Raw genomic sequence first — 112099 nt, forward strand, 5'->3', positions numbered from 1 at the left:
TCGCCAACGGCGCCTGGAAGCTCCGCGTCCAGGACAAGGCCTCGGCCGACACCGGCTACATCAACGCCTTCAAGCTGACCTTCCCGTAACCCTCACGGGGAAGGCGGAGAAACGCCCGGGCGGGTCGGTGACCATCGCCCCCGACCCGCCCGGGGTCCCAACCCGTTCGGCTCCTACTTGTCGGCGTTCGCCGCGTTCACCAGCGCGTCCTTCGTCACCGCGCCGACGTAGACCTTGCCGTCGTCGGTGAGCAGCGCGTTCACCAGCTTCGTCTTGAAGACGGTGCCCGAGCCGAACTTCCCGGTGACCTCGTCGCCGAAGGAGTCCAGGAAGCCCTGGATCTCCTTCGGCGCCCCGTCCGTCTTCGGCGCCGGGGCCCCGGTGTCGAGCTTCGCGATGGTCGTCCAGCCCTCGCCGATGACGTTCAGGCCCTTGCCGAAGTCCTCGAAGCCCTTCCCGAAGTCCTTCTCGAAGCCCTTGCCGAAGTCCTTCTCGAAGTTCTCGGGGAGCTTCTCCGACTTCCGCGCCTCCTCCGCGCCCTCCGTCACCTTCGCGCCCTTCGGCGCCTCGAAGGCGAAGACCGACGCGTCCGGGCGGGCGAAGTCGACCTTCGTGAAGCCGGCGTCCACGACCGGCTTGCCGCCCTCGACCGAGGAGAGGGTGAACTTCAGCGGGGTGCCGTTCGCCGCGTCCACCGCGATCTTCACCGACGCGACCGTCGAACCGGCCTGCTTCGGCTTGATCAGGAGCTGGTACGCGTCCCGGCCCGCCACCTTCGCCGTGCCGTCGACGGTGATCGACGTGGTGTCGCCCGCCGCCTTCAGGACCTCGTCCGCGAGCTCCTTGGGCGTCGCGGGCAGCTCCTTCTCCTCGGGCTCCGGGCCCTGCGACGCGCCCTTCTCGTGGAAGACCTCGTTCGACTTGCTGTCGTAGGCCCAGACGTCGTCGCCGTTGTGGATCAGGCTGTACTCGTCGGAGCCGTCGAGCAGGGTGAGCTTCTGGCGCTCGGGGCCGTCCGCCGCCAGGCGCAGCGTGTGGGTGCCCGAGGCGAGTTCGGTGAGCTTCTGCGCGGGGTCCGCCGTGGAGGAGGCGCCGCCGCCCAGGCCCCCGAGGCCGGACGCCAGGCCGCCGAGGGCCGGCAGGCCCAGGTCGGTGGAGACCTTGAAGGTGCCGGAGAGGGTCTGCGTCTCCGAGCCCGCGATCTTCTCGACGAGCTGCTGTGCCGTGATCTCCGGCAGGTCCGGGTCGCCGGACGCCGCGAGCGCCGGGACCAGACCGATGGTCGCCGCGGCCACGCCGGCCACCGCGGCGGGGACGACGTACCGGCTCGCCTTGCGACGGGTCTCGCCACGAGCCTCGCCGCGAGCCTCGCTGGGGGTCTCGCTGGGGACTTCGTTCGCTGCCATGGTCTCCGCTACCTCCGTGCGCCCTGGAGAGGCCCGAACGGCCTCACGTGGTCGATGTACTCCATCTGACCAAACGGGAGGGGGAGATGCGTCAGCCCCCGGGATCAACCTCGCGTACCCCTCCGGGATGACCCGACCCCGAGACCGGCGCGGATCCGCACAAGGGGAACGGCCGGTTCCGCGAAGGCGGGACGCGCGGTCCCGGGCGAGACTGGAGGGAGGCGGGTCGGAAGGGAGCCGTCATGGCCGAGGGGCTCTCCGCGGTGGCGCGCACCGGGCGCCACGCCGCGCACGTCACGGCCGCGACGGCCGCCGGGTTCTATCCGGCGCTCTACCTCCTGGACCGGCCGGTGGCCGGGGTCTACGCCCTGTTCACCCCCATCGCGTTCGGCATCCTCTCCCCCCTGCCCGGGGCGGGCCGGGAGCGCGCCGCGACCGTGCTGCGGGCCCTGCCGGCCGCGGCCGTGCTCGTCGCCCTCGGGACCGTCCTCGCGGTCGGGACCTGGCCGGCCGTCGCGGGCATGCTGGCGGTCGGGTTCGCGCTGGCCTTCGGGACGGCCTGCGGGCCCCGGATCGCGGGCGCCGCCCCCGGACTCCAGCTCTTCTACATCCTGGCCTGCTTCCCGCCGTACGCACCGGGGACGCTGCCGCAGCGGCTGATCGGGCTCGCCGTCGGCGGGGCGCTCCTGGCCCTGGCCGAGGCGGTGCTGTTCCCGGACGCGCCGGAGGCGCCGTACCGCGAGCGGATCGCCGGCGCCCTGGACCTGGCGGCCCGCGCCGCCGCCGGGGCCGCCCGCGGGGAGGAACCGGACCCGGAGGCGGCCGGGCGGCTCGAAGCGGCCGGGCGGGAGCTGCGCCTGTCGCGGCTGCCCGCCGGGGCCCGGCCGACGGGCGCGGGCCGGACGGACCGGGCCCTGGCCCAGGCGGGGGCCGCGACGCGCCGGCTCCTCGACCAGCTGGCCCTCCTCGCCGCGCACGTCCCGGCGCCCGGGGACACGGTCTCGGCGGACCTGCTGCGGGGGACGGCGGCGAGCTGTGCGGAGACGGCCGCGGCGCTGCGGAGGGGGGCGAGGGGGCGGGGGCCGCGGGGGCGGGTCCTCGCCGGGCCGCAGCTGCTCGAAGAGATGGTCGCGGACTTCCTGAAGGCGCGCGGCGGGGCCTCCGGCGGGCGGGAGCCGGTCCCGCGCGCCGTCCTGGTCCGGCGGTCGACGGTCCTGACGGCGGCGGTGTCGGCGGTGACCGTCCGCACGGCCGCCTCCCTCGCGCTCGGCGGCCGCGAGCGGCTCCACGGGCTGCCCCGCGAGCAGTTCTGGTACGCGGCGGAGGGGCCGGCCCGGCTGGTGGCCGTCCGGATCCGGGGCAATCTGACCCGGCGCTCCGTCGTCTTCCAGAACGCGCTGCGCACCGCGCTCGGCCTGGCGCTCGCCCGGCTGGTGGCCGGTTCGCTCGACCTGACGCACGGCTTCTGGGTGCTGCTCGCCGTCCTGACCCTGGGCCGGACCACGGCGGGCGCCACCTGGTCCGCCGTGCGGGCGGCGGCCGCCGGGACGCTGGCGGGGGCGTTCGCGGCCGGGCTGCTGATCGTGGGGGCCGGGGGCGCGTCCGCCGTGTACGCGGCGCTGCTCGTGCCGATGATGCTGGTGGCCTTCACGCTGGGCCCGCTCGGCGGTCCCTCCTGGGGCCAGGGGCTCTTCACGCTGGTCGTGGCCACGGCCTTCGCCCAGATCGCGCCCGTGACCTGGCGGCTCGCGGAGGCCCGGCTGGTCGACGTGCTCACCGGCAGCGCGATCGGCCTGCTCTGCGGCCTGCTGGCCTGGCCGGCGGGGGCCCGCGCCGAGATCCGGTACGCCATGTCCGGCCTGCTGCGGGCCGCCGCGCCGCTGGTGCGGGCCACGGCGACGGCGGTGACGGACGGGGGCGGGAGGGACGCGGCCACGGCGGGGAGCGGCATGCCCACGGCCGGAAGCGGCGTGCCCACGGCCGGGAGCGACACGACCCCGCCCGGGAGCGACATGCCCACGGACGGAAGCGACATGCCCCCGGCCGGGAGCGGCGTGCCCCCGGCCGGGAGCGGCGTGACCCCGTCCGGCCCCTCCCCCGGCGTACGGCTCACCCTGCACCGGCTCCGCATCGCCGAGGCGGCCTACGCGCAGTACCGGACGGAGCCCGCCGCGGACGCCGCCGGGGCCGCCCACGACTGGCTCGCGGTGCTCGACCACGGGTCGCGCACGCTGGTCGGCGCCTACTGGCTGCCCCGTACGGACGGCATGCCGGGGCTTCCCCCGGACGCCCGGCGCTGGGCGCGGGAGGCGGCCGAGGAGGTGGTGACGGCGACCGTACGGGCGGCGGGGTTCCCCCCGGACGGCGTACGGGTCCGCCCCGCGTCCCTGCCGCCGGAGGTGGCGGAGCGGGTCCCCGTGCCGCTGCTGGCCTCGCTCACGGACGTGGAGGTCTGGCTCCGGGCACTCGCCCGCGACCTGGAGGCGGGCTCGCCCCCACGGCCGGAGGACACCCCCTAGGAGGGCGCCTCAAGCGGCGGCGCCGCTACGAGCTGTGCAGGCTGCGCGTGGCGACGGGGGTGGTCGGGGCGGGCCCGGCGTGCGGCGCGGACGGGGCGTCCGGCACCGTCGCGGAGGGCGTGGCGCCCGTGCTCTCGACCGCCGCCGGGCCGCCGTCGCCCGTCGAGACCGCGCCGCCCGTCACCAGAGCCGCCCTCACCGCTTCCCCTCCCGGCCGCGCACATGATCAACACGACCGTCATGCGGGTTCCGGGGGGGGCGGCGGTGGACCGCCGGACAGGCCCTAGCCCGCCCGGTGCACCACCGCGTCGCACAGCTCCGCGAGCGCCGACTTGGCGTAGCCGTCGGGGAGCGGGGCCAGCATCGCGCGGGCCTCCTCCGCGTAGCGGACGGTGTCCCGGCGGGCCTGTTCCAGGGCCGGGTGGGCGCGCAGCCGGCGCAGGACCTCGGCGTGCCGGGCGTCGTCGGTGAGGTCGCCGTCGACGAGGGCGACGAGCTCGACGTCCTCGGGGCGCCCGTGCTCGGCGGCGGCGGCCCGCAGCCGCAGGACGGGCAGGGTCGGGATGCCCTCGCGCAGGTCGGTGCCGGGGGTCTTGCCGGACTCGTGGGAGTCGGAGGCGATGTCGAGGACGTCATCGGCGAGCTGGAAGGCGACGCCGAGCCGCTCGCCGTACTGGGTGAGGATGCCGACGACGCTCTCGTCGGCGCCGGCCATCATGGCGCCGAAGCGGCAGGCGACGGCGACGAGCGAGCCGGTCTTGCCGCCGAGGACGTCGAGGTAGTGGTCGACGGGGTCGCGGCCGTCGGCGGGTCCCGCGGTCTCCAGGATCTGGCCGGTCACCAGGCGTTCGAACGCCTCGGACTGGATGCGGACGGCCTCCGGGCCGAGGTCCGCGAGCGTGTGGGAGGCGCGGGCGAAGAGGAAGTCGCCGGTGAGGACGGCGATGGAGTTGCCCCAGCGGGTGTTGGCGCTGGGGACGCCGCGCCGGACGTCGGCCTCGTCCATGACGTCGTCGTGGTAGAGCGTGGCGAGGTGGGTCAGCTCGACGACCACGGCGGCGGGCACGATGCCGGGCGCGTAGGGATCGCCGAACTGGGCGGTGAGCATCACGAGCAGCGGGCGGAAGCGCTTCCCGCCGGCCAGGACGAGGTGCTGCGCGGCCTCCGTGATGAAGGGCACGTCGCTCTTGGTGGCGTCCAGGAGGCCCGCCTCCACGGCCGCCAGACCGGTCTGGACATCGGCCTCGAGAGCCTGGTCCCGCACGCTGAGGCCGAACGGCCCGACGACGGTCACGAGGGGATCTCCTGTCTGCTGACGCCTGCTGTCGCTACACGGTCGGCAGCGATCACACGGGACGATCACGGGGATTGTCGATGTGTCGCCGGATTCACTCAAGCCAGCGTATCCGGTCACCTTTCGATCACCGTGGGCGCCTTCCCGTCACCCCCGGTATGTTCGGGATCAGCCGATACCACCAGGAGTAGGCGTTTTGTCCCGAACAGACATCGACACCGATCCGGACGGCGAGCAGCCGCCGCCGGAGGACGACCGCGCCTTCCTCGGGCATCCGAAGGGCCTGCTGACCCTCTCGGGCCTGGAGGTCTGGGAGCGGTTCTCGTTCCTCGGCATGCAGGCGATCCTCGTCCTCTACTTCGCCGCCGCCGTCTCCGACGGCGGACTCGGCATGTCCCCCGGCACCGCCGCCTCGGTCTCCGCCGCCTACGGCACGCTGGTGTACCTGGTCTCGGTGGCCGGCGGCTGGCTCGCGGACCGCGTCCTCGGCTCGTACCGCGCGGTCCTCTGGGGCGGGATCCTGATCGCCTGCGGGCACTACGCCATGGCCGTCCCCACGGCCGCCATGACCTGGGTGGGACTGGGCCTGATCAGCGCCGGGACGGGCCTGCTCAAGCCGAACGTGGCGACCATGGTCGGCAAGCTCTACCGCACGGACGACGACCGCCGCGACGCCGGTTTCGCGCTCTACTACATGGCGATCAACATCGGCGCCTTCGCCGGTCCGCTGATCACCGGCTGGCTCGCCGACCACCAGGGCTACCACTGGGGCTTCTCGGCCGCCGCGATCGGCATGACCTTCGGTCTGGTCCAGTACGTGGCGGGCCGGCGTCACCTGGCCGGGCGCAAGCACGCCGCCGAGTTCGCGCTCGCCCCGGACGCCCTGCGCCGGGCGGTCCGGCTGATGGTCGCGGGCGCGGTCGTCGTGGCGGTCGCCGCCACGGTCCTGGCCCTGGCCGGGTGGCTGACGATCGACCGGTTCGTGGACGCGCTGACCCTGATCTCGGTGGTCGCGCCGGTCGTCTACTTCTGGGTGATGTTCACCAGCCCCCGGGTCACGGCCGAGGAGCGCGGCCGCCTGCGGCCGTACGTCGTGCTCTTCCTGGCGTCGGTGGTGTTCAACTTCATCCTCTTCCAGGCGTACTCGACGATGATCCTGCTCGCCTCCACCAACGCCCGCACCACCCTCCTCGGCTTCGACTTCCCGGCGAGCTGGTACGCCTCCGCCCTCGGCGCCTTCGAGGTGGCCCTGGCGCCCGTGGTGGCCGCCGTCTGGGCCCGGATGGGCCACCGCCAGCCGCACGTATCGAACAAGATCGCGTTCGGGGTGATCCTGGGCGGCCTGTCGTTCCTCCTGATGGTCCTGCCGACCTCCGGGCACGCCGACGACGCCTACCGGATGGCCGCGTGGTGGATCGTCGGCTCGTACCTGCTGCTCGGCCTCGGCGACGTGCTCCTGGAGACCTCCGGGATGTCCGCCACCAGCAAGCTCGCCCCGAAGGCCTTCTCCAGCCAGACGATGTCGCTCTGGTTCCTCTCCCTCGCCCTGGCGAACGGGATCCAGGCCCAGACCGTGAAGCTCTACGACGACGTCTCCAAGCCCCTGTACTTCGGCGTGAACGGCGCGGTGGCCGTCGCCGCCGGCCTCGTCGTGATCGCCCTGGCGCCCTGGCTGCGCCGCACCATGCACCCCGTCCACTGAGGTGACCCGATGCCGAAGATCCGCACCGACTTCCCGTACGAGACCCGCCGCGAGGACGTCCGCATCCCGCTCCCCGACGGCACCCTGCTGTACGCGCGCGTGTGGCGCCCCGTCGCCGAGGAGCCCGTGCCGGCGCTCCTGGAGTACCTGCCGTACCGCCTGAGCGACTGGACCGCGCCCCGCGACCACCAGCGCCACCCCTGGTACGCGGGCCACGGCTACGCCTCCGTACGGGTGGACGTGCGCGGCCACGGCAACAGCGAGGGCCTGCCGGGCGACGAGTACGACGCGACCGAGCTGGCCGACGGCGTGGCCGTGGTGGACTGGCTCGCCGAGCAGCCCTGGTGCACGGGGAAGGTCGGCATGTTCGGCATCTCCTGGGGCGGCTTCAACTCGCTCCAGATCGCCGCCCTCGCCCCCGAGCCGCTGAAGGCCGTCGTCACCGTCTGCTCCACCGACGACCGCTACGACAACGACGTGCACTACATGGGCGGCTCGGTCCTCGGCGTCGACATGCACGCCTGGGCCGCCACCATGCTCGCCTTCGCCTCCCGCCCGCCGGACCCGGAGTACGCGGGCGAGGAGTGGCGGTCGATGTGGCTGCGGCGCCTGGAGGCCGTGGAGCCCCTCGTCGACACCTGGCTCTCCCACCAGACGAGGGACGCGTACTGGAAGCACGGCAGCGTCTGCGAGGACTACGGGGCGATCGGGGCCGCCGTCCTCGCCGTGGGCGGCTGGCACGACCCGTACCGGGACACCGTCCTGCGGCTCGTCCGGCACCTGCCGGCGGACCGGGTGCGCGGGATCGTCGGCCCCTGGTCGCACCAGTACCCGGACCGGGGGCTTCCGCCCGGGCCCGCGATCGGCTTCCTCCAGGAGACCCTGCGCTGGTGGGACCACCACCTCAAGGGGGCCGAGAACGGCGTCATGGACGAGCCGCTGCTGCGGTCCTGGATCAGCGACTCGCACCCGCCGGCCACCGTGTACGAGGAGCTGCCGGGCCGCTGGGTCACCGACCCCGCCTGGCCGTCCCCGAACGTCACCCCCGTCACGTACGGCTTCCAGGGCTCCCCGGTGGTCGTCGACTCGCCCCAGCAGACCGGGATCGACGCGGGCCGCTTCTTCCCCTTCGGCAACGACGCCGACCTGCCGCCCGACCAGCGCGAGGAGGACGCCCACTCGGCCTGCTTCGACTTCCCCGTGCCCGAGGACGGCGGTCCCGTGGAGATCCTGGGCCGCCCGTCCGTGAGCCTGTCGCTGCGCGCGGCCGCCCCCACCGGGCAGGTGATCGCCCGGCTCTGCGACATCGGGCCGGACGGCTCCTCCACCCTGGTCACCCGGGGCGCGCTGAACCTCTCCGCCCGCCACGGCCGCGACCGGGCCGAGCCGGCCCGGATCGGGGAGACGGAGAACGTCGTCTTCGAACTGAACGGCATCGGCCACGCCTTCGCGCCCGGCCACCGGGTGCGGCTCGCGGTCTCCTCCACGTACTGGCCGTGGATCTGGCCGCAGCCCGACGCGGCGGGCTTCACCCTCGACCCGGCGGGCTCCTCCCTCACCCTGCCGGTCCGCCGCCGCACCGAGGACGCGGTCGTGTGGGAGGAGCCGGAGCAGGCCGAGCCGCTGGGCGTGGTGTATCCGGCCGCCCCGGAGGAGCGGCGCCCGGAGCGGGTGGTGGTCCGGGACGTGGCCAAGGGCGAGTGGCGGCTCGAAGTGGACCCGAAGTACGGCGGCACGCGCGTGTACCCGGACGGGCTCGAATTCACCGAGGACGCCCTGGAGACCTACACGATCGAGGAGAGCGGCCCGCTGACCGCCCGCACCCGCTCGGACTGGACGATCCGGCTGCGCCGGCCCGACCGGGGCTGGGACGTCGGCGTGGACACCCGCTCGGAGATCACCTGCGACGCGGAGGCCTTCCACACCTGGAACGAGGTGGTGTGCAGGGAGGGCGACGAGGTCGTCTTCCGCCGCACCTGGGAGAAGCGGATCCCCCGTACGGCGGGCTGAGCGCGCGTACGGGGGATCCGGACCCGCTTACGCCTGCGAACCGGCCTTGCGGCGGCGGGCGACGACCAGCGCGCCGGCGCCGAGGGCGACGGCGGCACCGGCCGCGAGGCCGAGCCGCGGCAGGACGTCGTTCGCACCGGTGGCGGCGAGGGTGCCGTCGGTCACCGGGGTGGTGGACGAACCGCCCTGCTGGGTGGTGCCGGTGTTTCCGGTGGAGGGCGACGGGGCGGGCGCCGAGGTCGACGACGACGGGGTCGGGGTCGGGGCCGGCTTGTCGCCCTTGGCGGCGAGGATGTCGAAGTTGGCGTGCGCGCCGTCCAGACCCATGCCGCAGGAGCCGTCGTTGTTCTCGTACTCGCCGTAGGCGAAGACCATGCCCTTGCCGGCCGGGGCGTCGGCGGCGGCCGTGAGGCGCAGCTTCACGTCGTAGTGGGCGCCCTTGGCGAGCTTGCCGACCTCGATGGCGTCGAACTCCTCGGAGACCGGGGTCCATTCGAGGACGTCGGCCGAGGACCACTCGACGGGGATGACCCACTCCGTGAAGTCCGTGTCCTCGTCGACCTCCTCGCCGGGGAGGACGAACCGCGACGCGTTGGCGTAGACGTCGACGAGGTCCAGGGTCCGGTCCGAGGTGTTGGTGACGCGCATCGAGAAGACGGCGGGCTGGCCGGCGGTGATGCTCTTCGGGCCGCTCAGGTCGACCTGGACGGCGTCGTCCTCGACGCACTCCGAGATCTCCTCGAAGTCTTCGAGGTCCTGCTCCGCCTCGGCGAGCTCCTCCTTCGCCAGGACGATGTCCTTGGCGAGGAGTTCGGCCTTCCGCGCGAGGGCGACGCGGGCGTCGTCGCAGGCGGTCTGCGCCTTCTCCAGCCGGAGGCCGGCGGCGGCCTTGGCGGTGGCGGCGTCCTCGGCGGCCTTCTTCGCGTCGGCGAGGTCCTTCTCCGCGAGCTTCCGCTCCTCCTCGGTGGCGGTCTCGGTGAGCTTGTCCAGCGCCTCCTGGGCCGTGACCACCTTCTGGTCGGCGGTCTTCTTGGCCTCCTCGGCGACCTTGACGGCCTCCTTGGCGGCGGCGAACTCGGCCTTCAGGGCCGGGTCCATCGTGTCGTCCTTGAGGTCCTTCAGGACCTGCTTGCGCTCCGCCTCCAGGGCGTCGAGCCTGGCCTGCGCCTTGGCGACGGCCTCCACCAGGTCCTGGTGCGTCGGCGGCTTGTCGTCCTCGCCCTGGGCGGGCTTCTGCGTCGACGCGGGCGACGGCTTGGTGTCGGCGAACGCCGGTGCGGCGGACAGGAAGACGACCGGGGTGGTCACGGCGGCGGCCACGGCGGTCGCGAGAATGCGACGGATCTTCACAGTGCGGACCCTTTTTCCTGGTCAGGGAAGATGAAAGAAAGGCGGGCACGCGCCTGCGGGCTGCTTCACGCGGCGCGGTACCACCGTGATCGTAGGGCCGCGGGAGCCCCTGCGGGAGGCCCGTTTCCGCAGCTCGGATCCGGTGGGAGGGGCCGCCGGGCGCCCAAAGGGAGCGAACGCGGACAGTTGCCCACGGAGGCCGCGCTTTCCGTGTGATCCATGTCATCAGCGCCCGGCGGCCCGACCCGTAACGTGTCCCCCACACCCGTGGAAAGCGAGGCAGGTACCGATGTCCGAGCACAGCCCGCTCGATCTGGCCGAGGGCGATCCCTTCGGCCCGCACAACCTCCCGTACGGCGTCTTCTCCACCGCCGAGGAGCCCGACCGGCGCCGGCTCGGCGTCCGGATCGGCGGGTACGTGCTCGACGCGGGGGCCGCGGCGCACGCGCTCGGCTCCCCCTACGCGTCGCTGCTCGCGCAGCCGGGCCTGAACCCGCTGCTCGCCGCCGGGCGGACCGCCTGGCGCGACGTCCGCCGGGCGCTCACCGCCTGGGTGACGGTCCCCGCGCACCGGGCGGACGTGGAGCCGCTGCTCCACCCGCTGGACGCGGTGACGCTGCACCTGCCGTACGAGGTCGCGGACTACGTCGACTTCTACGCGAGCGAGCACCACGCGACCAACGTGGGCCGGATCTTCCGCCCCGACGGCGACGCGCTCACCCCCAACTGGAAGCACCTGCCGATCGGTTACCACGGGCGTGCGGGCACGGTCGTGGTCTCCGGCACCGACGTCGTACGGCCCTCCGGGCAGCGCAAGGCGCCCGCCGACCCGGCCCCGGTCTTCGGCCCCTCGGTGAAGCTGGACATCGAGGCGGAGGTCGGCTTCCTGGTCGGCACCCCGTCGGAGCTGGGCCGGCCGGTGCCGCTCGGCGACTTCCGGGAGCACGTCTTCGGCCTGACGCTGCTCAACGACTGGTCGGCGCGGGACGTGCAGGCCTGGGAGTACGTGCCGCTCGGCCCGTTCCTCGGCAAGTCGTTCCAGACGTCGGTCTCGGCGTGGGTGACGCCCCTGGAGGCCCTGGACGCGGCCCGGACCGCCCCGCCCGCGCGGGACCTCCCGCTCCTGCCGTACCTGGACGACGCGGACGAGGAGGAGCCCGGCGGCTTCGACCTGCGGATCACCGTCGAGATCAACGGCGAGGTGGTGGCCGAGCCGCCGTTCTCCTCGATGTACTGGACGGCGGCCCAGCAGCTCGCCCACATGACGGTGAACGGCGCCTCGCTGCGCACCGGCGACCTGTACGGCTCCGGGACGGTCTCCGGGCCCGAGGTGAACCAGCGCGGCTCGCTCCTGGAGCTGACCTGGAACGGGCGGGACGCGCTCGAACTGTCCGGCGGGAAGCGGACGTTCCTGGAGGACGGCGACGAGGTCGTCCTCACCGCGTGGGCGCCGGGCCCGGACGGCACCCGGGTCGCCCTGGGCGAGGTCCGGGGCCGGATCGCCCCCGCCGCCTGACCGTCAGGCGGCCCGCCAGAGGGCGGGGACGTTCGGCGGCTGCCAGCCGGGCTGGGCGGTGTGCGCCTGGAGGCAGGTGTACCGCGCCCCGCCGTACGTGACGACGTCCCCCGCCTTGTAGGCGGTGCCGACCGCCCAGCTGCCTCCCGGCGGCGGGGTGGTCGGGGTCGGCGTCGGCGTCGGCGTCGGGCCGGGGTTCTGCGCCACGTTCAGGACGAAGTCGAAGGCGGCCTCGCGCGCGCCGCCCGCGTCCCGCACGGTCATGAGCAGCCGCGGGTCGAAGAGGGTGTCGGTGTTGTTGCGGGGCTCGCCCGGGAAGTACAGCTGCGTGGTGAGCACCGGGCGGCCGGGGGCCTGCACCTTGACGTGGAGGTGCCGGGTGCGGCCCGGGTAGAGGCCGGGCACGATCGTGGTGAGCCTGAAGGAGCCGTCGGCGCCGGTGAACTGGTGGCCGCGGAAGCGGAACCCGGTGTTGTCGTAGGCGCCGTTGGTGTCGGCCTGCCAGAAGTCGAGCAGGACGCCGGATATCGGCCGGCAGGCGAGCCCGAAGACGTACCCGCCGACGGTGAGCCGGACGCCGGGGGTGTTGGACTCCAGCAGGCTGGAGCGCAGCGGGGAGTCGGGCTTGAAGTACGGGCCCTCCATCTGCTCCGGCGTGGGGTCGTCGCCGTCGTCGCACGCGGGGGTGAGGGCGGGCGCCTGCTCGCCGCCGGTCAGGGTGCGGGCGAGCGCGGGGACGCCCATGAGCACGGCGGGCGCCGCCATGCCGGCCGCGAGCGCGGCCCGCAGGACGGTCTTGCGGCTGACGTGCCCGGTGCTGGTCTCGTTGTCCATGTGCCTGGCTCCTCGGGTGGGGGCGCTGGGATCGGCAACGAACCTAGGGGCCCGCGGCACCGGGTTCGATGGACGGAACACGGCGGTCGTGGTCTTTTCGGAAGCGCCCGGGACTGCGGCCGACCTCCCTGCGGAAGAACCGGCAGAAGTAGGCGGCGTCGTCGAACCCGACCCGGGCGGCCACCTGCCGCACGGGCAGCCCGGTGGCGACGAGCAGCCGCTGCGCCTCCCGCACCCGCTCCTGGCGGAGCAGCGCGGCGGGCGTGCGGCCGGTGGCCGCCCGCACCACCTCGGTGAGGTGCCCGGGGGTCACCCCGATCCGCTCGGCGCACTCCCGTACGGAGAGCCCGGCGGTCCCGGCGGTCCGGGCGAGCCGCAGGAACTCCTCGGCCAGGCCGCGCGGCGGCGGCTCCCCTCCCCCGCCCGCGCCGCCGGGCAGCCGGACGGCCCGTACGAGGAGGACGTGCAGCAGGGACCGCAGCACCCCGGCGAACCCGTCGGCCCCGTGCCGGTACTCCTCGGCCAGGTCGCCCATCAGCAGGCTCGTGCGCTCGTGGGTGGCGGTGTCGAGGTCGGCCCAGGGCCGTTCCCCGAGCCGCCGCAGCAGCTCCTCGTCGTCGGGTCCGCCGACCAGGAACTCGGGCGTGAAGAGGACGAGCGACCCTTCGAGGCCGCGCACGCCCTCCCAGTGGTGGACCTGGCCGGGCAGGATCACCCCGAGCTGCGGCGGCCGCACCTCGTACCGCTCCAGGTCGAGGACGTGGACCCCGCTCCCCTCGGTGACGTGGACGATCTCGTAGAAGGTGTGCCGGTGCGGGTACGCGGCCCGCGACATCGGGCCCATCGCGTCGAACCCCCCGGCGGCGAAGGGCACCTGGTCGGGCAGCCGCAGTTCGAGCCGGTGCACGGGCGGGTCGCCGTCCCTCGGGGCTTCGCAGGGCGCTCCGGGTAAGACCGTGGTGCCGCGCATGGAACCGTCCCTCCACGACTGGTACAGACCATTGGGTGCGGCTCCCACGATGACACGGCGCCCGGCGGGGGTGAAGTGCGCCGAAGGGCCCGGCTCCTGGGGAGCCGGGCCCTTCGCGCGCGTCCGCCCGGGGCTACCGCACGAACACGCTCGCCTGGTTCGCCAGGTCCAGGAAGTACTGCGGCGCGAGGCCGAGGACCAGGGTGACCGCCACGCCCGCCGTGATGGCGATCGTGGTGAAGGCCGAGGGGACGGCGACCGTGGGGCCGTCCGCCTTGGGCTCGCTGAAGAACATGAGCACGATGACCCGGATGTAGAAGAAGGCCGCGATCGCCGAGGAGAGCACGCCGACCACCACGAGGGCTCCCGCGCCGCCCTCCGCCGCCGCCTTGAAGACCGCGAACTTCCCGGAGAAGCCGGAGGTCAGCGGGATGCCGGCGAAGGCGAGCAGGAAGACCGCGAAGACCGCCGCGACCAGCGGCGAACGGCGGCCCAGACCGGCCCACTTGGAGAGGTGGGTGGCCTCGCCGCCCGCGTCCCTGACCAGGGTGACGACGGCGAAGGCGCCGATCGTGACGAAGGAGTACGCGCCCAGGTAGAAGAGGACGGACGAGATGCCGTCGGGGGTGGCGGCGATGACGCCCGCGAGCAGGAAGCCCGCGTGCGCGATGGACGAGTACGCCAGGAGCCGCTTGATGTCGGTCTGGGTGATGGCGACGATCGCGCCGCCCAGCATGGTGAGGATCGCGACGCCCCACATGACCGGCCGCCAGTCCCAGGTGAGGCCCGGGAGCACCACGTAGAGCAGGCGGAGCAGCGCGCCGAAGGCGGCGACCTTGGTCGCGGCGGCCATGAAGCCGGTGACCGGGGTCGGGGCGCCCTGGTAGACGTCCGGGGTCCACATGTGGAACGGCACGGCGCCGACCTTGAAGAGGAGCCCCGTGAGGACCATGGCGAAGCCGATGAGGAGCAGCGCGTCGTTCCCCATGGTGTCGGCGAGCGCCGGGTTGACCGAGGTGACCGTCCCGTCGACGACGTCGGCGATGACGGCGTACGAGACGGAGCCCGAGTAGCCGTAGAGCAGGGCGATCCCGAAGAGCAGGAAGGCCGAGGAGAAGGCGCCGAGCAGGAAGTACTTGACGGCCGCCTCCTGCGACATCAGCCGCTTGCGGCGGGCGACGGCGCACAGCAGGTACAGCGGGAGGGAGAAGACCTCCAGGGCGATGAAGAGCGTCAGGAGGTCGTTGGCCGCCGGGAAGACCAGCATGCCCGCGACGGCGAAGAGGGCGAACGGGAACACCTCGGTGGTGGTGAACCCGGCCTTGACCGCGGCCTTCTCGTGGTCGCTGCCGGGCACGGCGGCGGCCTCGGCGGCGAAGGAGTCGACCCGGTGGCCGTGGTCGGCCGGGTCGAGCCTGCGCTCGGCGAAGGTGAAGACGGCCACGATCGAGGCGAGGAGGATGGTGCCCTGGAGGAAGAGGGCGGGTCCGTCGACGGCGATGGCGCCCATGGCCGCGATGTGGGCCTTGGTGGAGCCGTAGCCGCCGGCCGCCAGGCCGACGACGGCGGCGAAGGAGGCGGCGAGCGCGAGGACGCTCAGGAAGACCTGGGCGGTGTAGCGGCCCCTGCGGGGCACGAAGGCCTCGACGAGGACGCTGAGGACCGCGGCGCCGACCACGATGAGCACGGGCGCGAGCTGCGCGTACTCGATGTGGGGCGCCGGGATCTTCTCCAGCGGCTCGACGGCGGCGGTCGTCCACAGGCTGTGGACGGAGGATGCGACAGCGGGAGCACTCACTTGGCCGCCTCCACTTCTGGCTGGGGGTCCTTCTGCTGGACGTCGGACATGGTGTGGCGCACCGCCGGGTTGACGACGTCCGTCAGCGGCTTCGGGAAGACCCCGAGGAAGATCAGGACGGCGATCAGCGGGACGACCACGGCCAGCTCGCGCGGCCGCAGGTCCGGCAGCTCGCGGACCTCCTCCTTCACCGGCCCGGTCATCGTCCGCTGGTACAGGACGAGGGTGTAGAGGGCGGCGAGGACGATGCCGGTGGTGGCGATGACGCCGGCCACCGGGTAGCGGGCGTAGGTGCCGACCAGGACCAGGAACTCGCTGACGAACGGCGCGAGTCCGGGCAGCGACAGGGTCGCGAGGCCGCCGATCAGGAAGGTGCCGGCGAGCACCGGCGCGACCTTCTGCACACCGCCGTAGTCGGCGATGAGCCGCGAGCCGCGCCGGGAGATCAGGAACCCGGCGACCAGCATCAGGGCGGCGGTCGAGATGCCGTGGTTGACCATGTAGAGCGTGGCGCCGGACTGGCCCTGGCTGGTCATCGCGAAGATGCCCAGGATGATGAAGCCGAAGTGCGAGATGGACGCGTAGGCGACCAGGCGCTTGATGTCCCGCTGGCCGACGGCGACGAGCGCCCCGTAGACGATGCTGATCAGGGCGAGGACGACGATCGCGGGCGTGGCCCACTTCGAGGCCTCGGGGAAGAGCCCGAGGCAGAAGCGGAGCATCGCGAAGGTGCCGACCTTGTCGACGACGGCGGTGATGAGGACGGCGACCGGGGCGGTCGCCTCCCCCATCGCGTTCGGCAGCCAGGTGTGCAGCGGCCACAGCGGCGCCTTCACCGCGAAGGCGAAGAAGAAGCCGAGGAACAGCCAGCGCTCGGTGCTGGTCGCGATCTCCAGGGAGCCGTTGGCCCGCGCCCCGGCGATCTCGGTGAGCGAGAAGTTCCCCGCGACCACGTACAGGCCGATGACGGCGGCCAGCATGATCAGGCCGCCGACCAGGTTGTAGAGGAGGAACTTGACGGCCGCGTAGGAGCGCTGGGCCGCCGCGTTCTCGTCGGAGCCCGTGTGGGCCCGGTCGCCGAAGCCGCCGATGAGGAAGTACATCGGGATGAGCATGGCTTCGAACAGGATGTAGAAGAGGAAGACGTCGGTGGCCTCGAAGGAGAGGATCACCATCGCCTCGACCATGAGGATCAGGGCGAAGAAGCCCTGCGTCGGCCGCCACCTCTTCGAGGAGGTCTCCAGGGGGTCGGCGTCGTGCCAGCCGGCCAGGATCACGAACGGGATCAGCAGCGCGGTGAGCGCGATCAGCGCCACCCCGATGCCGTCCACGCCCAGCTCGTACCGGACGCCGAAGTCCTTGATCCAGGCGTACGACTCGGTCAGCTGGTACCGCTCGCCGCCGGGCTCGAACCGTACGAAGACGACGGCGGCGAGCACGAGCGTGGCGAGCGAGACGAGCAGCGCCAGCCACTTGGCGGCGGTGCGGCGGGCGGCGGGCACGGCGGCGGTCAGGATCGCACCGACCGCCGGCACCGCTGCCGTCACCGTAAGGAGCGGGAAGGACATACGGGTTACACCGCCCTCATCAGCAGGGTCGCGGCGATCAGCACCGCCGTACCTCCGAACATGGAGACCGCGTACGAGCGGGCGTAGCCGTTCTGGAGCTTGCGCAGCCGGCCGGAGAGCCCGCCGACGCTCGCCGCGGTGCCGTTGACCACGCCGTCCACCAGGGAGTGGTCGACGTAGACGAGCGAGCGGGTGAGGTGGGTGCCGCCCGTGACGAAGACGGCGTGGTTGAGGTCGTCCTGGAGCAGGTCGCGGCGGGCCGCCCGGGTGAGCAGCGAGCCGCGCGGGGCGACCACCGGGACGGGCCGGCGCCCGTACTGGAGGTAGGCCAGGCCGACGCCGATCACCATGACGGCGACGGTGGCGGCGGTGACGGCCGCGGCGCCGATCGGCGGGTGGCCGTGCTCGTAGCCGGTGACGGGCTCCAGCCACTCGACGAACCCGGCGAACTCGAAGACCGCGCCTCCGGCGACCGACCCGACGGCGAGCAGCACCATCGGGATCACCATGGACCTGGGCGACTCGTGCGGGTGCGGCGGGTTGCCGTTCTCGTCGGGCTGCCAGCGCTTCTCGCCGAAGAAGGTCATCAGCATCACGCGGGTCATGTAGTACGCGGTGATGGCGGCGCCGAGCAGGGTGACCGCGCCGAGGATCCAGCCCTCGGCGCCGCCCTTCGCGAAGGCCGCCTCGATGATCTTGTCCTTGGAGAAGAAGCCGGACAGGCCGGGGAAGCCGATGATCGCCAGGTAGCCGAGGCCGAAGGTGACGAAGGTGACCGGCATGTACTTCCGCAGGCCGCCGTACTTCCTCATGTCGACCTCGTCGTTCATGCCGTGCATGACCGAGCCGGCGCCGAGGAAGAGCCCGGCCTTGAAGAAGCCGTGCGTCACCAGGTGCATGATCGCGAAGACGTAGCCGATGGGGCCGAGGCCGGCCGCCAGGATCATGTAGCCGATCTGCGACATCGTCGAACCGGCGAGCGCCTTCTTGATGTCGTCCTTGGCGCAACCGACGATCGCACCGAAGAGGAGCGTGACGGCGCCGACGACGGTGACGACGAGCTGCGCGTCCGGGGCCGCGTTGAAGATGTCGGCGGAGCGGACGATCAGATAGACACCGGCGGTCACCATCGTGGCCGCGTGGATGAGGGCCGAGACCGGGGTCGGGCCCTCCATCGCGTCCCCGAGCCAGGACTGCAGCGGCACCTGGGCCGACTTGCCGCAGGCCGCGAGGAGCAGCATCAGGCCGATCGCGGTCAGCGTCCCCTGCGAGGCCTGGCCGGTCGCCTCCAGGACCGGCCCGAAGGCGAAGGTCCCGAAGGTGGTGAACATGATCATGATCGCGATCGAGAGACCGATGTCACCGACCCGGTTGACCAGGAACGCCTTCTTCGCGGCGGTGGCCGCGCTGGGCTTGTGCTGCCAGAACCCGATCAGGAGGTACGAGGCGAGGCCGACGCCCTCCCAGCCGAAGTACAGGAGCAGGTAGTTGTCGGCGAGGACGAGCAGCAGCATCGCCGCGACGAACAGGTTCAGGTAGCCGAAGAACCGGCGGCGCCGCTCGTCGTGCTCCATGTATCCGATGGAGTACACGTGGATGAGGGTGCCGACCCCGCTGATCAGCAGGACGAACGTCATGGAGAGCTGGTCGAGCTGGAAGGCGACGTCCGCCTGGAAGCCCTCGACGGGGATCCAGGCGAAGAGCCTCTGGTGCAGGGCCCGCTCCTCGGCCCCCTTGCCGAGCATGTCGGCGAAGAGCGCCAGGCCGATCGCGAAGGAGACGGCCGCGAGGAGCGTGCCGATCCAGTGGCCGGTCCGGTCGAGCCGGCGGCCGCCGCAGAGCAGCACGGCCGCGCCGAGCAGGGGCGCCCCGACGAGCAGAGCGATGAGATTTTCCACGGTCAGCCCCTCACAGCTTCATCAGGCTTGCGTCGTCGACCGAGGCCGAGTGGCGGGCACGGAAGACGGACACGATGATCGCGAGCCCGACGACGACCTCCGCGGCGGCGACGACCATCGTGAAGAAGGCGACGATCTGGCCGTCGAGGTTGCCGTGCATGCGGGAGAAGGTGACGAACGCGAGGTTGCAGGCGTTGAGCATCAGCTCCACGCACATGAAGACCACGATCGCGTTGCGCCGGATCAGCACCCCGGCCGCGCCGATGGTGAACAGCAGGGCGGAGAGATACAGGTAGTTGACGGGATTCACCGGTTGGCCTCCTCTTCGTCCCGGTCCCGGCCGAGCGCGTCCCCGTTCCGGCCGAGCCGCTCCTCGGAGCGCTGCTCCAGGGCCTTGAGACCGGCCATGGTCTCGGGGGACACGTCCCGGATCTGGCCCCGCTTGCGCAGGGTCCCCATGACGGTGAGCTCCGCCGGGGTGCCGTCGGGCAGCAGGCCCGCGACGTCCACGGCGTTGTGCCGGGCGTAGACGCCGGGCGCGGGCAGCGGCGGCACGTGCGTGCCCTCCCGCACCCGCTGCTCGGCGAGCTCGCGCTGGGTGCGGGCGCGTTCGGTGCGCTCGCGGTGGGTGAGGACCATCGCGCCGACGGAGGCGGTGATGAGGAGCGCGCCGGTGATCTCGAAGGCGAAGACGTACTTGGTGAAGATGAGGGCGGCGAGGCCCTCGACGTTTCCGCCGCGCGCGGCGTTCGCGGCGCCGAGGCCGGCGAACTCGGTGATCGACGCGTTCCCGATGCCGGCGCAGAGCAGGACGCCGAAGCCGAGGCCGCAGGCGGCGGCCCACCAGCGCTGCCCCTTGAGGGTCTCCTTCAGGGAGTCCGCGGCCGTGACGCCGACCAGCATGACGACGAAGAGGAAGAGCATCATGATCGCGCCGGTGTAGACGACGATCTGGACGACGCCGAGGAAGTACGCGCCGTTGGCCAGGTAGAAGACCGCCAGGACGATCATGGTGCCGGCGAGGCAGAGCGCCGAGTGGACGGCCCTGCGCATCAGGATCGTGCACAGCGCGCCGACGACGGCGACGGTGCCGAGGACCCAGAACTGGACGGCCTCGCCGGCGGAGGTGGTGTACGCCGCGAGGTTCTCGGAGGCGAGGGGGGCGAGGGGGGCGAGGTGCGCGCTCACGCGTCCACCTCCTCGTCGGCGCCGTCCTCGGCGTCGTCCTTCTCCCCCTTGGACACGGCGGCCTGGCGGACGGTGCCGGGCGACGCCGCGGTGACGAGGCCCCGGTAGTAGTCCTGCTCGGTCATGCCCGGGAAGATCGCGTGCGGGGTGTCGACCATCTCCTCCTCCAGGCCCGCGAGGAGCTGCTCCTTGGTGTAGATCAGGTTCGCGCGGGAGGAGTCGGCCAGCTCGAACTCGTTGGTCATCGTCAGCGCGCGCGTGGGGCAGGCCTCGATGCACAGCCCGCACAGGATGCAGCGGGCGTAGTTGATCTGGTAGACGCGGCCGTAGCGCTCGCCGGGCGAGTAGCGCTCCTCGTCCGTGTTGTCCGCGCCCTCCACGTAGATGGCGTCGGCGGGACAGGCCCAGGCGCACAGCTCGCAGCCGACGCACTTCTCCAGGCCGTCGGGGTGACGGTTGAGCTGGTGCCGGCCGTGGAAGCGGGGCGCCGTCGTCTTCTGCTGCTCCGGGTACTGCTCGGTCAGCCGCTTCTTGAACATGGCCTTGAAGGTCACGCCGAAGCCGGCCACCGGATTCTGGAAGTCAGACACCGTCCGTCTCCTTTCCATCACTCGCAGTAGCAGTATCGGGGGCGCCACTGACAACGAGGTCCCGGCCCTGCCGCGACCTGCGCCGGGGCACGGGCGGCAGGGACTGTCCGGGCTTGGGCGGTACGGGGAAGCCTCCGGCCATCGGGTCGAAGGCGCGGTCCTCCTCGGGCGCGGGCGCCGCCGCCTTCGCCTTCCGGTCGCGGAAGAGGTCCACCACGAAGGAGAGGAGGAGCAGGGCGAGCACGCCCCCGGCCACGTACAGGACGATGTCGGTGAACGCGATGTTCTCGTTGCGCAGCGCCCGGACGGTGGCGACCAGCATCAGCCAGACCACGGAGACCGGGATGAGGACCTTCCAGCCGAGCTTCATCAGCTGGTCGTAGCGGACGCGGGGCAGGGTGCCGCGCAGCCAGATGAAGAAGAACAGCAGCAGCTGCACCTTGATCACGAACCAGAGCATCGGCCACCAGCCGTGGTTCGCGCCCTCCCAGAAGGTGGAGACCGGGTACGGGGCCCGCCAGCCGCCCAGGAAGAGGGTCGTCGTCACGGCCGAGACCGTCACCATGTTCACGTACTCGGCGAGCATGAACAGCGCGAACTTGATGGACGAGTACTCGGTGTTGAAGCCGCCGACGAGGTCGCCCTCGGACTCCGGCATGTCGAAGGGGGCGCGGTTGGTCTCGCCGACCATGGTGATCACGTAGATGATGAACGAGACCGGCAGCAGGATCACGAACCAGCGGTCCGCCTGCGCCTCGACGATCGCCGAGGTCGACATCGACCCGGAGTAGAGGAAGACGGAGGCGAAGGCCGCGCCCATGGCGATCTCGTAGGAGATCATCTGCGCGCAGGAGCGCAGTCCGCCCAGGAGCGGGTACGTGGAGCCGGAGGACCAGCCGGCCAGGACGATGCCGTAGATGCCGACGGAGGCGACCGCGAGGACGTACAGCATCGCGATCGGCAGGTCGGTGAGCTGCATCGTGGTGCGGTGGCCGAAGATCGAGACCTCGTTGCCCGCCGGGCCGAAGGGGATCACGGCGATCGCCATGAAGGCGGGGATCGCGGCGACGACCGGGGCGAGGACGTAGACGACCTTGTCGGCCTTCCTGACGATCACGTCCTCCTTGAGCATCAGCTTGACGCCGTCCGCGAGGGACTGGAGGAGGCCCCAGGGGCCGTGCCGGTTGGGGCCGACGCGCAGCTGCATCCAGGCGACGACCTTGCGCTCCCACACGATGGAGAAGAGCACGGTCACCATCAGGAAGGCGAAGCAGAAGACGGCCTTGACCGCGACGAGCCACCAGGGGTCCGTGCCGAACATGGACAGGTCTTCAGCGGCGAGCGGCACGCTCATGCCTGCACCTCCGTGACGTCGGCGGGGCGCGGGGCCGTCGGGCCGATGCGGACCAGGTCGCCCGGGCGGGCGCCGGTGTCGGAGAGGACGCCGTGCCCGGTCGAGTTCAGCGGGAGCCAGACGACGCGGTCGGGCATCTCGGTGACCAGGAGCGGGAGGGCGACCGAGCCGGCCGGGCCGGTGACCTCCAGGACGTCGCCGTCCTTGACGCCGGTGTCGGCGGCGGTGGCGGCGGAGAGCCGGGCGACGGCGGCGTGCCGGGTGCCGGCGAGGGCGGTGTCGCCCTCCTGGAGCCGTCCGAGGTCGAGCAGCAGCCGGTGTCCGGCGAGGACGGCCTCGCCGTCGCCGGTGCGGGGCGCGGGACGGCCGGGCTCGGTGGGCTCGGTGGCCCGCTCGCGGGTCCAGCCGCCGAGCCGGTCCAGCTCGCGCCGTACGGCCACGAGGTCGGGCAGGGCCAGGTGGACGTCGAGGGCGTCGGCCAGCATGTGCAGGACGCGGGTGTCGGTCGGGGCGAGCGGCCGGGTCATCTGCTCCGGCTTGAGCGCGGCCTCGAACATCCGGGCCCTGCCCTCCCAGTTGAGGAAGGTGCCGGACTTCTCGGCGACGGCCGCGACGGGCAGGACGACGTCGGCGCGGTCGGTGACCTCGCCGGGCCGCAGCTCCAGGGAGACCACGAAGGCCGCGTCGAGCGCCTCGCGCGCGCGGGCCGGGTCCGGCAGGTCGGCGACCTCGACGCCGCCGACGAGCAGGGCGGTGAGCTCGCCGGTGGCGGCGGCCTCGACGATCTGGCCGGTGTCGCGGCCGTAGCGGGCGGGGAGCTCGCGGACGCCCCAGGCGGCGGCGACCTCCTCGCGCGCGCGGGGGTGGGTCGCGGGCCGGCCGCCGGGGAGGAGCGCCGGCAGGGCGCCGGCCTCGACGGCGCCGCGTTCGCCGGAGCGGCGCGGGATCCAGACGAGCCGGGCGCCGGTGGCGGTGGCGGCGCGCAGGGCGGCGGTGAGCGCGCCGGGCACGCCCGCGAGGCGCTCGCCGACGGCGAGGACGGCGCCCTCCCGGCGGAGGGCCTCGGCGGCGGCGAGTCCGTCGCCGGTGAGGCCGACCCGGGAGGTGAGGGCGTCGAGCCACTCGGTCTCGGTGCCGGGGGCGGCGGGCAGCAGGGTGCCGCCGCTCTTCTCCAGGCCCCGGGTGGCGAACGCGGCGACGGCGTAGGTCTTCTGGCCGTGCTTGCGCCAGGCCTTGCGCAGCCGCAGGAAGACGCCGGGGGCCTCCTCCTCGGACTCCAGGCCGACGAGGAGGACGGCCGGGGCGGCTTCGAGCGAGGTGTACGTGACGCCCGATCCGTCCAGGTCGCGGCCGTGTCCGGCGACGGCGGAGGCCAGGAAGTCGGCCTCCTCGCCGGAGTGGACCCGGGCCCGGAAGTCGACGTCGTTGGTGTCGAGGGCGATCCGGGCGAACTTGGCGTACGCGTAGGAGTCCTCGACGGTCAGCCTGCCCCCGGCCAGGACGCCGGTGCGGCCGCGGACGAGCCCGCGGGCGGCGGCCTCCAGGGCCTCGGGCCAGGAGGCGGGCTCCAGCTCACCGGTCCCGGCGTTCCGCACGAGCGGGGTGGTGAGCCGGTCGCGCTGCTGCGCGTACCGGAAGCCGAAGCGGCCCTTGTCGCAGATCCACTCCTCGTTGACCTCGGGGTCCTCGGCGGCGAGCCGCCGCATGACCTTGCCGCGCCGGTGGTCGGTGCGGGTGGCGCAGCCGCCGGAGCACTGCTCGCACACCGACGGCGAGGAGACCAGGTCGAAGGGGCGGGAGCGGAAGCGGTAGGCGGCGGAGGTGAGGGCGCCGACCGGGCAGATCTGGATGGTGTTGCCGGAGAAGTACGACTCGAAGGGGTCGCCCTCGCCGGTGCCGACCTGCTGGAGCGCGCCGCGCTCGATCAGCTCGATCATCGGGTCGCCCGCGACCTGGTTGGAGAAGCGGGTGCAGCGGGCGCAGAGCACGCAGCGCTCGCGGTCGAGGAGGACCTGGGTGGAGATCGCGATCGGCTTCTCGTAGGTGCGCTTGACGCCCTCGAAGCGGGACTCGGCCTGTCCGTGGGACATGGCCTGGTTCTGCAGGGGGCACTCGCCGCCCTTGTCGCAGACGGGGCAGTCCAGCGGGTGGTTGACGAGCAGCAGCTCCATCACGCCGTGCTGGGCCTTCTCGGCGACGGGGCTGGTGAGCTGCGACTTCACCACCATGCCGTCGGTGCACGTGATGGTGCAGGAGGCCATCGGCTTGCGCTGGCCCTCGACCTCGACGATGCACTGGCGGCAGGCGCCGGCGGGGTCGAGGAGCGGGTGGTCGCAGAAGCGCGGGATCTCGATGCCGAGCTGTTCGGCGGCGCGGATGACCAGGGTCCCCTTGGGGACGGAGACCTCGATGCCGTCGATGGTCAGCGTGACGAGGTCCTCCGGCGGCACGGCCGGTCCGCCGCCGCCCGTGGGACCGGACTCGGTGACGGTCATGCGGTCACCTCCTTGTGGTTGTCCGCCCAGGCGGTCGACTTGGCCGGGTCGAAGGGGCAGCCCTTGCCCGTGATGTGCTGCTCGTACTCCTCGCGGAAGTACTTCAGGGAGGAGAAGATCGGCGAGGCGGCGCCGTCGCCGAGGGCGCAGAACGACTTGCCGTTGATGTTGTCGGCGATGTCGTTGAGCTTGTCGAGGTCGGTAAGGGTGCCGTCCCCGTTTTCGATGGCACGGAGCAGCTGGACGAGCCAGTACGTGCCCTCGCGGCAGGGGGTGCACTTGCCGCAGGACTCGTGGGCGTAGAACTCGGTCCAGCGGGTGACGGCCCGGACCACGCAGGTGGTCTCGTCGAAGCACTGGAGCGCCTTGGTGCCGAGCATGGAGCCGGCGGCGCCGACGCCCTCGTAGTCGAGGGGGACGTCGAGGTGTTCGTCGGTGAACATCGGGGTGGAGGAGCCGCCGGGGGTCCAGAACTTGAGGCGGTGGCCGGGGCGCATCCCGCCGCTCATGTCGAGGAGCTGGCGCAGGGTGATGCCGAGCGGGGCCTCGTACTGGCCGGGCGAGACGACGTGCCCGGAGAGCGAGTACAGCGTGAAGCCCGGGGACTTCTCGCTGCCCATGGAGGTGAACCAGTCCTTGCCCTTGTTGAGGATCGCGGGAACGGACGCGATGGACTCGACGTTGTTCACCACGGTGGGGCAGGCGTAGAGGCCGGCGACCGCGGGGAAGGGGGGCCGCAGCCGGGGCTGGCCGCGGCGCCCTTCGAGCGAGTCGAGGAGCGCGGTCTCCTCACCGCAGATGTACGCGCCGGCGCCGGCGTGCACGGTGAGTTCGAGGTCGAGCCCGCTGCCGAGGACGTTCCGGCCGAGGTAGCCGGCGGCGTAGGCCTCGCGGACGGCCTCGTGGAGGCGGCGCAGGACGGGGACGACCTCGCCGCGCAGGTAGATGAAGGCGTGGCTGGAGCGGATCGCGTAGCAGGCGATCACGATGCCCTCGATGAGGGAGTGCGGGTTGGCGAAGAGGAGCGGGATGTCCTTGCAGGTGCCGGGCTCGGACTCGTCGGCGTTGACGACGAGGTAGTGCGGCTTGCCGTCGCCCTGCGGAATGAACTGCCACTTCATGCCGGTGGGGAAGCCGGCGCCGCCGCGGCCGCGGAGGCCGGACTCCTTGACGTACGCGATGAGGTCGTCGGGGCTCATCGCGAGGGCCTTGCGGAGTCCCCGGTAGCCCTCGTGGCGCTCGTAGGTCTCCAGGGTCCAGGAGTCGGGCTGGTCCCAGAAGGCCGAGAGGACGGGGGCGAGGAGCTTCTCGGGGCTGCTGTTGTTGATCTCGGCTGCCAAGGTCATCACTTCCCCTCCTGTCCGGAGGTCTCGTCCCGTCCGGCGTTCCCGCCCTGTCCGGAGGAGTTCTGTCCGGGCGGGTTCTGGCCCGGGGCGCTCTGGCCCGGGGCGCTCTGGCCCGGGGCGCTCTGGCCCGGGGACTCGCCGCGCGGGTGGACGATGCGGTGGTGCGGCTGCTCGCCCCTGGCCAGGCGCAGGCCGACGAGGGAGGCGGGGCCCGCGCCGCCGGTGGCCTCGACGGCGCCGGGGCGCTCGTCGGGGAAGCCGGCGAGGATGCGGGCGGTCTCCTTGAAGGTGCAGAGCGGGGCGCCGCGGGTGGGTTCGACGGTCCGGCCGGCCCGCAGGTCGTCCACCATCTCCTTGGCGGACTCGGGGGTCTGGTTGTCGAAGAACTCCCAGTTGACCATCACGACGGGCGCGAAGTCGCAGGCCGCGTTGCACTCGATGTGTTCGAGGGTGACCTTGCCGTCCTCGGTCGTCTCGCCGTTGCCGACGCCGAGGTGCTCCTTCAGCTCGTCGAAGATGGCGTCGCCGCCCATGACCGCGCAGAGGGTATTGGTGCAGACGCCGACCTGGTAGTCGCCGGAGGGCTTGCGCCGGTACATGGTGTAGAAGGTGGCGACGGCGGTGACCTCGGCGGTGGTGAGGCCGAGGACGTCGGCGCAGAACGCCATGCCGGTGCGGGTGACGTGGCCCTCCTCCGACTGCACGAGGTGCAGCAGCGGCAGGAGCGCGGAGCGGGAGTCCGGGTAGCGGGCGACGACGGCCCGCGCGTCCTCCTCCAGCCGGGCGCGGACGTCCGCCGGGTAGCCGGGGGCGGGGAGCTGGGGCATGCCCAGGCTGATCTGCTCGGTCATCGGTCGACGCCTCCCATCACGGGGTCGATGGAGGCGACGGCGACGATGACGTCGGCGACCTGGCCGCCCTCGCACATCGCCGCCATGGCCTGGAGGTTGGTGAAGGACGGATCGCGGAAGTGGACCCGGTAGGGGCGGGTGCCGCCGTCGGAGACGACGTGCGCGCCGAGCTCGCCCTTGGGGGACTCGACGGCCGCGTAGGCCTGGCCGGGCGGGACCCGGAAGCCCTCGGTGACCAGCTTGAAGTGGTGGATCAGGGCCTCCATGGAGGTGCCCATGATCTTCTTGATGTGTTCGAGGGAGTTGCCGAGGCCGTCGGTGCCGAGCGCGAGCTGCGCGGGCCAGGCGATCTTCTTGTCGGCGACCATGACGTCGCCGGGCTCCAGCCGGTCGAGGCACTGCTCGACGATCCGCAGGGACTGGCGCATCTCCTCCAGGCGGATCAGGAAGCGCCCGTAGGAGTCGCAGGTGTCGGCGGTGGGGACCTCGAAGTCGTAGTTCTCGTAGCCGCAGTACGGGTCGGTCTTGCGCAGGTCGTGCGGGAGGCCCGCGGAGCGCAGGATCGGTCCGGTGGCGCCGAGGGCCATGCAGCCGGTGAGGTCGAGGTAGCCGACGTCCTGCATTCGGGCCTTGAAGATGGGGTTGCCGGTGGCGAGCTTGTCGTACTCCGGCAGGTTCTTCTTCATGGTCTTCACGAACTCGCGCACGGCGTCGACGGCGCCGGGCGGGAGGTCCTGGGCGAGGCCGCCGGGGCGGATGTACGCGTGGTTCATGCGCAGGCCGGTGATCAGCTCGTACAGGTCCAGGATCATCTCGCGGTCCCGGAAGCCGTAGATCATGATCGTGGTGGCGCCGAGCTCCATGCCGCCGGTGGCGATGCAGACCAGGTGCGAGGAGAGCCGGTTGAGCTCCATGAGCAGGACGCGGACGACGCTGGCCCGGTCCGGGATCTGGTCGGTGATCCCGAGGAGCTTCTCGACGCCCAGGCAGTACGCCGTCTCGTTGTAGAACGAGGTGAGGTAGTCCATGCGCGTGACGAAGGTGGTGCCCTGCGTCCAGGTCCGGTATTCGAGGTTCTTCTCGATGCCGGTGTGGAGGTAGCCGATGCCGCAGCGGGCCTCGGTGACGGTCTCGCCGTCGATCTCCAGGATGAGGCGGAGCACTCCGTGGGTGGACGGGTGCTGGGGGCCCATGTTGACGACGATCCGCTCGTCGTCGGCCTTGGCGGCGGACCGGACGACCTCGTCCCAGTCGCCGCCGGTCACCGTGTAGACGGAGCCTTCGGTCGTCTCTCGCGGAGACGCGTGGGGAGTGGACATCAGCTGTACGACCTCCGCTGGTCCGGAGCCGGGATCTGGGCGCCCTTGTACTCGACGGCGATGCCGCCGAGGGGGTAGTCCTTGCGCTGCGGGTGGCCCTGCCAGTCGTCCGGCATCATGATCCGGGTGAGGGCGGGGTGGCCGTCGAAGACGATGCCGAAGAAGTCGTACGTCTCGCGCTCGTGCCAGTCGTTCGTCGGGTAGACGGCGACGAGGGAGGGGATCCTCCGGTCGGTGTCCGGGGCCGAGACCTCCAGGCGGACCAGCCGGCCGTGGGTCAGCGAGCGCAGGTGGTAGACGGCGTGCAGCTCGCGGCCCTTGTCGTGCGGGTAGTGGACGCCGGAGACGCCGGTACAGAGCTCGAAGCGGAGCGCCGGGTCGTCGCGCAGGGTGCGGGCCACGCGGACGAGGTGCTCGCGCTCGACGTGGAAGGTGAGCTCGTCGCGGTCGACGACCGTCTTCTCGATGGCGCTCGAAGGGACGAGGCCCTGCTCCTCCAGGGCGCCCTCCAGTTCGTCGGCCACCTCGTCGAACCAGCCGCCGTAGGGGCGGGCGGCCGGGCCGGGGAGCCGGACCGAGCGGACGAGGCCGCCGTAGCCGGAGGTGTCGGCGCCGCTCTGGGCGCCGAACATGCCGCGCTGGACGCGGACCTCCTCCCCGTGGTCCCCGCGCTGGCCCGGCAGGTTCTGCGCGCTCAGCTCCTTCTCGGGGTTGGGTGTCTCGTCACTCACCGGAGCAGGCCCTTCAATTCGATGGTCGGCAGCGCCTTGAGCGCCGCCTCCTCCGCCTCGCGCGCCGCCTCCTCGGCGTTCACGCCGAGCTTGGAGGTCTGGATCTTCTGGTGGAGCTTGAGGATCGCGTCGATCAGCATCTCCGGGCGCGGCGGGCAGCCGGGCAGGTAGATGTCGACCGGGACGATGTGGTCGACGCCCTGGACGATCGCGTAGTTGTTGAACATGCCGCCCGAGGAGGCGCAGACGCCCATGGAGATGACCCACTTGGGGTTGGGCATCTGGTCGTAGACCTGCCGCAGGACGGGCGCCATCTTCTGGCTGACCCGGCCGGCGACGATCATCAGGTCGGCCTGGCGCGGCGAGCCGCGGAAGACCTCCATGCCGAAGCGGGCCAGGTCGTAGCGGCCGGCTCCGGTGGTCATCATCTCGATGGCGCAGCAGGCGAGGCCGAAGGTCGCGGGGAAGACGGACGCCTTGCGCACCCAGCCCGCGGCCTGTTCGACCGTCGTCAGCAGAAAGCCGCTCGGGAGTTTCTCTTCGAGTCCCATGAGTGTGCCTCTCAGCCCCTCAGTCCCATTCCAGGCCGCCGCGCCGCCACACGTAGGCGTAGGCGACGAAGACGGTGAGCACGAAGAGCAGCATCTCCACGAGCCCGAAAATCCCCAGGGCGTCGAAGGTGACGGCCCAGGGGTAGAGGAAGACGATCTCGATGTCGAAGACGATGAAGAGCATCGCCGTCAGGTAGTACTTGATCGGGAAGCGGCCGCCGCCGGCGGGCGTGGGTGTCGGCTCGATGCCGCACTCGTACGCCTCCAGTTTCGCCCTGTTGTACCGCTTTGGCCCGATGAGCGTGGCCATGACCACGGAGAAGATCGCAAACCCCGCACCCAGGGCACCGAGCACGAGGACGGGCGCGTACGCATTCACGCTCCTCGCTCCTTCCAGTCGTCCTTGACCGTTGGACCGCACCGCCGCGCCGTGAAAGATCGCCCCCATGTGAGGCAGTTCACAAGCCCGGCTGCCCCGCATCTTATGCCTGCCCCTCTGTGATCTGCGACACGGGGTGCAGCACGTAGTTTGTGATCTCCACCACCTGACGAAGGATCATGAAGTCGGATGAGCGGTGATCTTGTTGCGCGAAGCGCCCAGGTGATCACCAGATGTGACATCCGTACCGGAAATCGCTGCTCGGAGGGGGTGTCGCACTATCAAGTGTTGGCATCTACAGGCAAATTGGCGGTGGACGCGAACGGGTGGTAAAGGGCCCGCTCTTCGCCCGGTCGGGGGGTCTCGCGTACGGAGGTGGACACGTGCGCGTTTTCACGAACTCACCTGTGAGCTGCGCCACAGCACAGAAGGCCGAAAAGAAGGGGGCTTGGCCAAGGGTGTCAAGAGGTGGTAAGCGTCGGGCAATTCGGGCGTTTCAATGAAAACCAGTGATCAAGGCCCGGATACCTCATGACCGATTTGCCCGTTACGGCGTCAATAAAGGCGCCACAGAAGCGGATTCACAGGTTCCGAACGTAACTGTGGCGCAACCCACGTTTCTTGAACGGAACCGTCAAGCCCTGATAGCGGTTGTTCCCATGTCCCACACCGCTCACATACCCAGCCACCGGAAGCCCCGCCGCAGCGCTTCGAAGCTCGCGCTCCGGGCCGGAGTTGCCGGTGGCGTCCTCGGCACCATCGCGGTGGCCGGTGCTGCCGGGCCGGCGAATGCCGAGCCGGTGACCGAGACCATCGAAATGCCCACCCTGGGCTCGCTCGCCGCCGGTACGAACCTCGCGAGCGCGGTCGCCGCCTCCGCCGAGGCGTCCCAGCAGGAGGCCCTCGACCAGAGCCTCCAGAGCCTGGAGCAGACGGCCCTCCAGAAGGCCTCCCAGGAGGCCAGGAAGGCCAAGGCCGAGGCGGAGCGCAAGGCCGCCGCCGAGCGCGCCGAGAAGGCCCGCCTCAAGGCCGAGGCGGAGCGCCAGGCGGCCGAGGAGGCCGCGGAGCGCGCCTCCCGCAGCGAGACGCGCACGCAGCTCGCCACGAACTCCTCGTCCTCGTCGAACGACGGCGGCTCGTCCTCGTCGTCCTCCGACAACGGCTCCTCCGCCTCGGACAGCGGCAGCCGGACGCAGGCCCCCACCGGCTCCGCCGCCTCGATCGTGGCCTTCGCCCGCGCCCAGGTCGGCGACGCCTACATCAGCGGCGGCACCGGCCCCAACGCCTGGGACTGCTCCGGCCTCGTCCAGGCCGCCTACCGCGCGGCCGGCATCGACCTGCCCCGCATCTCGCACCAGCAGTCGAGCATGGGCAGCTCCGTCTCCCTGGGCGACCTCCAGCCGGGCGACATCCTGTACTGGGGCAGCCGCAGCGGCTCGTACCACGTCGCCATCTACGTCGGCGGCGGCAAGTACGTCGGCGCGCAGAACTCCTCCACCGGCGTCGTCGAGCGCTCCCTGGACTGGGACCCGCCGTCGGGCGCCGTGCGCATCCTCTGAGCGCTCCCGCCCGGACGCTCACGCGCAAGGGCCGTCACTCCCCGGGGGAGTGACGGCCCTTCGCCGTGCGCGGTGCCGGTCAGGCCTTGGGGGCCACCTTCGACAGGCCGTTGATGATGCGGTCCATCGCGTCGCCGCCCGTCGGGTCGGTGAGGTTCGCCAGCATCTTCAGGGTGAACTTCATCAGGAGCGGGTGGGTCAGGCCGCGCTGGGTCGCGATCTTCATGACCTTCGGGTTGCCGATGAGCTTCACGAAGGCGCGGCCGAGCGTGTAGTAGCCGCCGTAGGTGTCCTTGAGGACCTGCGGGTAGTTCCGCAGGGCCAGCTCGCGCTGGGCCGGGGTCGCCCGGGCGTGCGCCTGGACGATGACGTCGGCCGCGATCTGCCCCGACTCCATGGCGTACGCGATGCCCTCGCCGTTGAACGGGTTGACCAGGCCGCCCGCGTCGCCGACGAGCAGCAGGCCCCTGGTGTAGTGCGGCTGGCGGTTGAAGGCCATCGGCAGGGCGGCGCCCCGGATGGTGGTCGTCATGTTCTCCGGGGTGAAGCCCCAGTCCTCCGGCATCGAGGCGCACCAGGCCTTGAGCACCTCGCGCCAGTCCAGCTCCTTGAACGCGGAGGAGGAGTCGAGGATGCCGAGGCCGACGTTCGAGGTGCCGTCGCCCATGCCGAAGATCCAGCCGTAGCCCGGCAGCAGCCGGTCCTGCGGGCCGCGCCGGTCCCACAGCTCCAGCCAGGACTCCAGGTAGTCGTCCTCGTGCCGGGGGGTGGTGAAGTACGTGCGGACGGCGACGCCCATCGGCCGGTCGTCGCGCCGGTGCAGGCCCATGGCGAGGGAGATCCGGCTGGAGTTGCCGTCGGCGGCGACGACCAGCGGGGCGTGGAAGGTGACCTCGCGCTTCTCCTCGCCCAGCTTGGCGTGGACGCCGGTGATCCGGCCCGTGCGGTCGTCGATCACCGGCGCGCCGACGTTGCAGCGCTCGTACAGGCGGGCGCCGGCCTTCTGCGCCTGGCGGGCCAGCTGCTCGTCGAAGTCGTCGCGCTTGCGGACGAGTCCGTAGTCCGGGTACGAGGCGAGTTCCGGCCAGTCCAGCTCCAGGCGGACGCCGCCGCCGATGATCCGCAGGCCCTTGTTCCGCAGCCAGCCGGCCTCTTCGGAGATGTCGATGCCCATGGCGACGAGCTGCTTGGTGGCGCGCGGGGTGAGGCCGTCGCCGCAGACCTTCTCGCGCGGGAAGGCGGTCTTCTCCAGGAGGAGGACGTCCAGGCCCGCCTTCGCCAGGTAGTAGGCGGTGGTCGAGCCGGCCGGGCCCGCCCCGACGACGATCACATCTGCGCTGTGCTCGGAGAGGGGCTGCTCGGTCACGGCGGATTCTCCCGGAGACTCGACGGTAGGAGGAGGTACGAACGTACCCGGGCAGTCTATGGGGGCGGGTCCCGGACCGTCCGGAGGGCCACCCGGAGGACCGCGAGCCACCCGTCCCCGGGCCACCGCCGGAAATGTAATTCACACATCTGTGCGACAGTGTCATGATCGCCGGTCGTGACCACTGTGAGAACCCATCCACGGCGGGGCCCGCTCTTCGCGGCCGTCCTCGCCCTCCTCTGCTCGGCGTTCCTCGCCCTGCCCGCGAACGCCGACCCCGCCCCCTACAGCGACTGCGGGACGGGACTGTTCTGCGTCTACGACGGCTCCGGGGGCTCCGGCACCCGCCAGGACGTCGCCGAGGGCGGCAAGGACGAGGCGCCCTCCGGCGCCGTCCTGTCCGTCCGGAACAACACCCGCATGTGGGCCTGCGTCTACGGCGCCGCCCGCTACGGCGGCGGCCTCCAGACCGTCAAGCCCGGCAACGGCGACGAGTACGTCACCGGCGGCACCCGCTGGGTCGTCGGCTCGTACAAGCTCGTGCCCACCCGCGCCCTGTGCTTCACCGGCTACGAGCGCTGCGCGGACGGCGACGTCTGCACCTTCGCCGAGCGCAACGGCCGCGGCGCGATGACCGTCCACGTCCCGGCGGTCGACCCGGCCACCGGGAACCTCGGCAACAGCTACGGCGCCGAGGTCGCCCCCCGCTCCGTGTGGAACCGGACCGGGCGGCACCTGTGCTTCTACCCCCGGCCGGACTACACCGGCACCTGGACCGACGAGAACGACAAGAAGACGTACGGCGCCTACGTCGTGCTCCGCGGCGACAGCATCACCCTTCCCCCGTCCCTCGAAGTCCCGCTCCGCTCCCACGAACTCGTCGACGGAACCTCGGAGTGCCAGTGACCACGCCCCCGCGACCGGCCCTCGCCGTCGCCGCCGCCCTCGTCGCGGCCCTCGCCCTGACCACCTCGGCCGCCGCCGCCCCCACCGCGCCGGAGACGAAGAGCCCGCTCGCCGCGAACTGGGCCCAGGACCCGAACGTCGACGCGAGCGTCCCCGGCGTCACCCGCACCACCTGGATCGAGAAGGAGCCCGGCACCCGGGTCGCGAGCCGCGTCCTCCAGATCGTCACGATCGACCCGACCGCCGCCCCCGTCTCCCTGGAGAGCACCGTCGGCGCCGGTGACGGCCTCGCCGAGACGCTCGCCGAGCAGCTCGCCGGGGTCAGCTCGGTGCCCACCCGCCACCCCGTGGCCGGCGTCAACGGCGGCCTGTTCAAGTCGGAGAAGAAGCACCCCGACCACGTCCTGCCCGCCGGGGCCAGGACCCTCACCCTCCAGCACGTCGGCGTCTCCGCCACCGACGGCGTCCTGCACAGTTCGAGCTGCTGGGGCAAGGGCAAGGGCACCTCGGGCGCCGTGATCCAGTACGGCCTCCCGTACATCACCACCCTGCGCACCGAACTGAGCCTCACCGCGTCCGACGGGGCCGTCCAGCGGCTCGACGACATCGACCGGGACCCCGGCCGCGCCCGCAGCTGCGCACGCGACGCCGAGGACCGGCCCGTCCCCGAGGAGGTCGCCGGGCAGCGGGGCGTCTACACCGACCCCGACGAGATCGTCCTGTTCACCGACGACTACCGGTTCCCGGTGCCGAAGCCCGGCCTCGACCCGACGGTCACCACCGAGGACGACCCCGGCTTCGAGGTCGTCCTCGACTCCACGGGCAAGGTGACGGCCGCCCGCGCGGGGCGCGGCGGGGCGACCCCCGCCGCCCAGGTGAAGGTGCCCTCCGGCGGCCGTGTCCTCCAGGGCGTCGGCACGGGCGCCGGCTGGCTGCGCGACCACGCGATCGCCGGCACCCGGCTGACGGTCCACCAGAAGCTCCTCGACACCCGGCTCGGCCGGGAGGTCCCGCTGGACCCGTCGGTGGACGTCGTCGGCTCGTTCCACCAGGTCCTCCGGGACGGCGACGTCCCCGACGCGCTCCCCGACACCTGCAACCAGTGGGGTTCCGGCACGGGGACCGGCACCCAGAACTGCACCGACTCGCGGGTCGCCCTCGGCACCGACGTCCGGGGCCGCCCGGTGCTCGCCACCCTGACCGGGCAGACCCAGCCCACCTCCGCGACCACCCACGAGGACGGGGCGACCCTGCGCGCCTTCGCCGAGCTGCTCGACTCCGAGGAACTCGGCCTGGTCGACATGCTCAACCTCGACGGCGGCGGCTCGGCGACCCTGATGACCGGCACCCGGATCCACACTCCCCCGACCGAACGGGATAACGGCGGCTACGCGCACCGGCCCGTGGCCGACACCGTGTACGCGGGGATCGGCGGCTACGGCATGTACGCCAGGCCGTAGCCGCCCGCGCTTCCGGTCAGGCGGACTTGACGCCCCGGTGCAGGGCCACGATCCCGCCCGACAGGTTCCGCCAGGCCACCTTCGACCAGCCGGCCTTCTGGAGCAGACCCGCCAGGGCCGGCTGGTCCGGCCAGGACCGGATGGACTCGGCCAGGTACACGTACGCGTCGGGGTTGGAGGAGACGGCACGGGCCACCGGCGGCAGCGCGCGCATCAGGTACTCCTCGTACACCGTGCGCAGCGGCGCCCAGGTCGGGTGCGAGAACTCGCAGATGACGACCCGGCCGCCGGGCTTCGTCACCCGGTACAGCTCGCGCAGCGCCTGCTCGGTGTCCTGGATGTTCCGCAGCCCGAAGGAGATCGTGACGGCGTCGAACACGTCGTCGCGGAAGGGCAGCTTCGTGCCGTCGCCCGCCGTGAACGGCATCCACGGGTGGTTCCTCTTGCCGACCCGCAGCATCCCGAGGGAGAAGTCGCACGGGACGACGTACGCGCCCGCCCGAGCGAAGGGCTGCGAGGAGGTGGCCGTGCCGGCGGCGAGGTCGAGGATCCGCTGCGCCGGGCGGGCGTCGACCGCCTTCGCGACCTCCTTGCGCCAGCGGCGGTCCTGGCCCAGCGAGAGCACGTCGTTGGTGAGGTCGTAGTTGGCCGCCACGTCGTCGAACATCGACGCGACTTCGTGCGGCTGCTTGTCCAGGGTGGCGCGGGTCACGGGCGTTCGGCCTCGCAGAATCGGAGACGGGCGGGCGGCCCCATTGTCTCAGGGCCCCTCCCGCCGCGGTCGGCAGGGCGCGCTCGGCGGCGCCCGGCGCGCCGGGCTCCTCAGCGGGCCCGGTGGACCAGCCGGCCGCCGAGCACGGTGGCGACGCAGGTCGACGCGCCGAGGCGGACCAGGGCCGCCCGGTCGGGGACGTCGAAGACGGCGAAGCGGGCCGGGCCGCCCGGCACCGGCGCGGGCAGCAGCACCAGCGGGGCCGGGGAGAAGGACGGGGGCCCGGGGAGCCGCTCGGGACGGCGGCCGACGGCGAGACCGGCCCGGCGCACGGCGTCCACGGCGGCCCGGCCGCGCAGCTCGCCCGCGACGGCGACCGTCCCGTGCGCCAGGAGCCGCTGCACGCCCCGGCGCGCGGAGGCGCCCCGCCGCGAGGGGTCGGCCCGGAAGATCCGCTGCGCCCGCTCCCCGGTGATCGGCTCGGTCCCGAACCCCTCGGCCTCCCGGGGGTCGGGGTGGTACATGCCTTCGAGCAGCTCGGGCCCGTACGGGTTGAGGAGGCCCGGGGTGAGGATGCCGGGCCACCGCCGCACCCGCGCCCCGGGGCGGACGGCGACCAGGTCCTCGTACGGGCCGACGGCGGCGACGAGGGCGCCGTCGACCAGGACGGCGCCCTCGGGCGTCGCCTCGGCGACGTGGATCGTCAGCACCGTCCCCCTCGGTTCGCGTCGAGGAGCTTCAGCTCCGGATGCGCCGTGCCGCCCTCGATCGCGACGGACGAGATGTGGGAGGCGACGCGCTCGTCGACCGGGTCGTTCGCCGGGTCGTCGTGGACGACCAGGTGCTCGTACGTGGTGGCGCGCTGCGCCGGGACGCGGCCCGCCTTGCGGATCAGGTCGATGATCTCCAGGCGGTTGGAGCGGTGCCTGGCCCCGGCGGAGGAGACGACGTTCTCCTCCAGCATGATCGAGCCGAGGTCGTCGGCGCCGTAGTGCAGGGAGAGCTGGCCGACCTCCTTGCCCGTGGTCAGCCAGGAGCCCTGGATGTGGGCGACGTTGTCGAGGAACAGCCGGGCGATCGCGATCATGCGCAGGTACTCGAAGAGCGTGGCCTGCGTGCGGCCCTTGAGGTGGTTGTTCTCGGGCTGGTACGTGTACGGGATGAAGGCCCGGAAGCCGCCCGACCGGTCCTGCGTGTCGCGGATCATGCGCAGGTGCTCGATGCGCTCGGCGTTGGTCTCGCCGGTGCCCATGAGCATGGTGGAGGTGGACTCCACGCCCAGGCCGTGGGCGATCTCCATGATCTCCAGCCAGCGCTCGCCGGACTCCTTCAGGGGCGCGATGGCCTTGCGGGGGCGCGCGGGCAGCAGCTCGGCGCCCGCGCCGGCGAAGGAGTCGAGTCCGGCGGCGTGGATGCGGCTGATCGCCTCCTCGACGGGGACGCCGGAGATGCGGGCCATGTGCTCGATCTCGGAGGCGCCGAGGGAATGGATGACCAGCTGCGGGAACTCCGCCTTGATCGCGGCGAAGTGCTTCTCGTAGTACTCGACGCCGTAGTCGGGGTGGTGGCCGCCCTGGAACATGATCTGGGTGCCGCCGAGCTCCACGGTCTCCGCGCAGCGGCGCAGGATGTCGTCGAGGTCCCGGGTCCAGCCCTTCTCGGTGTCCTTCGGCGCGGCGTAGAAGGCGCAGAACCGGCACGCCGTCACGCAGACGTTCGTGTAGTTGATGTTCCGCTCGATGATGTACGTCGCGATGTGCTCGGTCCCCGCGTACCGGCGGCGGCGCACGGCGTCGGCGGCGGCGCCCAGCGCGTGCAGGGGCGCCGAGCGGTAGAGGTCGAGCGCCTCCTCGGGGGTGATCCGGCCGCCCGCGGCGGCGCGGTCCAGAACGGACTGCAGTTCGGCCTTCTCGGTCACCGGGTTCGTCCCTTTCGGAGGGGTACTGACAGACCGAACCAGCGTACGCCAGGGGTCCGGACCGCCTCCGTCGGGGAGCGGGCGGGAAGCGGCCGGGAGCCGCCGGAGAGCCGTCCGGGAGCCACCGGGGAGCCGCCGGGAGCCACCGGGGAGCCGCCGGGCCGTTCCGGTGAATCGACGGCGTCGGGCGACTCGGCGGAACGCCCCGCCGCCCCGGCGGGTGAACGGACGGGAAACCGCCCTCCCCTTTCGGGCGTCCGCATTCCGTCCGGCCGTTCGCGGGCGCCTCCGGAATGGGCCCGGAGACGCGGTCGGAATTGCCTTCGCGTGAATTCGGGGGCGCCCGTCCCGGGGCCGTGCGGTCAGCCGCGCGGGGGCCGGAGGAGTTCCACCCGGACGTCCGCGGGAAAGCCGGTCGTGGGCCCGGTGCGGCGGGCGAACTCGCGGGCGCCCGCGAGTTGTTCGGGCCCGAAGCGGAAGTCGAGGGTGCGGAAGTACCGCTCCAGGAGTTCCGCGTCGAAGGCCTCCCAGCGGGCCGCCTGCTCGGCGACCTTGGCGACCTCCTCCAGGGAGAGGTCGCGGGAGGAGAGGAACGCCCGGTGGACCTCGTGGACGGTCTCCGGCTCGCGCGCCAGGTAGTCCTTGCGCACCGCCCAGACGGCGAAGACGAACGGGAGGCCCGTCCACTCCTTCCACATCAGGCCCAGGTCGTGGACCTGGAGGCCGAGCCGGGGCGCGTCGTGCAGCGAGGCCCGGAGCGCGGCGTCGCCGATGAGGACGGCCGCGTCGGCCTCCTGCATCATCAGGCCGAGGTCCGGCGGGCAGGTGTAGTAGTCGGGCGCCACCCCGTACCGCTCGGCCAGGAGCAGCTGGGCGAGGCGGACCGAGGTGCGGGAGGTGGAGCCGAGCGCCACGCGCGCGCCGTCGAGCTCCTCCAGGGGCCGCTGCGACACGATCACGCAGGACATCACCGGGCCGTCGCAGCCGACGGCGATGTCCGGGAGGGCGACCAGGTCGTCCGCGTTGCGGAGGTACTCGACGAGGGTGACGGGGCCGATGTCCAGGTCGCCCCGGACGAGCCGCTCGCTGAGCTTCTCCGGGGTGTCCTTCGTGAGCTCCAGGTCCAGGAGCGTCCCGGTGCGCGCCAGGCCCCAGTAGAGGGGGAGGCAGTTCAGGAACTGGATGTGTCCGACGCGGGGCCGGCTGCGCTGCTCGTCGGTTGCTTTGTCCACATCGTGAGGCTAGACCCGTCTCGCGGGGCGGGCATCGCCGGGGCACGCGCGTCAGCGCGGGAGGGACGTTCAAACACGCGGGTGACGTGATCTTTCCCTCTACCCTCACGAGCGTTCTGCGTGCTACGCTCAACGCAAGTTGCAGTTTGGTTTCCCTTGCAGTACAGAGCCTGCGGAGCATGTGACCCGCAGGCTTTTGTAGTTTTCAGACTTGTTTGCAGGTTCTGGAGCAGGGCAACCCTTTGGCCCAAGGAGGGCTTATGGCTACCGGAACCGTCAAGTGGTTCAACGCTGAAAAGGGCTTCGGCTTCATCGCCCAGGACGGCGGCGGCCCGGATGTCTTCGTCCACTACTCCGCGATCAACGCGAACGGCTTCCGTTCGCTCGAGGAGAACCAGGTCGTGACCTTCGACGTCACGCAGGGCCCGAAGGGCCCGCAGGCGGAGAACGTCTCCCCGGCCTAAGTTGCCCGGGTCGGCGATCGCCTACCACTAGAGCAGTACCCAAGGAGCCCCGCTCCGTGCCTCGCGGCACGAGCGGGGCTCCTGCCTTTCTCCCGGTCCACCGGGGGCATCGGGCGGGAGTCAGCAGGTGGGGATCACGGTCCCGTTGTTGTCGCGGGCCTCGTCGTTGCCCCAGCGGGACAGGTAGTAGGCGGAGACGTGGGCGTTCCGTCCGTTCTTCCCGGCGTACACCGTGTCGAGGTCGGTCCGCAGCCACCAGTGGTTGTAGTTGCCGGAGGCGTCGCGGATCTCCTGGCCCCAGACCTTGCAGTAGACGTAGTTCGTGCCGGCGTTCAGCACGCCCTGGGCGTCGCCCGTGTCGGCCCGGGCGTAGCCGGTGGCGTGGGCGAAGGTGTCGACCCAGTACTTCCCGCCCCCGCCGGAGCAGCCGTTGTCGCTGGTCAGGTGCCTGGAGCCGTAGGAGCCGGGGTAGGGCGCGAGGGAGGCGCCGTTGAGGGTGATGGGCTGGCCGACGCCGTTGTGGAGCTGTTCGTAGTGGATGTGGGCGCCGGAGCTGTTGCCGGTGGAGCCGGTGGTGCCGATCTGCCGGCCCTGGGAGACGGCGGCGCCGTGGGCGACCGAGTAGGAGTCGAGGTGGAAGTAGTACGTCTTCCAGCCGCCGCCGTGCTCGATCACGACGTAGTTCCCGGCGCCGGACGGCTGGGAGTAGCGGTAGGCGGTGCCGGACGCCGAGGCGAGGACCGCGGCCCCGGCGGTGCCGCCGCCGTCGGAGCGGACGAAGTCGAGCGCCTGGCGGACCTCGGCCGAGTGGTGGCTGTAGGTCCATTTCTGGCCGCAGGCGAAGGGTGCCTTGAAGAGCGGCGCGGCCTGGGCGGGGGTCGTGGTGACGAGCGCGGTGAGCAGGCCCGCGACGAGCGCGAGCAGGGTGCCGATCGGGGTGATCCGTGCACGCATGCGTCCTCCGGTGCGTGGGGGTGCGGGGCGGTGGGACAGGGGTCGACGCGCGTTGAACGGACCTCAGCGTGCCGGAAGACCGCGCGGCGCAGTAGACCGCGACGACCACACCGGGAGCGGGCCGGTTACGTAGTCTGGACACATGACCGAACGCAAGCCGCCCGGTGTGAGCTTCGAGTCGTTCGTGGACAAGCAGATCCGCGAGGCCGCGGAGCGGGGTGAGTTCCGGAGCCTGCCGGGCTTCGGGAAGCCGCTCCCCGACGACTCGGCGCCGTACGACGAGCTGTGGTGGATCAAGGGCAAGATGCACCGCGAGGGCGCGTCCGTGCTGCCGCCCTCGCTCGCGCTGCGCAAGGAGGCCGAGGACGCGGAGGCGGCGGTGGCGGCGGCCGTCTCGGAGAGCCGGGTCCGCCGGATCCTGGGCGAGATCAACACGAAGATCGCCGAGGCCCTGCTGCGGCCGCCGGCCGGGCCGCCGCTGAACCTGAGTCCGTTCGACGTGGAGGCGACGGTGGAGCGGTGGCGGGCGGGGCGTTCCTGATCCCGGCCCCCCGAAGAAGGACCCCTTGAGGAAAGGATTCCGCATGAACAGCGCCGGTCTGCTGGTCGACTCGTTCGGCCGGGTGCGCGAGGCCGTCCACGGGGCCGTGGAGGGCCTCACGGAGGACGAGCTGGCCGTCCGGACCGATCCGGACGCGAACTCGATCGCCTGGCTCGTCTGGCACCTCACCCGCGTCCAGGACGACCACCTGGCGGGCGCCTTCGGCACGGAGCAGCTGTGGACCGCCGAGGGCTGGGCGGACCGCTTCGGGCTGCCCTTCCCCGAGGAGGCGACCGGGTACGGCCAGACGCCCGCCCAGGCGGGCCGGGTGAGGGCCCCGGCGGACCTCCTCCTCGGCTACCACGACGCCGTGCACGACCGGACGGCGGAGCTGGTCGGGGCGGTGACGGACGCGGACCTGGACCGGGTCGTCGACGCCGCCTGGGACCCGCCGGTCACCCTCGGCGTCCGGCTGGTGTCGGTGATCGCGGACGACCTCCAGCACGCGGGGCAGGCGGCGTACGCGCGGGGCGCGGTGGAACGGGGGCGGTGAGGGCCGGGCGGCGGCCCTCCGCGTACAACCCCTTCCGGGGGTCGGGCGTCTGACGGGGCGGCACGCACACGGATGCGTGCCGCCCGGCCCTTCGAAGGGGAAGAACATGTCCGCCGCCCCTGCCCGGCGCGCGCTCGCCGCCGCGATCACCACCGTCCTCGCCGCCACCGCCCTGGCCGCCGCACCCGGCGCGACCGCGGCCACGGGCACGGCCACGGCGGCGGTCGCCGCCCCGGCGCGGGCCGCCGCCCCGGCCGTCCCCCGGGTGCCCGACGACGTCGAGGTCGTCGGCTCGGGCCCGAGCGGTCTCCTCGGCACCACCCGGGTCCACCTCTCCGACCGGTCCTTCCTCGCCCATCGCTGGTACCGGCCGGACGGCGGCTCGACCACGGTCCCGAGCCGCGACGGCAAGAACGCCGTGTCGGCCAACGCCCTCGTCTCCGACCTCGTGACGGTGGTCGAGCCGGGCGGCCGGGTGGTCGCGCTGCACGACATGTCCGCGTCCTCCACCGTCGCCCCGGTCGTCATCGACCTCGCCACGCTGGGGCCCACGCACACGTACGCGGCCACGATCGGGTCCACGCTCCTCGTCGAGGCGGGGCCCGCGAACGGTCCGCGGGAGCTCCACCTCGTCTCCAGGAACGCCGACGGCTCCCTCTCCGACCGTCCCGTCACCGGGGTCCCGGCCGCGTTCGGTTCGACGGTCGAGGTGAGGGGCGCGGCCGGAGGCGTCCTCGTCGCGTACCACTCGAACGGCGCCGACTGGTACAAGAGCGCCCTGCTCACGCTGGACCCGGCCTCGGCCGCGGTGACCGGCACGTATCCGCCGTCGGCCGACGACCGGGGCGAGTACCGGCCCGTCGCCCTCTCCGCCACGAGGATCGCCCGGTGGCAGGGCGAGGACGTCGCCGTGACCGACCGGGCCACCGGCGCGAGCACGTCCGTCACCGTGGGCCGGATCGACGCCGCCCGGGTCCTGGGCCTCTCCGGGGACTGGCTGTTCTACGGCCGGTCCACCACCCCCGGCGGCGGCCGGGCCGGCGACGCGCTGCTGCCGCTCACCGCCCGTTCGCTCGCCGACGGACGCACGGTCGCGGTGCTCGACCGCGTCTCCGGTCTGGTGCCCGCGCCCGGCGGCGCCCTCCTGGCACGCGGCGGGACGGTCGCGAAGGGCGAGGGCCTCTACCGGATCGCGCCCGGCCCGGACGGCGTCCCGGCCGCCGAACTCGTGGCCTCCACCGGAGTGTCGACCGCGCTGACGCTCGACGGGACGAACATCACCCCCGTCGTCGACCTCGACGCCCCGGGCGACCCCCTCTTCTCCTGGTACTTCTCGCACGGCGGCTCCGCCGTCCGGATCGACCTGATCCACAAGCGGAGCGGACAGCGGTACCGCTACGAGACCGAGACCGAGTACGCGTTCGCCGGCTTCACCTGGCGGGGCGTCTTCGGCCTGCACGAGAACGACCTGGCCGGGGCCGCGTTCAACGGCGACTACACCTGGGAGCTGACCGCGAAGCCGCACGACGGCATCGGCCCCGACCTGCACGCCACCGGCGACTTCACGGTCACCCGCGGGCCCGAGCCGCACGACTTCAACGACAACGGCTCGCCCGACCTGCTCGTCCGCGACGACGCGGGGAACCTGCGGCGCATCGACACCGTGTACGACCCCCGGGTGAAACGGGTCGTCCCCGCCGGGGGCCCCGTGCTCGTCGGCGGCGGCTGGCAGCGCTACCGGCAGATCGAGTCCGTCGGCGACGTCGCCGGGACGACCGCGCCCGACGTGGTCGGCGTCGACGCGAGCGGCGTGCTCTGGCTGTATCCCGGCACCGGAGACGGGGCCGAGCCCCTCGCGGACCGGGTCAAGGTCGGCGGCGGCTGGCAGGTGTACACCCAGCTTGCCGGTGGCAGCGACCTCACCGGTGACGGCCGCGCCGACCTGGTCGCCGCCGACAAGGCCGGCGACCTCTACCTCTACAAGGGGACGGGCAACACCGCCGCGCCCTACGCGCCCCGCAAGAAGATCGGCTTCGGCTGGGGGATCTACAACCGGCTCACCGCCGTGGGCGACGTCGCGGGCGCCGCCGCCGGAGACCTCGTCGCCCGCGACAAGGACGGCGTCCTCTGGCTCTACCTCGGCAAGGGCGACGGCACCTACGCGCCCCGCGCGAGGGTCGGCGCCGGCTGGAACCAGTACACCCACCTCGTCGGCATCGGCGAACCCACCTCCCACGAACGCGCCGCCCTCCTCGCGTACGACCCGCGGGAGAACGCCGCGTACGTCTACCGCAGCACGGGGTACTGGGCGAAGCCGTTCCACGACCGCTGGCGCACGGGGATCTCCTCGGACGGCACGTACAACCTTTTCCGCTGACCGCATGTCCTATGAGGCGGTACGTACACATGTGCGTGCCGTTCGATCCCCTTTCGGAGGAGAAGAACGTGACCTCTGGTACGGCCCGGCGCGCGCTCGCCGCCGCGATCACCACCGTCCTCGCCGCCACCGCCCTGGCCGCCGCGCCCGGCGCGACCGCCGCCACCGGCACGGCCCCGGCGGCGCGGGCACAGGCCGTGACCGAGGCGCAGGCCGTGCCGAAGCTGCCGCCCAAGACCGAGGTGATCAGCGCGGGTCCGAGCGGGTACCTCGGCTCGACCGAGGACTACGACTCCGAGGGCATGTACAGCTACGAGTACCGCTGGTACCGGCCGGACGGCACCTCGACCCTGCTCTCCAAGGCGTCCTCGGCGGGTCCGGCGCTGCCCAACGCCCTCGTCTCCGACATCGCGGTGACGGCCGACACGTACGACTACCGGGTGATCCGGCTGCACGACATGTCCGCCCCCGCCGGTACGGCCCCGGTCGTCATCGACCTGCGCACGCTGGGCCCCACCCACACGTTCGTGGGCGCGTACGGCTCCACGCTCCTCGTCACGGTGGGGGCCCCGAACGGCCCGAGGGAGCTCCACCTGGTCTCGAAGAGCGGCACCAAGCTCTCCGACGTCAAGGTCACCGGCGTTCCCGCCGACACCGGCCGGGTGATCGAGGCGAAGGGCACGCCCGGCACCGCCCTCGTCACCCACAATCCGGTCGGATCCGCCTGGAACAAGACCGCCCTGGTCGTGATCGACCTGGCGTCGGGCGCGGTGACCCGCGCCGACGCGCCCCTGACCGGCGACCAGCCCGTCGCCGCCTCCGCCGAGAGGCTCGTCCGCTGGCAGGGCCCGGACCTCGTCGTGACCGACCGGGCCACCGGCAAGGACGTCACGACCTCCGTGGGCGGACACGGCGGGCTGCTCGGCCTGTTCGGGGACTGGGTGGCCTACGGCAGGGCCACCGCCACCGGCGGGGGCACGGCCGGCGACCCGCTGCTGCCGCTCACCGCCCGCTCGCTCGCCGACGGGCGTACGGTCACGCTGCTCGACCGCGCGTCGAGCGTGGTGAACGGTCCGGACGGCACCCTCCTGGTCCGGGGCGGGACGGTCGGGAAGGGCGAGGGCGTCTACCGGATAGCCCCCGGCCCGGACGGCGTCCCGGCCGCCGAGCTCGTCGCCTCCACCGGTGAGTCGACCGCGCTGACGCTCACGGGGACGAGCGTCGGGCCCGTCGTCGACCTCGATCTCATGAACAACCGGGCCCGCCTGAGCTGGCAGCTGTCGCACGACGACTTCGAGTACACCGTGGAGCTGATCCACCAGCAGAGCCGGCAGCGGTACCGCTACACGTTCGAGGATCAGAGTTCCAGCAGGTTCGACTTCCTCTGGCGCGGGAACTTCGCGGACGGGGAGGGCGAGCCGGGCAGGGCCGCGTTCAACGGCGACTACACCTGGGAGCTGACCGCGAAGCCGCACAACGGCATCGGGCCGGACCTGCACGCCACCGGGGACTTCAAGGCCGTCCGCACGCCCAAGCTCCACGACTTCAACGACAACGGCTCGCCCGACCTGCTCTTCCGCGACAAGTCGGGGTCCCTGCGCCGCGTCGACACCGTCTACGACGCGTGGAAGAGCAAGGTCGTGCCGCCGGGGGACCCCGAGTACGTCGGCGAGGGCTGGCAGGGCCACCGGCAGATCGAGTCCGTCGGCGACGTCGCCGGGACGACCGCGCCCGACGTGGTCGGCGTCGACGCGAGCGGCGTGCTCTGGCTGCACCCCGGCACCGGAGACGAGCGGAACCCGCTCGGCGCACGGGTCAAGGTCGGCGGCGGCTGGCAGGTCTACGACCGGCTCGCCGGCGGCAGCGACCTGACCGGCGACGGCCGCGCCGACCTGGTCGCCACCGACAAGGCCGGCGACCTCTACCTCTACAAGGGGACGGGCAACACCGCCGCGCCCTTCGCGCCCCGCAAGAAGATCGGCTTCGGCTGGGGGATCTACAACCAGCTCACCGCCGTCGGGAACATCGCGGGCGCCGCCGCCGGAGACCTCGTCGCCCGCGACAAGGACGGCGTCCTCTGGCTCTACCTCGGCAAGGGCGACGGCACCTACGCGCCCCGCGTCAAGATCGGCGCCGGCTGGAACCAGTACACCCACCTCGTCGGCATCGGCGACGCCACCATGGACGGCCGCGCCGACCTGTACGCCTTCGGGCCGGACAACACCTCGTACGTCTATGCGGGCACCGGCGGCTGGAAGACCCCCTTCCAGCCGCGCGTCCCCACCGACGTCCTGGTCACCGGCACCACGGGGGCGGACGTCACCCACGTGTCCTGAGGAGGGGTGACGCCGTCCCGCCCGCCTGCCGCGGGGAGGCGGGCGGGACGGCGTCACCCGCACAACCATGCGCGTTTTCCACGCGTCCCACCCGTGACGGCGGAGCACCGCCGCACCAGAGCTGCCGGAGAAGGAACCCCTTTGAGCCACGTTCGCACGCCCCGGCGCCGTCTCGCCGCGGCCGTCGTCGCCCTCCTCGCCGTCACCGGCGGCGGCCTGGCGGCTCCGGCCGCGTCGGCCGCCCCCTCCGGCCCCGCCCCGGCCGTCGTGAGCGCCGACCCCGCCGAGCCCCGGCTCGTGGAGCAGTCGGTCCCCGGCACCATGGACTTCAGCGGGAAGAACGGTGTCGTGGAATTGATGTGGCGCTTCGACGCCCCCGCGTTGGTGAAGATCGAGCTGACCCACACCGCCTCCGGGAAGCGGAAGACGGACACCGCCTACACCACGGACGACGGGCTGGCCGTCATGCGGTGGATCGGCGTCTTCGACGATTTCACGGCCGCGTACAACGGTGGGTACACCTGGCGGCTGACCGTGACACCCCGCAGTGCCGCCGGCCCGTCGACAGAGAGGACGGGCACGTTCGAGGTCGACAGCGGGCAGGCGCCGCACGACTTCTCGGACAGCGGCTCCCCCGACCTCCTGGTCCGGGCGGATGGTTCCCTGTACGTGTTCGACGGCCGCAAGGGGCTCGAGTTCGACCACACGGACGCGGCGATCGGAACGAACGCCGGGCCCGGCTGGGATGCCTACGACCGGATCGTCGCCCCCGGCGACGTCGGCGGCGGGCGGTTCTCCGACCTGGTCGCCCGGGACAGGACCGGCACGCTCTGGGTCCACCCGGGCACCGGCATCGCCGCCTCCCCCTTCGCTCAGCGCGTCAGGGTCGGCGGCGGCTGGCAGGTCTACGCCGAGGTCACCGGCGGCAGCGACCTCGACGGTGACGGCCGTCCCGACCTGGTCGCCGCGGACAAGTCCGGCGGTCTCTGGTTCTACAAGGGCACGGGGAACGTCGCCGCGCCCTTCGCCCCCCGCAGGAAGACCGGTTACGGCTGGGGCATCTACGACAAGCTCGTCGCCACCGGGAACATCGGCGGCGCCGCCGCCGGTGACCTCGTCGCCCGCGACAGGAACGGCGTCCTCTGGCTCTACCTCGGCAAGGGCGACGGCACCTTCGCGCCCCGCGCGAGGGTCGGCGCCGGCTGGGACGCCTACAACGAGATCGTCGCCATCGGCGACACCGACCGGGACGGCCGCCCCGACCTCATCGCCAACGGGCGCACGGGCCGCGTCCACAGCAGCCTCGCCCTCTACCGGGGCACCGGCAACTGGAAGGCCCCCTTCGCCCCGCGCACCTGGGCCGCCATGCTGCTGCCCGTCCCCGGGTGGTCCACCCAGCTGTTCTGACGGCTCCGTCTCCTCCCCGGGAAAGCACGACCACCTTGTTCCCCGCCCGCACGCCCCGGCGCAACCCCGTTCCCGCCGACCGTTCCTGACGGACCGGCGGGCACCGGGCGGGACGTCGGCGGGGCGTCAACAGGGTGTCAGCGGGACGTCAGCGGCACGGTCGCCCAGACCGTCTTGCCGACCTCCCGCTCCTTCACGCCCCACGCCGTGGCGAGGGCGGCGACGAGCACCAGCCCGTAGCCGCCCTCGTCGGGCGTCGCGGACGGTAACGGCCGCCGCTCGCCGCGCGCGTCGGACAGCTCGATCCGCACGTGCCCGTCCCCCCGCTCCATCCGCACCTCGAAATCCCTCCCGGACACCCGCCCGTGGAGCGCCGCGTTGTTGGCCAGCTCGGCGAGGACCAGTTCGGCGGCCTCGGCCCCGGCCCCGGTGACCTCCCATTCCCGCAGCTGCTGCACGCCCAGCAGACGCGCCAGGCGCGCGCCCCGGCGCGTTGCGGAGAGACGGAGCACGAACTCACCGGTCGGGGTGGTGGTTTCTGACTTCATGCCCCCGAGCGTGGCCTCCCGGCCCTACCCTGACCAGGAGCGACGCGACGACGCTGCGTAACGGTACGGGCACGCCAAGAAGGCGGTACGGATGTCGGGGAACGAGGAGGAGCGGCCGGAACGGCCCTCCGAGGTGGACGGTACGGCGCACCTTTTCCGGGCATTGGGGAAAATCCTGAAGGTCCTGCGCCGCAACGCGAGCCTCAGCCAGGCGGAGCTGGCGGATCTCGTGCATTGCAGCGAGGACCTGATCTCGTCGGTGGAGCGAGGCGTACGGACTCCGCAGCCGGACTTCCTGGTGCGGGTGGATCCGCTGGTGAAGGCGGGCGGAGCACTCGCGGCGGCGGCGGACGACGTGCGGGAGGCGCTGGCGAGGGCCAGGGTGCGGCACCCGGACTGGTTCCGCAGCTATGCCAGAGCGGAAGCCGAAGCGGTGACGCTGCACTACTACGCGCCTCAGGTCATGCCGGGCATCCTTCAGGTGCCCGGGTACGCGGACGCCGTCTTCCGGCACCGCCGCCCGCTCTACGACGAGGCGACCATCGAAAAGCTGCTGACCGACCGGCTCGCCCGCCAGGTCATCTTCGAGAAGCAGCCCGCTCCGACGATGAGCTTCGTCATCGAAGAGGACGTACTCCGCCGCCCCTTGGGGGGCCGAAACGCCTTCCGGGAGCAGCTCAAGCGCCTCATCGAGGTGGCCAAGCTCCGGAACGTCCACATCCAGATCATGCCGACCGACCGCGAGGAACATCCGGCCCTGGGCGGCGAGTTCACACTGCTGACGCTGAAGGGTCGGCGGGAGGTGGCGTACATCGAGAGCTACCAGCACGCCCGCCTCATCACCGACCCCGAAGAGGTCCGCACGTACGCAGAGCGGTATGGGATCATGCGCGCACAGGCGCTCACCCCCCGGGAGTCCCTGGAGTACCTCGAAAAAATGCTGGGAGAGCTATGAGCACCGCAGATCTGGCCTGGTTCAAGAGCAGCTACAGCGGTCCCGAGGGCGGCAACTGCGTCGAGATCGCCTACGACTGGCGCAAGTCCAGCTACAGCAGCGGTGAAGGCGGCAACTGCGTCGAGGTCGCCGCTCACCCCACCACCGTCCACGTCCGCGACTCCAAGGTCCCGCACGGCCCCCAGCTCGCCGTGGCCCCCACCGCCTGGGCGGCCTTCGCCGCCGCCGTCTGACCCGGCCGTAATCCACGCGCCCCGGGCCTCGGGCCCCGGTCATGCTCCTGCCGTCCCCGGGTGCTGACACGTTCGGGGAACCGACCGGCGACCGCGTCCACCTAGCTCCTGCTCGGAGCGGGGTCCGTCTCATGACGGGCGGTCGCCGGCACCTTTCCCCGAACCGGCCGCGCCCGCGCCGAGCGGGACGGTGACCTCGCGGGAACGGTCCTGGCCGATCTCGGGGCAGGGGCCGCCCGTCACGCCGCCCATGACGTGCTCCACAGCGTCTTCGGGGCGCTGGTCCTCTCCGCCCTCGCGCACTCCCTGTCCGGAGCGCCCGCGCCGGTCTGACACGGTCCTCACCAGGGGTTTCACCGTTCTTACATCGTTCCTTCAACTGCGTTGCAGCGGTGAGCAGTTGGCGGCCACTCCGGTGGCGGACCGCTCGGCTAGGGTGTCGCCCATGCAGGGGGAACCGAACAACAATTCCAGTGCGGAAGACCTGAGCGGCAGCGGGGCCATGCCGCTGGACGCGGAGGATCCCCGGAGCATCGGGGCGTTCAGGCTGCTCGGGGTGCTCGGGTCCGGTGGCATGGGGCGGGTCTATCTCGGTGCCGTGCCGGGGAAGTTCGCCGCCGTGAAGCGGGTGCTGCCGATCCTCGCGGAGGACGCGGACTTCCTGAGCCACTTCGGGCACGAGCTGGACAACCTGGCCCGGCTGCCCGCCGGGGCCAACACCCGGCTGCTCGCGAGCGACCGCACGTCGAAGCCGCCGTGGTTCGCGACCGAGTTCATCCCCGGCATCACCCTCGACGAGGCGATCCGGCTCAACGGCGGTCCGCTGGCCGGCGGGGCCCTGTGGCGGCTCCTGCGGGACGCGGCGGCCGGGCTCCGGGTCGTGCACGGCGCCGACGTGGTGCACCGGGACCTGAAGCCGTCCAACGTGATGCTGACCGGGGACGGGCTCTCCCTCATCGACTTCGGCGTCGCCCGCGCCGCCGACCAGAGCCGGCTGACCAGGACCGGCATGGTCATCGGCACCCCCGCCTACATGGCGCCCGAACAGGCCGTCGCGGAGAAGGTCCTGACCGGCGCGGCCGACGTCTTCGCGCTCGGCGGCCTCCTGCTGTACGCGGCGAACGGGCGGCCTCCGTTCGGTGACGGTTCCGGCCCCGACCTGCTCTATCGAGTGGTCCATGGCGAGCCCGGCTTCGGGGGCCTCGCCGAGGCCGATCCCGCGCTCGCGGAGCTCGTACAGAAGTGTCTCTCGAAGGATCCGGCGGACCGGCCGACCGCCGCCGAGCTCGTCGGGCTCACCGAGGAGCGGGCGGCGGGGGCCGTCTGGCCGGACGCCGTCGCCGCGCGGATCGGGGAGCGGGCGGCCTTCGCCGCCGGGGCGCCCACGGCCGCGCAGCTCGCGGAGCTGGAGGCGGCCGAGCCCGCCCGGGACGTTCCGACGGCCCCGCTCACCCCGCAGGCCGCGAAGGAGCCCGCGACGGCCTCGCCGGACGTGCTCGCCGTGACCGCCGCCAAGGGGGCCGGGAAGCCGGAGAAGCGGCGGAACCGGTTCGTCATGCTCGCCGTGCCCGTCGTCGTGGCGACCGGCACCACCCTGACCGTCGCCCTCGGGCCGTACGAGGTCGGGCGCCTCGGCGCGGCCCCGCAGGACTCCGCCTCCCCGTCCGCCGTGGCCTCGCAGCCGGCGGCCGTTCCTCCGGCGGCCGGGCCGGGGTCCCCGTCGTCGTCCACGTCCCCGGGGCCCGCGTCCTCGAAGCCCGCGTCCAAGCCGTCGGCCGGGGCTCCGTCCTCGCAGCAGCAGCCTCCGCCGCCGGGGTCCGCCGTTCCGCCGCCCGGTAACGGCGGGGGCGTGCTGCCCGGCGGGTCGGGGGCCGGGTCCGGGGCCGGTGGCGGGTCCGGCTCGGGCGGCGGTTCCGGGTCCGGTGGTTCCGGGTCCGGCGGTGGCGGGGCCGGTGGTGGCGGGGCGGCTCCCACCTCCCCCTCCGGCGGCACGAAGACGACCCGCCCCCCGGCCCCGCGGCCGACGACGCAGAAGCCCGCCCCTCCCCCGTCGACCGGCGGTTCGGCGCCCTCGGGGACGTACGCCCTGGAGAACGGGAGCAGCGGCAACTGCCTGGCGGAGTACGACTCGGGATTCGGCAACGTCATCACGGCCGCCGCCTGCGGCTCCAAGAACCCCAACGGCACCCCCTACTGGTACTCCTGGACCTACCGGGCCGGGGCGAACGGCACGTTCCAGCTGGTCAACCGGACGAGCAAGCGCTGCCTCCAGCCCACGGGGGGCATGGGGCTCACCACCAACCCCTGCGACGGCTCCTCCGCCCAGTCCTGGAAGGTCCTCTCCTCGACGTCCTCCGGGCGGACCATCGAGAACGCGGGCGACGGGTTGTGCCTGACGGCCGGGTCGATGGCGATGACCTACACCTGCGGCGGGGCCCAGAGCAGTCAGGTCTGGCGGAACATCGGGGCGCTGTAGGCGCACGCGGGCGCGTGTATACCGATTCGCAACCGAAACCCCGCCCGGTCGAGACCCACTACGTGTACACGTCATTACGCTCAGCGTTCATGGTCACCACCCCCCATGAACCGCCCGTCCACCCCGCCCACCCCGTCTACGTCATAGGCGGCGGCCCCGGCGGGCTCGCGGTCGCCGCCGCCCTGCGCGGGCGGGGCGTCCGGGCGGTCGTCCTGGAGAAGTCCGACGCCGTCGGCGCCTCCTGGCGCGCCCACTACGACCGGCTGCGGCTGCACACCACCCGGCGGCTCTCCGGGCTCCCGGGCATGCGGATGCCCCGCTCGTTCGGCCGCTGGGTCGCCCGCGCCGACGTGGTCCGCTACCTGGAGGAGTACGCGGAGAAGCACGAGCTGGAGGTCGTGACGGGCGTCGAGGTCTTCGCCGTCGAGCGGTCCGGCGAGGAGTGGGTCCTGCACGCGACCGGCGGGCGCCGGCTCGTCGGCGGCGCGGTCGTCGTGGCCACCGGCTTCAACCACACCCCGAGCCTGCCCGACTGGCCGGGCCTGGACGCGTACGAGGGCGAGTTGAGCCACGCGCGCGCGTACCGCGCCCCGGAGCCGTACGCGGGGAAGGACGTCCTCGTCGTGGGCGCCGGGAACACCGGCGCCGAGATCGCGGCCGACCTCGCCGGGGGCGGTGCGGAGCGGGTGCGGCTCGCGGTGCGGACGGTCCCGCACATCGTGCGGCGCACGACGGCCGGGTGGCCGGCCCAGCGCACCGGCATCCTGGTGCGGCGGCTGCCGGTGCCCGTGGTCGACCGGCTGGGCGCGGTGATGGCCCGCCTCGCCGCCCCCGACCTCACCGCGCACGGGCTGCCCCGGCCGGACACCGGTCTCGCCACCCGCCAGCGGCAGGGGGCGATCCCGGTGCAGGACGTGGGCCTGGTCGAGGCCGTGCGGGCCGGGAAGGTCGAGATCGTCGCGGCCGTCGAGGGCTTCGAGGGCGGCGAGGTGCTCCTCGCGGACGGCACCCGGATCACCCCGGACGCGGTGATCGCCGCGACCGGTTACCGGCGCGCCCTGGAGCCGCTCGTGGGCGGCCTGGGCGTCCTCGACGAGCGGGGCCGCCCGGTGGTCCACGGGGCCCGCTGCCCCCGCGAGGCGCCGGGCCTGTACTTCACGGGTTTCACGAACCCGATCAGCGGCATGTTCCGGGAGCTGGCGATCGACGCGGAGAAGATCGCGCGGGCGATCGCGCGCCGGGCCGCCCGGCGGACGGCCGGGTGAGGGCGCGGCGCCCCGGGCCGTGAGGGGTGGAACCGCCGGCCCGGCCCGCGCGTCGAAGGGCCATGACGCGACGAGCCGGACAGATCCTCCTCACCCTCGCGGTGGTCGCCGGAGCGCTCACGGGCTGCGCCCGGGCCGACGGGGGCGCGCACGCCGACCGGGCGAACGCCGACCGCGTGAACTCCGACCGCGTGAACTCCGACCGCGCGAACTCCGACAGCGCGAACTCCGGGCGCGCGAACACCGGCCGGGCGGGCGCCGGGCGCGCGATCCCCTTCGAGCTGTACACGCATTGCGGAATCGACGAGGCCCGCATCGGCTCGACGTACTTCGAGGCGGAGACCCCGCTCTCCGACGGCTCGGGAAACCCGCCCGAGGGCTGGGGCAACCCCGTCCAGCGCGGCACGATGACCTTGAAGTCCGCGACGGAGGCCGTCTTCACCGACGACGCCGGACACGAGGTGAGGTTCCGTGCCCGGCCGGGCGCGGACGCCCCCAAGCGCGTCTGCGCCTGAGCACTCCGCCTGCGGCGCGGCCCGTACGGACGTCACTCCGTCGCGTACAGGAAGATCCCGCCCGTCATGAAGACGGCCACGACGGCGAGCGCGCCCCACACCAGGAGCGCGACGAACCAGCCCTGGCGCGCCGGGCGGGTGAGGAGCGCCGCCACGGACAGGGCCGCCCAGGCCACGAGCCAGCCCCGTACGCCCGCGTACGGGGCGGCGAGGGCTCCGGCGAGGGCCGCGAGCGCCAGGTGCCACCACAGGGGCCGGCCGCCGAGCCGGCGTCCGAGGTCCTCGCCGAGCAGGACCACCGGCAGGACGAGGGCCGCCGACACCACGACGGCCGCCAGGAACCAGAACACCGTCACGCACGGGAGCGTCGCGAGGAACAGTCCTCCCCCGCCGTACTCCCAGGGCTCCGGCTCCCCGTCCCGGCCGGTCACCGTCCCCACCGCCATGGCCACCCCGCCCTCCAGCAGCAGCGCCAGCGTCGAGACCCTCAGCATCCGGGCGTGCGTACGCCCCGTGTCGGGACCGCTCATCCGCGATCACCCCCCGGGGGACATCATGCTCCCGCCGGAAGCGCCGCCTCCGTCCGGGGCCGCCCGATGACCAGGGCCATCAGGGCCGCCGCCGCGCACAGCGCGCCCGAGGCGTACCAGACGACGTCGTAGGTGCCGAAGACGTCGCGGGCCAGGCCGCCCGCGAAGGCGACGACGGCCGCGCCGACCTGGTGGGAGGCGAGGACCCAGCCGAAGACGATCGCGGAGTCCGCGCCGAAGTGCTCGCGGCACAGGGCCATCGTGGGCGGGACGGTGGCCACCCAGTCCAGGCCGTAGAAGACGATGAAGAACAGCATCGGCGGGTGCACGGACGGCGCCAGCAGGATCGGCAGGAAGCAGAGCGAGATCCCGCGCAGCGCGTAGTAGACCGCGAGCAGGCGGCGGGCGGAGAAGCGGTCGGTGAACCACCCGGAGGCGACCGTGCCGACGACGTCGAAGACGCCGATGACGGCGAGGAGTCCGGCCGCCGCCGTGATCGGCATGCCGTGGTCGTGGGCGGCGGGCACGAAGTGGGTGCGGACCAGGCCGTTGGTGGAGGCGCCGCAGATCGCGAAGGACCCGGCGAGGAGCCAGAAGGGGCCGGTGCGGGCCGCCTCGAACAGGACGGTGACGGCCCGGCGGGCGGCGCCCGTGACGGGCGCGGGCTTCTCCACGTACTCCCCGCCGTACGGGGCGAGCCGGACGTCCGCCGGGTGGTCGCGGAGCAGCAGCCAGACGAACGGGACGACGGCGAGCGCGGCGAGGGCCACGGTCACGGAGGCGGGCCGCCAGCCGTGCCGCTCGACCAGCCAGGACAGCAGCGGCAGGAAGATCAGCTGGCCCGAGGCCCCGGCGGCGGTGAGCAGGCCGGTCACCAGGCCCCGGCGGGCGACGAACCAGCGGTTGGTGACGGTCGCGGCGAAGGCGAGGGCCATGGAGCCGCTGCCGAGGCCGACGAGGATCCCCCAGTAGAGGACGAGCTGCCAGGCGGCGGTCATCCACACGGTGAGGAGCGAGCCGAGCGCGATGACGCCGAGCGCGACGGCGACGACCCGGCGGATGCCGAAGCGGTCCATGAGCGCGGCGGCGAAGGGGGCGGTCAGGCCGTAGAGGGCGAGGTTCACCGAGACCGCGAAGCCGATCGTGCCGCGCGACCAGTGCAGTTCGCTGTGCAGCGGCTCGATCAGGAGGCCGGGCAGGGAGGCGAAGGCCGCCGATCCGATGATCGTGACGAAGGTGACCGCCGCGACGAACCAGGCGCGGTGGACGCGGGGGGTGCGGACCGGTCTGTCCCCGGGCGTGCGGACGGGGGTCTCGGTTGTCTGAGCCATGCCGTCGAGCATCCCGGCCGCCCCGCCCTCCCGCCATTGGCCCGGACGACAGCTTTCCAACGGATCGGGCCACGGTGCGGGATCCGGGCCGCACCGTGGACCGGCCGCGAAGGCCCGCCCCGCGCGCCTCACGCCCTCGGCAGCGTCCTGACCGGGCGTACGGCGAGGAGGGCGGCCACCACGAGGACGGCGACGCCCGCCCCCGCGAGGAGGACCCGCTCCGTGCCGACCGCCGCCGCGACCGGGCCCGACAGGGTGCGGCCGACGCCCATCATGAGGAGCGAGCCGGCCACGTCGTACGCGTGCATCCGGTTCAGCGCCTCCTGCGGGACGTGCGTCTGGACGGCGGTGGACCACATCACCAGCCAGTACGCGAAGGCCGCCCCGCCGATGAACTGGCCCGCGCCGAGCAGCTCCACGGGCGCGCCCAGACCGAGCAGGGCGAGGTTCACGGGGAGGCCGAGGAGGGCGACCGCGCCCCACGCGAGGGGGCGGCCGGGGCGCAGCCGGAGGGCGAGCAGCCCGCCGGCCGCGCTCCCGGCCCCGTTGACCGCCATGAGCACGCCGTACGCGGCCGGGCCGTGGTCCCCGGTGACCAGGCTCGCGGTGAGCGGCACCATGGGCCCGGCGACGGTCAGGCCGTACACCGTCCAGATGGAGATGACCCCCCAGAGCCAGCTGCGGGAGCGGAACTCGCGCCAGCCGCCCACGAGTTCGGCGCGCAGGGAGTCGCGCCGCAGCGTGTCGGAGGGGAGCGGGGCGAGCCGCGTCAGGGCGAGGCAGAGGGCGCTGACCGCGAAGGTGGCGCCGTTGACGGCGAAGGCGGCGCCCGCGTTCCAGACGGCGACGAGGAGGCCCGCGGCGGCCGGTCCCGCCATGGTCGTCAGGGCCTCGACGACCCGCAGGACGGCGTTGGCGCGCTGCACGTCGGGGGCGATGCGCGGGATCGTGGAGGCGACGCCCGGCTGGAAGAGGGCGGCGCCGATGCCCCCGGTGACGGAGAGCGCGTACACCACCCACAGGGGTGGACCGCCGAGCGCGAAGGTGACGGCGAGGACGGCGGCGCCGGGCAGCCGCAGCAGGTCCGCGAGGATCATCATGCGCCGGGCGGTGAACCGGTCGGCGAGGACGCCGCCGAAGAGCACGAAGAGCGCGAAGGCGGCGGTCCAGCTCCCCAGCGCGTAGCCGACGGCGGAGCCGGGGTGCCCCGCGCCGAGGAGTCCGGCGGCGTAGGCGACGGGGACCATGCCCTCGCCGAAGACGGCGGCCCCCCGGGCGACGAAGAAGAGCCGGAAGTTACGGTTCCAGAGCGGGGGCGGCCCGTCCGGGACGGGAATCCGTTCGAGGGCTTCGGTCTTGTACGTGTTGTCCGTCACGGTCAAGAACAGCTACCGGAAGCTGGTCTGGACCACCACCGATTTTCTCCGCCGCTTTCCCGGCACCGCCCTTCGGAGGGAGCACCGCCCGTGTCACCGTCGCCGCCGTCGCCGCACCGCGTCGTCGTCCTCGCCCTGCCCGGTCTCCTCCCCTTCGAACTGGGCATCCCGCACCGCATCTTCGGCCTCGCCCGGGACTCCGCGGGGCGGCGCCTGTACGAGGTCGTCACCTGCGCGACGGCCGCCGGGCCCGTCCGCACCGACGCCGACTTCGCCGTCCAGGTCGAGCACGGCCCGGAGGCCCTCGCCACCGCCGACACGGTCGTGGTGCCCGCCTCGTACGAGCTCGGCCCGGTCTACGAGGAGGGCAGGCTCTCCGCCGAACTGGCCGCCGCCCTGGCGCACATCCGTCCCGGCACCCGGCTGGTCTCCATCTGCACCGGCGGCTTCGTGCTCGCCGCCGCGGGCCTCCTCGACGGGCGTCCGGCCACCACCCACTGGGCCTCCGCCGAGCACTTCCAGCGCCTCTTCCCGAAGGTGCGGGTCGACGCGGACGTCCTCTTCGTCGACGACGGCGACGTCCTGACCTCGGCGGGCGTGGCCGCCGGGATCGACCTGTGCCTGCACCTGGTGCGCCGCGACCACGGGACGGGCGTCGCCAACGAGGTGGCCCGCCGGACGGTCGTGCCGCCGCACCGGGACGGCGGCCAGGCCCAGTACGTCGCCCGGCCCCTGCCGCGGGCCGGGACGCACACCACGACCGCGGCCCGCGCCTGGGCGCTCGCCCACCTCCACGAGCCGATCCAGCTGCGGGACCTGGCGGAGAAGGAGGCGATGAGCGTACGGACGTTCACCCGCCGGTTCCGCGACGAGGTCGGCGTCAGCCCCGGCCAGTGGCTCACCCGACAGCGCGTCGAACGCGCCCGGCACCTGCTGGAGTCCACCGGCCTGCCGGTCGACCGGATCGCGCGGGACGCCGGCTTCGGCACGGCCCAGTCACTGCGGACGCACCTGATGAGCGCGATCGGGGTGACCCCCACCTCCTACCGGCGCACGTTCCGCGTCACGGGCGCGGAGGCCGCGCCCGGGGGCCGGACGCCCGCACCTCGGGGCTGAACGCCCGCGCCCCGAAGGGCCGGAGGGCGAACGTCCGCGTCACGAAGGGCCGGTGCCGAACGTCCGCGCCCCCTGAAAGCCCGGCGTCCGGGTGGCGGCGCGCTCGCGCGCGCCCCGAGCACGGCACGGACCCGCCGCCACCCGGCCGCGACCCGCGCACGCCGAGGGCCGTCCGGCACCCCGGGCCCGAACGGGCCCCGGGCACCCGGCCCTCGGCTCCCCTCGCCGCGCATCGCTCACCCCAGGGTGGGCAGAACGGAACGAACCGTCAACAGGGCACCCGGCCGGGCGAGACCGGGACCCCCGGCGCCACCACGGGCGCGGGGGCGACCGGAGCGCGGTCCACCTCGCACCAGATGCTCTTGCCGAGGCCCTCGGGCTGCCAGCCCCACCGGTCCGCGAGACCGTCCACCAGCTCCAGGCCCCGCCCGTTGGTGTCGTCGCCCTCCGCGCGCCGGGGCTTCGGCGGGCAGTCGCTCGTGTCGGCCACCTCGACCCGCACCCCGCCCTCCGCCGCGAACAGCATCCGCAGCACGGCCGGGCAGCCCGTGTGCACCACGGCGTTGGTCACGAGCTCGGAGATGATGAGCACCAGCGTCTCCGCCAGCGGCTCGTCCGCCCCTATGCCCGAACCGGCGAGCCGTGACCGCGCCCACCTCCGGGCCCGCCCCACCTCCGCCGGGTCCGGCCCGACCTCCAACTGAACCTGAAGCACCTGCACCGTTCACACCATCCGAACCGGCGGACACATCGCCTCGCGCCTCACAGCCATCGACGCCCTTACGGAACGTGATTCCCTTGCGAGACAGCATGGTTGACGTACAGTCACCGCAACAAGCGCTTCGGGCATATTCCAGCGCGAAGGAGTACGCGTAGTCCATACTGTGCGACGCACGCTGCGGGGAGTCGAACAGGAGCGCGCGGGACGCCCTCCGGGGGCGCGAGCGGGGCGCATTCCGGGGCGCGGAGTCACCGCAGGGGCGACACCGGGACGATCCGGGTCAACGTGCACTCGCATCCCACGGAGGGTACCGGAGCCGGGGGCCGACTCCGGGCCGTGACGGCCCCGCCGGAGGACACGACCCGGTCTCGACGTTCCGTGACGTGCGCGGGGACCCGGCGCGGGGAAATCAGTGCGAAGGACCCGCGAGCGCGCCGTCCACGTCCTCGTACACCTCGAAGAGGCGCTGGACGCCGAGCGCGGCGAGGACGCGGGCCACGTGCCCCTCCCCCGCCTCCGGGAGGATCAGGCGGAGCCGGCCGCCGCAGGAGCGGAGCAGCCGGCGGGACGCGACGAGGACGCCGACGCCGCTGGAGTCGCAGAACCGCACGCCGGACAGGTCCATCACCAGGTCGTGGCGGCCGCCCGCGACCGCCGCGTGGACGCGGCGGCGTATCCGGGGGGAGGTGACCAGGTCCAGTTCCCCCTGGACGCGGAACACCGTCCAGGGACCGCGCTCGTCCTCGTCGACCTCGATCGTCGCCACGGAACGCCGCATTCCCCACCCGCACCGGGCGAAACCGGCAGACGCGGGGATGACCCTTTCCTTACCATCCGGACCCGCGTCAAGGGCGCACTTGTGGCAAACAGGAGTGCGCCCCCGGCACGGCGCACTACGTTGGAGGGGAAGCGGAGGATCGGCGGGCGGGGAGGGTCGGATGGCGAAGGACACACCACCGCGCTGGGACCGCAGGATGCAGCAGCGGCTGGCGCGCGGGGAGGCCGCCGCCCTCGGGGAGCTCTACGACCGGTTCGCCTCGCTGGTGCACAGCCTGGCCCACCGGGTCCTCGACGACGACGACGCGGCCGACCAGATCACCCGCGAGGTCTTCGGCTACATCTGGGAGAACCCCGACGCGTACGACCCCCGGCAGGGGAACATGCGCGCGTGGGTGGCCCGGCTCACCCAGCGGCAGGCCGTGCACCGGCTGCGGCAGACGGAGGTGACGGCGTACGCGGAGACGGGGCTCGGCTCCGCCGAGGAGCTGGAGCAGAAGGTGCGCCGGGCCTCGATCGCGGCCCGCGCCGACTACATCGTGACGTCGATGCCCGCGCCGCTGCGGGCCGCGCTCGAACTCGCGTACTTCCAGCGGCGGGACTACCGCCAGACCGCCGCCGACCTCGGCGTCACCGAGGACGAGGCGCGCCGGCGCCTCCGGCTCGGCCTCCAGCTGCTCTCCACGGCGCACACCCGTCCGCTCGGAGGGACCTCCCCGCCCGGCCACGGACGGGCCCTGTGACCGGGGCGGACGACGGCGCGGACGGCGTCGCGCGCGCTCCCTGGATACCGGGTCCCCGCCGGCCGGCCGACGACCACGCGGACCTGGCGGGAAGGCCGGAGGAACCGGACCTGACGGGAAGGCCGGAGGAACCGGAAGCGCGGGAACCGGAGGGGGAGGAGCCGGACGTGCCCGTCCTCACCCACGGCGTGCTCAAGTCCCTGCTCGGGGCCTGGGCGCTCTCCGCGTGCTCCGCCGGGGAGACCGCGGCCGTCGAGGCGCACCTCACCGAGTGCGGCCCGTGCGCCGACGAGGCGCTGCGGCTGCGCGACGCCGTCGCCCTGCTCCACCGGGACCGCGACCTGGACCTCGACCCGCTGCTGCGCTCGCGGGTCCTGGAGAACTGTCTGGGCCGCCGCCCCGCCCGCATCCCGGTCCCCGACTGGGTCACGCCGTACGACGCGGAGACCGCCCGGCTCGACGCGCTGCTCCGGGACATCGGCGAGTCCGAGTGGCACGCGCCGGTGCGGCTCAAGTGGTACGAGAAGGACCGGCCGGTCCGCCGCAAGGCCACCGTCGCCGGGGTCATCGGCCACCTCTTCGCCGTGGACGGCCTGGTGGCCGGGGCCCTCGGGCTCGACGACCCGCTGGGCGCCGGCACGCCCGAGCTGTCGCCGTCCGAGCGGACCGAGGCGTTCTGGTCGGCCCTGGAGCGGCCGCCGGGCCGGGCCCTGCGGGAGCCCTGGCGGGACCAGAGCCACACCCTGATCCGTACGGTCTCCTTCGCCGGGCGCGGGGTGGCCGACCTCACGGTCACCTACAAGGACTTCGCGCTGCCGCTGCGGGACTCGCTCCTGGAGCGGGCCTTCGAGTGCTGGCTGCACGCGGACGACATCGCGAACGCGGTGGCGTACCCGTACGAGCCGCCCTGCGGGGCCCATCTGCACGGGATGATCGACCTGGCGACGCGGCTGCTCCCGGCGGCCCTGGCCGGCCGCCGCCGCGCCGGTCTCGCCTCGCCCGCCCGGGGATTGGTCGCGGCGGGCGCGCCGGGCCGCTCCCTGCACCTGGAGGTCGAGGGCGCGGGCGGCGGCCACTGGTACATCGCCCTCGACTCCCCGGCCGCGGTCGGCGATCCGGACCGGGCGGTGGCGCAGGTCGCGATGGAGGGCGTCGAGTTCTGCCGGCTCGTGGCGGGCCGCGTCTCCCCGGAGGAGGCCGCGGCGGGCCAGGACGGGGACCGCGAGGCGATCCGGGACGTCCTGGGCGCGGCGGCGTCCCTCAGCCGGCTGTGACCTACGCGAAGACGACCGTGCGGCTGCCGTTCAGCAGGATGCGGTGCTCCGCGTGCCACTTGACCGCGCGGGCGAGCGCCTGGCACTCGACGTCGCGGCCGATCGCGACGAGCTGGTCCGGGGTCACCTCGTGGCCGACCCGCTCGACCTCCTGCTCGATGATCGGGCCCTCGTCGAGGTCCGCCGTCACGTAGTGGGCGGTCGCGCCGATCAGCTTCACGCCCCGGGCGTGCGCCTGGTGGTACGGCTTGGCGCCCTTGAAGCTCGGGAGGAAGGAGTGGTGGATGTTGATGATCCGGCCGGAGAGCTGCTTGCAGAGGTCGTCGGAGAGGACCTGCATGTAGCGGGCGAGGACGACCAGCTCGACGTCCTCCTCGCGCACGAGGTCGAGGAGCCTGCCCTCCGCCTCGGCCTTGGTGTCCCGGGTGACGGGGATGTGCCGGAACGGCAGCCCGTAGGAGCCGACGAGCTCCTGGAAGTCCGTGTGGTTGGAGACCACGGCCACGATCTCCACCGGGAGCGCCCCGATGCTGGAGCGGAACAGCAGGTCGTTCAGGCAGTGACCGAACTTGGAGACCAGGAGCACGACCCGCATGCGCTGGTCGGCGCGGTTGATCTGCCACTCCATGCCGAAGGCGTCGCCGACCGCCGCGAAGCTGGCCCGCAGCTTCTCCACGTGCACGGGCGCCTCGGCCGAGAAGTGGACCCGCATGAAGAAGAGCCCGGTGTCCCGGTCCCCGAACTGCTGGCTGTCCTCGATGTTGCACCCCGTGATGAAGAGGTAGCTCGACACGGCGTGCACGATGCCCTGCTTGTCGGGGCACGAGAGGGTGAGGACGTACTGGTCGGTCATCCCGTCAGCCTGCCACACCCGGCCGGGCGCGAGACGCACCGTCCGTCAGGCGGACCGGTTCAGGACCGGGTCATGATACGGAGCAGGTCGAGGGAGCGCGGGGGCGTGTCGGGGTCCTCGCCGTCGGCGAGCGCGAGCCGCACGTGGGCCTCGCGGGCGGCCCGTACGGCCTCCGGCCAGCCCTGGTGCTCCAGGTAGGCGGAGACGGGCGCGTCGGGTCCGACCTGGTGCAGGATCCGCAGGACCCTGAGGACGGCGACGTCGACGAGGGCGGCCTCGCCGGAGTCCCGGAAGATCGAGCCCACGTACTTCTCGGCGGACCAGCTGTCGAGCCAGGTGTCCTCGACCAGGCGGTAGACGGCGTCGGTGACGTCGCCGTACCCCTCCCGGCCGGCCAGCCAGGTCGTCTCGTGGAACACGGGGTCGGAGAGCATGTGCAGCGCCGAGCGCACGTTGCTGCGCCAGCGCCACCACGGCATGTCGTTGAGCGGCATGCCGCCCATGGTGGAGGAGCGACGGCCGCGACGGGAAGGGTTCCCGGAAGCGGAGACCGGACCGGTGAACGGATCGGGGGCGGGGCCGGGGGCCCGGCCGGCGAACGGATCGGGGGCCGGACCTGGGGCCGGACCCGGGCCGGGGCCGGTGGCGGGGTCGATGGCGGGACTGGACACGTTTCGATCGTACGTTCCCCTGACGGGCGGGCGGACCCGCCCCCGTCCGGCCCCCGCAATTCACCCTCCCGTCACCCACCGTCGACCCGCGCTCACTCCGGCGTTGTCCCCGGGGAGGAAATGTGCGTGTCCATGACCGGTAGGCGACTGACCCCACTCCTCGCGTACGTCACGGCCACGGCGGCCGGAGCGTCGCTGCTCACCGGGTGCGGCGTGCTCCCCGGGTCCGCGGGGGGCTCCAGGGAGCCCCTCACCGTGATGACCTGGGCCCCCGACCGGACCCGGGCCACCAACATGCCCGGCATGCCCGCCATGGCGCAGGCCTTCGCCCGCTGGGTCAACTCCCGGGGCGGCGTCGACGGCCACGAGCTGCGCGTCCTCACCTGCAACGAGCGGAACACCTCCGAGGGCGCCGCCGACTGCGCCCGCCGGGCGATCGACGAGAAGGCCGTCGCCGTCGTCGGCTCGTACAGCCAGCACGGGCGCGTCTTCATGAACTCCCTGGAGGCGGCCGGGATCCCGTACATCGGCGGCTACGGCGTCACGGAGGACGAGTTCACCAGCCCGCTCTCGTATCCCGTCAACGGCGGGCAGGCCTCCCTCGTCGCCGGGCACGGGATGCAGCTCGCCGGCGTCTGCGACAAGGTCTCCCTCGTCCGGCCCGACACCGTCGGCGGGGACAAGCTCCCCGCCCTGCTCGACTCCGGGCTGCACCGGGCGAAGCACGGCGGCGCCGTCGACATCCCGGCCGCCGAGGACGCCGCCGAGTACACCCGGCAGGCCGACCGGGCCAGGTCCGGGGCGAAGGGCGGGGACGGCTGCGTGACCGCCGTGCTCGGCGAGCGCACCCAGACCTTCTTCGACTCCTTCCGGCGCCTGCCGGAGGAGCGGGGGCGGAGCGGCCGGAGCGGGGACGGCGAGGGCGGCGGCGTCCGCATCTCCTCGGTCCTCGGCAGCGTCGACCAGCCGGTGATCGACCGCACCGGCGGCGCCCGCAGCCCCTTCGAGGGCGCGTTCGTCACCGGCTGGTACCCGGAGGCGGGCGACAGGAGCTGGGCGCCGATGCGCGAGGTCATCCAGGAGTACGCGTTCGTCGACAACCGGGTCGACCCGGCCGACACGGGCGTCCAGACGACCTGGATCGCGTACACGGTCCTCAAGGAGGTCGTGGAGTCCCTGGACCGGGACCGGATCACGGCCACGCAGATCGCCCACGCCCTCGACCGGGGCGAGCGGATCGACACCGGCGGCCTCACCCCGCCCCTGCGCTGGAAGTACACCGACCTGCTCGGCGCCTCCGGCTTCCCCCGGATCGTCAACCACCAGGTGACGTTCCAGGTGGTCCGGCAGGGACGGCTCGTGGCGCAGAAGCCGGGCTTCGTCGACGTCGGCGAGACCCTCCTCGGCGTCTCCTGAGACCTCAGAGCTGGGTGTAGGCGCGCTTCTCCAGTCCGTACTTCCCGGCGGTCGGGTTCCACAGCCCGGCCGCCCTCTTCTTGGCCCTGGTGGCGACCCCGCTGTCCTTGTTCGCCGCGGCCAGGTGGTTCGTCGAGCGGGCCCTGCCGTCCTTGCAGCCGTTCTTCGCCTTCACCTGGTCGGCCCAGGCGGCGTAGTGGTCGTCGGCGGACGCGGAGGCCTTCCACGCCTCGGTGAGCGCGGCGGTCAGCCGGTCGTGGTCCGGGACCTCGTCGACCGACAGCGACTGGAGCCTGGTGATCAGGCCCCGGCGCTGCTCGGCGGCGCCCCGCAGGTCGGAGGCCGCCTTGTCCAGGTTCTTGCACTGCTTGATGGACTCGACCGAGCTGATCACCGTGTCCCGGCTGTCGCTGCTGGTCGCGAGGAGCTTGCTCAGCTCCTGCGCCTGCGGCTCCGCCGGGTCGGCCGGCTTCTCCGCCGGCTGCCCGGCGGGGGGCGCGGAGGAGGTGGCCGCCACGGTCGAGCCGCTCTTCCCCGGCTCCTTCTTGTCGTCCTCGCCGCTGAGCAGCGCCCCGGCGCCGAGGCCGACGACCGCGCAGCCGACGACGACGGCGGCGATCAGCGCGACCGGCGACTTGCGGCGCGGCGCGGGCTCCTCGTCGTCGTAGTAGGCGTCCTGGTGGCCGTAGCCCTGCGGGGGAGGCTGCGGCGGCTGGTGCTGCTGGTACTGCTGCGGCTGCTGGTACGGGGCGGGGGCCGGGGGCGGCGTCCGGTAGCCCTGCTGCGGCTGCTGCGGCGCCTCCGTGCGGAAGAGGCTGTCGAACTCGGCGGGCGGCTGCCGCTCACCGGGCTCGCCCGGGGGCACGGGGGCGATGTACTGGGTGGCGTCGGAGGCCCCGGCCCGGCCCTGGCCGCCCTGGCCCTGGCCCTGGTGCGGCAGCGGCCCCGTGCCCAGGAACTGGGTCGAGCCCCCGTCGTCCCGCTGCGGCGGCACCGGCGCGATGTGCTGCGTGGCCTGCAGGTCGGAGGCGGCGCCCGGGTGCGGGTAGCCGTAGCCCGGCTGCTGCGCCTGGACCGGCGGCGGGTAGCCGTAGCCGGGCTGCTGCGCCTGGGCCGGCGGCGGGAAGCCGTACCCCGGCTGCTGGGCCTGGGCCGGCGGCATCGCGCCCGGCACCGGGGCGATGTGCCGGGTCGCCTGCGGGTCGGCGGCGGGCCCCGGGCCCGGGTAGCCGTAGCCGGGCTGCGGGGGTATCGGCGCCAGGTACTGCGTGGACTGCATGTCGGCGGCGCCCGGTGCCGCCTCCGGCGGCAGCGGCTGCGCGGGCGGCAGCGGCTGTCCGCCCGGCTGACCGCCGGCGGGGGCCCAGCCGCCGTCCCACGACCGCGCTCCCCCGTGGGCACCGTCGTGCGCGGGGGGCACCGCCGGGTACTGCGGCTCCGGACCCTGTCCGTTCTGCGTCACCGGGACTCCTACTGATGGACCTACGGAATCGTCGGTTCACGCTACCGGGTGGGCCCGGGGCTCCGCACACACGTGTGAGGCCGGTTACAGAACCGGTTCACGGAACCGGGACCGCCGCCGGACACCCCCTAGGCCGCGTACAGCTCCATCCGCACCCCGAACTCCCGTACCGCCGCCTCCCCCGAGAACGGCTCCAGGCGGTCCCTCAGGTCCTCCAGGTACTCCATGCCGCGCGACGAGCGCAGCGCGCCCAGGAGTTCGAGCGCCCGCGTCCCCGTCCGGCAGGCCTGCTCCACCTCGCGCTGCTGGACCTGCGCCGCCGCGAGCAGGGCGAGGCCGATCGCCCGGCGCCGCGCGCGCGTCTCCGGGTGTCCGGCGAGCGACTCCTCCGCCGCCCGCGCCGCCGCCTCCGCGCGGCCCAGGTCCCGGTAGCAGTGGGCCAGTTCGTCCGCGAGGTACGCCTGGTCGAAGTGGGTGATCCAGGCGGGCTCGTCGCCCGCCTCCGGGTCCGCGAGGTCCAGCGCCCGCACGGCGCCGCCCGCCGCCTCCTCGAAGGCGCGGACGTCGCCCATCAGGGCGTGGCCGCGCGCCTCGGCCGCGAGGAACATCGCCTCCGCCCTCGGCGGCACCTTCCCGCGCGCCCCCTCCTGCGCCGCCCGCGCCAACTGGGCGATCTCCCGGGGGTTTCCGAGCTGCGCGGCGAGGTGGCTCATCGAGGCGGCGAGCACGTAGCCGCCGTAGCCCCGGTCCCCGGCCGCCTGCGCGAGCCGCAGCGCCTGGATGTAGTACCGCTGGGCCAGGCCCGGTTCGCCGGTGTCCACCGCCATGTACCCGGCGAGCTCGGTCAGCCGGGCGGCCGCCGCGAAGAGCTGCCGGCCCACCGCCTCCCGGTACGAGCCGGACAGCATCCCCGCCACCACGCTGTCCAGGTAGTGCACCACCACCGGGCGCACGTGCCCGCTGCCGAACCGCCGGTCGAGGTCGACGAGCGCGGCCGTCATCTCCCGCACGGCCGCCACGTCCGCGACCCCGACGCGGGCCCCCGCCGTCCGGGCCACGTGCGCGTCCGGCACCGTGATCAGCCAGTCCCGGCTGGGCTCGACCAGGGCGGAGGCCGCGACCGTGGAGCCCGACAGGAACTCCCGGCGCCCCACGTCGCTGCGCCACAGCTCGCAGACCTGCTCGATCGCCCCGGGCACGGTCGGCGCGAACTGGAGGCCCACCCCGGCGGCGAGGTTCCGGCCGTGGGCCATGCCGACCTCGTCGATCGTGACCGTGCGGCCCAGCTTGCGGCTCAGCGCCTCCGCGATGATCCCGGGCGCCCGGCCGCGCGGCTGCTGTCCGCGCAGCCAGCGCGCCACGGACGTCTTGTCGTAGCGCAGGTCGAGGCCGCGCTCCGCGCCGACCGTGTTGACCCTCCGGGCGAGGCCGGCGTGGGAACAGGCCGACTCCTGGATGAGCGCCCGGAGCCGTTCGTTGACCTGACGCGGAACGAGTGGCCTGGCTGCCATGAAGTACCCCCTGAGGCCGTGCGGGTGATCACTGGGAAGGGATCACTGCCCGGCGGATATCCGGTCAATGCCGATGTGAACACGCGAAACCGGACACGTCGGCCGCGTGCCCCGCCGGCGCCCCCACCTGTGCGTACCCGCCCCCGCGCCCCGGCCCTCCGCGCGCCCCCGTCCGTGCACCGGTGCGCCCCGCGTGCGGAATCGTTGCGTCACCCCGCTTCTCCGCCCCGCCCGTAACCCCGGGTGGTGCCGGGAGTTGTGCTCACCGTGGAAGAGACCATCGGAGTCACGGAGGCCGGGCGGGTCCCCGAGCAGCGGAACGAGCAGCTGCCGGACAGCGCCGTGCGGTACGCGGAAGAGCGGCACTGGGACGTGTTTCCCGGGACCTGGCTGGAAGCCGCCGAGGGCCGGGAGCGCTGCTCCTGCGGCGCGGACGACTGCGCGCTGCCGGGCGCCCACGCGTCCCGGCCCGACTGGTCGACCCAGGCGACCGGCAGCGGGGTCGGCGCCCGGCGGATGTGGTCGAAGCAGCCGAGGTCCTCGATCCTGCTGCCGACCGGCCGCACCTTCGACGCGATCGAGGTCTCCGAGTCGGCCGGCTTCCTCGCGCTCGCCCGCATGGAGCGGATGGAGCTGACGCTCGGTCCGGTGACCTGCTCCCCGGACCGCCGGATGTACTTCTTCGTCCTGCCGGGCGCCGCCGCCAAGGTCCCCGACCTCGTCCGCAAGCTGGGCTGGATCCCCTCCTCCCTCGACCTCGTCACGCGCGGCGAGGGGTACTACGTGGCGGCCCCGCCGACCCGGATCGGCGGCCGGGGCGCCGTGCAGTGGGCCCGCCGCCCCACCCCGGCGAACCGCTGGCTGCCCGACGCGGAGGAGCTGGTCAGCGCCCTCGCGTACGCGTGCGGCCGGGAGGCGGCGGACGCGAGGACGGCCCGCGCCTCCTGACCCCTGGGGCCCCGTGGGGCCCGCCCTTAGGGTGGGGCCCGTAACGACGGGGACGACCGAGGGGCTGACGGAGCATGCCTGACCAGGCATCAGAGGGAGCGTTCGAGAAGACGGGCACGGTGCCGGGGGACGGTGCCGTGCCCGCCGTGCGGGTCGAGGGGCTGTGGAAGCGCTTCGGACAGCAGATCGCGGTGCAGGGGGTCGATCTGGTCCTGCCCGCGGGCCGGTTCATCGGACTGGTCGGGCCCAACGGAGCGGGCAAGACCACCACGCTCTCCATGATCACCGGGCTGTTGCGGCCCGACCAGGGGCGGATCCTGGTCGCCGGGGACGACGTGTGGGCCGGCCCCGAGTCGGTCGCCCGGGTCAAGGCCCGGATCGGCATCCTGCCCGAGGGCCTGCGGCTCTTCGAGCGCCTCTCGGGCCGCGAACTCCTCGCGTACAGCGGGCGGTTGCGGGGCCTGCCGGGCGCCGAGGTCGACAAGCGCGCCGCGCAGCTCCTCGACGTGCTCGGCCTGACGGGCGCGCAGCACAAGCTGGTCGTGGACTACTCGACCGGCATGCGGAAGAAGATCGGCCTGGCGGCGGCGCTCCTGCACAATCCCGAGGTCCTCTTCCTCGACGAGCCGTTCGAGGGCGTCGACCCGGTCTCCGCGCAGACCATCCGGGGCGTCCTGGAGCGGTACACCGCGTCCGGCGCGACCGTCGTCTTCTCCAGCCACGTCATGGAACTGGTCGAGTCGCTCTGCGACTGGGTCGCCGTCATGGCGGCGGGCCGGATCCGCGCCCAGGGCCCGCTGGCCGAGGTCCGCGGCGACGCGCCCTCGCTCCAGGCGGCGTTCCTGGAGCTGGTGGGCGCGAACGAGCGCGGGGCGGCGGGGCACTCGCTGGACTGGCTGGGCGGTACGGCTGCCGCCGGGAACGGGGTCGGAAGCGGTACGGGTACGGACGCGGGTACGGGCTCCACGGGCGAGGCCCGGTGATGAGCACCGCCGCCGCCCCCTCCCTCACCTCCGTGTTCGTACGGCTCAAGCTGTCGCTGCTGCGCAACGGGCTGCGGCAGTCGGGCGGGCGGACCGCCGCGTACGTCGTCTCCGCCGTCTGCGGCGCCCTCTTCGCGGCCGGCATGGTGCTGTCCTTCGTCCTCCTGCGGGGCAACGGCAACGCCGGCACGGTCGCGGTCCTGCTCACCGGGATGGTCGCGCTCTCGTGGGCGGTGATGCCGCTGTTCATGCCGGGCGGCGACGAGACCCTCGACCCGTCGCGGCTCGTGATGCTGCCGCTGCTCCCCCGCCCGCTGGTCCGGGCGCTGCTCGTGGCCTCGCTCGTGGGCATCGGCCCCGTACTGACGCTGTTCCTGGCGTTCGGCGCGGCGCTGTCCGTGGCGCACGGCGTCGCCGGGACGGCCGTCGCCGTGCTCGCCGTGCCGCTGGTGACGGTCACGTGCGTGGCGCTCTCGCGGGCCGTGGCCGCCGCCAACATCCGTCTCCTCACCTCCCGCAAGGGGCGGGACCTGGCGCTGCTGAGCGGTCTGGTCGTCGCGGTCGGCATCCAGGTCGTGAACTTCGCGGCGCAGCGGCTCAGCGAGCCCGGCGGGCTGAGCGCGATCGAACCGGCGGCGTCCGTCGTCGGCTGGCTGCCGCCCGCCGCCGCGATCGGCGCGGTGGACGCGGCGAGCAGGGGCGACCACGCGGTGGCGGCGGTGCGGCTGCTGCTCACGGCGGCGGCGCTCGCCGGGCTCCTGCACTGGTGGCGGCGGAGCCTGGTGCGGCTGATGGTCGAGCCGGACGGCTCCACGATCGGCGCGTCCCCGGACGCGGGCGCCCGGGGGAAGGACGGCGGCACGGGCCTCCTCGGCCGGGTCCTGCCGGGCGGGCGGACGGGCGCGGTCATGGAGCGCAGCCTGCGGTACGCGTGGCGGGACCCGAAGACGAAGGCCGCGTGGGTGACCTCGCTCGCCCTCGGCCTGATCGTGCCGGTGTTCAACGCGCTCCAGGGCGCGGGCTCGATCTACTGGGCGTGCTTCGCCTCGGGCATGCTCGGCATGCTGATGTACAACCAGTTCGGGCAGGACACGTCGGCGTTCTGGATGGTCGCGCAGACCCTCTCGACACCGGCCGACGCGTACGCGGAGCTCCGGGCGCGGATGCTCGCGCTGCTCGCCGTCACGCTGCCGTTCACGGTCCTCGTGACGGTCCTGACGGTCGCCGTCCTGGGCGACTGGGGGCGCCTCGCGGAGGGGCTCGGCCTGGCGTTCGGCCTGCTCGGCGCGATGCTGGCGACGGGCGCGGTGGCCTCGGCCGCCTACCCGTACTCGATCCCGCAGGACAGCGGCTACAAGAACGTGGTGCCGGGGCAGGCGGGCCTGGCCTGGATCTCGATCTTCGGCGGCATGCTGGCGGCGGCGCTGCTGTGCGCCCCGCTGATCGGCGCGGCGGTCTACTTCCACCTCGCCGACCGCCAGTCCCTCCTCTGGACCCTCCTGCCGGCGGGCGCCCTCTACGGCGCGCTCCTCGTGTGGGCGGGCCTCAGGACGGCGGCCCCGCGCACGGCGGGCCGGCTGCCGGAGATCCTGGCGGCGGTCAGCAAGGGGTGACGCCCCGCGGGAGGGGTCAGGCCGGGACGGCGTGCGGCTCCGGCGCCGTGTCGCGCCGGGCCTCTCCGTCGCGCCCGGCCTTCGCGCCCCGGCGGTCTGCGATCAGGAGCAGGACGAGGCCGAGGGCGACCCAGGCGGCGAGGGTCAGGGCCGGGAGCGCCGCGCCGGTGCCGTCGAAGAAGGCGAGGGAGCGCAGCAGGCTGCCGGAGGCGCCGGGCGGCAGGACCTGGCCGAGGGCGGACCAGCCGGAGGGGAGCCAGTACGGGCCGCTGCCGAGGCCGGACAGGGGGTTGCCCAGGAGCATCATGACGGCGGCCCCGGCGCCGAGTCCGGCGAAGCCCGCGAGCGCCTCCAGGCCGATGAAGGTCATGGACAGGGCGGCCATGCCGAGGCCGAGACCGAGGCCGGTGAGCCAGTGGTTCCCGGCCAGCGACCCCGTTCCGTACTGGAGGCACCCGGCGACGGCGAGTCCGGCGAGGAGCGAGAAGAGGACGACGCCGGCGAAGCGGGTGCGCAGGCCGGAGTGGCCGGGGAAGAGCCGGGTGAGGACGACGGCGGGGAAGATCCCGCCGAAGACCAGCGGCAGTCCGGCGGCGGCGAGTCCGGCGCCCCGGGCGTCGTCCTCGGGGAACGGCACGAGGTCGTGGACGGTGGCCTTCACGTGCTGTTGGGCCGCCGCCGCGTTGCCCAGGGCGGTCAGGGCGCCGGTGGCCGTGGGCGCTCCGGCGGTGGCCGTGTAGACGTCGATCCCGCTGGTGCCGAGGGCCAGGCCGCCCGCCACGTCGCGCTCCTGGATCGCGGTGGTGAGGGCGGCGGTGTCCTCGTAGACGGTGACGTCCCACTCGGGCCCGTCGAGCTTCTCCGCGAAGCCCTGGGCGGCGGCCTGCGGGCCGGTCACTCCTATGGGGACCTCGTGGGGGCCGCCGTTGACGCCGGGCAGGGCGAAGGCGCAGAGCATCAGGACGACCACGGCGGTCAGGCCGAGCAGGACGGCCGCGAGCTTGCGGGGCGTGCCCGGGCCCGGCCCGGAGGTGTCGGTCTCCACGGCTTCCGCCGGGGGTGTGCGGTGCTGCTGGGACATGGGGGCCTCTTTCCGGTCCGTCCGGCGGCCGCCTTTCGCGGCGGGAGCGGACTGGGCGGTTCGACTGGGCGGGGGAAACGGGAGCGGGCGCGGAAGAGCACCGCTCCGTGCCGGGCGGCGGGACAGCCGGACGGAACATCCAGCATGACACACGATTACAGGGTAGGCTTATCCATGTGTCAAACCTCAGTGATCCGCCCCCGCACGCCGTCCCCGACGACCTGGTGCGAGCCGCGCTGCGCGTCGCGCGCGCCCGGGACGTCCCCGTCGCCGACGTCCCCCTGATCGCGGTCGCCGAGGAGGCCGGGATCTCCCGGAGCACCCTGATGCGCCGCCTCGGGGGATCCCGCAGCGCCCTGGACGAGGCGGTGCGCGCCGCCGGAGTGGACCCCGGCGGGCAGAAACCGGTCCGCGAGCGGGCCGTGGCCGCCGCCGCCGACCTCATCAGCGAGCACGGGCTCGTCGCGGCCACGCTGGAGCGGGTGGCCGACGGCGCCGGATGCTCCGTGCACAGCCTGTACGCGGCCTTCGGCGGCCGGGACGGCCTGCTGCACGCCGTGTACGAGCGCTACAGCCCGATCCTGGACGTCGAGGCCCTCCTCGCCGCGCCGCGCGGGGACCTGGCGGAGACGGTCCGCACGATCTACCGCCTGCTGACCGAGGCCCTCGTCCGCGAGCCGCGCGTCGTGCCCGCCATGTTCGCCGACGCCCTCGCGCGCCCCGAGGACCCGGCCGTCCAGGCCGTCTTCCGGCACGCCTTCGCGCGCATGGTCGAAGGCGTGGGGACGTGGCTCACGGGTGAGATCGCCGCCGGCCGCATCCGCGACCTGCCCCCGCTGCTCCTCGTGCAGCAGCTGCTCGGCCCCCTGGCCTCCCACTTCCTCATGCGCCCGGCGGCCGCCCACCTGTCCGCGACGGCCCTGCCCTCACCGGAGGAGGCCGTGGAACTCTTCGCGGACAACTTCCTCCGCGCCGTGGCCCGTCGCCCTCCGGACAGCCCCTAGAGAGGCTTGTACAGGTAGACGTCCTCCGCGCCGCCCGGGACCCCGGGCACGCGGCCCTTCTCCACGTAGCCGTGCCGCTCGTAGAAGGCCGGGGCCTGGAAGGTGTACGAGGAGACGCAGGCGCGGTCGCAGCCGCGCCTGCGGGCCTCGGCCTCGGCGGCGCGCAGGAGCCTGCTCCCCCAGCCGTCCTTCCGGCTGTCCTCCCGCACCCACAGCAGGTCGACCGAGAGCAGTCCGCCCCAGGTCGAGGCGGTGAGCCCGCCCACGAGCGCGCCCTCCGCGTCCACGACCTTCACGGAGATCCCGCCCCGGTCCTCGGCGGTGGTTCCGGTGGCTTCCAGGTTGTACGCGTCGAGCCGCTCGCCCAGGTACGTGCCGAGCTCGGTGTCCTCGGCCCCCACGCTCAGGGCCGGTTCGCGGTGGTCGTCCGTCATACCGCCCGAGTCTGGCACGGCCGCCGGGCGCGGCGCGGCTCAGGTGACGAGCCCCTGGGCGACCTTGTCGAAGTGGTCCCGCCAGACCACCGCCCCGCCGCCCGGCTCCGACTCCGCCCGCGCACCGGCCCGTTCCCGGCGGCAGGAGCGGCAGCGGGTCTCGTCGCCCACCTGCCGGAAGGTGTGCTCCCGGCCCGGCCCCTCGCAGATCACGATCCCGCCCCCGGCCGGGGAGGCCCCGGCCTCCGGCGGCCGCTGCGGGAGCTTCTCCGTCAGCCGGTGCCGGAGGAACCCGACCGCCGACCGCACGCCGTCCCCGGGCAGATGGGAGGTCAGCGCGTGCCGCAGCTCCGCGACCGAGACCCCGCGCCGCAGCCACTCCGCCGCCGCCTCGGCGAGGCCCCGGGCCTCCCGGACCCCGAGCAGCAGGTCCCGGCTCTGGTGCCGGAGGGAGAGCAGCAGGCGCTCGGCCGTCTCGACTTCGGGAGCGGTCGACCCGGGAGCGGTCGCGTCGGCAGCCGCCTCTTCGGTGGGTGGGTGGGAAGGAGTCTTCCCACGGTCTTCTTCCTCCGGAGGAAGGTGACCGGCCGTCCGGGTCCTCGGTGAACCGACCGCCGGTTTCGCACCACTCGGTTCGGCGGCTCCGCCCTCCTCGCGCGCCGGTGCGCCGTTCCGGACCGCCGCCGCCTCCTCACGCGTGAGGGTGACGTTGGAGAGGAGCTGGGAGGTGCTCCAGCGGCCCCGGCGGTCCTGCGCCCTCCACTCGTGGAGGAACCCGCCCGCCGTCAGCCCCTTCTTCGCCCGCTGGTACGCCCGGGGCAACAGCCCCAGGTCGGAGGCGTGTTCGCCGAGGGGCTTGTCGCGCGCGGCGCCGGGCAGGCCCTGTACGTAGAGCAGGAGGATCTTGGCGTCGCTGTTCAGGCCCCGATGGCGTACGAGTTCGTTCGCAGCCTTGGTGTAGGAACGAACAGGAGCGATAACATGGCGAAACATTTCTGGTGTTTTCCTTTAGCGGCCAGAAGTGAAGGCCCCCGAGGAGTGTTCCTGCACCCTCGGGGGCCGCTCTTTTCACAGAGCGTGACTATGCGCTTACCGTACAGCAGGCTTGACGGACCGACGCAACAACTCCGCTTCTACGAACGGATCTTCGAGCGTCGGCCGTGACCTCCGGTCCAGCGGCCACGCGTACGCGGCGGCGGTGCGGGGCGGCAGCAGGCGTTCTTCCGCGAGCCCGCACCACTGATCACCTTCGCCCCGGAGAAGGCCGCCCCGACCAAACCCCTCGGCGGCAAGCCGGCATCCCCTCCTTCGAGGTCTCCCCGGCGGCCTGGGCCGCGTTCGTCTCGGGCGCGTGACGGCGCGCCGACCCGGCGGGGGCCCCGCCGGATCAGCGCTCGTCGGGCGGGGCTCCGGGCCTAGCGGGCCCAGGGCGGGGCGAGGGTGGTGCCGTCGGGGAGTTCGGCGGTGAGGCCCGTGCGGGCGGTGACCCACATGTGGGCGGGGCGGTCGGTCGTGTTGGCGACGGCCAGTTCGGAGCCGGCCGGGGCCACCGCCGCGTCACCGGCGGCGAGTTCGGCGCTCTCGCCGTCGATGGTGAGGCGCAGGCGGCCGGACAGGACGTAGAACGCCTCCTCGTGGCTGATCACATGGGCCGGACCGGCCGTGCCGGCGGGGACCTCGCCGCGCCAGGCGGCCAGGTCGCGGGCGCCCGTGTCCGTACGGACGTAGGAGACGAAGCGGACGCCGTGGATCTCGTGCGCGACGGCGTCTTCGGCGTGGATGAAGGGCATGATGGACTCCAGTGGACAAGTTGCTTGTCCATAAAGACAAGCAACTTGTCGAGTTATAGTCAAGAGCATGGACGACGCCCTGACCTTCTCCTCGCTCGTGCTGGCACTCTCCGGCCACCTGGTGCAGGAGATCCACGCCCGCGTGGCCCGGGAGGGGTTCGAGGACCTGCGGCCCGCGCACGGCTTCGCCTTCGCCCGGATCTCCCGGGGCGACGCCACCACGGCCGACCTGGCCGTCCACCTGGGGGTGACCAAGCAGGCCGCCGCCCAGCTCGTCGAGGAGCTGGTCCGCAAGGGGTACGTGGAGCGGCGTCCGCACCCCCGGGACGCCCGCGCCAAGCTCCTGGCGCTGACCGGGACCGGGCTCGCCGCCACGCGGGCCGCCGACCGGGCGGCCCGGGAGGCCGTCGCGCCCTGGCGGGAGGCACTGGGCGAGGAGCGCTTCGGCGCACTCGTCGCCGACCTGGCCCGGTTCACCCCGCCGGGACCGGTCCGCCCCACCTGGTGAGCCGGGCCCTGCCGGGTCTACGGGGTGAGGACGCCGTTCAGGAAGGGCTCCACGGCCTCGCGCCAGGCGTCCGGGTGCTCGTAGTGGAGGAGGTGGCCGGCGTCGGGGATCTCCGCGTACTCCCCGTGGGGGAGGACCCGGACCATCTCCTGGGCCTCGGCGCGGCCCAGTTCGCCGTCCAGGCCCCGGACGACGAGGGTCGGGCAGCGGACCTGGGCGAGCGAGTCCCAGTGGGCGTCGTGGACCCAGGTCTCGCGGGAGGTCAGCATCTGCTCCGGGTCGAACACCGGGCGCCAGCCGTCCGCGCGCTCGGTCATCACCTCGGCGAAGAAGGCGCCCCGGGCCGGGTTCGGGGTCTCCACCCAGGGGTCCTCGTCGCCGAACCAGCGGTGGACCGCCTCCAGGGACGGGAAGGGCGCCGGCCAGCCCCGGAACCAGTCCTGCCAGGCGCGCTGCGAGGCCGCGCCGAGGGCGGAGGCGCGCATGTCGCAGATGACGAGGGCGCGGACGAGGTCCGGGCGCTCGGCGGCGAGCTGCCAGGCCGTCAGGGCGCCCATGGAGTGGCCGATCAGGGTCACGGGGCCGAGGCCGAGCTGCTCGACGACGGCGGCCGCGTCCGCCACGTACGCCTCGCGCGTGAACGGTCCGGCGGCGGGCTTCCCGCTGCCGCCGTGGCCGCGCTGGTCGAGGGCGACGAGCCGGTGCCCGCCGGTGAGCCGGCCCGCGGCGCGGGCCCAGTGACCGGCGTGGCCCATCAGCCCGTGGAGGAGTAACACGCCCGGGGCGGGGGCGGGGGCCCGGCGGGCGTCTTCCGGCCCGGGGCGGCCGGCCGGGCGCGGGACGGGGCCCCGGGCGGGGCCGGGCTGCGGGACGATGCCGGGGAGGGCGGTGCTGCCGCCGCCTCCGGGCGCTTGAGCGGTGACGCTCCGGCCGGGGGCGTCCCGGTCCGCGGTGCCGTCGCCCGTGGGGCCGGGCGTGTAGTCCCAGGCCGTCAGCCGGACGCCGTCGGCCCCGGTGACGTCGAGTCGTCGCGCCATGTCTCCGGCACCCCCTCTTTTCCGTCGAACCTCGCCAGAGTATCGAACTCGCATTCGAAAATGCTCTCCTGCCACTCAACACCCCTCGTTCGAGTGACAGCCCTCAAGGATTGACGCCCGCCGCCGAGGGGAGATCTTGAGCGGGAGGCGGACCGCTCGGGGAAAAACGGTCCGAAGGGAATGACCTTGAGAGCTCGGGGCTCCAGGTCAGAACCGGGGAGGACAGGCCCCGGCGCCCCAGGGCGCCGGGGCCTTCTGTCTCCGGTGACGTCGTCCGTCGCCCTCATGGCCCCACCCCCTCCGCGCCCAACTCGTACCAGCGTGGCACGCCGAAGGGGCGGGCGTGGCCATTCCGCCGTAAACCGGGGCGCCGACGCGAGCCGGTGGCCCGGGCCTTTCCGTACGCCCGTACGCCCGTACGCCCGTACGCACGAAGGGCGGCACCCGCGCGGGGAGGGGGCCCCGCCCCACGGAGCCGTACGGCTGCGCGTGCCCGGAAGCGGCGTCTCGGAGCCGTACCAGGCCGCGTGTGCGCGGGAGGGGCGGCCCCGGAGCTGTACCAGGCCGTGTGCGCGGGAGGGGCGGCCCCGGAGCCGTGCGGCCCCCGCACACGCGGGCGGGTCGCGCCCGGAGCCGTGGCGCCCGCGCGCACGCGAAAGGGCCACCCTCGGAGTCGTACCCCCGCGTACACGCGGCAGGCCGCACCCGGAGTCGTGCCCCGGCCACACACGCGAAAGGGCCGCCCCGATCCTTTCGGGGCGGGGCGGCCCTGTTCGGCGGTGGCGTCAGCGCTTCGCGACGAACACGTGCGCCGCGACCTCCGCGTCCAGCTCGGCGGCCTCGCCGCTGCTGCCCACCAGGACGCCGCCCGGGGACTCCGAGACGGACACCACGGAGCCGGGCTGCACGCCCGCCCGCCGCAGGGTGTACATCAACTGGGCGTCCGTCTGGATCGGTTCGCCGATCCGGCGCACGACCACCGTCTTGCCCCCGCTCGCGTCCAGGTCCGCCAGGGAGACCATCGAGTCGTCCAGGAAGGCCTCGGCCTCCGCCTTCTCGCCCAGCTCCTCCAGACCCGGGATCGGGTTCCCGTACGGCGACTCCGTCGGGTGCCGCAGCAGCTCCAGGACCCGCCGCTCCACGGCCTCGCTCATGACGTGCTCCCAGCGGCAGGCCTCGGCGTGCACCTGCTCCCACTCCAGGCCGATCACGTCGACGAGCAGACACTCCGCGAGACGGTGCTTGCGCATCACGCGGGTGGCGAGGCGGCGGCCCTCGTCCGTGAGCTCCAGATGGCGGTCGCTCGCCACGGCCACCAGGCCGTCGCGCTCCATCCGGGCCACCGTCTGGCTCACCGTGGGGCCGCTCTGGTCGAGCCGCTCGGCGATCCGGGCACGCATGGGGACCACACCTTCCTCCTCAAGCTCGAGGATGGTGCGGAGATACATCTCCGTTGTGTCGATCAGTCCGGACATACGTGCCCCTCGATGAGTCGTGCGCTGGCCCTGCCCCAATTCTGACGCATCGGACGGACAACCGGGCCTCGCCGGGGTGACGCGGCCCCGGAGACGGTATTGACAGAGCAATGGTCCAGACCGCACCGTGATCGGCGACCACGACGAGAAGGAGCCGCCGCGATGGGCGAGAGCAAGCTGGCCGGACAGTTCTTCGACGCCGCGATCGGCCTGCTCCAGGAGGTGCGCGACGGGGACTCCGCCGAGATCGCCGCCGCCGGGGAGGCCATCGCCGAGGCCGTCGCGAACGGCAACCGGCTCTTCGCGTTCGGCGCGGGCCACTCCTCCCTCGCCGCGCAGGACGTCGTCTACCGGGCCGGCGGCCTGGCCCTCATGAACCTCCTCGCCGTCCCCGGCGTCGTCGGCGTCGACGTCATGCCGGCCACGCTCGGCTCCGCCCTGGAGCGGGTCGACGGCCTCGCGGGCGCGGTCCTCGACTCCTCCCCCGTCAAGGCCGGGGACGTCCTGATCATCATCTCCCTCTCCGGGCGCAACGCCCTGCCCGTCGAGATGGCCATGAACGCCCGCGCGCTGGGCCTCACCGTCATCGGCGTCACCTCGGTGGCGTACGCGACGGAGACGAAGTCCCGGCACGTCTCGGGGACGTACCTCAAGGACCACTGCGACGTCGTCCTCGACTCCCGGATCGCCGTCGGGGACGCGGAGCTGACGCACGAGGGCATCGAGGCGCCCTTCGCGCCCGCCTCCACCGTCGTCACCAGCGCCCTCATGCAGGCCACCCTGGCCGCCGCCGCCGAGGCGCTCGTCCGGCGCGGCATCGAGCCGCCGCTGCTGCGCTCGGGGAACGTGGACGGCGGGCACGAGTGGAACGGGCGCGTGATGACGGAGTACGGCGACCGGATCTTCTACCGGCGCTGAAGGCTGGGGCGGGGCCGGGGGGGGCGGGGCGGCCGGGCCGGTGCCGGGGGGCCGGGGCCGGACCCGACCCCGTCAGCGCAGGTCCAGCAGCTCCGTCACGCGGGTGAAGCCGTCCGTGCCGTGGCCCAGGTCCACGGCACGGCGGGTCAGGGCCGCCGCCGCGCGCATGACGCTCGCGTCGAGCCCGTGGCCCTCGGCGGCGTGCACCACGTGCTCCATGGTCGACAGGCCCGAGGTGAGCGGGTTGCCCTCGCCCGAGTACGTACGGGCGTCCACGTCCTCGGCCCACTCCTGGAACAGCGGCGGCAGGATCGCCCCGATGCCCCGCGCGAACGGCGCCAGCTCCCGGGCCGTGACCCCCTCCGCGCGGGCGAGCGCGAGGGCGTGCACGTACCCCGCCATCGACGTCCAGAAGATGTCGAGCAGCGCGACGTCGTACGCGGCGGCCCGGCCGATGTCCCCGCCCAGGTGCGTGTGGGCGCCGCCCAGCGCGTCGAGCACCGGCCGGTGCTCGCGGTAGAGCTCCTCGGGACCGCTGTGCAGGAACACCCCCTCGGGCGTCCCGATGGTCGGGGTCGGGGTCATGATGGCGCCGTCCAGGTAGCCGATGCCGTGCTCCGCCGCCCAGCGGTCGGTGTCGCGCGCCCGCTCCGGGACGTCGGCGCTCAGGTTCGCCACCGTCCGCCCCTTGAGCGCGTCCGTGACCTCCGGCCGCCGCAGTACGGCGTCGGTGGCGTCGTAGTTGACCAGGCAGACCACCGTGAGCCCGCTCGCCGCGACCGCCTCCTCGGCGCTCGCGGCGAGGACCGCGCCCCGCCCGGCCAGGTCCCCCTCCCGGCCCGGGGTCCTGTTCCAGACGGTGGTCCGCACTCCGGCGTCCAGGAACGCGCCGGCCAGCGCCCGGCCCATGGGCCCGAGCCCGAGAACCGTCACGGAGGGCCGGACGGAAGGCTGTTCGGCGCGCCGGGCGGAGCGCCGGGCGGGGTGCTGTTCGGGGCTCTGGGCGGGGTGCTGTTCGGGGGAAGAAGGCATGGGTGTACTTCCTTGTGTACTGAGGTGGACACGTGGGTGACCGAGCGAGGAGGGGGGCGCGCATGACACGCCGCCGGACCCAGGACACGAACATCTGCGGCGTCACCGCCGCGATCTCCGTGATCGACGGCAAGTGGAAGACGTGGCTGCTGTGGGTGCTGGAGTCCGGCCCGCACCGGCCCGGCGAACTGCGCCGCACACTCCCCGGGATCAGCGAGAAGGTGCTGACCCAGGCGCTGCGGGAGATGGTGGAGGACGGTCTCGTGCACCGCGAGGCGCACGACGTCCTGCCGCCGAAGACCGTCTACTCGCTGACGGAGCCCGGACGTGAACTGTCCGAGCTGCTCGGCCCCTTGTCGGACTGGGGCCACCGGCGTCTCGACCGGCTCGCGGAAGCGCGGACCGCTTCCTGAGGCCCTGGTGCTCCCCTCTCCGTCCGGGCCCACCACCAGGTTCTCCCGGGCCCCGGACGGCGACAAGCACCCACAAAAAAGTGGGTGTGGGGGCGGGCGGACGGCCACGGGGACGACGGTCCGCGGACCGTGCGCGTCGGGGAGAGCCGGGCCCCGGCGGTGCTCCCGGAAGCGATCCCCGCCGTACGGCCCCCCGCCGTACGACCCCCCGCCGTACGACCCCCCGCCGTACGGCCGCCCGATCCGGGAGCCCGTGGGCGGCACCAGGTGTCCGACCGTCCGGCACGACGCCGTACACGGCGGCTTCCTCAGGAGTCGTACGGAGCCGTGTCGTCCGGGTCGTACGTGTCGTCCGCGTCGTACGTGTCGTCCGCGTCGTCCGGCGTCTCCTCCGCCTTCGTGGAGAGGACCTCGCGGGCCTGTTCGGCGGCGCGGGCGAGGCTCTCGGCGACGAAGTCGAGGAAGCGGGCGACGTTCTCCAGGCGGACGGCGGCCGGGGTGCCGGGGCCGAGGACGCCGACGCCCTGCCGGGCGATCCCGACCTGGTCGTTGAGGGACCGGACGCTGGCGACCATCGACTGGTACCAGACGTCGGAGTCGACGACGTAGCGCTCGCGGCGGCGCTCGTCGCGCTCCCTGCGGACGAGGGTCTGCCCCTCCAGGAACGCGATCGACTTGGACACGGTCGCCGGGCTGACCTGGAGGTGCCGGGCGAGCTCGGCCGCCGTCAGGCTGCCGGCGTCGGTCAGGAGGAGGGCCACCATCACCCGGGCCATCATCTTGGACAGCCCCGACTGCATCATGACGGTGGTGAACAGCTCCTCGTAGGCGCGCACGGCCTCGGGGTCGCGCCCGTGCGGCTGGGGGGCCGGCTCCGCGCCCCGGGGGCTGACGGGCGGCCTGCGCCGGTGGGCGCGCTGCTCCGTGGCGCGGTGGGCCAGGTCCGCGCGGTACCCGGCGGGGCCGCCGTTGCGCATCACCTCGCGCGTGATCGTCGAGGTGGGGCGGTCCAGGCCCCTGGCGATCTCCGCGTAGGCGAGGCCGTCGGCCAGCCCCAGCGCGATCTGCTGACGGTCCTGCTGAGTGAGCCTGCCTCCGGGCATCGCGGTCTCCTTCGTTCTCCCTGAGGTCCCCAGCATAGCGTTCACTCTCATTCCATTGCAATGGAACCAGTGTCTGACGTTGCGTTAAATCCATCTCTAGTGCAACGATTTAACGCTTCTGAGCTGCGGTTACGCAATTTCTATGCAACTACATCGTTGCCAACCCTTCGAACGCAACGTAGCTTTTCCTACATCGGAAACGACGCGAAACAAGGAGAACACCATGCAGACCTTCGCCACCCCCGCCCCGATCTCCACCGTCCTCGACATCCCCGCCGGACGGATCCAGATCATCGCCGCCGACCGCACCGACACCGTGGTCGAGGTCCTCCCCGCGAACGCCGCGAAGAGCCGTGACGTGAAAGCCGCGGAGCAGACCGGCGTCGCGTACGCCGACGGCGTCCTGCGGATCGAAGTCCCCGCGAAGAACCGGAACTTCGGCCCCTCCGGGTCCGTCGAGGTGACGGTCCGGGTGCCCACCGGCTCCCACGTCGAGGCGAAGGCGGCCGCCACCGAGTTCCGCGCCGTGGGCCGGCTCGGCGACGTCGTCTTCGACGGCGCGTACCGGCAGATCAAGATCGACGAGGCCGCGGGCGTCCGCCTCACCGCGACCGACGGCGACGTCGAGGTCGGCCGGCTGAACGGCCCCGCCGAGATCAGCACCCAGCGGGGCGACATCCGGATCGTCGAGGCCGTGCGCGGCAAGGTCGTGCTCCGCACCCAGGACGGCGACATCTCGGTCGGCGCCGCCGCCGGGGTCTCCGCCTCCCTCGACGCCGGCACCACCCTCGGCCGCGTCGGCAACGACCTGAGGAACGACGGCACCGCCGTGCTCGCCGTCCACGCGACCACCACCCGGGGCGACATCACCGCCCGCAGCCTCTGACCCGCCCGCCCACACCCCATCACCCAAGGAGCACCCCATGACCGACCTGGCCATCGCGGCGACCGGGCTGCGCAAGTCCTACGGGGACAAGGTCGTGCTCGACGGCATCGACCTCGCCGTCCCCGAAGGAACGGTCTTCTCCCTGCTCGGCCCGAACGGCGCGGGCAAGACCACCGCCGTCAAGATCCTCTCCACGCTCGTCACCGCCGACGCCGGGGACCTGCGGGTCGGCGGCCACGACCTGGCCGCCGCCCCGCAGGCGGTACGGGCCGCCATCGGCGTCACCGGGCAGTTCTCCGCCGTCGACGGCCTGATCACGGGCGAGGAGAACATGCTCCTGATGGCCGACCTGCACCACCTGCCCAAGCGGGAGGGACGCCGGGTGACCGCCGAACTCCTGGAGCGCTTCGACCTGGTGGAGGCGGCGAAGAAGCCCGCCGCCGGCTACTCCGGCGGCATGAAGCGCCGCCTGGACATCGCCATGACCCTGGTCGGCGACCCGCGGATCATCTTCCTCGACGAGCCCACCACCGGCCTCGACCCCCGCTCGCGGCACACCATGTGGCAGATCATCCGCGAACTGGTCACCGGCGGCGTCACCGTCTTCCTCACCACCCAGTACCTGGAGGAGGCCGACCAGCTCGCCGACCGCATCGCCGTGCTCCACGACGGGAGGATCGCCGCCGAGGGCACCGCCGAGGAGCTCAAGCGACTGGTCCCCGGAGGACACGTGCGGCTGCGCTTCTCCGACCCCGCCGCCTACCGCACCGCCGTCGCGAACCTGCGCGGGGCCACCACCGACGACGAGGCGCTCACCCTCCAGATCCCCAGCGACGGCAGCCAGCGCGCCCTGCGCACCGTCCTGGACCAGCTGGACACGGCCGGCGTCGAGGCCGACGAACTGACCGTGCACACCCCGGACCTCGACGACGTCTTCTTCGCCCTCACCGGCACCACCGGCACCACCGGCGTCCCCGCACAGCCCTCCCAGCCCTCCCAGACCTCCCAGACCTCCCAGACCGAGGAGACCGTCCGATGAGCTCCCTCTCCCTCGCCGTGCGCGACTCGTCCACGATGCTGCGCCGCAACCTCCTGCACGTCCGCCGCTACCCCTCACTCACCCTGAACCTGCTGCTCACCCCGGTGATGCTCCTGCTGCTGTTCGTCTACGTCTTCGGCGACGCGATGAGCGCGGGCCTGGCCGGCGGCGGGGGCCGCGACGCCTACATCGCCTACGTCGTCCCGGGCATCCTGCTCATGACCATCGGCTCCACCGTCGTCGGCGCCGCCGTCTCCGTGGCCATGGACAAGAACGAGGGGATCATCGCCCGCTTCCGCACCATGGCCATCCACCGCGGTTCCCTCCTCGTCGGGCACGTGGTCGGCAGCGTGATGCAGTCGCTCGCCAGCGTCCTCCTCGTCGGCGCCGTCGGCCTCGCCATCGGTTTCCGCTCCACCGACGCCACCGCCCTGGAATGGCTGGCCGCCCTCGGCCTGATCGCGCTCTTCGCCCTCGCGCTCACCTGGATCGCGGTCGGGATGGGCATGGCCAGCCCCAACGCCGAGGGCGCCAGCAACAGCGCCACGCCCCTGATCCTGCTGCCCCTGATCTCCAGCGCCTTCGTGCCGCTGGACTCGATGCCCGGCTGGTTCCGGCCCATCGCGGAGTACCAGCCCTTCACGCCGGCCATCGAGACCCTGCGCGGCCTGCTGCTCGGCACCGAGATCGGCCACAACGGGTGGCTCGCCGTCGCCTGGTCCCTGGCCCTCGTCGCGCTCGGCTACCGCTGGTCGACCGCCGCCTTCCGGCGCGACCCGGCGTGACCGGTACGACCAGTACGACCCGTACGACCCGTACGACCAGTGCGACCCGTACGAAAAGCGGGCCCCCGGCGAGTGCGCCGGGGGCCCGATCAGTACGCCGGAGCGCCGTCCCCGAGGGCCAGGGACGCCGCCACCCCCGTCGCCACCGACTCCGCGAAGACCACGTCCTCGCGCTCGAAGGCCGGTCGGCAGGAGGCCCGCAGGAAGGTGAGGACGCCCAGCGTCCGGCCCCGGGAGCGCAGCACCACGCACAGGGAGTGCGCCGCGTCGCCGGGCCACTGGTGGGCCTCCGCCCACACCTCGGCGGTACGGCCCGCGCTCGCCCGGACCGCGCCGACCCGGTCCCACGCCTGGAGCGCCGGATGCCTCGGCCCGTACCGCAGCGGGATGCCGCCGCCCACGGGCGGGGAGGACGGGCCGGGCGCGGCCGCCGGGACGGCCAGGGACCGCGTCAGGCGCCGGTCGCCCGCCACCCGGTCCACCAGGGCGTGGTCCGCGAACCCGGCCAGGGCGAACTCCAGGAGGACCGTCGCCGCCTCCGCCGGGTCCTCGCACTCGGCCGCCGCCGCGCCCGCCCGGTGCAGCTGGCTCCACCGGAACCGCAGCCGGTCCGCCCCCCGCGCCGCGAGCCGCTCCTCGGTCACGTCCTGGAACAGCCAGGCCACCCCCAGCGGCACCGCCGCCTCCGTCATCGGGGACGCCAGCCGCAGGAAACCGCTGCGCCAGCACCGGCGCCGCTCCCCCGAGGCCGTCCGCAGCGTCACCCACACCTCGGCGGGCGCGGGCGGCGTGCCCTCCGCCAGGACGTGCTGGAAGGCGGCCTCCAGCTCCTCGGCGCCGTGCACGACGACGTCGCCGAGCGGACGCCCGAGCAGAGTCGTGCGCCCGGCCCCGAAGGCGCGGGCCGCGTGGGCGTTGACCATGGCGGGGCGCAGGTCGGCGTCGACCAGGACGACGCCCCAGGAGGCGTCGTCGAACAGGGCCTCGCTGAGCGCGACCGAACGCTCCAGGTCGAGCTGGACGTGGACCTCGCTGAACGCGCAGTACACCCCGGCCGGCGCGCCGTCCGCGCCGCGCACCCCGGCCGCCTGGCTCCGTACGAGCACCCGCCCGCCGTCCTTGCGCAGCAGCACGAACTCGTGCACCTGCCGGCCGGGCCCCTTCATGGCCCCCATCAGGCGCCCCAGGGTCTCCTCGGCGTCCGCGCTCCGCGCCGCCCACCCCTCGAACCCCCGCCGCCCGACCGCCTCCGCGGCGGACCACCCGAGGATCCGCTCGGCCTCCCGGTTCCAGTGCGTGACCGTCCCGTCGGCACCGAAGGCACAGAGCGCCGCGTCCATCCCGTCGAGCAGCGCGGCCAGCAGATCGGCCCCCGCACCGGGAACGGAAGCGGTATCACTCGTGGACTCCGCGAAAGCACTCACCCGACACCCCCCATGCTGTGAACCATTCAACTGGAACGTGACGCAGGGCACACCGTCTTCGCCCATATTGTTTCCTCCCGGAAACGAACGGGGACGGGGGAACGAGCCCTCCGGAGACGTGAATAAACCCCTTGAAGGGGACCGGGCCGGTGCCTAGTGTGGGGGTACACGCGAAAGGAGGTGATCCGGAAAAATGATTTCTTTTCGGACTCGTGAGGTGACTGCGGGCTAAGGCCTGCCGTCGCACTCTGTGCACCTCGGCAGGCCAGTCTGCCGAAGACCAACGCAGTCACCCGACCCGTGAGTCGCCGGTCAGTCCGGCCGGCTCCCGTCCGACCCAGGCGCCTGGGCGGAAGGGACCGAGGCTCACGGGTCGTCTGCGTCTCCGGGCCCCGTCAGGGGGCCAGGCGCTCCACCCGCCAGGACTCCCCGCCGTCCTCGCGGACGTAGCGGAGGCGGTCGTGGAGGCGGTTCTCGTGGCCCTGCCAGAACTCGACCGCGTCGGGGACGACGCGGACGCCGCCCCAGTGCGGGGGGACCGGGACCCGGGCGCCCTCCGGGTAGCGGGCGGCCAGTTCCCCGTAGCGGGCGAGGAGTTCCTCGCGGGAGGCGATCACCGAGGACTGGGGGCTGGCCCAGGCGCCGAGCCGGGAGCCGTGCGGGCGGGTGCGGAAGTACGCCGCCGTCTCGTCGCGGCCGACGCGGACGGCCCGGCCCGTGACGACGACCTGGCGGGCCGACGGGTGCCAGGGGAAGAGCAGCGAGGCGTACGGGTTGTCCGCCAGCTCCCGGCCCTTGCGGGAGCCGTAGTTGGTGAAGAAGACGAACCCGGCCTCGTCGTAGTGCTTGAGCAGGACCGTCCGGGAGGACGGGCGGCCGTCGGGGGTCGCGGTGGAGACGACCATCGCGTTCGGCTCGTGGATCGCCGGGTCCGCGGCGGCCTCCTTGAACCAGCGGGTGAACTGCGCGACCGGCTCGGGCGCGAGGTCGGCCGGGGACAGCTCCGTGGTGCGGTACTGCTCGCGCATGCCGGCGGGGTCCGGGACCCCGTCGCACGCCGGACAGGGCGGGAAGTCGTCGCGCGCGGAGTCGCTCGCGGAGTCGTGCGCGGAATCGGTCACGCTGCCATTCTGCGACAGCGGGCCAGTCTGCCCGGCACCGGAGACGCCCAATCCTCCCCGCCGGATCGGCGGAGTGTGCCGGATGTCACGCTTCCCCGCATCATCGGAACCGTACAGACTCTTCGGCTGGATGACTGTTGATTCCCGCCATCGACCAACCCCGTTGATCGATCATCGATAGAGGAGCCGCCTGATGTCCGACTTCGTACCCGGACTTGAGGGAGTCGTCGCGTTCGAGACGGAGATCGCCGAACCCGACAAGGAGGGCGGCGCCCTCCGCTACCGCGGCGTCGACATCGAGGACCTCGTCGGCCACGTCTCGTTCGGCAACGTCTGGGGCCTGCTCGTCGACGGTGCCTTCAACCCCGGCCTGCCCGCCGCCGAGCCGTTCCCGATCCCGGTCCACTCCGGTGACATCCGCGTCGACGTGCAGTCCGCGCTCGCCATGCTCGCGCCCGTCTGGGGCCTCAAACCGCTCCTGGACATCTCGCCCGAGCAGGCCCGCGACGACCTCGCCCGCGCCGCCGTCATGGCCCTCTCGTACGTCGCGCAGTCCGCGCGCGGCCAGGGCCTGCCGATGGTCCCGCAGGGCGAGATCGACAAGGCGCAGTCGATCGTCGAGCGGTTCATGATCCGCTGGCGCGGCGAGCCCGACCCGAAGCACGTCAAGGCCGTCGACGCCTACTGGACCTCCGCCGCCGAGCACGGCATGAACGCCTCCACGTTCACCGCCCGCGTCATCGCCTCCACCGGCGCCGACGTGGCCGCCGCCCTCTCCGGCGCCGTCGGCGCCATGTCCGGCCCGCTGCACGGCGGCGCGCCCTCCCGCGTCCTCGGCATGATCGAGGAGATCGAGCGGACCGGCGACGCCACCGCGTACGTGAAGCAGGCCCTCGACAAGGGCGAGCGCCTGATGGGCTTCGGCCACCGCGTCTACCGCGCCGAGGACCCCCGCGCGCGCGTGCTCCGCCGTACCGCCAAGGAGCTGGCCGCGCCGCGCTTCGAGGTCGCCGAGGCCCTGGAGAAGGCCGCCCTTGAGGAGCTGCACAACCGGCGCCCCGACCGCGTCCTGGCGACGAACGTGGAGTTCTGGGCGGCCATCGTCCTCGACTTCGCCGAGGTCCCGGCGCACATGTTCACCTCGATGTTCTCCTGTGCGCGCACGGCCGGCTGGTCGGCGCACATCCTGGAGCAGAAGCGCACCGGCCGCCTGGTCCGCCCCTCGGCCCGCTACACGGGTCCCGGCCGCCGGGACCCGCGCGACATCGAGGGTTACGCCGACATCGCCGGCTGACCCTCCGGGTGCAGCAGGAGCTCCGCGTGGTGGCGGGCCGCCACCGACGGGTGGGCGCGGAGCTTCCCCTTCAGGGCGTTCCTGCCGTACTCGGCGAACAGCGGGTTCGACGGGTCGGTGGTGATGCCGGGGGCCGCGGAGGCGTGCGGGAAGTCCAGCGGGGCGATCCGGGCGTCGAGCCGCGGGTTGTAGAAGAAGGGGACGGAGAACCGTTCCGTCGCGCCGGGCGGGGAGACCACCCGGTGGTTGGTGGCGATCAGGTAGCCGTTGGTGGCCACTTCGAGCAGCTCGCCCAGGTTGACGACGAACGCGCCGGGCAGCGGCGGCACGTCGTGGAAGTTCCCGTCCTCGCGCTGGACCTGGAGCCCGCCCACCTGGTCCTGGAGCAGCAGGGTGAGGAAGCCGTAGTCCTTGTGGGCGCCGACGCCCTGCTCGTCGCCCTCGCCGCTGCTGCCCGGGTAGCGCACCAGCTTGAGCTGCGGGTGGGCGTGCGGGCCGAAGATGTCGTCGTAGAAGTCCGCGGGCGCGCCGATCGAGGCGAGCAGCTCGTGCAGCAGGCGCTCGGCGACGCCGCTGAGGCGGTCGATCCAGTGCAGGGCGGCGGTGCGCAGCTCGGGCAGGGCCTCGGGCCACTGGTTGGGGCCTTCGAGCCACCAGTACGGGGCCTCCCAGGGCGCGGGGGCGTGCGCGGGGCGCTCGGCGCCGATGTCCAGCTGGTCGCGCCAGTCCCGGGCGCCCCGGGTCCGCTCGTCGCCGATGCGGGTGTAGCCGCGGAAGTGCGGCGAGTTCACGTTGTCGAGGGCGAGCCGGTCGGCCTCGGGCAGTGCGAAGAAGGCGCGCATGGCGGAGGTGAGGGCCCGTGTCTCGGCCTCGGTCACCCCGTGCCCGACGAGCTGGAAGAAGCCCACGTCGTGGGCGGCCGAGTGGAGCTGGGCGTGGAGCAGCCTGCGGGCCTGCGGGCCGCGGTCGGCGGCGGAGAGGTCCACGATGGGGAGCTGCGAGGGGTACGAGCTGCTGGTCATGAGGTGTCCGCGGGGTCTACGGGTGCCCGGGCGGCCGCCGGGGTGGGGCGGGTGCCGCGGGTGCCGGTCTGCTGGGGCTCTGTGACGGGACCGGGAGGGGTGGGTGGAGTGGTACCCCGGAAGGTCTGGGAGGCCTGGAGGGTCCGGAGGACCCGGGAGGCCGGGGCCGGGGGTCCTGGGCGGAAGGCCCGGACCGGGGCGGCCGTGAGGGTCAGACGGAGCGTCGACAGCTCATGCTCGTGACGCGGACGAAGTCCACGTGGCGACGGCGTACGAGCGGAGGCATGCGAACAGAGTACTGCGAGGGGCCCGGGAGGGATGTGGCGCGGGTCACGAAACGGGACGTTCTTCCCGGTGGGAGGCTTCTGCCGGCCGGGACGTGCCGGGGTGTGCCGGGGTGTGCCGCGGCACCCGGCGCCTGGGGTGTACCGGGGTGTGCCGCGGCACCCGGCACCCGGGGCGCACCGGGGCGTACCCCGGCACCCGGCACCCGGGGCGCACCGCCGCTACGTCAGCGCCTCGTTCACCAGGCGTGCCCACTGGGACACCACCCGTTCGCGGCGGGCGCGGTCGTCGGTGAGGAGGGTGGCGAGGCCGAGGCCGCGGGCCATGTCGAGGAGGCCCTGGACGGTCTCGCGGACGCCGGGGCGGGACTCGTCGGCGCCGAGGACCTCGACGGCGATGCGGTGGGACTCGCGGCCGACGCGGGCCTCCAGCTCGGTGACGCGGGCGCGGAGCTGGTCCTCGCCGGTGGCGGCGACCCAGAGGTGGAGGGCGGCCCGGAAGAGGGGGCCGGTGTAGAGGGCGACGAGGGCCGCGACGGCCGCCTCCCGGTCGTCGGAGGGCAGGGCCCGCAGCGCCTGGGAGCGTTCCTCGGCGACGTACTCGACGGCGGCCGTGAAGAGGTCCTCGCGGGTGGGGAAGTGGTGCTGGGCGGCGCCCCGGGAGACGCCGGCCCGCTCCGCCACCACGGAGACCGTCGAGCCCGCCCAGCCGTGTTCGGCCAGGCAGGACACGGCGGCCTCCAGGAGCCGCTGCCGGGTGGCGCGGCTCCTGTCCTGCTTGGGTGCGGTCACAGCCGCCATGCGGGGTCCCGTCGTTCGAGGAAGGCCGTCATCCCTTCGCGCGCCTCGGCGGAGGCGAAGAGCGTGGCCGACCTCTGCACCAGGTCCTCCGCGTCGCGTTCGAAGGTCTCCAGGACTTTAGCGGTGACCAGCCGTTTCGATTCCCGCAGGCCCTGCGGGGAGGCGGCGCGCAGGGCGTCGAGGATGCCGTCGAGGGCGTCGTCCCCGGCCGTCACCAGGCCCATGGCGATCGCCTCCGCCACCCCGAACCGCTCGCCCGTCAGGTAGTGGCGGGCCGCCGCGCGCGGTTCCAGCCGGGGAAGGAGGGTGAGGGAGATGACGGCGGGCGCGACCCCGATCCGCACCTCCGTGAGGGCGAAGTCCGCCTCCTCCCCCGCCACCACGACGTCGCACGCGCCGAGCAGGCCGAGGCCGCCCGCGCGCGCGTGGCCGGTGACCCGGGCGACGACGGGCTTCGGCAGCTCGACGATCTGCCGGAGCAGGGCCACGAAGTCGTACGGGCTGGGGGGCGACTTCAGGTCGGCGCCCGCGCTGAAGGTGGTGCCGGCGTGGTCGAGGACCACGGCCCGTACGCCCGGGTCCTTGCCGCACGCGGTGAGCGCGTCGGCGAGTTCGGTGACGAGGGCGGCGGAGAGCGCGTTGCGGGTGGCGGGGGAGTTCAGCGTGAGGGTGGTGACGCCCCGTTCCTCGGACGTGGTGACGAGTGTGGTCATGCGCGTTCCCTCAGTTCCCTTCGGAGGATCTTTCCGGACGCCGCCCGGGGGACGGTGTCGACGAACTCCACGTCGCGGACCTTCTTGTACGGGGAGACGCGCGCGGCGACGTGCGCGACGACCTCCTCGGCGGTGAGGCCGGGCGCGGAGGGCTGGCGGACGACGAAGGCCTTGGGGATCTCGGTGCCCTCGGCGTCGGTGACGCCGATGACGGCGGCGTCGGCGATGCCCTCGTGGGTGAGGAGCAGCGCCTCCAGTTCGGCGGGGGCGACCTGGAAGCCCTTGTACTTGATGAGTTCCTTGACGCGGTCGACGACGAAGAGCCAGCCGTCGTCGTCGACGCGTCCGACGTCCCCGGTGTGGACCCATCCTTCGGCGTCGATCATGGCGGCGGTGGCGTCGGGGCGGCCCAGGTAGCCCTTCATGACCTGGGGTCCCCGGATGGCGATCTCGCCCTCCTCGCCGGGCGCGGCGTCCTTCGCGGGGTCGTCCAGGGAGAGGATCCGCATCTCGGTGGAGGGCAGGAGCCTGCCGACGGTGCCGGGCGGGGGCGTCTCGACGTCGAGGGGGACGACGTGGGTGCCCGGGGACAGCTCGGTCATGCCGTACGCCTGCCGGACCGGCGGGAGCCCGAGCCGCTTCGAACACGCCTCGGCGAGGGCCGCGTCGAGCGGGGCGGCGGCGCTGACGATGTACTCCAGGGAGGACAGGTCGTAGTCGGCGACGGCCGGGTGCTTGGCGAGGGCGAGGACGATCGGCGGGGCCACGTACAGGCCGTTGATGCGGTGTTCCTGGACGGCGCGCAGGAAGGTGTCGAGCTCGAAGCGGGGCTGGACGACGACGGTGGCGCCCTGGCGCAGGGGCGCGTTCATGAGGGCGGTGAGCCCGTAGATGTGAAAAAAGGGCAGTACTGCAAGAATCCGGTCTCCCGGTCCCATCGGGATGAACGGCTCCAGCTGGGCGAGGTTGGTCGCGATCGAGGTGTGCGTGAGCATCACCCCCTTGGGTACCCCGGTCGTGCCGGACGAATACGGGAGGGCGGCGACGTCTTCGTCGGGGTCGACCGCGATCTCGGGGACGGGCCCGGTGGAGCCGAGGAAGGCCTGGAGCGAGCGGACGGCCTCCCCCGCCGGGGGCTGGTCGCAGAGGAGGATCTCCTCGATCCCGCCCGCGAGTTCGGCGGCGGCGCGGGCGGCGGGGAGCAGGGGCGAGACGGTGACGATCCAGCGGGCGGAGGAGTCGCGGAGCTGCTTGGCGAACTCCTCGGGGGTGGCGAGCGGGTGGACGGTGGTGACGGCCGCGCCGGCGCGGGTGGCGGCGTAGAAGGCGACGGGGAAGAGCACGGTGTTGGGGCTGTGCAGGGCGAGCACGTCGCCCTTGCGGACACCGGCCTCGGCGAGCCCGGCGGCGACCAGCCGGTGGAAGGCGTCGACCTGGGCGTACGTGAGGGTGAGCGCGCCCTCCGCGCCGGAGCCGTCGACGAGGGCCGGGGTGTCGCCGTACTCGGCGGCGCGGCCGAGGACCGCGTCGTGGATGGGGAGCGAGACGGCCGGAACGTCCTCGTACGCGCTGTGGAACACCATGGTTGACCCCCTGGAGAGGTGGAAGGTGAGCGCCGGGATCGCGGGTACCGCTGCGACTTGGGGTGACCTTGTCAGTACCCCGTAGAACAATCAAGCACGCGTGCATGATTTTGGGGCGGTGCCTGTGCGGGGTGCACGAGGAAACCGGTACGGCCCCGCACCGAAGCGCGGGGCCGTACTTGGAACGAGTCCTCGCCGCCCTGCGAAGGCGACGCGGAAGACTTACATGCGGCCGTCCCGCACCGCGCCGACCAGCGCGCCGAGGGCCCCGAAGCTGACCAGCAGGGCGGGGCCGGCCGGCACCTTGCTGTCACGGACGGCGACGACCCGCCCGTCGGCGTCGACGACGCCGCACTCGACGCACTGCGCGGTGCTGTCCGAGTACGTCGACTTCCACCAGGCGACGGGCAGGGTGGAGGCGTCGGCGATGTGGTTCATAGGGAGTTCCTTATCTCTGTGATCATTTCCGCCGACTGCTCGACGGATTCAGCGGCGGAGGTGAGCCGCTGCATCGCGTCCCGGTACATAGCGGCGGGGGCGGCGTTGGGTGCACGTGCGGCTCCCGGGGCTGCGGCGTGTGCGGGAACGGCGAGGATCGCACACAGGACGTTCACAGCCGGTGGCCCCTCGCACGAGGGCGGGACTCGATCGGAATCCGTGCGCCGCGTCGTCCGAAGCGGCCCGCGCGCCTTCGAACTTCCGTTCCCTTCAAGGTCAACAGCCGGTTAGCCTGCCCGCATGGTCTTCAAACGTCTTCTGGGCATGGGCGGCATACCGCTCGAAATCGACACCCTCGTCCAGGCCGAGCCCGCGCTGCCCGGCGGCATCCTGAGCGGGGAGGTCGTGCTGCGCGCCCCCGACCGGCGCATCGAGGTGAAGTCGATCTACCTGCGGCTCGTCACCGACGCGCCGGTGGCCCACAAGGGCGACGGCGACGGCGACAGCGGTGACACCTTCGACTACCCGAGCGTGAGCGGCTACTTCACCCTGGAGAAGGGCGAGGAGAAGCGTCTCCGCATCCGCCACCGGCTCAAGTGGGAGACCCCGCTGAGCGAGGTGAAGGGACAGAAGCTCGGGGTCCACCTCGGCCTGCACACCGAGGTCGAGGCCGAGGGCGTCAAGGCCCAGACGGACGACGACCTCGTGCACATCACCGCACTGCCGCTCCACGAGGCCGTCCTCGACGCCTTCGCCGCCGAGGGGTACGCCCTGCGGACCTCGCGCGTCCACAGCGGGAACATCCCCCGCACCGAGTACCACGTCTACCGGACGCAGGGGTTCCTGCTCGTCGACGAGCAGGGCTCCGGGCAGGACCGCCCCAAGGAGCTGGAACTGAACTTCCACACCAACGCGGTCGGCTGCGAGATCTTCCTCCGCAAGGCCCGGATCGGCGAGCGCTACTGGAAGCAGAAGCCGCCGGCGCGCCGCTACGTCGCCGCCCATCACGAGGTCGGCCAGGTGGACTTCGGCGAGGCCGTCCGCCGCTGGATCGGCGAGGTCGGCCTCCTGGGCGACAGCCACGCCGCCGACGACGAGGACTGACCGTTCCCGTTCCCGTTCCCGCAGGCCGTGACGGCAGGACCCGCCCCGGCCCGCGGGAGGCCTCACCCGTCTCAGTACGACTTCGGCAGCCCGAGCGTCTGGTGGGACACGTAGTTGAGGATCATCTCGCGGCTGACGGGGGCGATCCGGGCCACCCGGGCCGCCGTGATCAGGCGGGCCAGGCCGAACTCCTTGGTGAGGCCGTTGCCGCCGAGGGTGTGGACGGCCTGGTCGACGGCCTTCACGCAGGCCTCGGCGGCGGCGTACTTGGCCATGTTCGCGGCCTCGCCCGCGCCGAGGTCGTCGCCCGCGTCGTAGAGCCGCGCCGCCTTCGCCATCATCAGGCGGGCCAGCTCCAGTTCGATGTGCGCCTGGGCCAGGGGGTGCGCGACGGCCTGGTGGGCGCCGATCGGGGCCTTCCAGACCTGGCGCTCCTTCGCGTACCTCACGGCCTGCGCGAGCGCGTAGCGGCCCATGCCGATCGCGAACGCGGCCGTCATGATGCGCTCCGGATTGAGCCCCGCGAAGAGCTGGAGCAGGCCCGCGTCCTCGTCGCCCACGAGCGCGTCCTCCGGCAGCCGCACGTCGTCGAGCGTCAGCTCGAACTGCTTCTCGTCCGCGTCGAGTTCCATCTCGATGTGCCGGCGCCCGAAGCCGGGGGCGTCGCGCGGGACGATGAAGAGACAGGGCTTCAGGCTGCCCGTGCGGGCGTCCGACGTGCGGCCCACGATCAGGGTCGCGTCCGCGATGTCCACGCCCGAGACGAAGACCTTGCGGCCGTTGAGGACCCAGCCGTCCTCCGTGCGGGTCGCGGTGGTCGTGATGCGGTGCGAGTTCGACCCGGCGTCGGGCTCCGTGATCCCGAACGCCATCGTCCGCGTGCCGTCCGCGAGCCCCGGCAGCCACGCCCGCTTCTGCTCCTCCGTGCCGAAGCGGGCGATGACCGTGCCGCAGATCGCGGGCGACACGACCATCATCAGGAGCGGCGCGCCGGCCGCGCCCGCCTCCTCCAGGACGATCGACAGCTCGGCCATGCCGCCGCCCCCGCCGCCGTACTCCTCGGGCAGGTTCACGCCCAGGTAGCCGAGCTTCCCGGCCTCGGCCCACAGCTCGGCCCGGTCGAAGCCGGGGCCGTGGCGGTGGCCGAGCGCGGAGACGGCGGCGCGGAGCGCGGTCAGCTCTTCGGTCTCGATCATGGTGCTCATGCGGACGGGTCCTCCTGTGCATCGGTCGGTACGGATGCCTGTGCGTGTACGACGGCGAGCAGGGCGCCGACCTCGACCTGGCGGCCGGGGGCGGCGTGGAGCGCGGTGAGCGTGCCGGAGGCGGGAGCGGTGACGCGGTGCTCCATCTTCATGGCCTCCAGCCAGAGGAGCGGCTGTCCGGCGGTGACCGGGTCGCCGACGGCGAGGCCGTCCGCGACCCGGACGACGGTGCCGGGCATGGGGGCGAGCAGGGAGCCGGGCGCGGTCTGCTCGCGGGGGTCGGTGAAGCGGGGGCGGGCGGCGAGGCGGTGGGGGCCCGCGTGGACCGTTCCGTCCTCGTAGGCCGTCACGTCGAAGTGGCGGACCACGCCCGCCGTTTCGAGGCTCACCCGGTCCGGGGCCGCCGCCACGACCCGTACCCCTTCCGGCGCCGTGACCTCGTAGCCGCCGTCCCGCGTCGGCCGGTAGCGGACCTCGTGGTCTTCCTGGTGGCTCCCGTCGGGGTCCCCGTACGTCCGCGTCTCGTCCTGCGAGCGGAGGTTGCGCCAGCCGCCGCCGAAGCGGCCCCGGCGGGCGGAGGCGGCGGCGAGGGCGGCGGCGACGGCCGCGAGCTCCCCGCCGTCGGGGGCGGTGGTGAGGGCGGGCAGGTTCCGGTCGTAGAAGCCGGTGTCGAGGGCTTCCACGGTCGTGTACTCGGGGTGGCGCAGGGACGCGACCAGCAGGTCCCGGTTGGTGACCGGGCCGTGGATCCGGGCCCCCTCCAGGGCGTGGGCGAGCTTGCGGACGGCCTCGGCGCGGGTGGCGGCGTGGACGGTGACCTTGGCGATCATCGGGTCGTAGTGGACGCCGACCGCGTCCCCGGAGGCGTACCCGGTGTCGAGCCGGACCCGCCCTTCGCGCGGCACGTCGAAGAGGCGCAGGGCGCCCGTCTGCGGGGCCCAGCCCCGGGCCGGGTCCTCCGCGTAGAGCCGGGCCTCGATCGCGTGGCCGCGCGGGGCCGGGGTCTCCGGCGGCAGCTTCCCGCCCTCGGCGACGGCGAGTTGGAGGGCGACGAGGTCGACCCCGTAGACCTCCTCCGTGACGGGGTGCTCGACCTGGAGGCGGGTGTTCATCTCCAGGAAGTGCGCGCGGCCGTCCGCGACGAGGAACTCGACCGTGCCCGCGCCGACGTAGCCGACGGCCTTGGCGGCGCGGACGGCCGTGTCCAGGAGGGAGGCCTCCAGGGCGGCGGGCAGGCCGGGGGCCGGGGCCTCCTCGATCACCTTCTGGTGGCGGCGCTGGAGGGAGCAGTCGCGGGTGCCGAGCGCCCAGACCGTGCCGTGGGCGTCGCAGAGGAGCTGCACCTCGACGTGGCGGCCGTCCTCCACGTACGGCTCGACGAAGACCTCGCCGTCCCCGAAGGCGCTCGCCGCCTCCGCCGACGCGGACTCCCACTCCCCTGCCAGATCCGCCAGTTCGCGGACGATCCGCATGCCCCGGCCGCCGCCGCCCGCCGCCGCCTTCACCAGGACGGGCAGGTCGGCCTCCGTGACCCGGGCCGGGTCGAGGGGCGCGATGCCGAGGAGCTCCTTGGCGCGGGTCTTCGAGGCCATGGCCTCGATCGCGGCCGGGGGCGGGCCGATCCAGACGAGCCCGGCGTCGATCACGGTACGGGCGAATTCGGCGTTCTCGGAGAGGAAGCCGTAGCCGGGGTGGACGGCGTCCGCGCCCGCCGCGAGGGCCGCCTTCACGATGAGGTCGCCGCGCAGGTACGTCTCCGAGGGCGCGGCCCCCGGCAGCCGTACCGCCGCGTCGGCCTCCCTGACGTGCAGCGCGTCGGCGTCCGCGTCCGAGTACACGGCGACGGTGGAGACGCCCAGGTCACGGCAGGTGCGGAAGACCCGGCAGGCGATCTCGCCCCGGTTCGCGACCAACAGCCTGGAGATCATGACTCGCCTCACATTCGGAAGACGCCGAAGCCGCCGCGCGCGCCCTCGACCGGTGCCGTGTGGATCGCGGAGAGGCACAGCCCGAGGACCGTGCGGGTGTCGCGGGGGTCGATGACCCCGTCGTCGTAGAGCCGTCCGGAGAGGAACATCGGCAGCGACTCGGACTCGATCTGCGCCTCGACGAGCGCCCGCAGACCGGCGTCGGCCTCGTCGTCGTACGGCTGCCCCTTCGCGGCGGCGGACGCGCGGGCGACGATCGACAGGACGCCCGCGAGCTGCTGCGGGCCCATGACGGCGGACTTGGCGCTGGGCCAGGCGAAGAGGAAGCGGGGGTCGTAGGCCCGGCCGCACATGCCGTAGTGCCCGGCGCCGTAGCTCGCGCCCATCAGCACCGACAGGTGCGGGACCCTGGAGTTCGAGACGGCGTTGATCATCATCGCGCCGTGCTTGATGATGCCGCTCTGCTCGTACTCCTTGCCGACCATGTAGCCGGTGGTGTTGTGCAGGAAGATGAGCGGGACGTCCCGCTGGTTGGCGAGCTGGATGAACTGGGCCGCCTTCTGCGACTCGGGCCCGAAGAGGACGCCCCGCGCGTTGGCCAGGATGCCGACCGGATAGCCGTGCAGGGACGCCCAGCCGGTGACCAGGCTCGGCCCGTACAGCGGCTTGAACTCGTCGAAGTCCGAGCCGTCGACGATCCGGGCGATCACCTCGCGCGGGTCGAACGGGGTCTTGAGGTCGCCGGGGACGATCCCGAGGAGTTCGTCCCCGTCGTACTTCGGCGGCTCGGCGAACGCCGGATCGGGGTGCGCCTTGCGGTGGTTGAGGCGGGCGACGATCCGGCGGGCCTGGCGCAGCGCGTCGGCCTCGTCCACGGCGTAGTGGTCGGCGAGGCCGGAGGTCCGGGCGTGCATCTCGGCGCCGCCGAGCGACTCGTCGTCGCTCTCCTCGCCCGTCGCCATCTTCACGAGCGGCGGCCCGCCGAGGAACACCTTCGACCGCTCCTTGATCATCACGGCGTGGTCGGACATGCCGGGGACGTACGCGCCGCCGGCCGTCGAGTTGCCGAAGACGACCGCGACCGTGGGGATCCCGGCGGCGGAGAGCCGGGTGAGGTCGCGGAAGAGCGCCCCGCCCGGGATGAAGATCTCCTTCTGGGAGGGCAGGTCGGCGCCGCCGGACTCCACGAGCGAGACGACGGGGAGGCGGTTGGCGTACGCGATCTCGTTGGCGCGCAGGGCCTTCCTCAGGGTCCACGGGTTGGAGGCGCCGCCGCGCACGGTCGGGTCGTTGGCGGTGATCAGGCACTCGACGCCCTCGACGACCCCGATGCCGGTGATCAGGGAGGCCCCTACGGTGTAGTCGCTGCCCCAGGCGGCGAGCGGCGACAGCTCCAGGAAGGGGCTGTCGGGGTCGATCAGCAGCTCGATCCGCTCCCGGGCGAGCATCTTGCCGCGCCCCCGGTGCCGGGCCGTGTACTTCTCGCCGCCGCCAGCGAGGGCCTTGGCGTGCTCGGCGTCGAGGGCGGCGAGCTTGTCGAGCATGGCGGCGCGGGCGTCGGCGTAGTCGGGTCCGCCGGTGTCGAGGGCGGAGGCGAGGACGGTCACGGGGATTCCTCTCGGGAGGCCTTCGTTACGGCGGTCACAGCAGGCCCTCCGGTACGTCCATGTGGCGGGAGCGCAGCCATTCGCCGAGGGCCTTGGCCTGGGGGTCGAAGCGGGCCTGGGAGGCGACGCCCTCGCCGAGGATCCCGGCGACGGTGAAGTTGAGCGCCCGCAGGTTCGGCAGGACGTGCCGGGTGACGGGCAGGTCCGCCGTCTCGGGCAGCAGCGCGCGGAACCGCCCGACGGTGAGGGCGTGGACGAGCCAGCGCCACTCCTCCTCCGTGCGCACCCACACGCCCACGTTGGCGTCGCCGCCCTTGTCCCCGCTGCGGGCCCCGGCGATCCGGCCGAGGGGGACGCGGCGGACGGGCCCGCCGGCCGGCGGCTCCGGAAGCTCCGGCTCGGGTACGGGTTCCAGGGCGCGGGTCCGTACCGGTACGGGAATCCCCTGACGGGTCCCGTCGGGGAGCACCGCCGTGTGCGGGACCTCGGCGGCGTCCACGTACACGGTCTCGAAGACCCCGTAGGGGGCGCCCCTGGCGGGCGGGGCGGTGACGTGGAAGCCGGGGTAGCTGGCGAGGGCCAGTTCGACGGCGGCCCCCGTCAGGGTGCGGCCGACGGCGTCGGGGCCGGGGTCGCGGACGACGAGCCGCAGCAGGGCGCTCGCGGTCTCCTCGGTGTCGGCGTCGGGCCGGTCGGTGCGGGCCAGCTCCCAGCGCACCTCGGCCGGGCGGGACCCGCCCCGGGCGAAGGCGTCCTCGATCTGGTCCCGCACGAGCGCGGCCTTGGCCTCGACGTCGAGGCCGGTGAGGACGAAGACGACCTCGTTGCGGAAGCCGCCGAGGCGGCTGAGCCCGGCTTTGAGGGTGGGGGGCGGGGCCTCGCCCCGGACGCCCTCGATCCTGACCCGGTCGGGGGCCTCCCGGGTGAGCCGTACGGTGTCGAGCCGGGCGGTCACGTCGGGTCCGGCGTAGCGGGCGCCCGCCGTCTCGTAGAGGAGCTGGGCCGTGACCGTGCCGGTGTCGACGAGGCCGCCGGTGCCGGGGTGCTTGGTGATGACGCAGGAGCCGTCGTCGTGGAGTTCGGCGACGGGGAAGCCGGGGCGGCGCAGGAGGGCCGGGTCGTGGTCGCGGAAGAAGGCGTAGTTGCCGCCGGTGGCCTGGGTGCCGCACTCCAGGACGTGCCCGGCGACGACCGCGCCCGCGAGCCGGTCGTACTCCTCCGGGCCCCAGCCGAAGTGCCACTGGGCGGGCCCGGTGACGAGGGCGGCGTCGGTGACGCGGCCGGTGACGACGACGTCGGCGCCGGCGGCGAGGCAGGCGGCGATGCCGGCGCCGCCGAGGTAGGCGTTGGCGGCGAGGGCGCCGTCCCGGGCGGGCAGCCGGTCGCCCTCCACGTGCGCGACCCGTACGGGCAGGCCGAGCTTGTCGGCGAGGGCGCGCAGGGCGTCGGCGAGTCCGGCGGGGTTCAGGCCGCCGGCGTTGGTGACGATCCGGATCCCGCGCTCGTGGGCGAGGCCGAGGCCCTCCTCCATCTGGCGCAGGAAGGTCTTGGCGTACCCGGCGGCCGGGTCCTTGAGCCGGTCGCGGCCGAGGATGAGCATGGTCAGCTCGGCGAGGTAGTCGCCGGTGAGGACGTGCAGCTCGCCGCCGGGGCCGCCGCCGGTGAGCATCTCGCGGACGGCGTCGAAGCGGTCGCCGTAGAAGCCGGAGGCGTTGCCGATGCGGAGGACCACTAGGCCTCCCCGGGCGCGGTGCGGGCCGGGCGTCCCGCGCCCGCCGGGCCGGCGAAGGCCTGGGCGATGGTCAGCCAGTGCGCGGCGTCGGGGCCGTGGGCGACGAGGGCGGTGTCGTCGCGGTGGACGCGCTGGGTGACGAGGAGGCAGAAGTCGAGGGCGGGCCCGGTGACCTTCTGGGCGGCGCCCTCGGGCCCGTACGCCCACGACTCCCCGCTCGGCGAGACGAGTTCCACCCGGAAGGGCTCGGCGGGGGGCTGCTCGCCCCGGACGAAGTAGGCGTAGTCGCGGGCGCGGTGGCCGATCCAGGCGACGTGCCGGAGGCGGGCGCCCGGCGCGCGGACGGTCCCGAGGGCGTCGGCGACGTCCTGGCCGTGCGCCCAGGTCTCCATCAGCCGGGCGGTGGCCAGGGCGGAGGCGCTCATGGGCGGCCCGTACCAGGGGAAGCGGGCGCCGGGCGGGGCGGCGCGCAGGACCTCCTGGAGCCGTGCGCGGCCCGCGCGCCAGCGGGCGAGCAGCTCGGCGGGCGGCAGCGCGGCCCCCTCCTCGGCGCCCTCGTCGACGAAGCGGTCGGGGGCGACGAGGGCCTTCTCCGTCTCGGCGGCGAAGGCCTCGGCGTCGGTGGCGGCGAGGAGGGTGGCGCGGTCGGTCCAGGCGAGGTGGGCGATCTGGTGGGCGATCGTCCAGCCGGGGGCGGGGGTCGGCTCCCTCCACCGCTTCTCGCTCAACTCCCCCACGAGACGGTCGAGTTCTTCACTCTCGTCGCGCAGGTCGTCGAGGACGACGACGGGGTCGGACACGGTGCGCTCCCCTCGGGGACGGGCGGTCCCGGTCACGGGCCTTCGCGGAGGAGCATGGCAGCGACACCAGAAACAAGCAAGCGTGCTTGCTTTGGTTTCGGAAAGAACTCGGGGAGGAGGCGGGGGTGTCACCGCACCCGGGACCGCCGCACCAGCGAGGCGAGCGCGGTGGCGCCGACGACGAGGAAGAGGGACCCCGGGGGGAGGATCGCGCCGGGCCGGTCGTCGATGGAGCCGATGCCGTTCCCGACGGCGACGACCCACCCCACGGTCCCCACCAGCACCATCGGGCCGACCCTCCGCTCCCCCGCGATCCGCATGCCGAGCCACAGCACCAGCGACATGAGCAGGAACGTGTTCATGAGCGCCGAGGTGAACGCCTGGTCGGAGGAGTACCCGCCCCCGGCCCCGAGGCTCGCGGAGGCCTGGGCGGCGAGCGACAGGTAGAGGGCGTCGGACAGGACCAGATGGGACGCCGCGACCCCGACCGACGAGACGATCAGCGCTTTGAACAGGCGGGGGACGGCGGGAGTGGATGCGGGCGTTGCCATGGCACCCGACTATACGCACGGCGTATACACCGAGTGCATAGACCCCCTCGGGGCGCCGGCCACGGTCCGCGCGGAGGGCACGCCGGTGCGCCCTGCTCGGTGGTGGTGGTGACCGCCACTGCCGGCAGCCCCCACCAGCGCCGGCGGCCCCACCGGCTCCAACACGTCCGGCGCCGCTGTCGGGCCTCCTCCACCACGGACGAGATCGCCATACCGGTCACTGCGGATTACCGTTCCACCAGCCTTGGCCGGAGCGGTCGGCCCACCCGAGTGGAGGGTTCGGCTCAACCCGTCCCGCGATGTGCGTGCCAGATGGTGGCGGCAGTCACGAGGCGCAGGGTCCACGGGTCGGGGTCGTCGTTGCTGACCTCGGACCGGACGTCGGCGTTGGCGGCGGCGAAGGCGGTGACGCCCTCGGTGGAGGCGGTGTGCCAGGAGGGGAATTCGGCGGCCCAGTGCTCGACGGACGCGGGGGCGTGACCGGCGGCGATGAGCCGGACGACCCGGTAGCCGGCGTCGAGCCAGGCCGCTCCACGAGTCGCCCGGGCCCAGTCGACCAGGCGGGCCCAGTCGACCAGGCGGGCCCGATCGCCCTGGGGAGCGTGATCGTCGACGAGGACGTCGGGGTTGTTCAGGTCGGTGTGGAGCAGGTGGGCCCCGGCGAAGAGGCGGAGGTCGTCGCGGTGGGCGGCGTAGTGCTCCAAGCGCTGTCCGGCGTGGCGCAGCTCGATGCCGGGGCAGGAGGTCTCGCCGAGGCGGCGCAGGAGGGAGGCGACTTCGGGGAGGTCGGGAGAGCCGGGGGCGCAGTCGGCGCGGTGGCCGCCGAGGACTTCGAAGCCCAGGAGGTCCCAGCCGGCGGCCTCGACGTGCCGGCGGAGGGCGGGGCCCAGGCCGGTGAGGAAGGGGGCGACGGCGGCCTCCCGGCGCTGGGTCCGGGCGCGGAGGTGATCGGTGCGCAGCCCCTTGATGTGCCAGGCACCCGTGGCGGAGGTGACGCGGGCCGCGATCTCGCTGTTGAAGCCCTCGGCGGCCTCCTCGACCGCGAGGAGGTGGCCAGTGCGCTCTTCGACGGCGGCGCGAGCGGCGGGCGGCAGTCGGTCGAGGCCGATGCGGATGGCCGCCATGGGGCTTCGCTCCTCCACGGGGGCGGGTGCGGGTGTGGGCGTGCAGTGGTGCGGGGCTTCCGGACGGAAGGACATCCGGAAGCCCCCGCGGTTCTGTGCGGCCGGTCGTCCACCGGTACGGATTGTCGTCGTCGCAGCCCGGGACGGCCCCTTCGGACAGCACCTCCAGGTCGTCCGGGAGGATCACTCCCTCGGGCTCCTCCAGGACCGGCGGCCGGGGGCCGATCTCCACCGTGACAACGGTGCCCTGCCGTAGCCGAGGCCGGAGCCGGAGCCGGAGCGTACGAGGACGGCGTCCCGCATCACCATGCCTGCCAGGTCCACGTTCCAGGCCGTGCGGGCGTGGTCGAGGAGTCAGGTCGGCAGAGGGCTGCTGCTCTCGGCGATCGAGGCCGGCTCTTCGTACGGCATCCGGGGAATGCGCATGCCTCCCCCGGAGCCGGGGCGGGCGATCAGGAACGTTCCGTTGTACGGGCTCGCGATCAGCTGGTGCACGAGACCTCCTCCAGGGCGTCTTCCCAGGTGTGCTGCTTGGCGTGGCCGGCGAACAGACAGCAGCCCTCACCGTCAGGCCCCGGGGCGGCCACCGGGCAGTCCGGCAGAACGACAAGTTCCGCCTCGTCCGTCCCGTGCCAGCGGAGCCACAGCGCGGTCCCGTACGAGCCGGTGTCGCTGAGGAGACCGAAGTGGTCACCGTCCTCGTGCGCGGACAGTTGGCACTGAACCACCCTGTCGACGTGATCAACGGCCGGCTTCTCCCGGGCTTCTCGCAGCAGGTCCGGGGACACCCGACGCCAGTGAACGCACCGCATCACGACACCGCCCAGAGGGATTCGGCGGAGTTCCGCTCCGCGCATCGGCGACAGGCACACGGCGGAAAGCGGCCGGGGTTGTCCGGGAGCACCGGATCGTCGCCCACCCGCACCTCTGTGAGAAGGCCCCACGTTCGGCCGGAGTCGCGCGAGACCCGCAGCGTCATCCGTACGTCGTCCTGTCCGTTCGCCATGAACAGGAGCATCGCGATCCGGGCAGTGGCCCAGAAAGGCCAAGCGGGTTACCCAACTTGGGTAACATCACACACGGTTGACAAAGAGCAGCGATCCGTAGTCCTCATGCCGGAGCGTGCCGATGCCCGAGCCTTCTCGCTCGAAGGAACTCCCCGTCAGCCTGCTCACGGATCCAGTGATGATCGAGGCATGCCGAGTCAGGGATTTCGGCCGCGTCTTTCAGCTGGTCAAGACGCGGGCAGGCATTTATCCGTCGATGATCGCACGGTGCTGTGACCTGACCCCCAGCCGTGTCGGCGAGGTGATCGACGGCCGCCGACAGCTGCTGCACATGGACGTGGTCGAGCGCATCTCGGACGGCCTGCGCATCCCCGGACACATGCTCGGCCTGGCCCGGCGCACGTGGGAGACACCGCAGAACCTGACTGTCGTGCCGCGCGAGCCCACCGAAGCAGCATCCTCCACTGACACGCACTTGGCCGCGGGTCTGCCGGGAACGGACGTGGACAGCGTCCTCGCCCTGGCAGCCGAACGGCACCTCAGCCCGTCGACGCTGAACGCGCTGCACTCGTCGATCGCAGACTACTGGCGCCGGGACGACGAGCACGGCGGCGAGACCTTACAGCCGGCGGTCGTCGGACAGCTCCGTTATGTCGTCGGCCTCCTCAAGGAGGAACGCTCCTCACCCATGCGGGACAGCCTGCACGGCATCGCCGCGGAGCTGGCCCGGCTCACCGGATGGACGTACTTCGACGCCCGCCAGTACCACCAGGCACGGGCCTACTTCACCGAGGCCCTCGGCTTGGCCAAGGCGGTCGACGACCACCAGTTCATGGCCAATGTGCTCGCCTGCATGAGTCTCCAGGCCACCTACCAGGACAAGCCCGGGGACGCCCTCGCCCTCGTGGCGGCGGCTCAGGACCAGGCCCGGGCCGCCATGGGGACGACGCCGCGCGTCCTGGCCATGCTCGCGATGCGCGAAGCCTTCGCCCACGCCACCCTCGGGAACCGCGGTGCCACCCACACCGCGATCTCGGAGGCCCACACCCACTTCGGACGGATCGGCGCTGACGACCCGGACCCAGCGTGGGTGGCGTACTTCGACGAGACGAAGTTGGTCGTGGACACCGGCATCGCACACGGCCGCCTGGGCGAAGCCGTCCTCGCCGAACCCCTGATCGCGGACGCCCTGTGCCGAGAACACGCGACGAACCACCGGGGCCGCGCCTTCCACGCCTTCTGGCTCGCCCGCACCCAGCTCCAGCGCGGCAAACTCGACGAGGCGTGCCACACGGCCGTGAATGCCCTGGTCCCGGCGGCGGCAGTCAGCTCGCAACGAGTCGCCGGCCACCTCCGCGAGTTCTACGAGCAGTTGGAGCCCTTCCGCCGGGAACCCGCCGCGCTGGCGTTCGAGTCCCGGCTCCGGGAAGCGCTGCCCCGCCAGGTCAGCGGATCGCCTCGTCCATGAGCACGTAGAGGAGCCCGACGAGGGAGCCGCTGCTGACGATCTCGCGCCGGTCGATCATGCCCCGCACGTCGGCCAGCGGAATCCACTCGACCCGGTCCGACTCGTTCTTCTCGGTCGGCGGTCCCTCGTACGTAGCCCCGTCGGCCCGGAAGACGTGGTGCTGGGAGTCGGTGATGCCGTTCGCCGGCTCGGCGTAGATCAACGGCTTGACCGGACCGGGCCGCCAACCGGTCTCCTCCAGCACCTCACGCGCGGCCGCTTCGGCGGGAGTCTCGCCCACCTCGACCAGGCCCATCGGCAGCTCCCAAGCCCAGGCGTCCGTGATGAAGCGGTGCCGCCACATCATCAGAACCTCACGCCGCTCGTTGACCACGGCTGCCACGGCCAGGTGCCGAAGCTTGACGACGTGGTGCTCCCAGCGGTTCCCGTCCGGGGTCTCGATGTCCGTGAGCCACACGTTCACCCAGGCGTTCTCGTAGATCGGACGTTCCCCGTGGATCTTCCACTGCATCGCTGCGGCCCCTCTCGATCGGCCTCCAGCATCGCAGAACCACCTCTAGATTCCGCTAGGTTCAGCCAGATTTTGTGTCAGGCTGACGAATACTGGCGCTTCTGCTTCCCCAGCTCTCTTGGCCCAGGTTCTGTCAGTGGCCGCTGTTAGCGTCCGGCCGTTCCGGAAGAGCTGTGTGGAGAGGGAGTACCACTGGGGTCCGGGAGGTGACTGGCGGCCGGAGGAAGAGCGGCTGCCGTGGCCCGAGACCGAGGAGGAACTCTGGGAGCACGAGCTCGTGCAGCACGACGGGACTCACTCGATCCTCGACATCTTCCAGATCGTCGGGCCGGACGAGGAGCCGGATTACTCCACGATGAAGCAGGTGACCGAAGAAGAGGCGCTGCGTGTCCTGGGCACGCGGAAGCTCACCCGGGCGCATGTGCCGAGGTTCGGGGAGTTCGAACACTGGCGTTGGTACGGGCGGTGCGCCGTGCTCCACGACGACCAAGGGGAGCCGCGGGAAATCCACTTCTGGGGTTTCTCCGGCGACTGAGTCGGCCCGGTGGCCCAGGCGTGGACCGACCGGGGCGGCGATGTGCCCGCAGGGCAGGGGATCCGCCCGAGGGGTCGTCGAAGGAGTACCCGCCGATCCGGGAGAACACGAGCCGGAGCAGCGGGGCGATGTCGGAGGCGGTGGCCACGGTGGACCGGGCGTTCCCGGTGAAGCGGCGCTGGTCGATGACGGCGGTGAAGGTGAGCCCGCTCGTCGACCGCACCTCGGGCGCCGGCATGTGCGGGAGCATGTTCCGCACGAAGGAGGGGTACGAGTCGTTCACGAGGCGCTGCGCCTCGGCGGCGACGGTGACGTTCCCGAGGTTGTTGGCGGCCGCTCCCACGACCCGGATGACGGCCTCGTCTGCGGCGTTGCGGGCGTTCAGGTTCATGGGCGCGGTCATGGGTCGGCCGGGGGCCGGGGCGGGGCGCCACGCGCGCGGTGCGGCGGGGACGACACGGAAACCCCCCTCACGGAACCCGTACCGTGAACCGGTGCCGTGAGCGAGGGACACGCGGCCCGCACCTCCGCCAGGTGTACGGGCCGCGCTCTGTGCCTCACCGGGCCCGCGGTACGGGGGGAACCACGGGCCCGGCGTTCTGGAGCGGTCCCACGCGCTCCCCCTCCGTGTGCCCGGGAAGTCGCGGGGCATGCGCACCGCCCCACCGGGTTTTTCGGAACGTCCTCCCGGCCGGCGGCCTCACCCGCTCACGGCGGCGAAGCGGCGCGGCCGCGGGACGAGCTCGCCCCCGCAGTTGGGACAGATGCTCCCCAGGGCGTCGGCGCACCCCACGCAGAAGCTGCACTCGTACGAACAGATCCGCGCGGGCCCGTCCGCCGCCAGGACCACCGTCTCGCAGCGCTCGCACCGGTTGCGCATCTCCAAAGCCATGACCGGCTCCCCTCCCTCGTACGGTTGCGACCACCCCATGCTCTTTGCCCGTCCCGGCCTCCTCAACAGTGCGGCGGCCAGGATTCGACGAGATCGGGCCGATGTCCGACGAGGTGGAACGAAGACCGGGGCGGGACGGACCCCCTACCGCTGCGCCCACCACGTCCCCGCCGCCCCGGTGGCGGTGGTGAGCAGGGCGACGAACCATCCCGGTATGCGCTGGACGGTCAAGTGCAGCCCACCGAAACGGAGTTCGAACGCGGGGCGGGTCTCTGCCTTCGCCTTCATGTCATCAGTGAAGCACCCCGTCACCCCTATCCGTCATGAGCCGCATCTGTATAAAAGAGGGTCTGTCAATTCGACGTTACGGATAAGCGGGCATGGTGAATTGGCGATATCGACACCGGTCTGCGGAATGAACGAAAGGGCCTCCCGGCCGTCCGGCCACGGGGAGCCTTCGTCAGCCCGGCCGGTACTCCGCGTGCGGGACCGCGCGCTCCCATGCCGCCTCGTACGCCGTGACCTACCGCGCGGCCGGTTCAGGGTCGCGCAGGACCTCCATGCGCGGGCCGGTCCACCGTCCCTCGCCGTCGAAGTGGTGCGGGATCACGGTCCGCTCGTCCACGACCCAGCCGTCCGGTGCGGGAAACGGCAGGTCACGGGCGCGCGACCGTGGCAGCCGCTGGACGTCCTCCCCCGCCGCGACGTTCGTGAACGTGCCGTCGTACTCGTACCGGACGTAGTCGCTCAGCGGCTCGGAGACGATCCGGGCCCGACGGGTCGAGACCCCCCGGGCCACGGTGTCCGCGACCAGCTGGTCGTACGGGTGCCACCAGGACGTCCGGTCGTCCCAGTCGATGCGTCCACCGCGCCGCCACGCCTCGAAGCGGTCGGTCGGCGCGTACGCGTCGCGCAGCTCCAGGTGGACGGCGGGCCGCTCGCAGCGGCCGAGCGACTCGGCGAAGTCGGGCGCACTCGACGGCATCACACGCCTCCCGGGCCATCGGCATCAGGCGTCTCGCTCACCCGCCCGTACTGTCGCGTCGGCGGCACGGGTGAACTCGACGTGATCTGCGAGCGGCGACGGGCCGCCGTCCTCGCCGTCCTCGGCGTGGACTGGCCCCCTCCGGCGCTCCGTGCTGCCGCTGCGGACGGTGGACGGACGTGCCCGTGGAAGTCGGGTGCCACCTCCGCGCGAGCGGCCCGACGTCATCCTGTACGCCTGCCCGAGCCACGCCGTGGACGTGGTCCCCGGGCCCGTGCCCGTGCCCGGAGAGCTCGACCGGGGCGCGTGACCCCACGCGGGCAGAGGGCGCCCCGTACGGCCGGGTGCCGTGCGGGTGTCCGCCGCCCCGGGTTCCGGGGAGCCCACCGCACCGCGGTCACGGGCCGGTGCTTCCCTCGAATTCGCCCATGTCGATCAGGCTCACCCGGTGGTCCCAGGCGTCCCACTGCACGTGTTTCCGCGAGCCCCGGTAGTAGGCGCTGTGGCTCATGAGCTCGCCGTACGCCTTGTTCTCCCGCACCCGGTCGGGTCTGCCGAACGCGGCCAGGAGTTCCTCGTACGAGGTCAGGTGGGCGAAGTGGGACAGGTGCGGGCCGTGGAGGGCGAAGCCCACGACCGTCCCGCCGCGCACCTTGTAGGTCAGACTGTCGGCGCGGTACAGGAATCCGTCCGAGCGGACGGTGTGGTCGACGACCTCGTCGAGGGTCAGCCGCCGCCCCTCGGCGTCGAAGTACTCGCTTTCGGTGGCGGTCCCCCCGCGGTACCGGGCGACCAGGGAGGACTGGGCCTGGACGATGCTCCGGCGCGGGACGTCGGTGGCCGGTGCCCCCAGGGCCGTGCCTCCCATCCCGACGGTCGTGAGGTCGATGTACGGCTGGAGCAGTACGTCGAGGTCGTCGAGGATTTCGATCATCGCCGGAGTCTAGGTCCCGTCCCCGCGCCCCGGAGCCGTCGAGCGCCGGACTCAGTGCCGGACCAGGCAGAACGGATGCCCGGCGGGATCCCCGTACACCCGCCAGCTCCGCGTTCCCTCCCCCGCGTCCAGGAGGGTCGCGCCCAGGGCGAGGAGCTGTTCCTGGGCGGTGTCGAGGTCGGGGACGCCGAGGTCGAGGTGGGACTGCTGGGGGCGCTCGGGGTCCGGCCACGTCGGCGGGCGGTGGTCGGGGACGCGCTGGAAGCAGAGGACGAGCCCGCCGGGGGTGTGCAGGGTGGACCAGTCCTCGTCGAGGGACCAGCGCCGGTCCGGCCGGTCGACCTCCCCGCCGAGCAGCGCCCGGTAGAACTCCGCGAGCGCGCGGGGCTCGGGACAGTCGAGGACGAGGCACTGGAGGTCGGCGATCACGCGGGGAGTCTAGGGGTCACCCGGCCGCCCGGCCGCCCGGCCGCCCCACGGCCCGGCCATCCCGCCGCCCGGTCGCCCCACGGCCCGGCGGTCCTGCGGTCCTGCGGTCCTGGGCGGCCCCCCGCCGCACCCGGCCCGGTCAGCCCGCCTCGGGCGCGTCGACGATGTTGCCGTCCTTGTCGACGGTGTGGGTGCGCCAGTACACGTCCCACTCGTCGTCGACCTTCTGCGGCACCTTGCCCTCGGGGTGGCGCGTGTAGCCCTCCGGGACCTTCTCGCCGTCCTTGACGCAGGCGGAGCCGGTCCCGCCGACGGTCATGACGGGGTACTCGCCCCCGGCGCAGATGTCGTCCTGGAAGGAGAGGCCGGAGCAGCCGGTGAGGGCCAGGACCGCGGCCGCTCCCGTGAGCGCGGCGGCCGCGGAGGCGCGGATCCGGCGGCGGAGGGAGGGGGTCCTGCCGGTCAGGGGGGTGGTCACGGGAGTCTCCTGTCGGTCGTCCGGTCTGATCCCCACTCTCGTTCCCGGAGATCGCCGGAGCGTGAGTACCGGTACTCACACGGGCGCCGAATCCCTACTCAACAGAGCCGATACCGGCCACAGTCGGCCGGAAGGCGGGAGGAGTGCCCCTTCCCGGCGCGGCCCTCATCTCTTCGGGCGGGTCGCGCGGACCGCGCCGATGCTCGCCGCGATCACGAGCGCGATGGCGAGGGCGTCGGCGGCGGACAGGGCCTGGCTGAGGACGAGGAAGCCGGCCAGGGCCGCGATGGCCGGTTCCAGGCTCATCAGGATCGCGAAGGTGGGCGCGGGAATGCGGCGCAGCGCGAGGAGTTCCAGGGTGTACGGCAGGACCGACGACATCAGGGCGACCGCGAGGCCCAGCGCGAGCGTCGACGGTACGAGGAGCCGGTCGCCCGCCTCCGCGAGGCCGAGCGGCAGGCTGAGGAGGGCGCCGAAGGCCATGGCGAGCGCGAGCCCGTCGGCCTGCGGGAAGCGGCGGCCGGTGCGGGCGCCGAAGACGATGTACGCGGCCCACATGCCGCCCGCCCCGAGCGCGAACGCGGCGCCCAGCGGGTCCAGGCGGTCGAAGCCGCCCCCGCCGAGCAGGACGACGCCGACGAGCGCGAGTCCGGCCCACAGCAGGTTCGTCCAGCGGCGCGAGGCGACCACGGAGAGGATCAGCGGGCCGAGGACCTCCAGGGTCACGGCGGCGCCCAGCGGGATCCGGCTCGACGACTGGTAGATGAGGACGTTCATCCCCGCCATGGCGGTGCCGAAGGCGACGATCGTGCCCCAGTCGGCGCGGCCGTAGCCGCGGACCCGGGGCCGGCAGACCACGAGCAGCACGACCGCCGCGAGCACCAGCCGCAGGGTGACCACCCCGAGGGCCCCGGCGCGCGGCATGAGGAGGACGGCGACGGCGGCCCCGAACTGCACGGAGAGCCCGCTCGTGACGACCAGCGCGACCGGGCCGAGCCCGCGGCCCGCGCCCCCGTCCCGTACGGGAACCCCCCGGGGTTCCGCGGCGACCGGCGCGACCGGGGTCACGTCCCTGACCGGACTGTCCACCGGCTCCTCCACATCGACGTCACGCTCATCACGGTGCGCCGCACCGGACCCCGGTACGGCACCACCTCACCGTACGGGCCCCCGCGCGGCAGCGGAAATGCCTCTTGCGCTGCGGTTATGCTCCGCACGCATGAGCATCGAGCTGCGCCACCTCCGCTGCTTCCTCGCCATCGCCGAGGAATCCAGCCTGACCGGGGCGGCCGCCCGGCTCCACCTCACGCAGCCCGCCGTCTCCCGCACGCTCGCCGCCCTGGAGCGGCACCTCGGCATCCGGCTCGTCGACCGCTCCACCCACCACCTCGCCCTCACCGCCGAGGGCCTCGCCTTCCGGGACCGGGCCGCCGTCGCCCTCGCCGCCTTCGACGCGGCCGTCGACCCGGCCGGGCTCCGCCGCCGCCCCCTGCGCCTCGGGCACGCCTGGTCGGCGTTCGGCCCGTACACCACTCCCCTGCTCCGGCGCTGGCAGCGGGAGCACCCCGGCACCCCGCTCGAACTCCTCCGCGTCGACGACCGCACCGCCGGTCTCGTCCGGGGCGAGGTCGACGCCGCCCTGCTCCGGGGCCCGGTGGACGCCCCCGGCCTGGTCACCGAGGAGCTGGCCACGGAGCCCCGGGTGGCCGCGCTGCCCGCTGACCACCCGCTCGCCGGCCGGTCCCGGCTCGCGCTCGGCGACCTGGCGGGCGAGACGGTCGTCCTCAACACCGTCTCCGGCACGACCACCCTCACCCTCTGGCCCGCCGCCGCCCGCCCGGCGGCCACGCTGA

General features: G+C 73.2%; 107 protein-coding genes (1 of these 107 cut by a window edge). 38 read left to right on the forward strand and 69 right to left on the reverse strand.

Annotation, left to right across the window (positions count from 1 at the left end):
- Positions 1-89 (forward strand): proprotein convertase P-domain-containing protein (locus ADL08_RS35745; RefSeq protein ID WP_159043131.1); only part of this gene is annotated, 89 nt, incomplete at its 5' end.
- A gap of 84 nt (positions 90-173) precedes the next feature.
- On the opposite strand, the gene ADL08_RS19865 is transcribed toward ADL08_RS35745, so the two are convergent.
- Positions 174-1406, reverse strand: a complete 1233-nt coding sequence (locus tag ADL08_RS19865; protein ID WP_053644811.1) for a LolA family protein — start codon at positions 1404-1406, stop codon at positions 174-176.
- Positions 1407-1648: 242 nt separating this feature from the next.
- Here ADL08_RS19865 and ADL08_RS19870 point away from each other — a divergent pair, with 242 nt between their 5' ends.
- On the forward strand, positions 1649-3925 hold the full coding sequence (locus ADL08_RS19870; RefSeq protein WP_053644813.1) for an FUSC family protein: 2277 nt from the start codon (positions 1649-1651) through the stop codon (positions 3923-3925).
- Positions 3926-3950: 25 nt separating this feature from the next.
- Here ADL08_RS19870 and ADL08_RS37245 read toward each other — a convergent pair whose 3' ends face one another.
- Positions 3951-4124 (reverse strand): hypothetical protein, encoded by a 174-nt coding sequence (locus ADL08_RS37245; RefSeq protein ID WP_159043125.1) that lies wholly within the window; start codon positions 4122-4124, stop codon positions 3951-3953.
- Between the two features lie 84 nt (positions 4125-4208).
- Positions 4209-5219: a polyprenyl synthetase family protein gene (locus ADL08_RS19875; protein ID WP_053644815.1), complete on the reverse strand. Its 1011-nt coding sequence runs from the start codon at positions 5217-5219 to the stop codon at positions 4209-4211.
- Between the two features lie 196 nt (positions 5220-5415).
- On the opposite strand from ADL08_RS19875, the gene ADL08_RS19880 reads away from it, so the two are divergent.
- Both ADL08_RS19880 and ADL08_RS19885 read left to right on the forward strand, forming a co-directional pair.
- Positions 5416-6921: a peptide MFS transporter gene (locus ADL08_RS19880; protein WP_053644817.1), complete on the forward strand. Its 1506-nt coding sequence runs from the start codon at positions 5416-5418 to the stop codon at positions 6919-6921.
- A gap of 9 nt (positions 6922-6930) precedes the next feature.
- Positions 6931-8931 (forward strand): CocE/NonD family hydrolase, encoded by a 2001-nt coding sequence (locus ADL08_RS19885; protein WP_053644819.1) that lies wholly within the window; start codon positions 6931-6933, stop codon positions 8929-8931.
- Between the two features lie 27 nt (positions 8932-8958).
- Here the strand turns inward: ADL08_RS19885 and ADL08_RS19890 are convergent, their stop codons facing one another.
- Positions 8959-10281, reverse strand: a complete 1323-nt coding sequence (locus ADL08_RS19890; protein WP_053644820.1) for a hypothetical protein — start codon at positions 10279-10281, stop codon at positions 8959-8961.
- Positions 10282-10570: 289 nt separating this feature from the next.
- Here ADL08_RS19890 and fahA point away from each other — a divergent pair, with 289 nt between their 5' ends.
- Positions 10571-11797 carry a fumarylacetoacetase gene (gene fahA, locus ADL08_RS19895; RefSeq protein WP_053644822.1) on the forward strand — a complete coding sequence of 409 codons (1227 nt, stop codon included), beginning with the start codon at positions 10571-10573 and terminating at the stop codon, positions 11795-11797.
- Between the two features lie 3 nt (positions 11798-11800).
- Here the strand turns inward: fahA and ADL08_RS19900 are convergent, their stop codons facing one another.
- The 16 genes from ADL08_RS19900 to ADL08_RS19975 all read right to left on the reverse strand — a co-directional run bounded on the left by ADL08_RS19900 (position 11801) and on the right by ADL08_RS19975 (position 29669).
- A complete protein-coding gene (locus ADL08_RS19900; RefSeq protein WP_053644824.1) occupies positions 11801-12631 on the reverse strand; it encodes a carbohydrate-binding protein in 831 nt (276 codons plus the stop codon).
- A gap of 43 nt (positions 12632-12674) precedes the next feature.
- On the reverse strand, positions 12675-13601 hold the full coding sequence (locus tag ADL08_RS19905; protein ID WP_053644827.1) for a helix-turn-helix domain-containing protein: 927 nt from the start codon (positions 13599-13601) through the stop codon (positions 12675-12677).
- A 133-nt stretch (positions 13602-13734) separates the two neighbouring features.
- Entirely contained in the window at positions 13735-15399 is a 1665-nt protein-coding gene (nuoN, locus tag ADL08_RS19910) for an NADH-quinone oxidoreductase subunit NuoN (protein ID WP_053644828.1), read from the reverse strand.
- Positions 15396-16967 carry an NADH-quinone oxidoreductase subunit M gene (locus ADL08_RS19915; protein WP_053644830.1) on the reverse strand — a complete coding sequence of 524 codons (1572 nt, stop codon included), beginning with the start codon at positions 16965-16967 and terminating at the stop codon, positions 15396-15398. The genes nuoN and ADL08_RS19915 overlap by 4 nt, the downstream gene beginning before the upstream one ends.
- Positions 16968-16972: 5 nt before the next feature.
- Positions 16973-18865, reverse strand: coding sequence for an NADH-quinone oxidoreductase subunit L (nuoL, locus tag ADL08_RS19920; protein ID WP_053644832.1), 1893 nt, complete (start codon positions 18863-18865; stop codon positions 16973-16975).
- A gap of 10 nt (positions 18866-18875) precedes the next feature.
- Positions 18876-19175, reverse strand: coding sequence for an NADH-quinone oxidoreductase subunit NuoK (gene nuoK / locus ADL08_RS19925; protein WP_030208826.1), 300 nt, complete (start codon positions 19173-19175; stop codon positions 18876-18878).
- Positions 19172-20053 carry an NADH-quinone oxidoreductase subunit J gene (locus tag ADL08_RS19930; protein WP_053644834.1) on the reverse strand — a complete coding sequence of 294 codons (882 nt, stop codon included), beginning with the start codon at positions 20051-20053 and terminating at the stop codon, positions 19172-19174. Before ADL08_RS19930 ends, nuoK begins: the two co-directional genes overlap by 4 nt.
- The gene (gene nuoI, locus ADL08_RS19935) at positions 20050-20661 is read right to left on the reverse strand and encodes an NADH-quinone oxidoreductase subunit NuoI (RefSeq protein WP_053644837.1); all 612 of its coding nucleotides are present in this window, start codon (positions 20659-20661) and stop codon (positions 20050-20052) included. The genes ADL08_RS19930 and nuoI overlap by 4 nt, the downstream gene beginning before the upstream one ends.
- Positions 20636-21997 carry an NADH-quinone oxidoreductase subunit NuoH gene (nuoH, locus tag ADL08_RS19940; protein WP_053644839.1) on the reverse strand — a complete coding sequence of 454 codons (1362 nt, stop codon included), beginning with the start codon at positions 21995-21997 and terminating at the stop codon, positions 20636-20638. Before nuoH ends, nuoI begins: the two co-directional genes overlap by 26 nt.
- Positions 21994-24492 carry an NADH-quinone oxidoreductase subunit G gene (locus ADL08_RS19945; protein WP_053644841.1) on the reverse strand — a complete coding sequence of 833 codons (2499 nt, stop codon included), beginning with the start codon at positions 24490-24492 and terminating at the stop codon, positions 21994-21996. The genes nuoH and ADL08_RS19945 overlap by 4 nt, the downstream gene beginning before the upstream one ends.
- On the reverse strand, positions 24489-25841 hold the full coding sequence (nuoF, locus tag ADL08_RS19950) for an NADH-quinone oxidoreductase subunit NuoF (RefSeq protein WP_199837044.1): 1353 nt from the start codon (positions 25839-25841) through the stop codon (positions 24489-24491). Before nuoF ends, ADL08_RS19945 begins: the two co-directional genes overlap by 4 nt.
- Complete coding sequence (gene nuoE, locus ADL08_RS19955) at positions 25838-26665, reverse strand: NADH-quinone oxidoreductase subunit NuoE (protein ID WP_420709662.1); 828 nt, start codon at positions 26663-26665, stop codon at positions 25838-25840. Before nuoE ends, nuoF begins: the two co-directional genes overlap by 4 nt.
- 20 nt (positions 26666-26685) lie before the next feature.
- The gene (locus ADL08_RS19960; RefSeq protein WP_053644848.1) at positions 26686-28008 is read right to left on the reverse strand and encodes an NADH-quinone oxidoreductase subunit D; all 1323 of its coding nucleotides are present in this window, start codon (positions 28006-28008) and stop codon (positions 26686-26688) included.
- Positions 28008-28739, reverse strand: a complete 732-nt coding sequence (locus ADL08_RS19965; protein ID WP_053644849.1) for an NADH-quinone oxidoreductase subunit C — start codon at positions 28737-28739, stop codon at positions 28008-28010. Before ADL08_RS19965 ends, ADL08_RS19960 begins: the two co-directional genes overlap by 1 nt.
- Positions 28736-29290: a NuoB/complex I 20 kDa subunit family protein gene (locus ADL08_RS19970; RefSeq protein WP_030208804.1), complete on the reverse strand. Its 555-nt coding sequence runs from the start codon at positions 29288-29290 to the stop codon at positions 28736-28738. The genes ADL08_RS19965 and ADL08_RS19970 overlap by 4 nt, the downstream gene beginning before the upstream one ends.
- Positions 29291-29309: 19 nt before the next feature.
- On the reverse strand, positions 29310-29669 hold the full coding sequence (locus ADL08_RS19975) for an NADH-quinone oxidoreductase subunit A (RefSeq protein ID WP_053644853.1): 360 nt from the start codon (positions 29667-29669) through the stop codon (positions 29310-29312).
- Between the two features lie 659 nt (positions 29670-30328).
- Here ADL08_RS19975 and ADL08_RS19980 point away from each other — a divergent pair.
- The gene (locus ADL08_RS19980) at positions 30329-31228 is read left to right on the forward strand and encodes a C40 family peptidase (protein ID WP_053644854.1); all 900 of its coding nucleotides are present in this window, start codon (positions 30329-30331) and stop codon (positions 31226-31228) included.
- Between the two features lie 79 nt (positions 31229-31307).
- Here the strand turns inward: ADL08_RS19980 and ADL08_RS19985 are convergent, their stop codons facing one another.
- Positions 31308-32594, reverse strand: coding sequence for a geranylgeranyl reductase family protein (locus tag ADL08_RS19985; RefSeq protein WP_053644857.1), 1287 nt, complete (start codon positions 32592-32594; stop codon positions 31308-31310).
- Positions 32595-32771: 177 nt separating this feature from the next.
- Here ADL08_RS19985 and ADL08_RS19990 point away from each other — a divergent pair, with 177 nt between their 5' ends.
- Complete coding sequence (locus ADL08_RS19990) at positions 32772-33500, forward strand: peptidase inhibitor family I36 protein (RefSeq protein WP_053644860.1); 729 nt, start codon at positions 32772-32774, stop codon at positions 33498-33500.
- Positions 33497-34960 carry a phosphodiester glycosidase family protein gene (locus ADL08_RS19995; protein WP_053644862.1) on the forward strand — a complete coding sequence of 488 codons (1464 nt, stop codon included), beginning with the start codon at positions 33497-33499 and terminating at the stop codon, positions 34958-34960. The genes ADL08_RS19990 and ADL08_RS19995 overlap by 4 nt, the downstream gene beginning before the upstream one ends.
- 16 nt (positions 34961-34976) lie before the next feature.
- Here ADL08_RS19995 and ADL08_RS20000 read toward each other — a convergent pair whose 3' ends face one another.
- The 4 genes from ADL08_RS20000 to ADL08_RS20015 all read right to left on the reverse strand — a co-directional run bounded on the left by ADL08_RS20000 (position 34977) and on the right by ADL08_RS20015 (position 38822).
- Positions 34977-35672, reverse strand: a complete 696-nt coding sequence (locus ADL08_RS20000; protein WP_053644864.1) for a demethylmenaquinone methyltransferase — start codon at positions 35670-35672, stop codon at positions 34977-34979.
- A 110-nt stretch (positions 35673-35782) separates the two neighbouring features.
- A complete protein-coding gene (locus tag ADL08_RS20005) occupies positions 35783-36382 on the reverse strand; it encodes a hypothetical protein (RefSeq protein WP_053644866.1) in 600 nt (199 codons plus the stop codon).
- Positions 36376-37590: a cyclic dehypoxanthinyl futalosine synthase gene (gene mqnC, locus ADL08_RS20010; protein WP_053644868.1), complete on the reverse strand. Its 1215-nt coding sequence runs from the start codon at positions 37588-37590 to the stop codon at positions 36376-36378. The genes ADL08_RS20005 and mqnC overlap by 7 nt, the downstream gene beginning before the upstream one ends.
- Positions 37591-37952: 362 nt before the next feature.
- On the reverse strand, positions 37953-38822 hold the full coding sequence (locus tag ADL08_RS20015; RefSeq protein ID WP_053644870.1) for a menaquinone biosynthetic enzyme MqnA/MqnD family protein: 870 nt from the start codon (positions 38820-38822) through the stop codon (positions 37953-37955).
- Between the two features lie 260 nt (positions 38823-39082).
- Between ADL08_RS20015 and ADL08_RS20020 the strand changes: the two genes are divergently transcribed.
- Complete coding sequence (locus ADL08_RS20020) at positions 39083-39286, forward strand: cold-shock protein (protein WP_041130679.1); 204 nt, start codon at positions 39083-39085, stop codon at positions 39284-39286.
- Between the two features lie 120 nt (positions 39287-39406).
- Here the strand turns inward: ADL08_RS20020 and ADL08_RS20025 are convergent, their stop codons facing one another.
- Positions 39407-40240 carry a M23 family metallopeptidase gene (locus ADL08_RS20025; protein ID WP_053644871.1) on the reverse strand — a complete coding sequence of 278 codons (834 nt, stop codon included), beginning with the start codon at positions 40238-40240 and terminating at the stop codon, positions 39407-39409.
- Positions 40241-40382: 142 nt separating this feature from the next.
- Here ADL08_RS20025 and ADL08_RS20030 point away from each other — a divergent pair, with 142 nt between their 5' ends.
- The 5 genes from ADL08_RS20030 (at position 40383) to ADL08_RS20050 (ending at position 47454) form a co-directional block, all read left to right on the forward strand.
- On the forward strand, positions 40383-40781 hold the full coding sequence (locus ADL08_RS20030; protein WP_053644873.1) for a DUF1992 domain-containing protein: 399 nt from the start codon (positions 40383-40385) through the stop codon (positions 40779-40781).
- A gap of 43 nt (positions 40782-40824) precedes the next feature.
- Positions 40825-41334 carry a mycothiol transferase gene (locus ADL08_RS20035; RefSeq protein WP_053644876.1) on the forward strand — a complete coding sequence of 170 codons (510 nt, stop codon included), beginning with the start codon at positions 40825-40827 and terminating at the stop codon, positions 41332-41334.
- A gap of 106 nt (positions 41335-41440) precedes the next feature.
- A complete protein-coding gene (locus tag ADL08_RS20040) occupies positions 41441-43711 on the forward strand; it encodes a hypothetical protein (protein ID WP_053644878.1) in 2271 nt (756 codons plus the stop codon).
- Positions 43712-43779: 68 nt separating this feature from the next.
- On the forward strand, positions 43780-46047 hold the full coding sequence (locus tag ADL08_RS20045; protein ID WP_159043126.1) for an FG-GAP repeat domain-containing protein: 2268 nt from the start codon (positions 43780-43782) through the stop codon (positions 46045-46047).
- A 141-nt stretch (positions 46048-46188) separates the two neighbouring features.
- Positions 46189-47454 (forward strand): FG-GAP repeat domain-containing protein, encoded by a 1266-nt coding sequence (locus ADL08_RS20050; RefSeq protein WP_053644882.1) that lies wholly within the window; start codon positions 46189-46191, stop codon positions 47452-47454.
- Positions 47455-47591: 137 nt separating this feature from the next.
- Here ADL08_RS20050 and ADL08_RS20055 read toward each other — a convergent pair whose 3' ends face one another.
- Positions 47592-48002, reverse strand: a complete 411-nt coding sequence (locus ADL08_RS20055; protein WP_053644884.1) for an ATP-binding protein — start codon at positions 48000-48002, stop codon at positions 47592-47594.
- Positions 48003-48093: 91 nt separating this feature from the next.
- Between ADL08_RS20055 and ADL08_RS20060 the strand changes: the two genes are divergently transcribed.
- Positions 48094-48957, forward strand: coding sequence for a helix-turn-helix domain-containing protein (locus ADL08_RS20060; RefSeq protein ID WP_053644887.1), 864 nt, complete (start codon positions 48094-48096; stop codon positions 48955-48957).
- Positions 48954-49190: a DUF397 domain-containing protein gene (locus ADL08_RS20065; RefSeq protein WP_053644889.1), complete on the forward strand. Its 237-nt coding sequence runs from the start codon at positions 48954-48956 to the stop codon at positions 49188-49190. Before ADL08_RS20060 ends, ADL08_RS20065 begins: the two co-directional genes overlap by 4 nt.
- Positions 49191-49319: 129 nt before the next feature.
- Here the strand turns inward: ADL08_RS20065 and ADL08_RS38785 are convergent, their stop codons facing one another.
- Positions 49320-49442 carry a hypothetical protein gene (locus ADL08_RS38785; RefSeq protein ID WP_267889579.1) on the reverse strand — a complete coding sequence of 41 codons (123 nt, stop codon included), beginning with the start codon at positions 49440-49442 and terminating at the stop codon, positions 49320-49322.
- Positions 49443-49635: 193 nt separating this feature from the next.
- Here ADL08_RS38785 and ADL08_RS20070 point away from each other — a divergent pair, with 193 nt between their 5' ends.
- The 3 genes from ADL08_RS20070 (at position 49636) to ADL08_RS20080 (ending at position 53446) form a co-directional block, all read left to right on the forward strand.
- On the forward strand, positions 49636-51666 hold the full coding sequence (locus ADL08_RS20070; protein WP_234352199.1) for a protein kinase domain-containing protein: 2031 nt from the start codon (positions 49636-49638) through the stop codon (positions 51664-51666).
- Positions 51667-51755: 89 nt separating this feature from the next.
- Positions 51756-52931, forward strand: coding sequence for a flavin-containing monooxygenase (locus tag ADL08_RS20075; RefSeq protein ID WP_053644893.1), 1176 nt, complete (start codon positions 51756-51758; stop codon positions 52929-52931).
- Positions 52932-52993: 62 nt separating this feature from the next.
- Positions 52994-53446, forward strand: a complete 453-nt coding sequence (locus ADL08_RS20080; protein ID WP_053644895.1) for a hypothetical protein — start codon at positions 52994-52996, stop codon at positions 53444-53446.
- A 32-nt stretch (positions 53447-53478) separates the two neighbouring features.
- Here ADL08_RS20080 and ADL08_RS20085 read toward each other — a convergent pair whose 3' ends face one another.
- From ADL08_RS20085 to ADL08_RS20095, 3 genes are all read right to left on the reverse strand, one after another.
- Positions 53479-53976 carry a hypothetical protein gene (locus ADL08_RS20085; RefSeq protein WP_159043127.1) on the reverse strand — a complete coding sequence of 166 codons (498 nt, stop codon included), beginning with the start codon at positions 53974-53976 and terminating at the stop codon, positions 53479-53481.
- Between the two features lie 23 nt (positions 53977-53999).
- On the reverse strand, positions 54000-55307 hold the full coding sequence (locus ADL08_RS20090; protein WP_053645073.1) for an MFS transporter: 1308 nt from the start codon (positions 55305-55307) through the stop codon (positions 54000-54002).
- 128 nt (positions 55308-55435) lie between these two features.
- A complete protein-coding gene (locus tag ADL08_RS20095) occupies positions 55436-56689 on the reverse strand; it encodes an MFS transporter (RefSeq protein WP_053644900.1) in 1254 nt (417 codons plus the stop codon).
- Between the two features lie 84 nt (positions 56690-56773).
- Here ADL08_RS20095 and ADL08_RS20100 point away from each other — a divergent pair, with 84 nt between their 5' ends.
- On the forward strand, positions 56774-57799 hold the full coding sequence (locus tag ADL08_RS20100; RefSeq protein WP_053644902.1) for a GlxA family transcriptional regulator: 1026 nt from the start codon (positions 56774-56776) through the stop codon (positions 57797-57799).
- A 268-nt stretch (positions 57800-58067) separates the two neighbouring features.
- On the opposite strand, the gene ADL08_RS20105 is transcribed toward ADL08_RS20100, so the two are convergent.
- Positions 58068-58520 carry an ATP-binding protein gene (locus ADL08_RS20105; RefSeq protein WP_078968434.1) on the reverse strand — a complete coding sequence of 151 codons (453 nt, stop codon included), beginning with the start codon at positions 58518-58520 and terminating at the stop codon, positions 58068-58070.
- Positions 58521-58929: 409 nt separating this feature from the next.
- Positions 58930-59298, reverse strand: coding sequence for an STAS domain-containing protein (locus ADL08_RS20110; RefSeq protein WP_053644906.1), 369 nt, complete (start codon positions 59296-59298; stop codon positions 58930-58932).
- 160 nt (positions 59299-59458) lie between these two features.
- Between ADL08_RS20110 and ADL08_RS20115 the strand changes: the two genes are divergently transcribed.
- Together ADL08_RS20115 and ADL08_RS20120 are read left to right on the forward strand one after the other, a co-directional pair.
- Positions 59459-60040 carry an RNA polymerase sigma factor gene (locus ADL08_RS20115; protein WP_053644908.1) on the forward strand — a complete coding sequence of 194 codons (582 nt, stop codon included), beginning with the start codon at positions 59459-59461 and terminating at the stop codon, positions 60038-60040.
- Positions 60037-61314: a maleylpyruvate isomerase N-terminal domain-containing protein gene (locus tag ADL08_RS20120; protein ID WP_053644911.1), complete on the forward strand. Its 1278-nt coding sequence runs from the start codon at positions 60037-60039 to the stop codon at positions 61312-61314. Before ADL08_RS20115 ends, ADL08_RS20120 begins: the two co-directional genes overlap by 4 nt.
- Position 61315: 1 nt before the next feature.
- Here the strand turns inward: ADL08_RS20120 and purU are convergent, their stop codons facing one another.
- Both purU and ADL08_RS20130 read right to left on the reverse strand, forming a co-directional pair.
- Complete coding sequence (gene purU / locus ADL08_RS20125) at positions 61316-62167, reverse strand: formyltetrahydrofolate deformylase (protein WP_053644913.1); 852 nt, start codon at positions 62165-62167, stop codon at positions 61316-61318.
- A gap of 59 nt (positions 62168-62226) precedes the next feature.
- Positions 62227-62670, reverse strand: a complete 444-nt coding sequence (locus ADL08_RS20130; RefSeq protein WP_053644915.1) for an SCO4402 family protein — start codon at positions 62668-62670, stop codon at positions 62227-62229.
- A 300-nt stretch (positions 62671-62970) separates the two neighbouring features.
- On the opposite strand from ADL08_RS20130, the gene ADL08_RS20135 reads away from it, so the two are divergent.
- On the forward strand, positions 62971-64254 hold the full coding sequence (locus ADL08_RS20135) for an ABC transporter substrate-binding protein (RefSeq protein WP_234352200.1): 1284 nt from the start codon (positions 62971-62973) through the stop codon (positions 64252-64254).
- 4 nt (positions 64255-64258) lie between these two features.
- Here the strand turns inward: ADL08_RS20135 and ADL08_RS20140 are convergent, their stop codons facing one another.
- Both ADL08_RS20140 and ADL08_RS20145 read right to left on the reverse strand, forming a co-directional pair.
- A complete protein-coding gene (locus ADL08_RS20140) occupies positions 64259-65716 on the reverse strand; it encodes a hypothetical protein (protein WP_053644919.1) in 1458 nt (485 codons plus the stop codon).
- Between the two features lie 128 nt (positions 65717-65844).
- The gene (locus ADL08_RS20145; protein ID WP_053644921.1) at positions 65845-67227 is read right to left on the reverse strand and encodes a hypothetical protein; all 1383 of its coding nucleotides are present in this window, start codon (positions 67225-67227) and stop codon (positions 65845-65847) included.
- Between the two features lie 258 nt (positions 67228-67485).
- Between ADL08_RS20145 and ADL08_RS20150 the strand changes: the two genes are divergently transcribed.
- The 3 genes from ADL08_RS20150 to ADL08_RS20160 all read left to right on the forward strand — a co-directional run bounded on the left by ADL08_RS20150 (position 67486) and on the right by ADL08_RS20160 (position 70771).
- Entirely contained in the window at positions 67486-68175 is a 690-nt protein-coding gene (locus ADL08_RS20150) for a bifunctional DNA primase/polymerase (RefSeq protein WP_053644923.1), read from the forward strand.
- A gap of 74 nt (positions 68176-68249) precedes the next feature.
- Positions 68250-69158 (forward strand): ABC transporter ATP-binding protein, encoded by a 909-nt coding sequence (locus ADL08_RS20155; RefSeq protein WP_234352201.1) that lies wholly within the window; start codon positions 68250-68252, stop codon positions 69156-69158.
- Positions 69158-70771, forward strand: coding sequence for a hypothetical protein (locus tag ADL08_RS20160; RefSeq protein ID WP_053644927.1), 1614 nt, complete (start codon positions 69158-69160; stop codon positions 70769-70771). The genes ADL08_RS20155 and ADL08_RS20160 overlap by 1 nt, the downstream gene beginning before the upstream one ends.
- Before the next feature lie 16 nt (positions 70772-70787).
- On the opposite strand, the gene ADL08_RS20165 is transcribed toward ADL08_RS20160, so the two are convergent.
- Positions 70788-71852, reverse strand: a complete 1065-nt coding sequence (locus ADL08_RS20165) for a hypothetical protein (RefSeq protein WP_053644929.1) — start codon at positions 71850-71852, stop codon at positions 70788-70790.
- A gap of 176 nt (positions 71853-72028) precedes the next feature.
- On the opposite strand from ADL08_RS20165, the gene ADL08_RS20170 reads away from it, so the two are divergent.
- Complete coding sequence (locus ADL08_RS20170) at positions 72029-72856, forward strand: TetR/AcrR family transcriptional regulator (RefSeq protein ID WP_234352202.1); 828 nt, start codon at positions 72029-72031, stop codon at positions 72854-72856.
- Here the strand turns inward: ADL08_RS20170 and ADL08_RS20175 are convergent.
- From ADL08_RS20175 to ADL08_RS20185, 3 genes are all read right to left on the reverse strand, one after another.
- Positions 72853-73290 carry a GNAT family N-acetyltransferase gene (locus ADL08_RS20175; RefSeq protein WP_053644931.1) on the reverse strand — a complete coding sequence of 146 codons (438 nt, stop codon included), beginning with the start codon at positions 73288-73290 and terminating at the stop codon, positions 72853-72855. The two genes, ADL08_RS20170 and ADL08_RS20175, sit on opposite strands and share 4 nt — an antisense overlap.
- Positions 73291-73329: 39 nt before the next feature.
- Positions 73330-74283: a hypothetical protein gene (locus tag ADL08_RS20180; RefSeq protein ID WP_053644933.1), complete on the reverse strand. Its 954-nt coding sequence runs from the start codon at positions 74281-74283 to the stop codon at positions 73330-73332.
- Between the two features lie 422 nt (positions 74284-74705).
- The gene (locus ADL08_RS20185) at positions 74706-75080 is read right to left on the reverse strand and encodes a cupin domain-containing protein (RefSeq protein ID WP_053644935.1); all 375 of its coding nucleotides are present in this window, start codon (positions 75078-75080) and stop codon (positions 74706-74708) included.
- A 67-nt stretch (positions 75081-75147) separates the two neighbouring features.
- On the opposite strand from ADL08_RS20185, the gene ADL08_RS20190 reads away from it, so the two are divergent.
- The gene (locus tag ADL08_RS20190) at positions 75148-75588 is read left to right on the forward strand and encodes a MarR family winged helix-turn-helix transcriptional regulator (RefSeq protein ID WP_053644937.1); all 441 of its coding nucleotides are present in this window, start codon (positions 75148-75150) and stop codon (positions 75586-75588) included.
- A 17-nt stretch (positions 75589-75605) separates the two neighbouring features.
- On the opposite strand, the gene ADL08_RS20195 is transcribed toward ADL08_RS20190, so the two are convergent.
- Entirely contained in the window at positions 75606-76625 is a 1020-nt protein-coding gene (locus ADL08_RS20195; RefSeq protein ID WP_053644939.1) for an alpha/beta fold hydrolase, read from the reverse strand.
- A 785-nt stretch (positions 76626-77410) separates the two neighbouring features.
- Complete coding sequence (locus ADL08_RS20200; protein WP_053644941.1) at positions 77411-78100, reverse strand: metal-dependent transcriptional regulator; 690 nt, start codon at positions 78098-78100, stop codon at positions 77411-77413.
- Positions 78101-78262: 162 nt separating this feature from the next.
- Here ADL08_RS20200 and ADL08_RS20205 point away from each other — a divergent pair, with 162 nt between their 5' ends.
- Positions 78263-79018 carry an SIS domain-containing protein gene (locus tag ADL08_RS20205; RefSeq protein ID WP_053644943.1) on the forward strand — a complete coding sequence of 252 codons (756 nt, stop codon included), beginning with the start codon at positions 78263-78265 and terminating at the stop codon, positions 79016-79018.
- A 72-nt stretch (positions 79019-79090) separates the two neighbouring features.
- On the opposite strand, the gene ADL08_RS20210 is transcribed toward ADL08_RS20205, so the two are convergent.
- Positions 79091-80050, reverse strand: coding sequence for an NAD(P)-dependent oxidoreductase (locus ADL08_RS20210; protein ID WP_078968436.1), 960 nt, complete (start codon positions 80048-80050; stop codon positions 79091-79093).
- A gap of 62 nt (positions 80051-80112) precedes the next feature.
- Here ADL08_RS20210 and ADL08_RS20215 point away from each other — a divergent pair, with 62 nt between their 5' ends.
- Positions 80113-80463, forward strand: a complete 351-nt coding sequence (locus ADL08_RS20215) for a winged helix-turn-helix transcriptional regulator (protein ID WP_053644945.1) — start codon at positions 80113-80115, stop codon at positions 80461-80463.
- Positions 80464-80771: 308 nt separating this feature from the next.
- Here ADL08_RS20215 and ADL08_RS20220 read toward each other — a convergent pair whose 3' ends face one another.
- Positions 80772-81566 (reverse strand): helix-turn-helix domain-containing protein, encoded by a 795-nt coding sequence (locus ADL08_RS20220; RefSeq protein WP_053644947.1) that lies wholly within the window; start codon positions 81564-81566, stop codon positions 80772-80774.
- A 223-nt stretch (positions 81567-81789) separates the two neighbouring features.
- On the opposite strand from ADL08_RS20220, the gene ADL08_RS20225 reads away from it, so the two are divergent.
- From ADL08_RS20225 to ADL08_RS20235, 3 genes are read left to right on the forward strand one after another with little or no spacing between them, the layout of a single operon-like run.
- Positions 81790-82452, forward strand: coding sequence for a DUF4097 family beta strand repeat-containing protein (locus ADL08_RS20225; protein ID WP_053644949.1), 663 nt, complete (start codon positions 81790-81792; stop codon positions 82450-82452).
- Positions 82453-82489: 37 nt separating this feature from the next.
- A complete protein-coding gene (locus tag ADL08_RS20230; RefSeq protein WP_053644951.1) occupies positions 82490-83491 on the forward strand; it encodes an ATP-binding cassette domain-containing protein in 1002 nt (333 codons plus the stop codon).
- Entirely contained in the window at positions 83488-84276 is a 789-nt protein-coding gene (locus ADL08_RS20235; protein WP_053644952.1) for an ABC transporter permease, read from the forward strand. The genes ADL08_RS20230 and ADL08_RS20235 overlap by 4 nt, the downstream gene beginning before the upstream one ends.
- A gap of 89 nt (positions 84277-84365) precedes the next feature.
- On the opposite strand, the gene ADL08_RS20240 is transcribed toward ADL08_RS20235, so the two are convergent.
- Positions 84366-85700, reverse strand: a complete 1335-nt coding sequence (locus tag ADL08_RS20240) for a PAS domain-containing protein (RefSeq protein WP_234352203.1) — start codon at positions 85698-85700, stop codon at positions 84366-84368.
- A 395-nt stretch (positions 85701-86095) separates the two neighbouring features.
- Complete coding sequence (gene pdxH / locus ADL08_RS20245; RefSeq protein ID WP_107092118.1) at positions 86096-86728, reverse strand: pyridoxamine 5'-phosphate oxidase; 633 nt, start codon at positions 86726-86728, stop codon at positions 86096-86098.
- 286 nt (positions 86729-87014) lie between these two features.
- Between pdxH and ADL08_RS20250 the strand changes: the two genes are divergently transcribed.
- The gene (locus ADL08_RS20250) at positions 87015-88115 is read left to right on the forward strand and encodes a citrate synthase 2 (RefSeq protein WP_053644959.1); all 1101 of its coding nucleotides are present in this window, start codon (positions 87015-87017) and stop codon (positions 88113-88115) included.
- On the opposite strand, the gene ADL08_RS20255 is transcribed toward ADL08_RS20250, so the two are convergent.
- The 5 genes from ADL08_RS20255 to ADL08_RS20275 form a co-directional block, all read right to left on the reverse strand.
- Positions 88094-89137 (reverse strand): isopenicillin N synthase family dioxygenase, encoded by a 1044-nt coding sequence (locus ADL08_RS20255; protein WP_053644961.1) that lies wholly within the window; start codon positions 89135-89137, stop codon positions 88094-88096. The genes ADL08_RS20250 and ADL08_RS20255 overlap by 22 nt on opposite strands.
- Before the next feature lie 506 nt (positions 89138-89643).
- On the reverse strand, positions 89644-90222 hold the full coding sequence (locus tag ADL08_RS20260) for a TetR/AcrR family transcriptional regulator (RefSeq protein ID WP_053644963.1): 579 nt from the start codon (positions 90220-90222) through the stop codon (positions 89644-89646).
- Positions 90210-90935 carry an enoyl-CoA hydratase family protein gene (locus ADL08_RS20265; RefSeq protein WP_053644964.1) on the reverse strand — a complete coding sequence of 242 codons (726 nt, stop codon included), beginning with the start codon at positions 90933-90935 and terminating at the stop codon, positions 90210-90212. Before ADL08_RS20265 ends, ADL08_RS20260 begins: the two co-directional genes overlap by 13 nt.
- Positions 90932-92518 (reverse strand): AMP-binding protein, encoded by a 1587-nt coding sequence (locus tag ADL08_RS20270; protein WP_053644966.1) that lies wholly within the window; start codon positions 92516-92518, stop codon positions 90932-90934. Before ADL08_RS20270 ends, ADL08_RS20265 begins: the two co-directional genes overlap by 4 nt.
- 222 nt (positions 92519-92740) lie before the next feature.
- Entirely contained in the window at positions 92741-92956 is a 216-nt protein-coding gene (locus ADL08_RS20275) for a DUF397 domain-containing protein (protein ID WP_053644968.1), read from the reverse strand.
- 300 nt (positions 92957-93256) lie between these two features.
- Here ADL08_RS20275 and ADL08_RS20280 point away from each other — a divergent pair, with 300 nt between their 5' ends.
- Positions 93257-94060 carry a sporulation protein gene (locus ADL08_RS20280; protein ID WP_053644971.1) on the forward strand — a complete coding sequence of 268 codons (804 nt, stop codon included), beginning with the start codon at positions 93257-93259 and terminating at the stop codon, positions 94058-94060.
- Between the two features lie 71 nt (positions 94061-94131).
- Here ADL08_RS20280 and ADL08_RS20285 read toward each other — a convergent pair whose 3' ends face one another.
- The 9 genes from ADL08_RS20285 to ADL08_RS20320 form a co-directional block, all read right to left on the reverse strand.
- Positions 94132-95265 carry an acyl-CoA dehydrogenase family protein gene (locus tag ADL08_RS20285; protein ID WP_053644973.1) on the reverse strand — a complete coding sequence of 378 codons (1134 nt, stop codon included), beginning with the start codon at positions 95263-95265 and terminating at the stop codon, positions 94132-94134.
- Positions 95262-97193: a biotin carboxylase N-terminal domain-containing protein gene (locus ADL08_RS20290; RefSeq protein ID WP_053644974.1), complete on the reverse strand. Its 1932-nt coding sequence runs from the start codon at positions 97191-97193 to the stop codon at positions 95262-95264. The genes ADL08_RS20285 and ADL08_RS20290 overlap by 4 nt, the downstream gene beginning before the upstream one ends.
- An 8-nt stretch (positions 97194-97201) precedes the next feature.
- On the reverse strand, positions 97202-98800 hold the full coding sequence (locus tag ADL08_RS20295; protein ID WP_053644976.1) for an acyl-CoA carboxylase subunit beta: 1599 nt from the start codon (positions 98798-98800) through the stop codon (positions 97202-97204).
- Positions 98801-98834: 34 nt separating this feature from the next.
- Entirely contained in the window at positions 98835-100532 is a 1698-nt protein-coding gene (locus ADL08_RS20300; protein ID WP_053644978.1) for an acyclic terpene utilization AtuA family protein, read from the reverse strand.
- A complete protein-coding gene (locus tag ADL08_RS20305; protein ID WP_053644980.1) occupies positions 100532-101332 on the reverse strand; it encodes a TIGR03084 family metal-binding protein in 801 nt (266 codons plus the stop codon). The genes ADL08_RS20300 and ADL08_RS20305 overlap by 1 nt, the downstream gene beginning before the upstream one ends.
- 128 nt (positions 101333-101460) lie before the next feature.
- Positions 101461-101883 carry a hypothetical protein gene (locus ADL08_RS20310; RefSeq protein ID WP_053644982.1) on the reverse strand — a complete coding sequence of 141 codons (423 nt, stop codon included), beginning with the start codon at positions 101881-101883 and terminating at the stop codon, positions 101461-101463.
- Between the two features lie 284 nt (positions 101884-102167).
- Positions 102168-103007: a hypothetical protein gene (locus tag ADL08_RS20315; protein ID WP_053644984.1), complete on the reverse strand. Its 840-nt coding sequence runs from the start codon at positions 103005-103007 to the stop codon at positions 102168-102170.
- 354 nt (positions 103008-103361) lie between these two features.
- A complete protein-coding gene (locus ADL08_RS37250; RefSeq protein ID WP_159043128.1) occupies positions 103362-103502 on the reverse strand; it encodes a hypothetical protein in 141 nt (46 codons plus the stop codon).
- Positions 103490-103735, reverse strand: a complete 246-nt coding sequence (locus ADL08_RS20320; RefSeq protein WP_324610456.1) for a hypothetical protein — start codon at positions 103733-103735, stop codon at positions 103490-103492. The genes ADL08_RS37250 and ADL08_RS20320 overlap by 13 nt, the downstream gene beginning before the upstream one ends.
- A 400-nt stretch (positions 103736-104135) precedes the next feature.
- Between ADL08_RS20320 and ADL08_RS20325 the strand changes: the two genes are divergently transcribed.
- Positions 104136-105482 (forward strand): hypothetical protein, encoded by a 1347-nt coding sequence (locus tag ADL08_RS20325; RefSeq protein ID WP_053644986.1) that lies wholly within the window; start codon positions 104136-104138, stop codon positions 105480-105482.
- Here the strand turns inward: ADL08_RS20325 and ADL08_RS20330 are convergent.
- Entirely contained in the window at positions 105460-105993 is a 534-nt protein-coding gene (locus ADL08_RS20330; protein ID WP_053644988.1) for an NUDIX hydrolase, read from the reverse strand. The genes ADL08_RS20325 and ADL08_RS20330 overlap by 23 nt on opposite strands.
- A gap of 136 nt (positions 105994-106129) precedes the next feature.
- Here ADL08_RS20330 and ADL08_RS37660 point away from each other — a divergent pair, with 136 nt between their 5' ends.
- A complete protein-coding gene (locus tag ADL08_RS37660) occupies positions 106130-106528 on the forward strand; it encodes a hypothetical protein (RefSeq protein WP_199837045.1) in 399 nt (132 codons plus the stop codon).
- Positions 106529-107228: 700 nt separating this feature from the next.
- On the opposite strand, the gene ADL08_RS20345 is transcribed toward ADL08_RS37660, so the two are convergent.
- From ADL08_RS20345 to ADL08_RS20370, 7 genes are all read right to left on the reverse strand, one after another.
- Positions 107229-107420, reverse strand: a complete 192-nt coding sequence (locus ADL08_RS20345; RefSeq protein WP_078968444.1) for a DUF1272 domain-containing protein — start codon at positions 107418-107420, stop codon at positions 107229-107231.
- Positions 107421-107564: 144 nt separating this feature from the next.
- Positions 107565-107708 carry a hypothetical protein gene (locus tag ADL08_RS37255; protein ID WP_159043129.1) on the reverse strand — a complete coding sequence of 48 codons (144 nt, stop codon included), beginning with the start codon at positions 107706-107708 and terminating at the stop codon, positions 107565-107567.
- A 235-nt stretch (positions 107709-107943) separates the two neighbouring features.
- A complete protein-coding gene (locus tag ADL08_RS20350; RefSeq protein ID WP_053644995.1) occupies positions 107944-108405 on the reverse strand; it encodes a DUF6879 family protein in 462 nt (153 codons plus the stop codon).
- A gap of 397 nt (positions 108406-108802) precedes the next feature.
- A complete protein-coding gene (locus ADL08_RS20355) occupies positions 108803-109339 on the reverse strand; it encodes a hypothetical protein (RefSeq protein ID WP_053644997.1) in 537 nt (178 codons plus the stop codon).
- 51 nt (positions 109340-109390) lie between these two features.
- Positions 109391-109768, reverse strand: coding sequence for a VOC family protein (locus tag ADL08_RS20360; RefSeq protein WP_053644999.1), 378 nt, complete (start codon positions 109766-109768; stop codon positions 109391-109393).
- A gap of 139 nt (positions 109769-109907) precedes the next feature.
- Entirely contained in the window at positions 109908-110246 is a 339-nt protein-coding gene (locus tag ADL08_RS20365) for an SCO0607 family lipoprotein (protein ID WP_053645001.1), read from the reverse strand.
- Between the two features lie 165 nt (positions 110247-110411).
- A complete protein-coding gene (locus tag ADL08_RS20370; protein WP_053645081.1) occupies positions 110412-111314 on the reverse strand; it encodes an EamA family transporter in 903 nt (300 codons plus the stop codon).
- A gap of 151 nt (positions 111315-111465) precedes the next feature.
- On the opposite strand from ADL08_RS20370, the gene ADL08_RS20375 reads away from it, so the two are divergent.
- Positions 111466-112099, forward strand: partial view of a LysR family transcriptional regulator gene (locus ADL08_RS20375; protein WP_053645003.1) — the 5' portion only. It continues 254 nt past the right edge of the window; only the first 634 of its 888 coding nucleotides appear in the window; it begins with the start codon at positions 111466-111468; the stop codon falls past the right edge of the window.

This window comes from Streptomyces sp. NRRL F-6492 (assembly GCF_001280125.1).
In the GTDB taxonomy this organism is placed as follows: Bacteria; Actinomycetota; Actinomycetes; order Streptomycetales; family Streptomycetaceae; genus Streptomyces.

Bases quoted from the DNA above. Each gene is read 5' to 3' on its own strand.
- ADL08_RS20225 (WP_053644949.1), top strand. From the start codon at position 81,790: ATGCAGACCTTCGCCACCCCCGCCCCGATCTCCACCGTCCTCGACATC.
- ADL08_RS20090 (WP_053645073.1), bottom strand. From the start codon at position 55,307: ATGGCTCAGACAACCGAGACCCCCGTCCGCACGCCCGGGGACAGACCG.
- ADL08_RS20200 (WP_053644941.1), bottom strand. From the start codon at position 78,100: ATGTCCGGACTGATCGACACAACGGAGATGTATCTCCGCACCATCCTC.
- nuoH (WP_053644839.1), bottom strand. From the start codon at position 21,997: ATGAGCGTGCCGCTCGCCGCTGAAGACCTGTCCATGTTCGGCACGGAC.
- ADL08_RS20220 (WP_053644947.1), bottom strand. From the start codon at position 81,566: ATGCCCGGAGGCAGGCTCACTCAGCAGGACCGTCAGCAGATCGCGCTG.
- ADL08_RS20155 (WP_234352201.1), top strand. From the start codon at position 68,250: ATGCCTGACCAGGCATCAGAGGGAGCGTTCGAGAAGACGGGCACGGTG.
- ADL08_RS19945 (WP_053644841.1), bottom strand. From the start codon at position 24,492: ATGACCGTCACCGAGTCCGGTCCCACGGGCGGCGGCGGACCGGCCGTG.
- purU (WP_053644913.1), bottom strand. From the start codon at position 62,167: ATGACCGACCAGTACGTCCTCACCCTCTCGTGCCCCGACAAGCAGGGC.
- ADL08_RS20185 (WP_053644935.1), bottom strand. From the start codon at position 75,080: ATGCCCTTCATCCACGCCGAAGACGCCGTCGCGCACGAGATCCACGGC.
- ADL08_RS20085 (WP_159043127.1), bottom strand. From the start codon at position 53,976: ATGAGCGGTCCCGACACGGGGCGTACGCACGCCCGGATGCTGAGGGTC.
- nuoI (WP_053644837.1), bottom strand. From the start codon at position 20,661: ATGGAAAGGAGACGGACGGTGTCTGACTTCCAGAATCCGGTGGCCGGC.
- ADL08_RS20165 (WP_053644929.1), bottom strand. From the start codon at position 71,852: ATGTCCCAGCAGCACCGCACACCCCCGGCGGAAGCCGTGGAGACCGAC.
- ADL08_RS20290 (WP_053644974.1), bottom strand. From the start codon at position 97,193: ATGATCTCCAGGCTGTTGGTCGCGAACCGGGGCGAGATCGCCTGCCGG.
- ADL08_RS19900 (WP_053644824.1), bottom strand. From the start codon at position 12,631: ATGGACAACGAGACCAGCACCGGGCACGTCAGCCGCAAGACCGTCCTG.
- ADL08_RS20065 (WP_053644889.1), top strand. From the start codon at position 48,954: ATGAGCACCGCAGATCTGGCCTGGTTCAAGAGCAGCTACAGCGGTCCC.
- ADL08_RS20330 (WP_053644988.1), bottom strand. From the start codon at position 105,993: ATGCAGTGGAAGATCCACGGGGAACGTCCGATCTACGAGAACGCCTGG.
- ADL08_RS20195 (WP_053644939.1), bottom strand. From the start codon at position 76,625: ATGGCGCGACGACTCGACGTCACCGGGGCCGACGGCGTCCGGCTGACG.
- ADL08_RS20350 (WP_053644995.1), bottom strand. From the start codon at position 108,405: ATGCCGTCGAGTGCGCCCGACTTCGCCGAGTCGCTCGGCCGCTGCGAG.
- ADL08_RS20130 (WP_053644915.1), bottom strand. From the start codon at position 62,670: ATGGGCGGCATGCCGCTCAACGACATGCCGTGGTGGCGCTGGCGCAGC.
- ADL08_RS19970 (WP_030208804.1), bottom strand. From the start codon at position 29,290: ATGGGACTCGAAGAGAAACTCCCGAGCGGCTTTCTGCTGACGACGGTC.
- ADL08_RS20075 (WP_053644893.1), top strand. From the start codon at position 51,756: ATGGTCACCACCCCCCATGAACCGCCCGTCCACCCCGCCCACCCCGTC.
- fahA (WP_053644822.1), top strand. From the start codon at position 10,571: ATGTCCGAGCACAGCCCGCTCGATCTGGCCGAGGGCGATCCCTTCGGC.
- ADL08_RS19960 (WP_053644848.1), bottom strand. From the start codon at position 28,008: ATGTCCACTCCCCACGCGTCTCCGCGAGAGACGACCGAAGGCTCCGTC.
- ADL08_RS20030 (WP_053644873.1), top strand. From the start codon at position 40,383: ATGACCGAACGCAAGCCGCCCGGTGTGAGCTTCGAGTCGTTCGTGGAC.
- ADL08_RS20135 (WP_234352200.1), top strand. From the start codon at position 62,971: ATGACCGGTAGGCGACTGACCCCACTCCTCGCGTACGTCACGGCCACG.
- ADL08_RS20270 (WP_053644966.1), bottom strand. From the start codon at position 92,518: ATGGTGTTCCACAGCGCGTACGAGGACGTTCCGGCCGTCTCGCTCCCC.
- ADL08_RS19915 (WP_053644830.1), bottom strand. From the start codon at position 16,967: ATGTCCTTCCCGCTCCTTACGGTGACGGCAGCGGTGCCGGCGGTCGGT.
- ADL08_RS20035 (WP_053644876.1), top strand. From the start codon at position 40,825: ATGAACAGCGCCGGTCTGCTGGTCGACTCGTTCGGCCGGGTGCGCGAG.
- ADL08_RS20040 (WP_053644878.1), top strand. From the start codon at position 41,441: ATGTCCGCCGCCCCTGCCCGGCGCGCGCTCGCCGCCGCGATCACCACC.
- ADL08_RS20080 (WP_053644895.1), top strand. From the start codon at position 52,994: ATGACGCGACGAGCCGGACAGATCCTCCTCACCCTCGCGGTGGTCGCC.
- ADL08_RS20070 (WP_234352199.1), top strand. From the start codon at position 49,636: ATGCAGGGGGAACCGAACAACAATTCCAGTGCGGAAGACCTGAGCGGC.
- ADL08_RS20230 (WP_053644951.1), top strand. From the start codon at position 82,490: ATGACCGACCTGGCCATCGCGGCGACCGGGCTGCGCAAGTCCTACGGG.
- ADL08_RS20205 (WP_053644943.1), top strand. From the start codon at position 78,263: ATGGGCGAGAGCAAGCTGGCCGGACAGTTCTTCGACGCCGCGATCGGC.
- ADL08_RS19865 (WP_053644811.1), bottom strand. From the start codon at position 1,406: ATGGCAGCGAACGAAGTCCCCAGCGAGACCCCCAGCGAGGCTCGCGGC.
- ADL08_RS20275 (WP_053644968.1), bottom strand. From the start codon at position 92,956: ATGAACCACATCGCCGACGCCTCCACCCTGCCCGTCGCCTGGTGGAAG.
- ADL08_RS20250 (WP_053644959.1), top strand. From the start codon at position 87,015: ATGTCCGACTTCGTACCCGGACTTGAGGGAGTCGTCGCGTTCGAGACG.
- ADL08_RS20260 (WP_053644963.1), bottom strand. From the start codon at position 90,222: ATGGCGGCTGTGACCGCACCCAAGCAGGACAGGAGCCGCGCCACCCGG.
- ADL08_RS20210 (WP_078968436.1), bottom strand. From the start codon at position 80,050: ATGCCTTCTTCCCCCGAACAGCACCCCGCCCAGAGCCCCGAACAGCAC.
- ADL08_RS20060 (WP_053644887.1), top strand. From the start codon at position 48,094: ATGTCGGGGAACGAGGAGGAGCGGCCGGAACGGCCCTCCGAGGTGGAC.
- ADL08_RS20115 (WP_053644908.1), top strand. From the start codon at position 59,459: ATGGCGAAGGACACACCACCGCGCTGGGACCGCAGGATGCAGCAGCGG.
- ADL08_RS20285 (WP_053644973.1), bottom strand. From the start codon at position 95,265: ATGAGCACCATGATCGAGACCGAAGAGCTGACCGCGCTCCGCGCCGCC.
- ADL08_RS20110 (WP_053644906.1), bottom strand. From the start codon at position 59,298: ATGCGGCGTTCCGTGGCGACGATCGAGGTCGACGAGGACGAGCGCGGT.
- ADL08_RS38785 (WP_267889579.1), bottom strand. From the start codon at position 49,442: ATGGGCGGCGTGACGGGCGGCCCCTGCCCCGAGATCGGCCAGGACCGT.
- nuoE (WP_420709662.1), bottom strand. From the start codon at position 26,665: ATGCCCCAGCTCCCCGCCCCCGGCTACCCGGCGGACGTCCGCGCCCGG.
- ADL08_RS19905 (WP_053644827.1), bottom strand. From the start codon at position 13,601: ATGCGCGGCACCACGGTCTTACCCGGAGCGCCCTGCGAAGCCCCGAGG.
- ADL08_RS20280 (WP_053644971.1), top strand. From the start codon at position 93,257: ATGGTCTTCAAACGTCTTCTGGGCATGGGCGGCATACCGCTCGAAATC.
- ADL08_RS20145 (WP_053644921.1), bottom strand. From the start codon at position 67,227: ATGGCAGCCAGGCCACTCGTTCCGCGTCAGGTCAACGAACGGCTCCGG.
- ADL08_RS20180 (WP_053644933.1), bottom strand. From the start codon at position 74,283: ATGTTTCGCCATGTTATCGCTCCTGTTCGTTCCTACACCAAGGCTGCG.
- ADL08_RS20265 (WP_053644964.1), bottom strand. From the start codon at position 90,935: ATGACCACACTCGTCACCACGTCCGAGGAACGGGGCGTCACCACCCTC.
- ADL08_RS20215 (WP_053644945.1), top strand. From the start codon at position 80,113: ATGACACGCCGCCGGACCCAGGACACGAACATCTGCGGCGTCACCGCC.
- ADL08_RS20325 (WP_053644986.1), top strand. From the start codon at position 104,136: ATGCCCGAGCCTTCTCGCTCGAAGGAACTCCCCGTCAGCCTGCTCACG.
- pdxH (WP_107092118.1), bottom strand. From the start codon at position 86,728: ATGCGCGAGCAGTACCGCACCACGGAGCTGTCCCCGGCCGACCTCGCG.
- ADL08_RS20055 (WP_053644884.1), bottom strand. From the start codon at position 48,002: ATGAAGTCAGAAACCACCACCCCGACCGGTGAGTTCGTGCTCCGTCTC.
- ADL08_RS20255 (WP_053644961.1), bottom strand. From the start codon at position 89,137: ATGACCAGCAGCTCGTACCCCTCGCAGCTCCCCATCGTGGACCTCTCC.
- ADL08_RS20345 (WP_078968444.1), bottom strand. From the start codon at position 107,420: ATGGCTTTGGAGATGCGCAACCGGTGCGAGCGCTGCGAGACGGTGGTC.
- ADL08_RS20315 (WP_053644984.1), bottom strand. From the start codon at position 103,007: ATGGCGGCCATCCGCATCGGCCTCGACCGACTGCCGCCCGCCGCTCGC.
- ADL08_RS37255 (WP_159043129.1), bottom strand. From the start codon at position 107,708: ATGAAGGCGAAGGCAGAGACCCGCCCCGCGTTCGAACTCCGTTTCGGT.
- ADL08_RS20160 (WP_053644927.1), top strand. From the start codon at position 69,158: ATGAGCACCGCCGCCGCCCCCTCCCTCACCTCCGTGTTCGTACGGCTC.
- ADL08_RS20025 (WP_053644871.1), bottom strand. From the start codon at position 40,240: ATGCGTGCACGGATCACCCCGATCGGCACCCTGCTCGCGCTCGTCGCG.
- ADL08_RS20235 (WP_053644952.1), top strand. From the start codon at position 83,488: ATGAGCTCCCTCTCCCTCGCCGTGCGCGACTCGTCCACGATGCTGCGC.
- ADL08_RS19980 (WP_053644854.1), top strand. From the start codon at position 30,329: ATGTCCCACACCGCTCACATACCCAGCCACCGGAAGCCCCGCCGCAGC.
- ADL08_RS20355 (WP_053644997.1), bottom strand. From the start codon at position 109,339: ATGATCGAAATCCTCGACGACCTCGACGTACTGCTCCAGCCGTACATC.
- ADL08_RS20190 (WP_053644937.1), top strand. From the start codon at position 75,148: ATGGACGACGCCCTGACCTTCTCCTCGCTCGTGCTGGCACTCTCCGGC.
- ADL08_RS19885 (WP_053644819.1), top strand. From the start codon at position 6,931: ATGCCGAAGATCCGCACCGACTTCCCGTACGAGACCCGCCGCGAGGAC.
- ADL08_RS20020 (WP_041130679.1), top strand. From the start codon at position 39,083: ATGGCTACCGGAACCGTCAAGTGGTTCAACGCTGAAAAGGGCTTCGGC.
- ADL08_RS20175 (WP_053644931.1), bottom strand. From the start codon at position 73,290: ATGACGGACGACCACCGCGAACCGGCCCTGAGCGTGGGGGCCGAGGAC.
- ADL08_RS19870 (WP_053644813.1), top strand. From the start codon at position 1,649: ATGGCCGAGGGGCTCTCCGCGGTGGCGCGCACCGGGCGCCACGCCGCG.
- ADL08_RS20310 (WP_053644982.1), bottom strand. From the start codon at position 101,883: ATGGCAACGCCCGCATCCACTCCCGCCGTCCCCCGCCTGTTCAAAGCG.